The organism is Serratia sp. BNK-17 (assembly GCF_048684935.1).
In the GTDB taxonomy this organism is placed as follows: Bacteria; Pseudomonadota; Gammaproteobacteria; order Enterobacterales; family Enterobacteriaceae; genus Serratia; species Serratia nematodiphila.
On record NZ_JBLQTR010000001.1, the window covers coordinates 4,309,522 to 4,420,120 of the forward strand.

The following is a 110,599-nucleotide window of genomic DNA, read 5'->3' on the forward strand; positions in this document are numbered from 1 at the left end:
CCATCAGTTGCGCCGTGCCCTTCGGTTCCCACACATGCTCTTGCTCGCGGGTCAGCTGCACCCGCACCGGCCTGCCCACCGCGCGCGACAGCAGCGCCGCGTCGGCGCAGACGTCATCGGCGCAATTGCGGCCATAGCAGCCGGCCGCCTCCATACGAACGATCTCGATCTGCGCTTCCGGGTACTCCAGCAGCCAGGCCAGATCGGCGCGCAGCAGGTGCGGGTTCTGGCTGCCTGACCAGACCTGCAGACGCTCCGGCCGGTAGTCCGCCAGCGCGCAGGAAGGGCCAATCGAGGCATGCAGCTGATACGGCCACAGATAGCTGCGGGTGAAACGCCTGTCGGCCGCCGCCAGCGCCGCGTCCACGTCGCCGGTATCGTGCACCACCCGGGTCGAATGCGGGTTGTCGCGCAGCGCCTGCGCCACGTCGGTCATCTGCGGCAAATTGCGCCGCCAGTCTTTCCAACTGACCTGCAGCGCCTGCGCCGCCTTGACCGCCTGCTCTTCGCGCTCGGCGACAATGCCGATGAAATCGCCGATCACCACCAGTTTGACGATGCCGGGAATATGCGCGATCGAGGTTTCATCCACCGCCAGCAGGCTGGTGCCGACAAATTCGCCGCTGTCGTAACCGGCATAGGGCGGCCGCACTACCCGGCCGTGCAGCATATTCGGCAACCGCATATCGTGTACGTAAGTGGTTTCGCCGGTCGCCTTGGCCGGAATATCGACGCGCGCGGCGCTGGTGCCCACCAGGCGATACTCCGCCTGCGGTTTCAGCGGCGCGTCGCCGGAAATCGACAGTTCGACATGACCGCCGGCCACCAATTCGGCGTAGCTGAGCGCCTGCCCCTGCGGGCTGCGGATCACGCCCTCCTCCAGCGTCAGCCGTTCCACCGGCGCATCGAAGCGCTGCGCCGCCTGGCGCAACAGCCAACGGCGCGCTTCGGCGGCGGCGTTGCGCAGCGGCACGGCGGAGATCTGCAGCGTGGCGCTGGCGATGGTGGCGCCCTGATTCGGCGCGCGCTCGGTATCACCCAACACCATTTGCACCTGATCCATGCGCAGGTACAACTCTTCGGCGACAATCTGGCCGAGCGCGGTGCGCACGCCGGTGCCGAGATCGACATGGCCGTTAAAGGCATAGATTTCACCGCTGCCGCACAGGGCGATAAACAACCCTTGCTCCTTGGGCTTCAGCATCGGCGTTTGCCCCTTGGGCACCAGCCCCGGCGGCGGTTGCACGCTGTCGACGATCAACAGAACGCCGTCGCGCTGCAGCAATTCGGCCTGGCTCGGCGATGGGGTACGGGAATCAGTCATGATCGTGGGCGTCCTCATCGCGGCAGAGAATGATGGCGCGCTGAACCGCACGCAAGATTTCAAGATGGGTGCCGCAGCGGCACAGATTGCCGGACAGCGCCTGACGGATCTCCGCCTCACTCGGGGCGGGATTGCGATCCAACAGGGCTTTGGTGGTCATGATCATGCCATTGAGACAGTAGCCGCATTGCGCCGCCTGCTCTTCGATAAAGGCGCGCTGCACCGGATGCGGGCGCTGGCGAGTGCCGAGACCTTCCAGGGTCACGATCGCCCGGCCGGACACGCCGAAGGCCGGGATCACGCAGGAGCGCGCCGCCACGCCGTCGATCAGCACGGTGCACGCGCCGCATTCGCCCAGGCCGCAGCCGTATTTTGGGCCGTTGAGCGCCAGATCGTTGCGCAGTACCAGCAAGAGCGGCGTATCCGCCATCACCTGCGCATGAAGCTGTTCGCCGTTCACCGACAGCATCAGCGGATGCTCCGTCAGCGTGGTTTTCGCGCCTTCCCTGGGCGATTGCACTTCAGATATCGCCATTGTTTGCGTCTCCGCCTGCACTTGATGGTCTTATGGGCTGGCCTCTCGCCACCGACCACCAGGCAACCGACGTTGCGCGGGCGAATCAGCCGGTGGCAGGGTCTTCCAGCATTTTATTCAGCAGGAATATCAGCGCTATCCGTTCGGCCGGGTTCAGCGTGCCGAACGTCAATTCTGTGATTTTCGCCGCCTGCGGCACCGTTTCCGCCAGCAGCACGCCGCCGGCGTCGGTCAGGCCGACCACCACCTTGCGCCGATCCACCGGATCCGGCGTCACCGTGATCAGATCGCGCGCCTTCAGCCGCTCGACGATGCCGCGGATGGTGGCTTGATCCACCGCCGTCACCTGCACCAGCTCGGTCAGCGAGCTCGGCCCCATATCGCGCACCGCGCACAGGGTGATGAACTGCACCGCCGTCAGCTGCGAATCGCCGACGTTTTGCTGGAAAATCGCCACGTGGCGCTGATAAACCTTGCGCAGCAGGTGCCCGACTTGCTCGGTAAAATGATAATTTTCGGGTTGGCCGCTCACGGCTGACGGGTATTCGGGGGGCGTCATTGCGTTACTCTCACCATCTATGGAATCCACGAGAATAGTACAAACCCCCGCCGTTGGCAGCAACGATTACGCCCGGCGCACGCGCGACGCCTCCGGCGCCACCACTTCCCCGTCCGCCACCACCGTTTGCCCATCGAGACGAATGTCGCAGCGGCGCAGCGCGATGTCCATATGGCAAGGCGTTTTGCGCGTGCCGCCCACTTCGGTATTCGGCCCGGTGGAGAACAGGAAGTTGCCGTAGAACGCGCGCGCGTCCATGCACATGCCGTCGTTCTTGTCGTGCAGGCCCATCGCCGTCCACTGGGCGCGGGGCTGCAAACCCCAGCCGATGTGCGAGATGCCGTACACTTCAGGATCGTCGAAGTATTTCATGTATTCGCGCAGGTATTCCGCCTCAAAACCGCCGTGAATGCGGGTGACGAACCCTTGTTCGATCTCCAGCGTGATGCGTTCGCGCGCATAGCTTTTGAACGGCAGCAAGATATCGCCAACCTCCAGCACCAACACGCCCTCCGCCTGCTCCTCATTCGGCCAGGTGAACAGGAAACCGCTCGGCCAGTGATCCCAGCGCCCCGGCTCATCGGCATAGCCGTACTCGGTCACCGTCGGGTATTGCCCGAGCGGCGCGCGGAAATCGCTGCCGGCGGAGGAGGTCACCTGCATCAGCTTCGCCTGCTCCAGCACGGCGGCGGCGGCCAGCACCCGCGCTTTGTCCTCCGCGTTGGGCAACATGCGCGCCAGCACCTCCGGCGGCTCCACCGCCAGCAGGATGCGGGTGCCGGTTTTCAGGATCTGTTCCTGCTCCGGCGAATGCAGCAGCATCATGGTATCGACGATCAGGTCGGCGGCCTCCAGCGCACGCTGCGCCGCCAGGTTGCCGGTCAGCGCGGTATCGCCGCAATAGGCGGTCATGTCGTTGCCCATCGCCCGCGGATGGTTGAACGCCGGCAGTTCGACGGCATACACCCTGGCACCCAGCCGCAGCGCCGCGTCGGTCGCGGCGCGCACCGTGCGCGCATCGGAATAATGGCTTTTCAAAATCGCCACGCTCTGCGAAGCATCGACCTTCGACAGCGTAAGCACCTGTTCGAACAGCTGTACCAACTGGGTTTCATTGACCGCCATGGCCTGTCTCCTGTCTCGTCAAGGGTATCCGACGCCCGCAAGGCGACGGTTATTTTTCAAGCAATTTAAAGCGAACACACTCATTTTATCTAAGTCAAAAAAGGAAAAGAAAGCAAGCCACAGATGGCCATCATAAGAAAGTCCTATTTCATGTCTTATCAATCCTGTTATTAACATGAGCTTAACAGTAATGCGCTGTCAATTAGCGTGAGCAAGATCTGATTTAACACTTTTGCAACTTTGCGTTATCTAGTGCATACACTATAAATCAATCGTCCAACCACGCGTTGGGCCTACGCTGAAAAAAGCCAACAGACAGGGGAAACATGATGAGCAAACAACCACGCATCGCCGTCGTCGGCGCCGGGCTGGGGGGCGCCGCCGCCGCCGGGCTGCTGCAAAAAGCCGGCTTTACCGTCGATCTGTATGAGCAGAGCCCGGCGTTCTCGCGCCTCGGCGCCGGCATTCACATGGGGCCGAACGTGCTGAAGATTTTCCGCCGTCTCGGTATTGAGCAACGGTTGGAGCAGATGGCGTCTCATCCCGATTTCTGGTTCAGCCGCGACGCCGAAAGCGGCGACTACCTGTCGCGCATCGAACTGGGCGCCTTCGCCCGCCGGGAGTACGGCGCCGCCTATGTGACGGTGCACCGCGGCGATTTGCAGGCGTTGCAGCTCTCCGCGCTGCAGCCCGGCACCCTGCACTTCGGCAAATGCCTGAGCAAGATTGAAGATCGCGGTGACGAGGTGGCGCTGAACTTCGTCGATGGCACCTCGGCCCACGCTGATATCGTGATCGGCGCCGACGGCATCAACTCGCGCATCCGCGAGCATCTGCTGGGCGCCGAAGCGCCGACCTACAGCGGCTGGGTGGCCCACCGCGCGCTGATCCGCGGCGAGAAGCTGGCGAAATACAACCTGACGTTCGAAGACTGCGTGAAGTGGTGGTCGGCGGATCGCCATCTGATGGTCTACTACACCACCCAACGGCGCGACGAATATTACTACGTCAGCGGCGTGCCGCACCCGGCCTGGGATTTCCAGGGCAGCTTCATCGACAGCAGCCGCGAAGAGATGTTCGAGACCTTCGCCGGCTACCATCCGATCGTGCAGGCGCTGATCGAATCCAGCGAACAGGTCACCAAATGGCCATTGCTGAACCGCAAACCGCTGCCGTTGTGGAGCGAAGGCCGTCTGGTGCTGCTCGGCGATGCCTGCCACCCGATGAAACCGCACATGGCGCAGGGCGCGGCGATGGCGATCGAAGACGCCGCCATGCTGACCCGCTGCCTGCAGGAAACCGGCCTCGGCGACTACCGCACCGCCTTCCAGCTGTATGAAGCCAACCGCAAGGAACGCGCCTCCAGGGTGCAGGCGGTGTCCAACGCCAACACCTTCCTGCGCACCCAGGAAGATCCGGCCTGGGTTTACGGCTATGACCTGTACGCGCAAGTGCTGAAATCGGAGAACGCCGCATGAGCACCTTCCTCTACGGCGCCCACGTTCACGCCAACGACATTCGCCAACACTATCTGCGCTACGGCGGCCACGGCCCGGCGCTGATCCTGGTGCCCGGCATCACCAGCCCGGCGATCACCTGGGGCTTCGTCGCCGAGCGGCTGGGGGAAAAATACGACGTCTACGTGCTCGACGTGCGCGGCCGCGGTTTGTCGTCCAGCGGCCCGGAACTGGCTTATGACGCAGAGACCTGCGCACAGGACGTCAACGCCTTCGCCGCCGCGCTGAACCTGGACAGTTACGCCCTGCTCGGCCATTCGATGGGCGCCCGCTTCGCCCTGCGCGCCGCCGCTTTGCGGCCCGCCGGCGTGCGGCGGCTGGTGCTGGTCGATCCGCCGGTTTCCGGCCCCGGCCGCCGCGCCTATCCCGGCCAATGGCCATGGTACGCCGACTCCATCCGGCAGTCGCAGCCGGGCATGAGCGCCGAGCAGATGCGCGCCTTTTGCCCAACCTGGAGCGAAGAACAGCGTCAGCTGCGCGCCGAGTGGCTGCATACCTGCTACGAGCCGGCTATCCAACGCGCCTACGACGATTTTCATCAGGTGGACAGCCACCGCGACTACCCGCAGCTGACCATGCCGACGCTGCTGATGGCCGCGGGCAAAGGCGGCGTCATTCAGCCCGAAGACCGGGCGGAGATCCGTGCGCTGCAGCCGGAGATCGCCATCGTCGAGGTCGAGAACGCCGGACACATGATCCCGTGGGACGATTTCGACGGCTTCTTCCGCGCCCTGGGCGATTTTCTGGATTAACTGAGGAACACCGACATGAGCAACCACTACCGCATCGGCCAGATCGTGCCCAGCTCCAACACCACGATGGAAACCGAGATCCCGGCGATGCTGGGCGCGCGCCAGTTGATACGCCCGGAGCGTTTCACCTTTCACTCCAGCCGCATGCGCATGAAACACGTCAATAAAGAAGAATTGGCGGCGATGGACGCCGAGTCCGACCGCTGTGCGCTGGAGCTGTCCGACGCGCGGGTCGACGTGCTCGGCTACGCCTGCCTGGTGGCCATCATGGCGATGGGGCTGGGCTACCACCGCGAATCGCAGGCCCGGCTGGCGCAGGTGACGAAAGACAATCAGGCCGCCGCGCCGGTTATCAGCAGCGCCGGCGCGCTGGTCAACGGCCTGAAGGTGATCGGCGCCAAACGCATCGCGCTGGTGGCGCCCTACATGAAACCGCTGACCCAGCTGGTGGTGGACTACATCCAGCACGAAGGCATCGAGGTCAAGGTATGGCGCGCGCTGGAGATCCCGGACAACCTCGAAGTCGGCCGGCACGATCCGGCCAGGCTGCCGGGGATCGTCGCCGAGATGGACTTACGCGAGGTCGATGCTATCGTGCTGTCCGCCTGCGTGCAGATGCCTTCGCTGCCGGCCGTCCCGACGGTGGAGGCCCAAACCGGCAAACCGGTGATCACCGCCGCCATCGCCACCACTTACGCGATGCTGACCGCGCTGGAGCTGGAGCCGATCGTCCCCGGCGCCGGCGCCCTGCTCTCCGGCGCCTATTGAGGAGGCAGAATGAACGACACCCTCAGCGACAACTATCGCGGCGTCTGGGGCCAGCGCATCGGCTTCGGCCGGCGCCCGGCGCTGCTGGCGATCGACTTTATGCAGGCCTACACCACCGAAGGCGCGCCGCTGTTCGCGCCGGGCGTAGTAAGCGCAGTCGAGGAAAGCCGCGAGCTGCTGGCCTGCGCGCGCCGAACGGGAATTCCGGTGATCCACACCCATATCCGCTATCATGCAGGCCATTTTGCCGATGGCGGCCTGTGGGTCAAGAAAGCGCCGGTGATGAAGGACATGGTGAAGGGCAACCCGCTGGCGGCGTTCTGCCCGCCGGTGGCGCCGCTGGGCGATGAGGTGGTGCTGAGCAAGCAATACGCCAGCGCCTTCTTCGGCACCGCGCTGGCGCCGCTGCTGGTGGCGCAAGGGATCGACACGCTGCTGATGATCGGCTGCTCCACCAGCGGCTGCATCCGCGCCAGCGCGGTGGACGCGGTGCAGCACGGCTTTCGCGCCATGGTGGTGCGCGAGTGCGTCGGCGATCGTCACCCCGGCCCGCACGAAGCCAACCTGTTCGACATCGACAGCAAATACGGCGACGTGGTGCACAAACGGGAGGCGCTCGACTATCTGAACCGGTTATGAATCAACGATTCACCTGCAACGACAATAACGAAGGCGCAGACAGCGCCTCAGGCGACCGCCCGAAACAGGGCGGCGTCCATGCAACGCAAACACAACAGGCGCCTCCTGCGGAGGCCAACACGCACCACCTGGAGACAACATCATGGCCATTGTCGACACCCCGCTGGCGGGGAAAGCGGACGCAGAATCGCTGCTGCTGTACCGCAAAATCACCTGGAAACTGATCCCGTTTCTTTGCCTGTGTTATCTGGCGGCCTACCTCGATCGCATCAACGTCGGGCTGGCCAAGCTGCAGATGGCCGACGCGCTGCAGCTGAGCGAAGCGGCCTTCGGCCTGGGCGCCGGGCTGTTCTTCGTCGGCTATATTCTGTTCGAGGTGCCGAGCAACCTGATCCTGCAGCGCGTCGGCGCCAAGATGTGGATCGCCCGCATCATGATCACCTGGGGGCTGCTGTCCACCGCCACCATGTTCGTCACCACGCCGACGCAGTTCTACGTCATTCGCTTCCTGCTCGGCGTGGCGGAGGCCGGTTTCCTGCCCGGCGTGCTCTTTTATCTGACGCTGTGGTTCCCGACCTATCGCCGCGGCCGCATCATCGCACTGTTCATGATCGGCCTGCCGCTCTCCAGCGTGATCGGCGGGCCGCTCTCCGGCTGGATCATGGGCCATTTCGACATGCGACACGGGCTGCACGGCTGGCAGTGGCTGTTTTTGCTGGAGGGCATTCCCAGCGTGCTGTTGGGCGTGCTGACCTTCTGGCTGTTGCCTAACACTTATCAGCAGGCCAAGTGGCTGACGCCCGAGGAAAAACAGCGCATTGCCGACGATCTGGCGCGCGACGACGCCGAGGCCGATCACGGCAAGCACAGCTTCCGCGACGGCTTCTTCAACCTGAAAGTGTGGATGCTCGGCGGCATCGACTTCGCCATTCTGCTCAGCGCCTACGCCATGGGCTTTTGGATGCCGACCTTCATCAAAACCGCCGGCGTCACCGACATCACCACCATCGGCTACCTGACGGCGATCCCCAGCGTCGCCGCCCTGCTCGGCATGCTGCTGATCGGCAGCAGTTCGGACCGGCTGCGCGAACGGCGCTGGCACATCATCGTGCCGTTTATCGTCGGCGCGTTGGCGATGGCCGGCAGCACCTTCTTCACCCACAATGCGCTGGCCACGGTGCTGCTGTTCTCCATCGCCCAGGCGGCGATCATCGGCGCGGTGCCGGTGTTCTTCAGCCTGCCGGCCACCTTCCTGCGCGGTACGGCGGCGGCGACCGGCTTCGCGCTGGCCTGTTCGCTGGCCAACATCGCCGGGCTGGTGAGCAATTCGCTGATGGGGCTGGCGCTGGATCTGACCGGCAAGAGCGGCGGCGCGCTCTGGGCCTTCGCCGGCTGCCTGCTGCTCAGCTCGCTGCTGGTGGTGGCCCTGCCGGCCAAGGTGGTGAACCGCTGACTGTCGGCCAAGCCAAAAAAGACGAAGGGCGCATAACGCGCCCTTTTGTTTGCTTACCGGGAATGGCCGTATTTACTCGTCCTTCAGCCCGCGGTTGATCAGCATCGGTTCGATGCTCGGCTCTTTGCCGCGCCAGTCGATGTACAGCTTCTCCAGATCCTGGCTGTTGCCGCGCGACAGGATCATGTCGCGGAAGCGCTGGCCGTTTTCGGCGGTCAGGCCCCCGTGTTCGGTGAACCACTGGAAGGCGTCGTCCGCCAGCATTTCCGTCCACAGATAGGCGTAGTAGCCTGCGGCGTAGCCGTTGCCCCAGATATGCTGGAAGTAGCTGGAGCGGTAGCGCGGCGGCACATAGCTGAGATCCACCTTGTCTTTTTGCAGCGACTCGGCCTCGAACTTGTCGACGTCCTGCTGCGGCTGATCGGCGGTCAGCATATGCCAGTGCATGTCCAGCAGCGCGGCGGACAGCAGCTCGGTCATGCTGTAGCCCTTGTTGAACTTGTCGGCCTTCTTGATCTTGTCGACCAGTTCCTGCGGCATCGCCTCGCCGGTCTGGTAATGCTTGGCGAAATGGCTGAACACTTTCGGATCGCTGACCCAGTGCTCGTTGAACTGCGACGGGAATTCGACGAAGTCGCGCGCGGTGTTGGTGCCCGACAGGCTCGGGTACTCCTGATCGGCGAACATGCCGTGCAGCGCGTGGCCGAACTCGTGGAACATGGTGATCACGTCGTCATACGACAGCAGCGCCGGCTGCCCCGGCGCCGGTTTGGTGAAGTTGGCGACGTTGTAGATCACCGGCCTGGTGCCGTTGAGCTTCGACTGATCGACGAAGTTGCTCATCCAGGCGCCGCCGCCCTTGTTGTCGCGCTTGAAGTAATCGGTATAGAACAGCGCCAGCGATTTGCCGTCCTTGTCGAACACTTCATACACCTTGACGTCCGGCTGATAGACCGGGATGTCCTTGCGCTCTTTGAAGCTGATGCCGTACAGCAGGTTGGCGGCGTAGAACACGCCGTTGTTCAGCACGTTGTTCAGCTCGAAGTAAGGTTTGATCTGCGATTCGTCCAGATCGTACTTGGCCTTGCGCACCTGTTCGGCGTAGAACTGCCAGTCCCAGGCCTGCACCTTGAAGTCGCCTTTCTGCTGATCGATCACCGCCTGTATGTCTTTGGCTTCACGCTCGGCGCGCGCGGTGGCCGCCGGCACGATGTTGCGCATAAAGCTCAGCGCGGCATCCGGCGTCTTGGCCATCTGGTTCTGCAGCTTCCAGGCGGCGTAGTTCGGGTAGCCCAGCAGTTTGGCCTGCTCGGCGCGTACCTTGGCCAGACGCGAAATGGTCTGACGGGTATCGTTGCCGTCGCCCTTCTCCGCACGCGTCCAGGAGGCGTCGAACAGCGCTTTGCGGGTGTCGCGATCTTTCAGGCTCTGCAGCAACGGCTGTTGCGTGGTGTTCTGCAGCACCAGCAGCCACTGTTTCTCCAGCTTGCGTTCGGCGGCCGCCTGCGCTGCCGCGGCCAGTTCGCCTTCGGACAGACCGTCCAGCTTCGCCGGGTCGGTTATCGCCAGCGCGCCGTTTTTGCTCGCCGCCAGCAGTTTGTTGGTGAACTGGGTGCTCAGCGTCGCCGCTTCCTGGTTCAGCGCTTTCAGCTTGGCCTTGTCGGCGTCCGACAGGTTGGCGCCCGCCAGCTCGAAGTTCTTGTAGGTCACTTCCACCAGCCGGCGCGATTCCGGATCCAGCTTCAGCGCATCGCGATCCTGATAAATGGCCTTGATGCGCGCGAACAATTTGCCGTTGAGCATGATGTCGTCGTTCAGCGCCGCCAGCTTCGGCGAGGTCTCTTCATCCAGCTTCTGCAGCGCGTCGCTGGTGTTGGCCGAAGTCATGGCGCCGAACACGTTCATCACCCGCGTCAGCAGCGAGCCGGCCTGCTCCAGCGCCACGAAGGTATTTTTAAAGTTGGGCTTGGCCGGGTTGTTGGCGATCTTCTCCACCTCTTCCCGCTTTTGCTTGATGCCCGCTTCGATCGCCGGCGCGTAGTCGCTCTCCTTGATCAGGTTGAACGGCGGCGCCTGGAACGGCAGACGGCTTTGATAGAAGAACGGGTTTTGGGTCTTTTGCTTGTCGTGCTGATTGGCTTCACCGGTCACGGTAGCCTCCTTCGCCTGGCCGCTGGGCAGCGCGCTATGGTCGGCGTGAGGTTGGGTTTCTGCTGCCTGTGCCTGCGAGCCCAGCGCCATGCCGATCGCCAGCACCAATGTGGATAAACGCATCAAATCGAAACTCCTCCATGTTCACGGAATAAGGTCTCGGGGAATGGCTCCCTCTGAGTCATCACCTAGCTTAGGCGCAGTTGGCAGTTTGAGCAAAAACAAGTGATTAGAAGTTAGTCGCCTCGCCAACCTGCTGTATCAGAAAGGTCAGCAGCGCGCGCGTTTTGGCCGGCAGATAGCGGCGGCCGGGATAAACGGCATACAGCTGCAGCGGCGCCGGCGGCAAGGCCAGCGGCACCTCAACCAAACGTCCGTCGGCCAGAAACGGCCGGCAGCCGAGCTCGGAGAGCATGGCGAACCCCACGCCGGCCAGGGCCGCCTTCAGCGCCATCTCCCCGCTATTGACGCGATAGCGCGCATTGACCGGGACGGTAACGAACTTGCCGTCCGGGCGCACGAACTGCCATGGCATGCCCTTCAGCGCATCCACCGTACTGATACAGGGCAATTGCGTGAATTGCTCAATCTCCGCCGTCGGCGGCCACTGCGCCAGCAGCGCCGGCGCGGCCACCACGATGCAGGGGAAAGACGCCAGCGGCTGCGCGACATAGTCGCTGTCGTCCAGCATGCCCCGGCTGATCATCACCGCCAGATCGACATCGTCAAGCAGGGACGCCATTCCCGCCAGATTGGTGACGCAGCTGATTTCGATCTGCGGATGCTGCACGGCGAACGCCGCCAGCGGCTCGCCCAACAGATATGGCCCCACTTCATTCGGCACGCACAGGCGCAGCGGCCCACGCAGCTGTTGCTGCCGTTCGCTGAGCGTTTGCGCGGTATGATCGAGCGACGCCAGCAACGGCTGAACCCGCTCATGCAACAGCTGGCCGTTCGGCGTCAGCCGCATTGAGCGGGTGCTGCGCTCGATTAAGCGCTGGTCGAGCTGGCGTTCCAGCTGCGAGATAGCGCGGCTGACGTTGGAGGTCGGCATCGCCAGCGCCCGGGCGGCCCCGACGAAGCTGCCTTGCTCCACCACCGCCACGAAAATGCGTAACAGGTTTAAATCCAATTTGGCGCGCATGATTATCCCACATTTGATAACAAACCATGCCATTTCTACCACCTAATCCCGCTCAACGCCAAGCGCTACACTGCCGGCCTGATTCTGCAACCGATGGATGCTTATGACACCCACGAGAAAGCTGACGGCGATAGCGCTGGTCATCGCCTTTATTCAATTCACCAATGCCCTGGAATACATGGTGTTCAACCCGATATTTCTCTATATGGCCGCCGACTTTTCGGTGCCCGTCAGCTACGCCGGTTATGTCAGCGCGGCCTATACGCTGGCGGCGGTGATTTCCGGTATCGGCGCGTTCTATTGGATCGGCGGCGTTAAGAAGCGGCGTTTTCTGCTGTTCAACGTCGCGCTGCTGGGCGTGACGACCTTACTGATCGCCGCCACCCGGCAGTTTTATTGGCTGTTGGCGCTGCGGCTGCTGGCCGGTCTGCTGGGCGGCACCACGATGGGCGTGGGGATCGGCTTGCTGCTCAACGCCGCGCCGGCCGCGCTGCACGGCCGAATGTTGGCAACGGTGATCGCATCTTTTTCACTGGTGAGCATCATCGGCATGCCGGGCATGTTGTACCTGTGCGAGGTGGCGAACTGGCGCGTTGCACTGGCGGCTATCGGCGGGCTGTGTCTGCTGGCGGCGGTGTTGGTGGCACTGTTCGTTCCCAGGGATGCGCCGCAGCCGCAGGCCGCCGCCCCCGTCACGCTCGATCGCCGTTTGTTGCTGTTCGCCTCCGCCGCCGGTCTGACGCAGTTCAGCCCGATGCTGCTGATCCCGGTACTGGCGCCGCTGCTCACCCAGCGGCTACAGGTGGCCGACGCGCATTTGGCCTGGCTGTTTCTCATCGGCGGCGTAGCCGGCTATCTGGCGACCGTGCTGGCGGGCCGCTGGCTGCAACGCTTTGGCGCCGTGACGCTGACGGTGAGCGCCACGCTGTTGCTGTTGGGCAGCCTGTGGTTGGCGGCGTGCGGTGGCGATCGCGGCGAACTGTTCATGATTGCGTTTCTCGCAGCGGCCTACGCGCGGCTGGTGGCGATTTCTTCCCTGAGCATGCGCTGGCCGGACAATCGGCAACGCGCCGCCTTCGGCACGCTGCAAACCGCCCTGATACACCTGAGCGCCACGGTGGCCTTCTTGCTCTCCTCCGCGCTGCTGAGCGGCGGCCTCACCCCGCTCGATTTGCAACGCCTGCTGTGGCTGTGCGCACTGAGCGCCGTCGTCGCCGCGCCGCTCAGCGTTTGGTTGCAGGCGCGGCTGCGTCAGCGCGCCGCCTGATAAACTACCTTGCCGTCCACATAGGTGCGATAAATATTACGATCGTCCCCCAGGGTCATCAGCACAAACCCTTGCTCCATCAGCGTGGCGCTGTTGGCATGACGCAGCTGCTGCAGCGGCGTGACCGCCGGATCGAGCACCACGAAATCCGCCTCTTTACCGACGTTGAAGTTGCCGATTTTGTCGTCCAGCGCCAGCGCGCGGGCGCCGCCCAGGGTGGCATGATAGAACGCTTCTACGGCGGAGAGCCGGTAATGCTGCAGCTGGCCGACCTTGTACGCCTCACCTAACGTGCGCAGCATATTGAAGGTGGTGCCGGCCCCCACGTCGGTGCCGATGCCGAGCTTCACCCGCTTGCGCCAGGCCTGCTGCAGATCAAACAGCCCGCTGCCGAGAAACAGGTTGGAGGTGGGGCAAAAGGCGATCGCCGAGCGGGTATCGCACAGGCAGTCCCACTCCTGCTCCTCCAGGTGCAGGCAGTGAGCGAACACGCTTTTATCGCCGGTCATGCCATAACGGTGGTAAACATCCAGATAGCTGCGGTGCTGCGGAAACAGCGCTTTTACCCAGGCCACTTCCTGCGGGTTCTCGCTCAGGTGCGTCTGCAGCCAAACGTCGGGATACTCTTCGCGCAGCCGCTGCACCTGCGCCAGCAGCGCCGGCGTACTGGTGGGCGCAAAGCGCGGCGTAATGGCGTAACCGAGGCGGCCTTTGCCGTGCCAACGTTCAATCAGCTCACGCGTCTGGTGATAACTCTGCGCCGGCGTTTCCAGCAGCGCCTCCGGCGCATGGCGATCCATCATCACCTTGCCGGCGATCAGGCGCATGTTCAGCGCTGCCGCCTGGCTGAACAGCGCATCGACCGACTGTGGATGCACCGTGCCGAACACCAGCGCGGTGGTGGTGCCGTTACTCAGCAACTGCTGCAAAAAGAAGGCCGACATCGCATCGGCGTGCTGCTCACAGTCATAACGGCTTTCGGTCGGGAAGGTGTAATTGTTTAACCAGTCCAGCAGTTGGTCGCCATAGGCGCCAATCATTTCGGTTTGCGGGTAGTGGATGTGGGTATCGATAAATCCCGGCACGATCAGCTTGTCGCGATATTCCGTGACCGTGAAGCCCGGCGGCAGCAGCGCCTCGCCCTGCTGCCAGCTGCCGAACCAGACGATGACGCCGTCGTTCAGCAGCAGCAAACCGTCGGGAATATGCCGCAGGCGTTCCTCGAGCTGTTGCGGCGCCTCCACACAGGCTGCGATATCAAAAAAATTGCCACGAATAGCCGTGGTGAATTGCAGTGCCATTATTTTCTTCCTTGTGACGACCGGCCAAGCTCACCCGCGAAATAACCTGCGCCGATGAAACAATGCCTTTGTCGCCTAAACGCCAAGACCGGCTTAAGCATAGCAAGCCGCATGCCAACAGGCGGCGATAAAATACATTTTTAAATAAAAACAAATAATTAGCAATTAATCTAAAAGCATAGGCCGGCGAAAGAGAATAAGACCCACGCTCAGTCTTCGACGGCGGATAAATAGCAACCGTTTGCCTGCCAAAATAACATCGCGCCGCTGCACCATGAATGGGCAAGCGAATATCTTCACGGCGCACGGCTTATTTCAACAGCGCGCCTGGGGGTTGAATCTCGGCCTAAGGACAACGGTCAAACTTGAAACGATAACCATTCTCAATTATCATCCGCGCATCTTTTTGACCAGCAATGCGAAAACCATGTCCGCCACCGCCTCTGCCCCGCACGCCGCGCTGTCGCGCCTTTACGCCACCCACCACGCCTGGTTGCAGGGATGGTTGCGTCGGCGGCTGGGCTGCGCGTTCGATGCGGACGATGTGGCGCAGGACACCTTTATGCGCCTGCTGAGAAGCGACGCCGCGGCGACCCTGCGCGAACCGAAAGACTTTTTGGTCACCGTCGCCAAACGGGTGATGGTCGATCTGTTCCGCCGCAGAACGCTGGAGCGCGCCTATCTGGAGATGCTGGCGCTGATCCCGGAAGGCTATGCCCCGTCGCCGGAGCAGCGCCAGAGCCTGCTGGACAGCCTGCAGCAGATCGACGCCATGCTCGACGGCCTCGGGCCGAAGGTAAAACAGGCCTTTCTGTTGTCGCAGCTCGAAGGCCTGGGCTATGCGGACATCGCCGCGCGCCTCGGCGTGTCGGTCAGCTCGGTTAAAAAATACATGGCCAAAGCCACCGAGCATTGCCTGCTGTTCAGCCTGGAAAACGACGTTTATTCATGAGCAACGCCATCACCCCCGAGCAGCGCCAGGCACTGAAAATGGCCGCACACTGGTATGCGCTGCTGTGCGACGAGCACGTCACCGAGCGCCAGCGCCAACAGTGGCAAGCCTGGCATCAGCAGCATGACGATCACCGCTGGGCCTGGCAGCGCGTCGAAGCGCTGCAGAGCCAGCTGCAGGGCGTGCCGGGCAAGTTCAGCTACCGTGCGCTCGACCGCGCCGGCCGCCAGGCGGCGATCGATCGCCGCACCCTGCTGAAAAGCCTGCTGCTGTTGCTCGGCGTGGGCGGCGGCGGCTTCCTTTACCAGTCGCCGTTCGGCCGGGAGCTGCGTGCCGACTACCGCACCGCCACCGGCGAGATCAAACCCATTGTGTTAAGCGACGGCACCCAGCTGGTGCTGAACACCGCCAGCGCGGTGGACGTACATTACGACGATCGTCAACGGCTGATCCGCTTGCACGCCGGGGAAATCAGCCTGATCACCGGACGCGACGCCCGGCCGCTATGGGTGCAAAGCCCGCAGGGGGCGATGCGCGCGCTCGGCACCCGTTTTTTGGTGCGCGAGAGCGGCGGCGAGACGCGCCTGACGGTGCTGGAGCATGCGGTTGAAGCGCAACTGGCGCAGGACGCGCGGCAAACGCGCCGGGTGAACGCCGGCGAACAGATTAGCTTCAGCGCCACGGCCTTCGGCGACAAGCAATCGGCTGCGGCGGAGGACGGCTGGCTGCGCGGCGTGCTGAGCGTCAGCCAGTGGCGGCTTGAGCGGGTGATCGCCGAACTGGCGCGCTACCGGCGCGGCCATCTGAGCTGCGATCCGGCCGTTGCCGGCCTGCGCGTCAGCGGCAGTTTCCCGCTCAACGATACCGATCGCGCTCTCGCCCTGCTCAGCCAGACGCTGCCGATACGTCTGCAGAGCTTTACCCGCTATTGGCTGCAAATCGTCCCCGCCTGAATTTTTTAAATGAAAATGATAAAAAATCGCATTTTTGATTGTCCCTTTTGCCTTGCTCATCCGACTCCCAGGAAAACACTGCAGCAATAAATAAAAATGATTCAGGAGAAGGTATGAACAACGCTTGGGGAAAGGTCGCTCCGGCTTCGCTTTGGGGAAAACGGGCCAAACCGCTGGCCGTGGCCATTGGCCTGGCATTCGCCGCACCGCTGATGGCGAGCGCCGCCAGCGCCGCGGCCACCTATCACATTCCAGCCGGTGAGCTGGACGGCGCGCTGAACGCGTTCGCCGCTCGCGCCGGCATCGCGCTTTCGGTAGACGGCGCGTTAACCGCCGGTAAAAGTTCGCCTGGCCTGAACGGCAGCTACGGCGTCGATGACGGCCTGAATGCCCTGCTGGCGGGCAGCGGCCTGCAGGCCCGAGCGCTCGGCAACAACGGCTACACGCTGGCCAAACTGCCGCAGCCGCAGAAAGAAGAAGACATCACGGTAGTCGGTGACTGGCTGGCGGAAGGCCGCCAGATCGATGTATTCGAACATCCCGGCGCGCGCGACGTGGTGCGCCGCGAAGAGTTCGCCAAAACCGGCACCACCACCGTGCGCGAAGCGTTGAACCGCGTGCCGGGCGTGATGGCCCCGGAGAACAACGGCACCGGCAGCCACGATATGGCGCTGAACTTCGGCATTCGCGGCCTCAACCCGCGCCTCGCCAGCCGCTCCACCGTGCTGATGGACGGCATCCCGGTGCCCTTCGCCCCTTACGGCCAGCCGCAGCTGTCGCTGGCGCCGGTCTCGCTCGGCAATATGGATGCGATTGACGTGGTGCGCGGCGGCGGCGCGGTGCGCTACGGGCCGCAGAGCGTCGGCGGCGTCGTCAACTTCGTCACCCGCGCCATCCCGAAAACCTTCGGCATGGAGGCCGGCATGCAGGGGCAGCTCAGCCCGACCTCGCGCCAGGATCACCCGAAAGGCACCGGTAACCTGATGATCGGAGGCACCGCCGACAACGGCCTCGGCGCGGCGCTGCTCTACTCCGGCACCCGCGGCAGCGACTGGCGCGAGCACAGCGCGACCAAAATCGACGACGTGATGCTGAAAAGCCGTTACGCCCCGAACGAGGTGCACACCTTCAACAGCCTGCTGCAATACTACGAAGGCGAAGCGGAGATGCCGGGCGGCCTGAGCCGGGCCGACTACAACGCCAACCCGTTCCAGTCGACGCGCCCGTACGACAAGTTCTGGGGCCGCCGCCAGTTGGCCAACTTCGGCTACCAGTATCAGCCGGATCAGCAGCACAAGTTCGACGTGCAGAGCTTCTACACCTACACCCTGCGCAGCGGCTATCTGGATCAGGGCAAGAACCTGACGCTGTCGCCGCGCGAATACTGGGTGCGCGGCGTAGAACCGCGCTACAGCCAAAGTTTCCGCTGGGGAGATTCCGCCCATGAAGTCGGCGTCGGCTACCGTTACGTCAGCGAATCCACCCACGAGCTGCGCTACTACACTAAAGCCAGCACCGGCAAGCTGCCGTCCACCGCCAGCCCGTACGATCGCGACACCCAGTCCGGCACCGAGGCGCACGCGTTTTATATCGACGATCGCATCGACATCGGCGACTGGACCATCACGCCGGGCATGCGTTACGAATACATCAAGTCGTATCAGAACAACTACATCAAGAACAACCGCCTCGACGTCAGCTATAACGCGCCGCTGCCAGCGTTAAACGTGATGTATCACCTGAACGAATACTGGAACCTGTACGCCAACACCGAAGGCTCCTTCGGCACCGTGCAATACAGCCAGATGGGCAAAGCGGTGGACAGCGGCAAGATCGAACCGGAGAAGGCGCGCACCTGGGAGCTGGGCACCCGCTACGCCGGCGATGCGCTGACCGGCGAAATCGGGCTGTTCCTGATCAACTTCAACAACCAGTACGACTCCAACCAGGTGACCGACAGCGTGACCGCGCGCGGCAAAACCCGCCACGCCGGGCTGGAAGGCAGCCTGCGTTACGATCTGTCGCAGCTGACGCCGAAACTGGACGACCTGACCGCCTACGCCAGCTACGCCTACGTCAACGCCACCATTCGTGAAGACGGCGGCTACAAAGGCAACCAGGTGCCGTTCTCGCCGAAGCATAAAGGCACGCTGGGGCTGGACTACACGCCAGGCAACTGGGCGTTTAACCTTAACGGCGAGTTCCAGTCCAGCCAGTTCGCCGACAACGCCAACACCGTGGCGGAAAGCGCCGACGGCAGCACCGGCCGCATCCCTGGCTATATGCTGTGGGGCGTGCGCGCCGCCTATGATTTCGGCCCGGAAATGGCCGGCCTGAATCTGGGCGTCGGCGTGAAAAACCTGTTCAACCACGAGTATTTCACCCGCGCCTATGACGACAACAACAAGGGTCTGTACATCGGCCAGCCGCGCACGATTTATCTGCAAGGTTCGGTGAAGTTCTGATCCGCAGCGGCGGGCGCGGTTAACCGTGCCCGCCGCCTTTCCCATCAACGTGACGCCGTCACATAAAACCGTTACTCCGCGCCGCCACAGCGGCGAAAAATAAGTCGCTTCTGACGCCAATGCGCGTAATATCGACGATCCGCCCCAACTTATGGGCGCGGATTTTTTTGCCATTCTGGCCTGAAAAGCGAGGGAATAAGATGAATCATAATGACCTTTCTCAGTGCCGCGTTGACACCGACCGTTTGTTGATTGCCCCCTTTACCGCAGCAGACGCCGACGATGTTTACCAGGCGATCACCCCCACTCTGACGCGCTTTATGACCTTTGAGCCGGAGGCGTCGCCGGAGGATTTCGCCAACGTCTGGCAAGGCTGGCTGCCGTTGATGCGCGAGGGTGAAGAAGTGATCTTCGTCGCCCGTCGGCGCGAAGACCGGCAGTTCGTCGGCGTCGGCGGCGCGCACAACCTACGCAGCCACACCCCGGAGCTGGGCATCTGGGTGAAAGAGAGCCTGCATGGCCAGGGCTACGGCCGTGAAATCGTACAGGGTATCGCGCGCTGGGCCAGCGAGCGCTTTCAGCCGCCGCACTTTCTCTACCCGGTGGCCGAGCAGAATACCGCCAGCCGCCGCCTCGTCGAGTCGCTGGGCGGTGTGCTGGCCGGCCGTTGCGAGCGCATCAAGTATGACGCAGTGGTGTATCACCTGCCGCCTCAGCGCTAGTCAGCATCGGGCCGCCGGCCCGGTGTCATCTTTTTTGCTTTCCGCCGTGATAACCCCTGCCACTGCCTGCGGGTTTGTGCTAATGATAGAGGCATGTAGGGTAAAAACAGTTGAGGAACAGCAACATGATTATTTTTGTTACCGGCGCCACCTCCGGTTTCGGCGAGGCGATCGCGCGCCGTTTTATCCGTGAAGGCCATCGGGTGATCGCCGCCGGGCGCCGCCTTGAGCGTCTTGAAGAGCTGCAGGAAGAACTCGGCCAAGCGCTGCACATCGTGCGGCTCGACGTGCGCAACCGCGCCGCCATTCAACAGGCGATCGAAGCACTGCCGGCCGAGCTGCGCCAGATCGACGTGCTGGTGAACAACGCCGGGCTGGCGCTGGGGCTGGAGCCGGCGCACAAGGCCAACGCCGATGACTGGGAAACCATGATCGACACCAACGCCAAAGGGCTGGTGAACATGACGCGCGCGCTGTTGCCGGCCATGGTCGAGCGCAACGTCGGCCATGTGATCAACATCGGCTCCACCGCCGCCAACTGGCCTTACGCCGGCGGCAACGTGTACGGCGCCACCAAAGCGTTCGTCAAGCAGTTCAGCCTGGGCCTGCGCGCCGATCTGCACGGCACGCGCATCCGCGTGACCGATATCGAGCCGGGTCTGGTGGGCGGCACCGAATTCTCCAACGTGCGCTTCAAGGGTGATGACGGCAAGGTCAACAAAACCTACGAAGGCGCCGATGCGCTGACGCCGGAAGACATCGCCGAGTCGGTGTTCTGGGTCGCGACGTTGCCGGCGCGCGTCAACATCAACACGCTGGAAATGATGCCGGTCAGCCAGTCCTTCGCCGGGCTGAACATCCACCGCGGCGCCTGAGCCGCGACGGCGGGAGGCAACTCCCGCCGCGTTTCTTCAGGCCGCGCGCCAGCCGGAAACGATAATCAGCATGCCCGCCAGCGCCACGCCGGCGCCGACCCAATCCAGCGCAGACAGCTTCACCCCGTCCACCACCCGCAGCCACAGCAGTGCCGTCGCCACATACACACCGCCGTAAGCCGCATAGACCCGCCCGCTGGCCGCCGGATGCAGCGTCAACAGCCAGACAAACAGCATCAGGCTTAATGCCGCCGGCAGCAGCAGCCAGGCGCTGCCCTGCTTCTTCAGCCACAGGTAAGGCAGGAAACAGCCAATAATTTCAGCCAGGGCGGTGGCGAAAAACAACAGCGTGGTTTTTAACATCGGTCGCAGTTTTCTCTCGGTAAAGTAAACGAATCGGCGCTTGGCTGGTGAATTCCAGGAGCGCGGTGGTATATTTATCACCACGCCTGCGGGCGAGGTAACGCCAGTGTCGCCATCATCAGGCGCACTCACTCATAAGGATGAAACGATGAAAACATTTTCGACCCAACGACTGCTGCGCGGGATGCTGCCGGTCGCCATGCTGGCCGTTATGGGCGCCTGGCAGGCGCCGGCGCTGGCCGCCACCTGCACGCAGGGCAGCACCTGCGTCACCGTCGATGGCAAAGGCAGCGGCGCGATGAGCACCGAAGAAGCGCGCCAAAGCAAAGAGCAGTGGAATGATACCAAATCCCTGCGCCACAAGGTCAACACTCGCGTCGAGAAAGAGTTCGACAAGGCCGATCGCGCGGCGGATGACGAAGACCGCTGCAACGACAGCAACAACGTCAACGCATACTGGGAACCGGACACCCGTAAATGTCTGGATCGCCAGACCGGGCGTCGGATTAATCCTTAATCCGCCTGCGGCGGGCGGGCAAGCGTGAAACCCGGCCGCCGTTGCTGCTATCCTGTTACAGGAAGTTCATTGTCTAAAAGGATGACGTGATGAAGAAAACGCTGATATTAACCGCTGTCTTGCTGGCCGGCGCCCCATTGGCGGCTCTGGCCTCTTGTGAAAGCGTGAAAGCGGACATTTCGCAAAAAATCGTCAATAACGGCGTTCCGGAGTCCGGCTTCAAACTGGAGATCGTGCCTAACGATCAGGCCGATCAAGCGGGCGGCCAGGTGGTCGGCCACTGCGAAAACGACACCCAGAAGATCGTTTATACCCGCCTGAACAACGGCGACGATAGTGGTGACGCGGCGCAGACCGGCACCAGCCAGGACACCTCCAACGCGCAGTAAGCCGCATCGGCTACCCAGGGCGCGCAACAGCCGCGCCCTTTCCTTTTCCTTTACGCCTGCTCCGCCTCTTCCTCTTCGCCTTGCGGCCGACAACGCGCCGGGATCAGCATCGCCGCCGCCAGCGCCAGCAACGACACCAACGCCGATACCAGGAACACCCAATGCAGCGAAGCCGCCACCTGCTGGATAAGCTGCGCCAGCGCTTCGCTCCCCATGCTCTGCCGCACCGCCGGCTCCATCAGCCGCTGCACCGGATCGTCAATCTCCGGCAAACGCCACTGCAGGTTGAGGTTCAGCGTGGCGCCCAAAATCGCGGTGCCGATGGCCGAGCCCACCATGCGGGTAAACACCGTACAGGCAGTGGCAATGCCGCGAATGCTGTAATGCGCCGCGTTCTGCACCGAAACCAGAAACGTCGTGTTGCACAATCCCATGCCGGCGCCGACCATAAACGCCGCCACCCGGCCCCACAGCAGACCGCCGTTCGGCTGCAACATCAGCAGGATCAGGCCGCCCGCCACCAGCAGCAGCGCGCCCAACAGCGCCGTGGCGCGATACGAAGTCATCAGCATCAAACGGCCGCTCAGCGTGCTGGCCAGCGGCCAGCCGATCGACATCAACGCCAGCGTGGTGCCCGCCTCCAGCGGTGAGCCCCCCATCACGCCCTGAATGAAGGTGGGCAGAAAGGCGCTGATGCCCATCATCGCCGCGCCGATCACCAGCCCGCCGATGTTACCGGCGACGATCACCCGGCTTTGCCACAGCGCCAGCGGGAACAGCGGCTCAACCGCGCGCCGCTCCTGGCGGATCAGCAGCGCCAGCGACGCCGCCGCCAGCGCCAGCAGCGGCGCCACCCACCATCCGAGACTTTCCATCTGCAACAGCGCCAGCAGCAGCGCGGAAACGAACAGCGTCAGCCAGGCGGTGCCGGCCAGATCCAGCGCGTGCCGGCGCAACTGCTGATGCGCCGGCAGATAGCGCCAAAGGAAGAACATCGCCAGCAGGCCGATCGGCAGGTTGACCCAGAACACCAGCGCCCACGGCAGGTGTTGCACGATAAACGCGCCCAGCAGCGGGCCGATGATCGCCGATACGCCCCACACGCTCGACAGGTAGCCCATCACCTTCGGCCGCTCGGTGGCGCTGTAGATGTCGCCGATGATGGTGGACGCGATCGGCATGATGGCGCCGGCGCCCAATCCCTGCAATAAGCGGAAGCCGATCAGCCAATACATGTCGGGGGCGAAGCCGCACAGCACCGATCCCAGCAGGAACAGCGTCGCGCCGAAGAAAAACACCCGCTTGCGGCCGTAGAGATCCGCCAGCCGGCCGTAGATGGGAATGGTGATCGCCTGCGCCAGCAAATAGACCGCGAACACCCAGCCCAGCAGCGAGAAACCGCCGAGATCGCCGATGATGGTCGGCATGGCGGTGGCGACGATGGTGGCTTCGATCGCCGACATGAACATCGCCAGCATGCAGGCGATCAGGATCAGCGGGCGGTGGGCAATGGGTGCGGGTGAAACGTTATTTGTCATGGCGTTATGCAGGTTTCCTGGCGTTTTTATTTTCCCTGAGTATATCAGCAAGCGCCAGCGCCAAGTCTATCCGCCCTCACATCCTGCCTTTGCCGGCGGCGAATCGCACCATTTGGACTAACTGTTACGGCGTAACGTTTTGCCGTGGATTTTTTTCACTTTACCCGCATCCCAGCGCTGACGCGGGCTGCGGCGCCAATACGGGCAAACTCAATCAGCTGATTTTGTTCATAAAACTTGGCACGGTCAACGACAGGGTGCTATACCTTCCCTAGCCGGCGCCTTTGGGCTTCGTGCTTTCTCGGGTTTAAATATCAGTATCTTATGCTGATTAACTCACGTATTGAGCCTACGTTCAGCACGCTGTGCCGAACGCACCCTTCGCTCAATGTCGCTAACCTCATGCGAAACGCCCGTTTTGTACCGCCACGCCCGCCGGGCCGTGGGTAACAATCAGAGCGGAATGCGCCGTCTCGTCGGCCGCTCCGCGCAACGGAGGACGCAACATCATGCACAAGTCAGCGCCATGCCGGCGCCTGCTCCTCGGGAGCCTGCTGTTTATCGCCGTCATCGCGCTGCTGGTTTACGGCATCGGTTGGGAAACCCTCAAGTCGCGCCGGGAAGATTTGATTTACCTCGGTCAGCAGCACATGTTCCTGGTGGTGTGTTCGATGCTGCTGTCGCTGCTGGTCGGCATTCCCAGCGGTATCCTGCTGAGCCGCCCTTTCGCCCGCCGCTGGGCGGAGCACGTGATGCAGATCTTTAACGTCGGCAACACCCTGCCGCCGCTGGCGGTGTTGGCATTGGCGATGGTGATCATCGGCATCGGCGACCGGCCGGCGGTGGTGGCGTTGTTCCTCGCCTCGCTGCTGCCTATCGTGCGCAATACCTATGCCGGCCTGCGTTCGGTGCCGCCAGCGCTGGTCGAGGCCGCCAACGGTATTGGCATGACCGCCGGGCAGCGGCTGCGCCAGGTCGAACTACCCAATGCCCTGCCGGTGATCTTCGCCGGGGTGCGCATCGCGATGGCGATTAACGTCGGCACCGCGCCGCTGGCGTTTTTGATCGGCGCCAGCAGCTATGGCGAGCTGATCTTCCCCGGCATCTACCTGAACGACTTCCCGACGCTGATCCTCGGCGCCGCCGCCACCGCGCTGATCGCCCTGCTGCTCGATCTGGCGCTGGCCGGTCTCGGCCGCCGGCTCAGCCCGCACACCGCATCCTGATGGGAGAAACGCGATGACTCGATGGTTACAACGACTCCGCCACGCGCTGCTGTTCTCCTTGCTGATGACCGGCGCGGCCGCCTGGGCCGCCCCGCTGACGCTGGCGAGCAAGAACTTTACCGAACAGCGCATTCTGTCGGCGATCACCGTGCAATACCTGCGGGCCAAAGGTTTTCAGGTCGAACCCAAAACCAATCTGGCTACGGTGATCACCCGCAACGCGATGATCAACAAGCAGATCGACATGACCTGGGAATACACCGGCACCTCGCTGATCATCTTTAACCACATCAATAAGCGCATGTCGCCGCAGGAAACCTACGACACGGTGAAAAAGCTCGACGCCAAACTCGGCCTGGTGTGGCTGCAGCCGGCGGACATGAACAACACCTACGCCTTCGCCATGCAGCGCCGGCGCGCGGAAAAAGAGCAGATCCGCACGATGTCGCAGCTGGTGGCCAAAGTGGAACAGGTGCGTAAAACCGACCCGAAACACAACTGGCTGCTGGGACTGGATCTGGAATTTGCCGGCCGCTCGGACGGCCTGAAGCCGATGCAGGCGCTGTACGACATGCCGCTGGATCGCCCGCAAATCCGCCAGATGGATCCCGGCCTGGTCTACAACGCCATCCGCGACGGCTTCGTCGACGCCGGGCTGGTGTACACCACCGACGGCCGGGTGAAAGGCTTCGATCTGCAGGTGCTCGAAGACGACAAAGGCTATTTCCCGAGCTATGCGGTCACGCCGGTGGTGCGCGCCGACGTGTTGCAAAACACGCCGGGGTTGGAGGAGGCGCTGAACACGCTGTCGAAACAGTTCAACAATCAGGTGATCACCGAGCTTAACGCCAGAGTGGATATCGACTACCAGACGCCGCAACAGGTCGCCGACGCGTTCCTCAAGCAGCGCGGCCTGATTTAGGAGGCATGATGAATACCTTACTTTACGCCTGGCAAAACTGGGCCTATATCGCCGGATTGACGCTGGAACACCTGCTGCTGGTCGGCATCGCCGTCGGCCTGGCGATCCTGATCGGCGTGCCGCTCGGCGTACTGATCGTCCGCCACAAATGGCTGGCGACGCCGGTGCTGAGCCTGGCCACGCTGGTGCTGACCGTGCCCTCCATCGCCCTGTTCGGGCTGATGATCCCGCTGTTTTCCTTAATCGGCCACGGCATCGGCTACGTGCCGGCGATCACCGCGGTGTTCCTCTATTCGCTGCTGCCGATCGTGCGCAACACCCACACCGCGCTCGACAACCTGCCCGGCGGGCTGCGCGAAGCCGGCCGCGGCATCGGCATGACCTTCTGGCAACGCCTGCGCTGGGTGGAGATCCCGGTAGCGCTGCCGGTGATTTTCGGCGGCATTCGCACCGCCGTGGTGATGAATATCGGCGTGATGGCGATCGCCGCCGTGATCGGCGCCGGCGGCCTCGGCCTGCTGCTGCTCAACGGCATCAGCAGCAGCGACATCCGCCAGTTGATTACCGGCGCCGTGATGATCAGCCTGCTGGCGATCGTCCTCGATTGGTTATTGCACCGCTTGCAAATTGCGCTCACGCCCAAGGGGATCCGCTCATGATTAAATTGGAAAATCTGACCAAACAGTTCATGCAGAAGAACGGCACGCCGTTCAACGCCGTCGACAACATCAATCTGGACGTGCCGGAAGGCGAAATCTGCGTGCTGCTCGGTCCATCCGGCTGCGGCAAAACCACCACGCTGAAGATGATCAACCGCCTGATCGAACCCACCGGCGGCACCATTCTGATCAACGGCGAAGACACCAGCGCGCTGGATACCGTCAGCCTGCGCCGCAAAATCGGCTACGTCATCCAGCAGATCGGCCTGTTCCCCAACATGACCATCGAGGAGAACATCACCGTGGTGCCGCGCATGCTGGGCTGGGACAAAAAACGCTGCCACGATCGCGCCGAGGAGTTGATGAGCATGGTGGCGCTGGATCCCAAGCGCTTTTTGCACCGCTACCCGAAAGAGATGTCCGGCGGGCAGCAGCAGCGCATCGGCGTGATCCGCGCGCTGGCGGCCGATCCGCCGGTGCTACTGATGGATGAACCCTTCGGCGCGGTGGATCCGATCAACCGCGAAACCATCCAAAACGAGTTTCTCGACATGCAGCGTCAGCTGAAGAAGACCGTGATGCTGGTCAGCCACGACATCGACGAAGCGCTGAAGCTCGGCGATCGCATCGCGGTGTTCCGCCAGGGCAAGATCGTGCAGAACGCCAGCGCCGATGAGCTGCTGGCGCGCCCGGCGAACGACTTCGTCGCCTCCTTTGTCGGCCAGGATCGCACGCTGAAGCGCCTGCTGCTGGTGCAGGCCGGCGACGTGGCAGACCAACAAGAGACGGTGACGGTGCGCCGGGAAACGCCGCTGACAGAGGCATTCGGGTTGATGGACGATATCGATGCACGTTCGGTGACGGTAGTGGACGCCGACGGCAAACCGCTGGGTTACGTCAAACGCCGCGAGGCGCGCGGTGCGCCGGGGGTATGCGCCGATAGCCTGCACCGCTTTCGCGTCACCGCCCGCGCGGAAGAGAACCTGCGCGTGGTGCTGTCGAAGCTGTATGAGCACAATACGTCCTGGATGCCGATCGTCGATGAAGACGGCCGCTACAGCGGCGAAATCTCGCAGGATTATATCGCCGACTACCTCAGCTCCGGCCGCACGCGCCGGGTTCTGACGCCGCAATAACCCCCGCCGGGGCGCCGACCGCCCCGCCCATGCCGCAGTTTGATAAAGATTCACTGGTCATCGGCCGGAGCGCCAAGCACAATGCGCTGATGACCCTTTGATTTTTCTCACGACGCCGCCCACGCATGAAAAGATTGGTCCACCTGCACCACTATCGCGCCCTGCTGCGCAGCCTGTTTATCGCCGTGTTCATCGGCGTCGCCGCCGCCCTGGCGGTGTGGCTGTTCCACCGTTCGATGATTGGCCTCGAGTGGCTGTTGCTCGGCAATGCCGACGGCAGTCTGGTGGCCGCCGCCGCCGCGCTGCCCGGCTGGCGGCGCGCCCTGACGCCTGCGTTGGGCGGGCTGGCGGCGGGCCTGCTGCTGTATGTTCACCAGCGCTACCGCCACCAGCGCCCGGCGGCGCCCACCGACTATATGGAAGCGATCGAGACCGGCAACGGCAAGCTGGACACCGGCGCCAGCCTGGTGAAGTGCCTGGCGTCGCTGCTGGTGGTGTCGAGCGGCAGCGCCATCGGCCGTGAGGGCGCGATGATCCTGCTGGCGGCGCTGGTGGGCTCGCTGTTTGCCCAGCGCTTTACGCACGAGAAAGAATGGAAACTGTGGGTGGCCTGCGCCGCCGCCGCCGGGATGGCCAGCGCCTATCATGCGCCGCTGGCGGGCAGCCTGTTTATCGCCGAGATCCTGTTCGGCACCCTGATGCTGGCCTCGCTCGGCCCGGTGGTGATCGCCGCGGTCAGCGCCCTGCTGATGACCAACCTGCTCAACGGCGGCCAGGCGCCGCTCTACCTGGTGACGCCGCTCGCCGCCCCCTTGCCGACGCAATACCTGCTGATGGCGCTGGTCGGCGTGGTGGCCGGCGCCGGCGGGCCGCTGTTTTTATGGTTGATGACCGCCACCGGCCGCGCGTTCCGATCGCTGCGCCTGAAGCCGCCGCTGCAGCTGGCGCTGGGCGGCCTGATCGTCGGGCTGCTTTCGCTGTTGTTCCCGCAGGTATGGGGCAATGGCTACAGCGTGGTGCAGGCGCTGCTGATCGCGCCGCCGGGGGTGTTGCTGCTGGGGGCGATCCTGGTATGCAAGCTGTTGGCGATCCTCGCCAGCAGCGGGTCGGGCGCGCCCGGCGGGGTCTTCACCCCGACGCTGTTCGTCGGCGCCGCGCTCGGTTCGATGATCGGCCAGCTGTTCGGCCTGTGGCCGGGCATGGATACGGCGGTGCCGCTGCTGCTGGCGCTGACCGGCATGGCTACCCTGCTGGCCGCCACCACCCATGCGCCGATCATGGCGGCGCTGATGGTATTTGAAATGACCGGCGAATACGCGCTGCTGCCCGGCATTCTGCTGGCCTGCGTGATCGCCACCACCGTGTCGCGCGGCCTGCGGCCGGTATCGGTCTACCACACCGCGCCGCCGCCCAAACGCGAGGCTTAAAACTCGCCCTGCTGCAGCAGCTTCCTGAACTGCGGGCACTGCAGGTGCTCCGGTTCAGGGCAATCGACCATGTGCTGCAAACCGGCGCGCACCTGCCCCAGACGCCGCAGGGTGCGATCCAGTTCTTCAATCCGCGCCGCCAGCAGCCGGCGATCGAGGGCGATGCGCCCCCGCTCGTCAAACAGCGAGGCGATCTCATCCAGCGTGAATCCCGCCAGCCCCCCAAGGGCGATCAGCTTCAGTTGATCCAGCACGCCGGCGGCGTATTGGCGACGTAAACCGTTGCGGCCTATCGAGGCGATCAGCCCCTTTTTCTCGTAATGCCGCAGCGCCGAGGGCGCGATGCCGCTCAAACGCGCCACCTCGCCAATATCCAGTTCTTTTTCCATTGACTTGAAGTCGACTTTAAGTTGCACACTGTGCGCACATTACACCATGAGTGACTTTAAGGACACGAAAATGACGACAGAAATTTTACTGATGATTGTGCTGACCGGGGTGGGCGCCACGCTGTGCACCGATCTGTGGGCCATCGTGCAAAAGCGCGTGCTGGGCATCCCGCCCCTTAACTACGCGCTGGTCGGCCGCTGGTTTATCGGCCTGTTCGACGGCCGGTTTTATCACGCTCCGATCATGGCTGCGCCGGTGCGGCGGGGAGAAAAAGCGATGGGATGGCTGCTGCACTACGCGATCGGCGTCGCCTTCGCCTTTATCCCGCTCGGCTTGGCGGGCATCGCGTGGTACGCCGCGCCGACGCCGCTGGTCGCGCTGTTGAGCGGCTGGCTGAGCCTGGCGGCGCCCTTCTTCGTGATGCAGCCGGCGTTGGGCTTTGGCGTGGCGGCGGCGAACACCCCCAATCCGACGCGTAGCCGCATCATCAGCCTGCTGGTGCATACGGTGTACGGCCTGGGGCTGTTTGTCTCCGCCCGTTTGTTGGCCCCTTTCCTGGCCTGAGCGCGCTAGCGCAGCAGCGTGGAGATGTCGAGATAGTGCGCCAGTTCGCGCTGCTCCGCGCGCGGCAGATACGGGATTTCACCCAGCAGCGGCGCGGAAATGCGCTGCTGCAGCGCCGCGATGGTTTCAGCATAGTGAGCCAACCCCGGGTTGATGCGGTTGGCGACCCAGCCCAGCAACGGCAGGCCGTCGTTGATAATCGACTGTGCGGTCAGCAACGCGTGGCTGACGCAGCCCAGCTTGATGCCCACCACCAGCACCACCGGCAGCTGTTCCTGCACCACCCACTCGGCGTAAGGCCGCAGATCGTTCATCAGCACCCGCCAACCGCCGCTGCCTTCCACCACCACCGTATCGGCTTTGGCCGACAGATCCCGCAGACCGCTGCTCATCACGCCATAGTTGATGTCCTCGGTCGCATGCGCATGAAACACCTCATCCAGGCAGGTGATGGGATTGATCTCCTCGTAGGACAGCGGCAGGGTTGAAGATGCCTGCAATACCAAAGCGTCTTTATTGCGGATGCCCTCGCTGGTTTCCTGGCAACGCGCGGCGATCGGCTTGTAGCCGGCCACCGAACGGCCTTCGGCGGCCAGCGCCTGCATCAACCCGCGGGAAACCACGGTTTTACCGACGTCGGTATCCGTGCCTGTCACAAATAAACGCTTCAACATGAATAAAATGCCCCAGAATGCCCCGTTAACAATGTATCGCCGCACCGGCGGCGAAGAAGTCTTTCGGAAAAATTCTAGGGGATGCTGCCGCGTAGGGGCTTGAGGTAGCTCAATCTTTTGCGGAATTAATAAGAGGTTCTGATGTTAGCCTTGCAGCAGCTGCACCAGCAATGAACCGTTATACAGCGCCTCTTTCACCAGCGCCGCGCCGGGCATGGTGCCCTGATTGAAGAACTGCGTGGATTCGACCTTGACCTGCTCGCTGTAGGCCGGCAGCGCCTGCTGGCGAATGCAGGAGGCGATGGCCGGGTGCAGGATCTCCGCCGCGCGGTTGAGCGGCGAGCCCACCAGGATCTTCTCGGGATTGAACAGGTTGACCATGATAGCCAGAATGCGCCCCACGCTGTGGCCGACGCCGAGAATGATGTCCCGCGCCAGCTGATCGCCCGCCAGCGCGGCGTCGCACAGCGATTCGACGGTCAGCGGCGCGCCGTGCAGGCTGGAGCTCATCGAGCCGCTCAGCCGCTGCTGGGCGATCTCCAGCATGTTCTCAATGCTGGCCACGGTTTCGAGACAGCCGTGGTTGCCGCAGTAACAGCGTTTGCCGTAGGGATCGACCTGGGTGTGGCCGATCTCCACCACGCTGTGGCTGCCGGCGTGCAACACATGGCCGCCGGTGATCACCCCGGCGCCGACGTTGTGGTCGATCACCACCTGAATCACGTTCTGGCTGCCGCGCGAGGCGCCGTACAGCGCCTCGGCCATGGTCCAGGCGCTGATGTCGTGCTGCAGGTAAACCGGCAGGCCGGTGCGGGTTTCCAGCGCCGGGCCGAGCGGCATCTCCAGCACGTCGTAAAACGGCATGCGGTGCACCACGCCGGACTGCACATCGATCATGCCCGGCAGCGTAATGGCGATCGCCGTCAGCCGTTCCAGCTTGCTTTGGTGGCGGATAAAGAACTGATCGACTTCGGTCAGGATGCGTTTCAGCAGCGGTTCGGGGTGTTCGGCCGCCAGCGGCAGCTGTTCCTCCACCACCAGCTTGCTGCTGAGATCGCGCAGCGCCAGCGTGATGCTGCCGCGGCTGATGCGGGCGGAAAGGTAGTGCCAGGCTTCGGTGTCCAACACCAGCCCCACCGCCGGGCGCCCCCGGCTGCCGATCTCCTGGTACTCGGTTTCCTTGACCAGATGGGCTTCCAGCAGCTCGCGCACGATCTTGGTGATGCTGGCGGGCGCCAGCTGCGCGCGTTTTGACAGTTCGATGCGCGAAATCGGACCCAGTTGATCGATTAGCCGATAAACCGCCCCCGCATTGGTCTGTTTGATTTGATCGATATGCCCAGGCTGCCCAACCGCAATCACAAACCGGCTCCTACTATTTTTCGCGCTTCTAAATAAAGACTAGGGGTTATGGTGGGGCTTTTGTCATACAGCGTCAACTATTTGATTCGTTATGTGATTTGCTGCACAAATTCCTCGCAATTTCAGCGTGAATTGATTTTTATTTGCCCAAGCTCAACATCATTTCAGCATCAACGCCATCAGCGACTGCGCCGCCGCGGTCAACGGCCGCCGGCGGTGGTGCACCAGCCACACTTCGGTGGTGGCGTCCGGCTCCGCCAGCGGCAAATAGCGCACGCCGTCCACCCGCACCCGGGCGAAAGACGCCGGCAGAATCGAAACTCCCAACCCGGCGGAGACCAGCCCGATGATAGTCATCGCTTCCCCCACTTCCTGGGTGATATACGGGGTGATGCCGGCCTTGCCGAGCAGCAGCAGAATTTCGTCGTACAGCGCGGTGCCCACTTCGCGCGAGAAGAACACGAACGGCTCCCGCGCCAAATGTTGAAACCGCAGCGCGCCGCCGGGCGTTTCCGCCAGCGGATGCCCTTCCGGCACTACCGCCACCAGCGGTTCGCGCAGCAGCAGCTGATAGTGCAGCGCTTCCGGCAGCCGCGTGTTGCGCATCACCCCCAGATCCAGTTCGCCGTTCAGCAGCGGTTCGATCTGCTGTTTGGTGTTGATTTCGCGCATCTTGATGTGCACCTGCGGGGACTGCTGGCGAAAGGCGCGCAGGCTGCGCGCCACCACGCCGATAAAGGGCGCGGAAGAGGTAAAGCCGATGGTCATTTCCCCCAGTTCGCCGCGATCCAGGCGCGCCGCCTTTTCCGCCGCGCGGCCGACCTGATCGAGCACCTGATAGGCTTCTTTGAGGAACATCTCCCCGGCCTGGGTCAAACTGACGTTGCGGTTGTTGCGCGCCAGCAGCCGCGCGCCGACCATCTCTTCCAGCGCCTGAATTTGCTGGCTGAGCGGCGGCTGGGAGATGCGCAACCGCTCGGCGGCGCGGCCAAAATGCAGCTCTTCGGCCACGGCGATAAAGTAACGCAGGTGTCTCAACTCGATATTCATATTTAAAAAGTCTTAATTGTAATTATTAATATATTAGACAAAAAATTCGCCGCTCCCTATCATTTTGTTATCTGCAAAGTGTCTGTTTATCTCCCCGAAGTTCGGTAAGGAAACGCTGTGACAACCCCTGTGCGTTCTGCGGCCGTGATGCCGTCGACGCTGGCCGCCAATGATGACGCGGCCGCTGCGCCAACAGTAAAACGCTCCACCCTCAACAATAAACTCCCCTATATCGAACGCGGCACGCCGCAGTTTATGCGCGTCACGCTGGCGCTGTTTTCCGCCGGGCTGGCGACCTTCGCGTTGCTTTACTGCGTGCAGCCGATCCTGCCGGTGCTGTCGCAAGACTTCGGCGTCTCGCCGGCGGAAAGCAGCCTGTCGCTCTCGGTCTCCACCGGCCTGCTGGCGATCGGCCTGATGTTTACCGGGCCGCTGTCCGACGCCATCGGCCGCAAGTCGGTGATGGTGGTGGCGCTGCTGCTGGCGGCGGTTTGCACGTTGATTTGCGCCTTTATGACCAGCTGGCACGGCATTTTACTGATGCGCGCATTGATCGGCCTGTCGCTGAGCGGCGTCGCCGCGGTCGGCATGACCTACCTCAGCGAAGAGATCCACCCCAGCTTCGTCGCCTTCTCGATGGGGTTGTACATCAGCGGCAACTCGATCGGCGGCATGAGCGGCCGTCTGGTGACCGGGGTGCTGACCGACTTCTTCTCCTGGCGCGTCTCGCTCGGGGTCATCGGTCTGTTCGCCCTCGCCGCCGCCTGCATGTTCTGGCGCATCCTGCCCGCCTCGCGGCATTTTCGCGCCAGCTCGCTGCGCCCGCGCACCCTGCTGATCAACTTCAAACTGCATTGGCACGATAAAGGGTTGCCGCTGCTGTTCGCGGAAGGTTTCCTGCTGATGGGCAGCTTCGTCACCCTGTTCAACTACATCGGTTATCGCCTGCTGGCGGATCCTTATCACCTGAGCCAGGCGATCGTCGGCCTGCTGTCGGTGGTGTACCTCACCGGCTCCTACAGTTCGCCCAAGGCCGGCGCGCTCACCTCGCGCTTCGGGCGCGGCCCGGTGCTGCTGGCGTCGATCGTGATTATGCTGATCGGGATCCTGATTACCGCGCTGCCGCAGGTGCCGGCGATCTTTATCGGCATGATGCTGTTCACCGCCGGTTTCTTCGCCGCCCACTCGGTGGCCAGCAGCTGGATCGGCCGCCGTGCGCGCCGCGCCAAAGGCCAGGCGTCGTCGCTGTATCTGTTCTGCTATTACGTCGGCTCCAGCGTGGCCGGCACCCTGGGCGGCGTGTTCTGGCACAGCTTCGGCTGGAATGGCGTGGCGGCATTTATCAGCCTGATGCTATTGCTGGCGCTGCTGGTGGTGCATTACCTGAAACGGCTGCCGGAAGCGGCGCGCCTGTGAATGGAAAAAGCCGCGGTGGTTAGCCGCGGCTCGTCATGCCATAGCCCGTGATTATTGACCGGGTTGCCAGCGAGTTTGCAGGTACTCCACCGCCTTGTCCGTTTGCGGCTCGGTCAGATAACGTTGCCGGAACAGGATGGTTCCCCCCATCCCCGGCAGGCTCTCGTTGAGATCCAACTGCCTTTTCAGCTCGGGGACGCCGCCGTCGACGGTCCAGGCCGGCTCGCTGGCCGATGGCGTGCCCACTTTATACAGCGCCACCCCGGCATAGAGCCGAACCGGCGTGTCTTTCACCACCTCGGCCCACCAGTTGGCCAGCACGTCGTAGCGAACAATTTCACGATCGAAAGGCCAATACAGCTGCGGCGCGATATAGTCGAGCAGCCCCAGTTTGACCCACTGGCGCGTATCGGCATAGGCCGTATCGTACGACGGCGCGCCGGCCCGCGTCGCCGAACCGGCAGGATCGTCCGCTTTGTTTCGCCATACGCCCGCCGGGCTGACGCCAAACGCGACCGCGGGCTTCAGTGCTTTGACGGTGGCGGAAACCTGTTTTATCAATTGCAGCGTGTTGTCTCTTCGCCAGTCGGCCTTGTCTGCAAACCCTTTGCCGTATGCGCGATACGTCTTTTCATCATCCAGCGGCGATTGCGGCGTTTCGTAATAGAAATAATCGTCAAACTGAATGCCGTCGACATCGTAGTTTTTGACGACTTCAGCCACCACGCCGGTGATCCAGTTGCGCACCTCGGGCAGGCCGGGGTCGAGCACGAAGCGATCGCTGGCGGTGCGTATCCAGTCGGGATGCAGCGCATAGACGCTGGCCGGCGGCGACTGCAGCGTATGATTGAGTGCATCAATCGTTTGCTGTCGGGTATTCATGGAAACCCGATAAGGGTTCAGCCAGGCATGCACTTTGATGCCGCGTCGGTGCGCTTCTGTCAGCATAAAGGCCAGCGGATCATAACCCGGATCCTGGCCCACGGTGCCGGTCAATACCTCCGACCAGGGCAAGATGTCAGAACGCCACAGGGCCGTGCCGTCCGGTTTAACCTGAAAATACACCGTGTTAATCCCGGTTTTCACCATGTCGTCCAGCGCGTCCGTCAGCCCCTGCTTCTGCAGACGCACCCGCTCTTGCATGGATTCCGCTTTCAGCGAGGCCGCCGGCGGCCAGTCCAAGCCAATGACCGTGGCCAGCCAGATGCCCCGCATCGGCGTTGCCGGCGGTACAGGCTGCGGAGGCTTTTCCGGCTCAGGGGGTTTGGCGCATCCGCTCACGCCCAGCATGGCGGCCATCAACAGCCATCCGCCTAGTTTTGTTGCGCCTGTCGGCATAAATGTTCTCCTTCCGTGAGTGACGGTTATCCCATGTCGCGGCGTGCGGAGCAAGAAACCGCCCGCTTTATCAACGCGGTTTAGCTACCGGCGCCGCCCTTCTCAGACGACGCCTCTCCTTATCCCATCACCAGCTCAGCCCCGTCCCGCGAGGGAACGCCACCTTGCCGGTATTGGTTTGCTCATCGTAGTCATGCCAGGTATTAACCGGCAGTTTTCCGTGCGGTCTGATTTTCCCCGTCAGCACCTGCGCCAGCGATATCATCGAAGGGCCACGCCATACGCCGCTGTCATACCCGTAGTAAGAATAGGTGGCGACAGCCGCATCCACGTCTGCGGCATAGTTCACGATATCGTAAGGCGCGCGCAATGAGAGGTGAACGCGTTTTTTCCCCTGCTCGGCGGCGTATTTCAGCCAGCCCGGATAAGGGCTGCTGTCATTACCCGATCCGGTGGCGGCGGTCACGACCCCATCCTGCTCGGCAGGCGTAAAGCGGGTTGAGAGGGTTCCAAGCAAGAACACGTCGCAGCCGGCAATATGTTCCCTGACCTGGGCGTCGCTCAGTTCCGTTTCCTTCGCGGCCACGACGTTCTGGTAGCCCTCCTGCGCCATCACGTTCGCAATGCCGTTGGCCTGCTCGCCCCACGGAGTCAGAATAAAGTAGCGCAGCGCTTTGTCCTTTAACGGCAGCAGACATTGACGGTTGATAACCACGGTAATGGAACGATCGGCAATCCGTTTCTCCAGCTGATGCGCGGAGGACGAAACGTCGTGGGAACAGGGTTTATCGCTATGGCCCATCAGGTGATGGCGCAATTTGAGGCGCAAAATGCGCTCGACAGAGGCATCAATATCGGCCTCGCTGAGATGCCCGGTTTTCACCCGCTGCGCAATGTAGCGGATAAGCTCGGGCAGCAGGCTCGCCTGCGCCGGCGAGGCGATGCTGACAGGCATCAGAGCAATATCCACCCCGGCGGTAAACACGTTTTCAGCCGCTGTTTGCTGGCTGAAATGCTCGGCAATCGCGCCCATATCCAGCGCGTCTGAAATCGTTACGCCGGCATAACCCAGCTCATTGCGCAGGATCTGGGTCTGGATTTCGCGCGACATGGTGGCCGGCACCGTGATTTTTTCACCGTTGCAGGTGTCGATCTGGCTGTTATCCAGTGCGGGGTACTGAATATGCGCAGTCATCACCATATCCGGCGCCGCGCAGCGATCGATGGCCTGTTTATAAGGGGCGATATCAATGGCAAAAGCTTCTTCCCGCGTACGATCGACGCGCGGCAAACCGGTATGCGAGTCGGTGGAGGTGCTGCCATGGCCGGGGAAGTGTTTGTACGCGGTGATCAGCCCCTGCTGTTTCATGCCCGCCACCATGTTTTCCGCCAGGCGGGCAACGGTGTTCTTATCATCGCTGAAGGCGCGAACGTTAATCACCGGGTTGAACGGGTTGGTGTTGATGTCCACGACCGGGGCAAAGTTGGTATTGATATGCAACGCGCGCATATCCTGGGCCATCAGTTTGCCCTGTTCAACGGCGAGCTGTTTATCCGCACCGCCCTCGATCGCCGCCGCCAGCGCCATATTGCCGGGGAATGAGGCGTAGTCGCCGCGCGGCAGCCGGAAAACGTTACCGCCTTCGTTATCCGTGCCAATAAACAAACGAACGCCCGCGTGGGTTGTCAGCGCGGCATACCAGGCCGTCAACGTTTTGATCTGCTGCTTGTCTTTCAGATTATTGGCAAACAGGATCACCCCACCGATGTGGTTATCGGTGATCAGCTTGCCAATGGCTGCATCGGGAACGGTCATATCCTGATTGCTGCTACCGTTCTGATCCCAGTAGCGAAAATCCAGCATGATTTTTTGCCCGATCTTCTCTTCCAGCGTCATGTTTTTGACTTTCTGTTTAATATCCACAGTAAACCTCCGTTTAAAGCACCCGTTAATGACAGAAGAAAAGATAACCCGAGGGGCTCATAGCGTCCTGCCATTCTGTTTGTTCCAGCGATTGGACAACGGCAAGCGGAAAATGGATCAAACAAAATATCAACCAACAGAAAAAATCCATCAATGAATCAAACCCCTATCAATGCAAAGTCTATTTCACACCCTGCTGTAGAAGTCCCTCTGGCGTATTTTTCGCTGGCAAGCCGGGTGGCCAGTGAAGCCGCTCCCTCTTCGTTTGCCGATGTTGCCCCCAGTCGGCCACTCTTCTATAGTATGTTGTAACTAATATGGGAGTGTGCGATGAGCAGATACGATGTGATTGGCCGAATGAACGCCTGCTTTAACGAGCTGGAGCAGGCGCTCGGCGCGTTGCAGCAGCAGATCGCCCCGCTGCGGTTGCTGGCGGCGCGGGTGTTCAGCCTGCCGGAGGTTGAAAAAGGCCAGGAACATCAGGCCATTTCGCATATCGCGGTCGAGCAGCATGTGGGGCAAGCGGCGCGCGATCTGGCGCTGGAACATTATCAGCGGCTGTTCATCCACCATAACCGGGAGAATGTCAGCAGCAAGGCCGCCGTGCGCCTGCCCGGCGTCATCTGTCTGGCGGTGGAGCCGCCGGAGTATCAGGCGCTGCAAACGCAGCTGGCGCTGATAAACCGCCTGAAGGGCGAACTGGAGCAGATTATCACCGTCGATTCCGGCCTGGCGCCGGAGCAGCGTTTCGAGTTCGTGCACACCCATCTGCACGGGCTGATTACCCTCAGCGCCTATCGCACCCTCACCGCCCTGACCAATCCCGACTCCGTGCGCTTCGGCTGGGCCAACAAGCACATCATCAAAAACGTCAAGCGGGACGACATTCTGGCGCAGCTGGAGAAAAGCCTGAAAGCCGGCCGCGCGGTGCCGCCGCACAGCCGTGAACAGTGGGCCGCCCTGGTCAGCCGCGAAATAGACGACGTCAGCCGGCTGCCGCAGCAGGCGACGCTGAAGATCAAACGGCCGGTAAAAGTGCAGCCGATCGCCCGGGTGTGGTATCAGCAGCAGCAAAAACAGGTGCAGCACCCCTGCCCGCTGCCGCTGATCGCCCTGTGTCAGGTTGAAAGCGGCGCCGTGGTGCCGAAGATCGGCGAACTGCTCAACTACGACGCCGAGGCGGTGAAACACCGTTACAAACCCGACGCCAGGCCGCTGCGGCTGCTGGTGCCGCGTCTGCACCTGTATACCGACGACGCTACTCGCTGAGGGCATACACCCGCAGGCGATGGCCGTCCGGATCTCGCGCCACGAAGGTGTAACCGAACTCCATCTCGGTCGGCGTTTGCTCGATAGTCAGCCCAAGCTCACGCCACTGGTTATAGCGCGCCTCCACTTCTTGCGGATCCTGGCATAAAAAGCCCAGTTCACCGCCGCCGCCGGTCAGCGTGGCGGCGGGTTTTACCCCCTGTTTGGCCCACATCCCCAGCTTGAAGCCGTTGTTGAGCACGAACAGGGCAAAGCCGGGCGAAAGCTCCACCGGCGCCTGCCCCAGCAGACGTTGATAAAAGGCGGCGCTGTTGAGCGGGTTGTCGACGTAAAGCAGGGTCATGCTGGGAAGGGTCATCGGTCTGTCCTTTGGGTGATGGGAACCGGCCGGTTCCCGATAGGCACAGACTAAGGCGCGCGACTGACAGTTTATGGCAGCAGCGTGCCGCTATTGCTCCGCAATGCCCTCGCTGAGGCGCCACTCTTTCAGCAGCCGCCGTCGGCCACGCGGATAGCGCTGTGCAAGCGGTGTGGCGGCCTGAATGCGATCGAGACGAAAATGGCGAAAGGCCTGACGCAGCTCGCACCAGGCGACCAACATCTGAAACTGATCGAAAAAGCCCAGCGCAAAGGGCCACAGCAGGCGTTCGCTGCGCTGCCCCGCCAGATCGAGGTAGTCGATATGCAGTTTGCGCTCGCAGCGGATGGTGTCTCGGATCAGCACCCGCATCTCATCCGCCACCGGCGGCGCCTGAACCGGCGCGATAAGCAGCGTATTGGCTTCCAGCTCCTCCCGCAGCGCCGGCGGCAGCACCGCGGCGATCTTGGCCAGCGCCTGACCCGCCGCGCTCGCCAGTTGGCTGTCGCCGCGGCGGCTGACCCAGCGCATCCCCAGCACCAGCGCTTCTGTCTCCGCCGGCGAGAACATCAGCGGCGGCAGCATAAAGCCGGGGCGCAGCACATAGCCGACGCCCGCCTCACCGGCGATTTCCGCCCCCTGCTGCTGCAGCGTGGCGATATCGCGGTACAGGGTGCGCATGCTGATGCCCAGCGTCTGCGCCAGCGCATGGCCCGCCACCGGATAACGGTGGTTGCGCAGCAGCTGCATCAGATCGAGTAAACGTTGTGCGCGCGACATATCACGGCTCCCTGCATAGCGCGGTTTGGACAAAATCGGCAAAGGCCCGCGCCTTGGCCGAAACGAAATGGCCGCCGGGGAACACCGCCCACAGCGCCAGCGGCGGCAGTTGCCAGTCCGCTAATACCGCGATCGCCGCCCCGCTTTGCAGCTCGCTGCGAAACAGGCCTTCGCTGGCGACGGTGGCGCCAAAGCCCGCCAGCACCAACTCGCGCACGCACTCCGCCGCGTTAACCCGCATGCGCCCCGGCAACCGCAGCGCGCGCTGTTCCCCTTCGCGGCTGAAGCGCCACTGCTCGCCGCCGCCACGGCGATGGTAAATCACCATCTCGTGCTGCAACAGATCTTCCGGCCGCTGCGGCATACCGGCAGCGGCAAAATAGCCGGGCGTGCCGATCACGCATTGCTTTACCTCACCCAGCTTGCGGGCGGTAAAACCGGAATCCTCCAACTCGCCAACACACAGGGCAATATCGATGCCTTCTTCAATCAGCGACAGATTGCCGTCATCCAGCAGCAGATCAACATGCAACCGTGGATTGGCGCGCATAAACGCCGTCAAATCAGGCAAGGGAACGATACGGGCGAACACCGCCGCCGAAGCGACCCGCAACCGGCCGCTCAGGGTCTCGCCGGCGCTCTGCACCAGCGCTTCCGTCTCCGCCAGCTCGTTCAGGATGCGCCGGGTGCGTTGATACAGCTGCTGTCCCGCATCCGTCGGCTGCAGGCCGTGGGTCGAGCGCAGCATCAGGCGCGTGCCGAGCTGCTGTTCCAGCCGCGCCACCGCTTTTGAGACCGCCGGCTGCCCCATGTGCAGCCTCCGCGCCGCCGCGGTAAAGGAGCCGCTCTCGTAAACGCAGGCATAGGTTTCGTAATCAGCAAATTTACCCATGGCATTCCTTGCTGGAATAACAGTTAGCATTTATTGCAGTCTACACGCGCTATTTCGGAATGGGCAAGATGAACGCTCCCCCCATTCCCGTCAGGAGAACGCATGACACTGCAAGACAAACTCGATGCCTTCAAAGCGGCATTAGAAGCCGACCAACTGCCGTTCAAACTCGCGGCGCAAGATCACGCGCTGATGCGTGAAGCGATCCAGACGCAGATCGCGTCGGGCATGGCCGAACGCGCCCTGAAGGTCGGCGACGCCGCGCCCGGCTTTACACTGTCGGACAGCGAAAACCGACCATGCTCTTCCACGGCGCTGTTGGCAAAAGGGCCGCTGGTCGTCAGTTTCTATCGCGGGATCTGGTGCCCTTACTGTACGCTCGATCTGCAGGCGCTGCAGGCCGCATTGCCCGCCATCACGCAGTACGGCGCGCAGTTGTTGGCCGTTTCGCCGCAGAGCGCGGTGCATAGCCGCCAGGCCGCGCGCGATCACGATCTCACTTTTCCGTTGCTCAGCGATACAGGCAACCGTCTGGCGGCCCAGTTCGGCCTGCGTTACCGCCTGCCGGACGCGCTGATCGCCCTGTATCAACAGCGGCTCGGCCTCGATCTGGCGCAGTTCAACCAGGATGACAGCTGGACGCTGCCGCTGCCGGCGCGATTCGTCATCGCCCGCGATGGCCGTATTGTCTACGCCGAAGCGCACGCCGATTACACCCAGCGGCCAGAGCCGCAGGCGCTGTTATCGGTGCTAGAGATGTTGGCTTGAAAAGACGGGGCGCAACCGCGCCCCATTTAGGCATGACGTCATTATTTCTGCATGCTGCCGACCATCGCTTCCGGCCGCACCCACTCGTCGAACTGCGCTTCGGTCAGGTAGCCGAGCTTCAGCGCCGCGGCTTTCAGCGTCAGCCCTTCCTTGTGCGCTTTCTTGGCGATTTCCGCCGCCTTGTCATAACCGATATGGGTATTGAGCGCCGTCACCAGCATCAGCGATTCGTTCAGCAATTGGGAGATGCGATCGCGGTTCGGTTCAATTCCCACCGCGCAGTGCTCGTTAAAGCCCTGCATGCCGTCGGCCAGCAGGCGGATCGACTGCAGGTAGTTGTGGATCACCATCGGGCGGAACACGTTCAACTCGAAGTTGCCGGAAGCGCCGCCAATGTTCACCGCCACGTCGTTACCCAGCACCTGAGCGCACAGCATGGTCATCGCTTCGCACTGGGTCGGGTTGACCTTGCCCGGCATAATGGAGCTGCCCGGCTCGTTCTCCGGGATCGAAATCTCACCAATGCCGCAGCGCGGGCCGGACGCCAACCAACGCACGTCGTTGGCGATCTTCATCAGCGAAGCCGCCAGCCCTTTCAGCGCGCCATGCCCTTGCACCAGCGCATCGCAGGTCGCCAGCGCTTCGAACTTGTTCGGCGCCGTGACGAACGGCTGATGGGTCAACTCCGCCAGCGCTTTAGCGACGCGCACCGCGTACTCCGGATGGGTGTTCAGGCCGGTGCCGACCGCCGTGCCGCCCAGCGCCAGCTCGGCAATGTGCGGGATACTGTCCTCGATGTGTTTCAGATTGTGCGCCAGCATCGCCGCCCAACCGGATATCTCTTGCCCCAGGGTCAGCGGTGTGGCGTCCTGCAGATGGGTGCGGCCGATTTTGACGATATCGCGGTAGGCTTCGGCCTTGCCGCTCAGCGTCTTGTGCAGCACTTTCAGCTCGGGGATCAGGTGTTCGCGCAGCGCAATCACCGCCGCCACGTGCATCGCGGTGGGAAACACATCGTTGGAGCTCTGGCTTTTATTGACGTCGTCGTTCGGGTGCACCTTGCGCTCTTCACCGCGCACGCCGCCCAGCAGCTCGCTGGCGCGGTTGGCCAACACTTCGTTCATGTTCATGTTGGTCTGGGTGCCGGAGCCGGTTTGCCAGATTGACAACGGGAACTGGTCGGCATGGCTGTCCGCCAGCACTTCGTCGGCGGCATTGATGATAGCGGCGCCCCGCTCGGCCGGCAGCAGCCCCAGATCCACGTTGACCTGCGCGGCGGCGCGCTTGGTCAACGCCAGCGCGTGGATCAGCGCGGTCGGCATCTTTTCGGAGGAAATACGGAAATGCGCCAACGAACGCTGGGTTTGCGCGCCCCACAGCTTGTCGGCCGGTACTTCGATGGGGCCCATAGAGTCTTTTTCGATACGAACGCCTGCCATCATTGTCTCCTTAGCATAATTCCTAAAATTGTAGGGTTAGGCCGACGCGCTACCCCCCGTCGGCACGCATTCCCAGTATAGTGACATAATAACTATTCGCATTAAGAGAGTTATCTCACAGCACGATTCATCTCTTTTACCCATTCATGACGCGGTTATTTGCCGTTGGTTAACCCGCGCCGAAATAAAGGCGAAGAAAGAACCGGGATAATAAACGCGGAGATGAAAATTAACGCGCATGACGCAAATTAAAATTATTGATGCGCTGCGCCTGTAAGTGATTGAGTTCATCGATCCGCTGCTGTTGCAAATGATTGATCTCATCGCAGGCATCCTGCCGTTCATTATGGCGATACGCCCCGGTCGCCACCGCGCCAGCGGATGCGCCACGGGTGCAGTCACGGCGGGAAGCGCGACCGGTGCGGGTGCAACGACGATCGGCGCCGGCGTTATCACCACGGCGCGCGGGGCCACGTAGGGATAGGTGACGATCACCGCCCCCTGGGCTGCGCCGGTGCAAAGCCCCAACAACGGCAACCATTTTTCATGCAACAGACCTTTCGTTTCGTTAAATCGACTCATTAACGGCTACGGTAAAACGGTCTGTCGTTCAGGTTTAAGCTCGGCGTGTGATCGCCCGACTTGGCGCAAAAATAATAATAAGAGAATGGCTCAGAAGGTAAAAAATAAATTCCGCCGACATAGTTTGACATGCCGATAAATAAATAATGACGTAGAAAGCCTGCGCTGTCGGCAATAATTTCTTTCCCTCCAATCTACGATCGATTGACGGATTTGCCGGGCTCTCTTGAGGCCGGTGCGCCATTTGAGACGCCGATCGTTATCACGCTATACTCTGGCCGCGTGGCCGGACGCAACCTTATCCGGCGTTTTTTTGATCGCGCCCATGAAGGTTCCTGCCGACGCGGGCGTATGATGGTTGTCGGCACAGATGAAGCGAATCTTATAAAATCAGTAAGTTATTGCCATTAGTGCGGCAATGACGCAAAGGACGTTTATCGACATGCAAAAAATGACCAACGCGGTACAGAATTACGCCTGGGGCAGCCACGATGCGCTGACCCGTCTTTACGGCATCGCCAACCCGGATAATCAGCCGATGGCCGAACTGTGGATGGGCGCGCATCCCAAGAGCCCTTCCCGCGTGCCCGGCGCCGATGGCGCACTGCGTTCGCTGCGCTTTCTTATCGATGAAGACCAGCCAAAGCAGCTGGGCGCTGACGTCGCCAGCCGCTTTGGCGAGTTGCCGTTCCTGTTTAAAGTGCTCTGCGCCGATCAACCGCTGTCGATCCAGGTCCACCCGAGCAAAGCGGCGGCCGAGATCGGCTTCGCGAAAGAGAACGCCGCCGGCATCCCGCTGAGCGCCGCCGAACGCAACTATAAAGATCCCAATCACAAGCCCGAGCTGGTCTTCGCCCTGACGCCGTTCCTGGCGATGAACGGCTTTCGCGAACTGGCCGATATCGTTTCCCTGCTGCAACCGATCGCGGGCGCGCACCACGACATCGCCGCCTTCCTGCAACAGCCGGACACCGCGCACCTCGCGACCCTGTTCGCCAGCCTGTTGACGATGAGCGGCGAACAAAAATCGCTGGCGCTCGGCGTGCTGAAAGCCGCGCTCAACAACCAGCAGGGAGAACCCTGGGATACCGTGCGCTTTATCGCCGGCTTCTATCCGGACGACAGCGGTCTGTTCTCACCGCTGCTGCTGAACGTGGTGCAGCTCGCGCCGGGCGAGGCGATGTTCCTGTATGCCGAAACGCCGCACGCCTACCTGAAAGGCGTGGCGCTGGAGGTGATGGCCAACTCGGATAACGTGCTGCGCGCGGGCCTGACGCCGAAATTCATCGACGTGCCCGAGCTGCTGGCCAACCTGCAGTTCCGCCCGCAACCGGCTTCCGGCCTGCTGACCCAACCGGAGCAACGCGGCAACGAGCTGTTCTTCCCGATCCCGGTGGAGGATTTCGCCTTCTCACTGCACGATTTGACCGCCGCACCACAGGCGCTGGCACAGCGAAGCGCAGCCATCGTGTTCTGCGTCGCCGGCGAAACGACGCTGGAGAAATCCGGGCAACGCCTGACGCTCAAACCGGGCGAATCCTGCTTTATCGGGGCGTTCGAATCCCCGGTCAACGTCAGCGGCAGCGGCCGCATCGCCCGGGTTTATAACCAGCTGGCCTAACCGTTGATAAATTTCAGCAAATTGCTTGCTGAAAGCGAGAGCTACCCCCACAATTAAACGCCTGCGGGCGTTTTTTGTCGGCCCCTATTTGCCCCTCCCATGCAACGGAGGGTGATAAGAAAAAAAGGATGAAACAGAGCTATGAAAAAATCGTTAGTCGCTGTCAGCGTCATTGTCGTTCTTGGCGCAGCATGGACCGGGGCATCCTGGTACACCGGGAAACAGATCGAGCAGCACATGGGCGAAGTCGTCGACAACGCCAACGGCCAACTGAAAGCCTACCTGCCGAAAGCCGGCGTCAAGCTGAGCTATGAAAATTACCAGCGCGGCCTGTTCAGCAGTAAAGTGCGTTATGTGCTGCGTTCCGACGGCACGGATACCAGTGAAAATGCGGCGCTGAAAGCCGGTGAAGAAGTGGCGTTCCTGGAAACCATCGATCACGGTCCGTTCCCGTTCGCGCAGCTGAAAAAATTCAACCTGCTGCCGAGCATGGCGTCGGTGCATACCGAGCTGGAAAACACCCCGGCGGTGAAAGGCCTGTTTGAAACCACCAAAGGCAAATCGCTGTTTACCGCCGATTCGCGCATCTCGTACAGCGGCGATACCGCGTCCACCATCGACTTTATCCCACTGGACTACCAGAAGGATAAATCTTCGCTGAAATTCAGCGGCGCCACCATTGACGCCGATGTGTCCCGCGATCTGAAAAAATTCGCGCTGGACGCCAATAGCGACACTATCGTGTTCGCCAGCCCGAACGAATTCGGCCAAAACGAGCAGATCACCTTCCAGGGCTTCAACCTGAAAGGCAACAGCAACGAAAGCAAGTTCGGCGTGAAGCTCGGCGATCAGACGATGACGCTGAAGCAGTTCAAACTGACGATCGACGGTAAAGATACCGTGGCGTTGGACGGTTTCAATCTGGTGAGCAAGTTTGGCGAGCAAGGCAGCAGCAATATCGGCGGCCAGATCGACTACACCATGGACGCGCTCAAGGTGCAGGGCAACGACTTCGGTGCCGGTAAACTGACGCTGAAAATCGACAACGTCGACGGCAAGGCGCTGAAAGACTTCTCCGACAGCTACAACCGCCAAACCATGGCGCTGCTGCAGCAGGGCGAGAACCTGGATCCGGACGTCTACGAACAGCAGACCTCCGAGATGCTGCAAAAGAACCTGCCGCTGCTGCTGAAAGGCAACCCAAGCCTCAGCATCGCCCCGCTGAGCTGGAAAAACAGCAAGGGTGAGAGCGTCTTCACGCTGGATCTGGCGATGACCGATCCGAGCAAGGCCGCCTCCCCGGCACAATCGCCGGATCAGTTGATCGCGCAGGCGGTTAAAAAGCTGGATATCAACCTGACCATTCCGGAAGCGATGGCTACCGAAGTGACCGCGAAGACCGCCTTGTTGCAGGGCTATAATGCGGAAGACGCGCAGAAACTGGCGCAGCAGCAAGTGCAGGGCCTGGCGGCCATGGGTCAGATGTTCAAGCTGACCACCCAGAAAGACGGCGTGATCGCGAGCAAGTTCCACTACGCTGACAATCAGGTTGACCTGAACGGCAACAAGATGTCGCTGCAGGAGTTCATCGGCCAGTTCGCCATGCTGGGCGCCCCGGCGGAAGACGCTGAACCGGCTCAGGAAGCGGAACCCACTCCGGCACCGGCACAGTAATAGCCTGAAAACCTAACAAGGGCCCCCTGCGGGGCCCTTTTTATTTACGCCGCATAAACCGCATCGCGGATCTGCTGCGGGTAGCGGCCGCACATGCCCTCAAATGCGGTATTGGTCAAGACAACCACGCTCAGCTGCGCCTGTGGATCAAAGAACCAGCTGTGGCCGTAAACGCCGCCCCAGGTCAGCGTGCCGGCATGCTGCGGCGTCTGCGCGGCATCTGGATCCACCAGCAGCGCGCCGCCAAAGCCGAAGCCCCAGCCCGGCCCTTGCGTTTGCGCCTCGGCGCCGACGTGCGGACTGCGCAGCAACGCCACCGTATCCGGCTGCAAAATGCCCTGCCCGCCGCTGCGCAGCGCCTCCACCAGCCGCAGCACGTCGTCGGCATCACCGACCATGCCCGCGCCGCCGGAGGGATAAGCCCCGGCGTTAAGCGCGCGCGCCGGCGAGAACGTCACTTCTCCCCCCGCCATGCCTTCCGGCAAGGCGATTCGCACGCCTTCCGGCATGCGCCGCGGCCCCTGCGGCGTATTGTAATAAGGCGTCGCCAGGTTCGCGGCGTCCGTCGCATGGAACGCGGTATTGCCGAGCCCCAGCGGCTGCGCCACCCATTCGACAAACAGCTGCGGCAGCGACATGCCCGTCACTCGCTCCAGCACCGCGCCAAGCACGTCGATCGCCAGCGAATAATTGAAGCGCTCCCCCGGCGCCGACAGCAACGGCGCCTGCGCCAACAGCCGCAGGTTTTGCTCCAGCGTCAGCGTCGACAGCTCCACGCCGTCCTGGATCCCCAACTGATGGTAAACGCCCGCCGGCGGTTGGTTCAGCCGATAGTCCAGCCCAGCGGTATGGCTCAGCAAATGACGGATCTTGATCGCCAGGCGCCGGCCGTCCGCCAGCGCCGGGGTAAACCACGGCAGCCAGTCGCTGACCGCATCGTCCAGGCTCAGCTTGCCCCGTTCAATCAGGCGCAGCGCCGCCAGCGTGGTATAGGGTTTGGAGACCGACGACAGCCGAAACTGCGTTTCTCGCCGCATCGGCCGCCGCGCTTCGCGATCGGCATAACCGGCCGCCCCGGCGTAGCAAATTTCGCCCTGCCGCGCCACCAGCACCACGCTGCCGACGATGCGCCCTTCGGCCATCGCCTGTTGATCGATCGCCGCGATCCGTTCTGTTAACGCCCGTTGTGTTGCCGACATGATTTTTATCTCGCTGAGGGAAAGTAAAACCAGTCTAAAACGTTCGTCATAAATTAAAATAAGGCATAATTTAATGAATCATTAAGCACAGGTTATTAATAGATGAGTTCACTCCTGCAACTGCTGCCCTATTTCGAAGCCGTGGCACGCCTGGGTAACTTTACCCGCGCAGCCAACCAACTGGGCGTCACGCCGCCGGCGGTGTCGCAAAACATTCAGGCGCTGGAGAATCAGCTGGGAGTGCGCTTATTTCACCGCACCAGCCGCTCGGTGCGCCTCAGCGACGAGGGCCGGTTGTTCTATCAGAAGGTGTCGCCGGCCATGGGCCAGATCGATGTGGCGGCGGACGATGTGCGCGCTCTGGGCGCACAGCCGGCAGGCCTGCTGCGCATTACGCTGCCGCAGTTGGCCGCTTCGCTGCTGGTGATGCCGCATCTGGCGGCGTTTCAGCGGCGCTATCCCGAGGTGCAGCTGGAGCTGTTTACCGAAGACCGCTTTTCCGATCTGGTGCTGGGCAATTTCGATGCCGGCATTCGCATGCACGCCATGCTGCAAAAGGACATGATCGCCGTGCCGATCGATAACGGCCAGCGCCGGGTGCTGGTCGCTTCGCCTGACTATCTGGCGCGCTGCGGCGCACCGGCCACGCCGGACGATCTGCTCGCGCACCACTGCCTGCGCTACCGTTTTCCCGGCAGCGGCAAACTGGAACCCTGGTATTTCAGCCTGGGCGACGATGAACGCGCGCTGGACGTCAGCGGCAGTTTGATTTTTAACGAAGACAGGCTGATCAAGGATGCGGCGTTGGCGGGGCTGGGTATCGCACAGCGTTTTCAGGGCACGGTGTTGCAGGAGCTGGCACAGGGGCAACTGGTGGAAGTGCTGCCGGGTTACGCCAGCGAAGCGTCGGGATTTTTCATCTACTTCCCCGCCGGCAGACATCTGCCGCTCAAACTGCGCGCCTTTATCGATTTCATGCGCGAGCAACGTGAACGGCAGCATCGGTGGTAGGGGCGCCCCGCCGGCGCCCCTGATTGTCAGCGCTTCTCCAGCGCCTGGATGATGCGATAAGTCGCCTCGACCCGATCGTCGTTCGGGAACCATTTGTTGGCCAGCATCACCACGGCGATATTCTTCGCCGGGATAAACACCGCGTAGGTGGAGAAACCGCCGGTAGAGCCGGTTTTGTTATACCAGCCGGCGCGCAATTCCGGCTGCGGCGGCGTGATGGCGGTAGCCGGCGTGCCATTCATGATCATCCCGGCGTTGTTGCCCTCGATCAAACGCGACAGTTTCACCGGATACGGGTAGTTCTCCCACATCAGATCCTGCGTGAACGCGCCCGCCTTATAATAGCCGGCGTGCGTCGCGGCCAGCGCGTCGCGCCACGGCTGTGCGACCTTCACCTGCTGCAGGTTGGCGTCCAGATAGCGAATCAGATCGCGAGCGTTGGACTTGATGCCGTAAGACTCGGCGTCCAGCGGGCCGGGATTGACCCGCACCGGCTTATCGTCCTTGTTGTAACCCTGCGCATAGTTGGCCATCTGCGCCGCCGGCACCTGAACGTAGGTGTGGCTCATGCCCAGCGCCGGCAACATCCCCTGTTCCATCGCCTGGATAAACGGCTGGTCGAGGCTTTTGGCGGCGATCATGCCCAGCATGCCGATACCGAGATTGGAATAGACGCGGTAGCTGCCCGCCGGGTGTTTCGGCTGCCAGGCCCGGTAGTAGGCCATCAGTTGGGCGTTGTCGGTCACGTCGTCCGGCACGAACAGCGGCAGGCCGGAGGTATGCGTCGCCAGATTCAGCAGGCTGACGCCGTCGAAGGCGCTGCCGCGCAGCTCGGGCAGGTAGCGGCTGGCCGGATCGTTGAACGACAGCTTACCCTGCTGCTGCGCATAGACCGCCAGCGTCGCGGTGAAGGTTTTGCTCAGCGACCCCACTTCGAACAGCGTCTGCTCGGTGATCGGTTTGCCGGTCTGCTTCGAGGCCACGCCATACGGGTAAATCTGCTGTTTGCCGTCAACCGACACGGCGATCGCCATGCCCGGCACGCCATATTTTTTCATCAGCGGCTGAATAACGGCGTCGATATCCTGCTGCTGTGCGGCCTGTGCGGTCGGCAGGATCAGCGCGGCGATCAACGCGGCCGCCAGGCGGTTCATTTTCGTCATGATAGAAGCTCTCAGGTTGCAGGGCATCGGCCGCGGCCAAAAGTTTTTATTGGCGTTATGCACGGCGCTTTCCCTGGTTGATGATGTCATTCCTTTACGGCTGCCGCGACGCTCTCAGCAGCCGCGCCAAATATCGGATTTTGCCGCCGGGTTGACAAGCGATAATAATTTCAGCCAGCATAAAGAAAAACTTATGGCTATCGACAATGCGCAATCGACTTCCCCTCAACGCCCTGCGGGCGTTCGAATCCTCCGCCCGCCACCTGAACTTTACCCGCGCCGGCCTGGAGCTGCGCGTCACCCAGGCCGCCGTCAGCCAGCAGGTTCGCATGCTGGAAGAACAGCTGGGCATTCAGCTGTTCCGCCGCCTGCCGCGCGGCCTGGATCTGACCGAAGAAGGCCAGGCGCTGCTGCCGGTGTTGAACGACGCCTTCGACCGCATCGAGGCGGTGCTGCAGCAGTTCGAAGGCGGGCATTTCCACGAGGTGCTGACGGTGGCGGTGGTCGGCACCTTCGCCGTCGGCTGGCTGATGCCGAGGCTGGCGGCGTTCCGCACGGCGCACCCGTTTATCGATCTACGGGTGCTGACCCACAACAACCTGGTCAATCTGTCGGCCGACGGCATGGATTTCGCCATCCGCTTCGGCGAAGGCCTCTGGCCCGCCACCTGCAATATCAAGCTGTTCGACGCGCCGCTGACGGTGCTCTGCCCGCCGGCGGTCGCCGTGCGCCTGCGCACGCCGCAGGATCTGCAGTACGAGCAGCTGATGCGCACCTACCGCAAAGATGAATGGGAGCGCTGGTTCACGGCTGCGCAGGTGACGCCGTGGCGGATCAACGGCCCGGTGTTCGACTCGTCAAGACTGATGGTGGAAGGCGCGATCCAGTGCGACGGTGTGGCGCTGGCGCCGGTCAGCATGTTCCGCCGCGAACTGGCCGCCGGCGTGCTGCAGCGGCCGTTCGCCGCCGAGGCCGCGCTTGGCGCCTATTGGCTGACCCATTTGAAGTCGCGGGACCTGACGCCGGCGATGAAAACCTTTATCGGCTGGATCCGCCGGGAGGCGGAAGAGGAACAGCGGCGGGATTAGGCGGAGCCGCGCCGGATCAGCGTCGGCGGCAGAATGACGTTCTGCGCCGGCAGGTCGGCGTCACCGATGCGCTGCAGCAGGCGCGCGGCGGCGCTGCGCCCCACTTCCCGCGCCGAGCTGGAGACGAAGGTCAGCGGCGGCTCGGTCAGCTCGGCCTCCGGCACGTCGCCGAAGCCGATCAGCGCCACCTGTCGGCCGTAGTAGGCGTCGACCCCGTCCGAGCCGATGCTGCGGCCGCTGCGCGTCAGGCCAAAATAGGCGCCAAGCGCCACCGAAGCCTTGTGGCAGACGACAGCGGTAATGTTCGGGTAGTGGCGCAGCAGCTGTTCCGCCGCTTGCGCCGCCTCACGCTGCCGGCAATCGCACTCGACGATCCATTCGCTGCGAAACGGCAGGCCGTACTGCACCAGCGTGGCGCAAAAGCCGCCCAACCGCTCGGCACGCGTCAATGAGTCGCTCTGGCCGCCAAGGTAGGCGATTTGGCTGTGGCCGCGTTTGATCAAAAATTCGGTGGCCAGTTTGGCGGCCTGCATGTTGTCCGGCCGCACCACGTCCACCCCATCGAGACCGCTGGAGCGCGCCACGCACACCAACGGTACGCCCTGCTCGGCCGCCTTCTCCTTCAACCCAGCCGCCGCGCGAATGCCGCCGGCCAGCACGATACCGTCGACGCCCTGCGCCAGCAGCGCGTCAAACGCCCGCTGCAAGCCCTGGCCGTCGCGCCCGCTCTGGGTTAAAAACAGCAGTTTGTCGTGCGCCTCCAGCGCTTCGCTCAGCCCGGCGGTCATTTCGGCATAGAAGGGTTCGCAAATGTCGCGCAGAACGAGGCCGATCACCCCGGATTCACCGCCGCGCAGCGTCGCCGCTTGACGATTGCGCACGTAGCCCAGCTGCTCTATCGCCTGATTGACCTTCTCGACGGTGGTCGGCGAAATCCGCCCCTTGCCGCTCAACACCAGGGAAACCGTGGTGACCGACACGCCCGCCTGCTGCGCCACATCGGTGATGGTGATTTTTTTGATGCTCATAGTCTCTGCGAACCCGTTCCTGGGCAACCCGCGCCGTAATGATCAAGGGTATACCGAATCCGTTAGCTCAGTAAAACGTTTTACTGCCTGCCGCATTGTCGCCAAAAACCGGGCGGCATATTTGTGATTGGTGGCGCATTTTTGCTAGGTAAAACGTTTTATCTTCTTTTTACCTAATCAGCAGTCCCCTTTTTGCTCGTCTTTTCGCCAGGAGAAGTCGGTTATGTCAGCAGCCAACAAACCCAAAATCACCCTCTGGGAGTTCTTCCAGAGCCTGGGCAAAACGTTCATGTTGCCCGTCGCCTTGCTCTCTTTCTGCGGCATCATGCTGGGGATCGGCAGCTCGCTGAGCAGCCGCGACGTGATCACCCTGATGCCGTTTATCGGCCACCCGATCTTCCAGCTGATCTTCACCTGGATGAGCAAGGTAGGCTCCTTCGCCTTCAGCTTCCTGCCGGTGATGTTCGCCATCGCCATTCCGCTGGGCATGGCGCGCGAAAACAAAGGCGTCGCCGCGTTCTCCGGTTTCGTCGGCTTCGCCGTGCTGAATCTGGGCACCAACTTCTACCTGACCGCCGCCGGCGTGCTGCCCACCAGCGATCCGCTGGTGCTGAAAGCCAACAATATCCAGAACATCCTCGGCATTCAGTCGATCGATACCGGCATCCTCGGCGCGGTGATCGTCGGCATCATCGTCTATCGCCTGCATGAACGCTTCCACACCATCCGCCTGCCGGACGCGCTGGCGTTTTTCGGCGGCACGCGCTTCGTGCCAATCGTCACCACCGTGGTGCTGGGCCTGTGCGGCCTGGTGATCCCGCTGATCTGGCCGTGGTTCGCCGCCGGCATCACCGGGCTGGGCTGGGTGATCAACAGCGCCGGCGCCTTTGGCCCGATGCTGTTCGGCACCGGTGAACGCTTGCTGCTGCCGTTCGGCCTGCAGCACATTCTGGTGGCGCTGATCCGCTTTACCGAGGCGGGCGGTACGATGGAGGTGTGCGGCCACAGCGTCAGCGGCGCCCTGACCATCTTCCAGGCGCAGCTCTCCTGCCCGACCACCACCGGCTTCGCCGAGAGCGCCACCCGCTTCCTGTCACAGGGTAAAATGCCGACGTTCCTCGGCGGCCTGCCGGGCGCGGCGCTGGCGATGTACCACTGCGCCAAGCCTGAGAATCGTCACAAAATCAAAGGGCTGTTGATTTCCGGCGTGGTGGCCTGCGTGGTCGGCGGCACCACCGAACCGATCGAATTTTTGTTCCTGTTCGTCGCGCCGTTCCTGTATCTGATCCACGCGCTGCTCACCGGGTTGGGCTTTACCGTGATGGCGCTGCTGGGCGTGACCATCGGCAACACCGACGGCAACATCATCGACTTCGTGGTGTTCGGCATTCTGCACGGCACCGCCACCAAGTGGTATCTGGTGCCGGTGGTGGCCGCCATCTGGTTCGTCGGCTATTACGCCATTTTCCGCTTCGCCATCCAGCGCTTTAACATCAAAACGCCGGGCCGCGAGAGCGATAGCGCCGTCAGCCAAAGTGCGCCAAGCGGCGCGGTGGGCAAATCCGGCTACAACGCGCCGGCGATTTTGGCGGCGCTCGGCGGCCCAGACAACATCATCACGCTGGACAACTGCATCACCCGCCTGCGCCTGTCGGTCAACGACATGAGCCAGGTGGACGATGCGGCGCTGAAGGCCAACCGCGCCATCGGCGTAGTGCATCTCAACGACCATAATCTGCAGGTGGTGATCGGCCCGCAGGTGCAATCGGTGAAAGATGAATTAGACTCACTGATAGCCACGGCGCAACCTGCCGCGGCGCTGCAGGGAGCCACCCATGTTTGATTTCTCCACCCCGATCGACCGCCACGGCACCTGGTGCACCCAGTGGGACTATATCGCCGATCGTTTCGGCAGCGACGACCTGCTGCCGTTCACCATCTCCGATATGGATTTCGCCACCGCACCGTGCATTCTCGAGGCGTTGCAGCAACGCCTGCAGCACGGCGTGCTGGGCTACAGCCGCTGGCAGCACGAGGATTTTCTCGGCGCGCTGCGCCACTGGTATCAGCAACGTTTCAACGTCGCCATCGACACCGCAACGGCGGTGTACGGCCCCTCCGTTATCTACATGGCGGCGCAGCTGATCCGCCAATGGTCCGTACCGGGCGACTATGTGGTGACCCATACCCCGGCCTACGACGCCTTCTACAAGGTGATCCTCGCCAACCAACGCCAGCTGTTGGCCTGCCCGCTGCACAAGGCCGGCGACGACTGGCGCTGCGACATGGCGCACCTTGAGGCGTTGCTGGCGCGGCCGCAAACCAAGATCCTGCTGCTGTGCAGCCCGCATAATCCCACCGGCAAAGTGTGGCGCCGCGACGAGTTGCAGCAGATGGCCGAACTGTGCGAGCGCCACGACGTGCGCGTCATCAGCGACGAAATCCACATGGATATGGCATGGGGGGAACACCGCCATACGCCGTGGAGCCAGGTGGCGACCGGCGCCTGGGCCTTGCTGACCTCCGGCTCCAAGAGTTTCAATATCCCGGCGCTGACCGGCGCCTACGGCTTTATCAGCGATGACGCCAGCCGCGAAGCCTACTTCCAGCAGCTCAAATCCCGCGACGGCCTCTCCTCGCCGGCGGTGCTGGCGGTGGCGGCGCACGTGGCTGCCTATCGCCACGGCGAACCCTGGCTGGACGCCCTGCGCGACTATCTGCAGGATAATCTGAGCTACGTCGCCGAACGGCTGGAGCAGGCGTTTCCCGCGCTGGGCTGGCGCCCGCCGCAGGCCACCTACCTGGCCTGGATCGATCTGCGGCCGCTGGCCGTAGACGATCGGGCGCTGCAGCAGGCGCTGATTGAGCGCGAAAAGGTGGCGATCATGCCGGGCTTTACCTACGGCGAGGAAGGCCGCGGGTTCCTGCGTCTCAACGTCGGCTGCCCGCGCGGCAAGCTGGAGGCCGGCATGGACAAGCTGATCGCCGCGTTGAGGGTGGTGCTGGGCGAGAAATAACGCGAGGGGGCGAGCCTCTGCCCGCCCCTCGGTTACGCCTGAACAGACGGAATTTCCTCCAGATGACGATAGACCGTCAATCCCCATTCGTTAGCTAACCGCACGTCGTTATCGGCTCCCGCAGATGCCCCTTCGATGCGATACACCGCCTGACACTGCGCAATCAGCCGATGGGCCACCGGGTAAAGAAACGCCTCGCTCACCGCATCGCCAACCTGAGTGGAGCCTGCCGCCGCCGCCAAAGGCAGCGCCAGCCATTCGCCGATCACCGGCACGTGTCCCCGCAGGTAAACCGCCAGCGCCGCCTGTTCCAGGCGCGCCAGATTGGCGGCGATACGCTGCGGATCGCCATCGGTGCCGCTGCGATAGGGGCCGGCGATCAGGATTTGTTGTGCTTTCATCGTTCTTCCTCCAACGTCCGGTTCAAGGCGACAAACTGCAGCAGCATGATGGTCTTGGCGTCAACGATCGCGCCCTGACGAATCGCCTGCAGGGCCTGCGCCAGCGGCAGCTCGATCACCTCCAGATCCTCGCCCTCCGCCGCCACCCCGCCGCCCTCGTTGACGCGATCGCCCACCTGATATTCACCGACGAAAAAGTGCAGCTTCTCGGTGACCGAACCTGGGCTCATGTACGCCTCGAACACTTTCTCCACGTTCTGCACGAAATAGCCGGTTTCCTCTTCCGCTTCGGCTCTGATGCGCGCCTCCGGCGACGCGTTGTCCAGCAGCCCGGCGGCGGCCTCAATCAGCATGCCGTCATGACCGTTGACGAACACCGGAAAGCGGAACTGGCGCGTCAGGATCACCGTCTGCGCCTGCCGGTTGAACAGCAAAATCACCGCGCCGTCACCGCGATCGTAAGTCTCACGGCTTTGCCGCTGCCAGACGCCATCGCGCCGCAGAAAATCAAAGGTGATTTTTTTCAGCAGGTACCAGTCATCGGACAACACCCGGGTTTCGACAATGCGAACCCTGTCTTTGGTGGCTATCATCGGTTTACTCCGCCAGAGGAAGGAAATTGATACTATCGTGCAGTTTCGTGTATAATCAAGATATTTCGTGCAAAACAAATTTGAGGGAAAAATGGCCATGTTGACCAGCCAGCGCAAGAAAATCATCCTGGAGAAACTGGCTCAGGACGGCCAGGTGTTGGCCAAGCAGCTCAGCGAGCTGTTCGGGCTGTCGGAAGACACTGTCCGGCGCGACCTGCGCGAACTGGACGCCGAGGGGTTGCTGCAGCGGGTGCACGGCGGCGCCCTGCCGGTTTCATCCGCCATCGCCAGCTTCGCCGAACGCAATCAGTTGGAATCCGGCGCCAAACGCGCGATCGCCAAAGCGGCGGCGGCGCTGATCGCCCCCGGCCAGGTGGTGATCATCGACGGCGGCACCACCTCCGCCGAGCTGGTCAGGCAGCTGCCGCTCAGCCTGAACGCCACCATCGTCACCCACAGCCCCAGCGTCGCCGTGGGCCTGGCCGATCATCCCACGGTGGAGGTGATCCTGATCGGCGGCCGGTTGTACAAGCATTCGATCGTCAGCGTCGGCGCCGCCGCGGTGGAAGCGATGTCGCATATTCGCGCCGATATCTATTTTATGGGCGTGACCGGCGTGCACCCCACTGCGGGGCTGAGCACCGGCGATCTGGAAGAGGCCTACATCAAGCGCGCGCTGGCGGCCCGCGCGGCGGAAACCGTGGTGCTGGCTTCCGCCGCCAAGCTTAACGCCGCCTCGCAGTATGCGATCGGCGATATTACGCTGGCGCATACCATCATCGTTGAACGCGCCACCGACGACGCATTGATCGCGCCGTTGCAGCAGGCGGGCGTCAGCGTGTTGAAAGCCTGATTCACGACGATAATGCGATACACCTCGCATTATTTGTGATGCAAGTCACTTTTTTATGCAACGAGATGGCAAGTTTCATTCATTTGTTTTTATACTGTTCTGCACTTTACCTACGATAAATTAGCGAGTGCCCAGCATGATCGATCCCCGCCTACCGCTTACCGACATTCACCGCCATCTCGACGGCAACATCCGCGCGCAGACCATTCTCGACCTCGGTCGCCAGTTCAACCTCACCCTGCCGGCCAACGATTTGGAGAGCCTGCGCCCGCACGTGCAGATCACCCACGCCGAACCGGATCTGGTCAGCTTCCTGCAGAAACTGGACTGGGGCGTAGCGGTGCTGGGCGATCTGGACGCCTGCCGCCGGGTGGCCTACGAAAACGTCGAGGACGCAGCCAACGCCGGCCTGCACTACGCCGAGCTGCGTTTTTCCCCTTACTACATGGCGATGAAGCATCAGCTGCCGGTCGCCGGCGTGGTGGAAGCGGTGATCGACGGGATCCGCTCGGGCTGCCGCGATCGCGACATCGAAATTCGCCTGATCGGCATCATGAGCCGCACCTTTGGCGAGGCCGCCTGTTTGCAGGAGCTGGAAGGGTTGCTGGCGCACCGCGACGGCATTACCGCACTGGATTTGGCGGGCGATGAGCTGGGCTTCCCCGGCAGCCTGTTCCTCAGTCACTTCAACCGTGCGCGCGACGCCGGCCTGCGCATCACCGTGCACGCGGGCGAAGCCGCCGGCCCGGAAAGCATCTGGCAGGCGATCCGCGAGCTGGGCGCCGAACGTATCGGCCACGGGGTGAAAGCGGTCGAAGATCCGGCGCTGATGGACTTCCTGGCGGAACACGGCATCGGCATCGAGTCCTGCCTGACCTCCAACATCCAAACCAGCACCGTGCCGTCGCTGGCGCAGCATCCGCTGGCCACCTTCCTGCGCCACGGCGTGCTGGCGTCGATCAACACCGACGATCCGGCGGTTCAGGGCATCGAGATCGAGCATGAATATCGCGTCGCCGCGCCGCAGGCCGGGCTGACGCCGGAAGAAATCCGCACCGCGCAGGAAAACGGCCTGAAGCTGGCTTTCCTCAGCGAGCAGGAAAAACAGGCGCTGCGCGCCAAAGTTCAGGGCTAATCTCCCCAGGCGCCAAACGGCGCCTTCTTCTCATCCCCCGTTTTCTTCCGCCTGCTCGTCTTTATCGCTGTTTTCACCCCATCACTCTGTTGCAAGAGAGGAATTCCGCATGTCTGACAAACTACGCCGTATCGTGCTGACCGGCGGCCCGGGTTCGGGCAAAAGCACGCTCATCGACGTTCTTCATCGCCGCGGTTACCCGCATTCGCAGGAGGCGGGCCGGGCGATTATTCAGGATCAGGTGAGTATTGGCGGCAATGCGCTGCCGTGGGGCGATCGCCAGGCTTTCGCCGAGCGGATGCTCGATTGGGAACTGCGTTCATGGCGCGAAGCGACGGGCGCAACATGCTGGTTCTTCGATCGCGGCCTGCCGGATATCGCCGGTTACCTGACGCTGTGCGGATTATCGATCCCCGCCCCCTTAACAGCGGCGATCGACGCCTTTCGCTATGCCGATACGGTGTTCATCGCCCCGCCGTGGCGAGCGATTTATGCGCAGGACAGCGAGAGAAAACAGTCTTTCGCCAAAGCCGAGCAAACCTATCGGGCGATGGTGGCCATCTATCGCCGTTATGGCTATCGGCTGCAAGAGCTGCCGCGCGCCTCACCCGATGAGCGCGCCGACTTTCTGCTCGACGCGCTGGGCCACCGTTAGCGGCCTGCGGCCTATTTGGCCGCCAGCGCCTCCGCCTCGGCCCGCTGTTTGGCGGTTTTACGCGCATAGCGCTGCGCCAGCACCGCGCACACCATCAGTTGCACCTGGTGGAAAATCATCAGCGGCAGCACCATGGCGCCCACCGCCGCAGCCGGGAATAGCACGTTGGCCATCGGGATGCCGTTCGCCAGGCTCTTTTTCGAACCGCAGAAGACGATGGTGATTTCATCGGCGGTGTTGAAGCCCAGCCAGCGCGCCGCGTAGGTGTTGATCACCAGCACCACCGTCAGCAGCACCAGCGACATCACCAGGATGGTCAGCAGCGACCAGCCGTCGATACGGTGCCAAATCCCTTCCACCACCGCCGCACTGAACGCGGTATACACCACCAGCAGGATCGACGAACGGTCGGTCAGGTTAATCAGTTTGCGATGGCGGTCGATCCACTTGCCGATCAGCGGCCGCGCCAGATGGCCGATCACGAACGGCACCATCAGTTGCAGAATGATTGAGCCAATGGCGTGCAGCACGTCGGTATTGCCGCCCTGGGTATGCATCAACGCCCCCACCAGCAGCGGCGACAGGAACACGCCAAGAATGCTGGACGCTGAGGCGCTGCAGATCGCCGCCGCCACGTTGCCGCCCGCCGCCGAGGTAAAGGCGATGGCCGACTGCACCGTGGCCGGCAGCGCGCACAGATAGAGGAAGCCGAGATAGACCGTCGGCGTCATGATGCCCGGCACCAGCAGGTTCATCGCCAGCCCGAGCAGCGGGAACAGCGCAAAGGTGCTGAGGAACACCAGCAGATGCAGCTTCCAGTGGCTCATGCCGGCGACGATCGCCTCGCGCGACAGCTTGGCGCCGTGCATAAAGAACAGCAGCGCGATGGCGGCGGTGGTCAGGTGTTCAAAGAAGGTTTTCCAGATGCCTTCGCAGGGGAACAGCGAGGCGACGATCACCACCAAAATCAGAACCAGCAAAAATTTATCAATGCGCAAACGCTGCAACCAGGACATGAAACGGATTTCCTTGCACCTAACACCATGAAAAGGCCCGGCGTTGTGCACCGAGCCGCTGAGAAACGGACGGGATCAGGCCACCGGCAGCGCCTGCTGCAGCCGGGCCGATTCCAACCCCAGTTCGATCAATGCCATCACCGCGATGGCGTCGGCGGCCGGCACCGGGTTTTCGCCTATGCCGGTGATCGCGTCGCGCACCGCCGCGTAATAAGCCGGATAATTGCCGGGAATATTGAGCAGCGGTTGCTCCGCCAGCAGATCGTCACGTGACAGCGTCACCACGCCGTCGCGCATGTCATAGCCCCAATCGGCCTGCGGCAAGCGCTCGCCGGCCTTCAGCCGGTCCTCCTGCGGATCGAGGCCGTATTTGACATAGCTGCCGCGGGTGCCGTGCACGACGTAGCGCGGGCTCTCCGCCGCCGCCAGCATGCTGGCGTGCAGCACCACGCGTCGATCGCCATAGTTCAGCAACGCGTGGAAATAGTCCACCGCCTGCGCCCCCGGCCGCAGCTCACCCAGATCGACAAACAGTCGGTCGGGCTTGCCGAATAATTGCAGCGCCTGATCGAGCAGATGCGGCCCCAAATCGAACCAGATGCCGCTGCCGACGCCGCCCTGTTCGCGCCAGCGCTGACGCACCTGCGGCCGGTAGCGATCGAAGTGCGATTCGAAGTACACCACCTCGCCCAGCGAACCGTCGTTCAGCAACGCTTTAAGGGTCAGGAAATCGCTGTCCCAGCGGCGGTTGTGGAACACCGACAGCAGTAAACCGCTCTGCTGCGCCTGCTGTTGCAGCGCCCGAGCTTGTGACAGCGTCACGGTAAACGGTTTATCCACCACCACGTGCTTGCCGGCGGCCAGCGCCTGTTGCGCCAGCGGGAAATGAGTGTCATTAGGGGTGGGAATCACGATCAGATCGAGGGCCGGATCGGCGAACAGCGCTTGCGCATCGCCCACCACCGTCATCGATGGCCAGTCGGCGTGCACTTTGCCGGCATCGCTGCTGGAAACGGCGGCCAGTTCCAGCCCCGGCGTACCGGCGATTAGCGGCGCATGAAAGGTTTTACCGGCGTAGCCGTAACCGACCAGCCCGACACGAATTTTTTCAGCCATGGGATTTCCTCTTGCAGGCTCACGACAGACCCTTTCGATTTGACACCATGCGGCCGGATGGAACAAGAAGTAAATGAGATGTTAATTCGAAGCGAGGCCGGAGTAGCCAAACGTGCGGCCCGGCGTCGCGATGCCGAGCTATCCGCTTGATAGAGATGACGAAGCCTATATTACCCGCTAAGCTATGCCGCCTGTGATCCCCGTTTCAATCAGGAAGCCGTTTTATGTCTCAAGCTGAATACTCTCGTATCGGTGGTTGGTTGCTGGCCCCGCTGGCCTATCTGATCGTTACCCTGCTCAGCGCCAGCCTGATGCTGCTCCTGTACGCCATGGCGATCTTCATGCCCGAGTCGCGCGACTATCTGTTGACCAACGCCCAGGCGTTTACCCTGCAATGGTACTTTTCGGTGCTGACCACGCTCTTGATGTGGGGCTTTACCCTGTGGCTGGTGTTTCTGTTCTGCCATCGGTCGCAGCGCTTCCCTAAACTGTTCTTGTTATGGCTGCTGATCACGGTGATCCTGGCGGTGAAAGCCTTCGCCTTCGCGCCGGTGCCGGATGAAGTGGCGGTGCGCAGCCTCGGCTGGCCGCTGCTGATGGCGGCGCTGCTGGTGCCTTATATCAAGCGCTCGCAGCGGGTCAAAGGCACCTTTACCGAACGTTAAAGGCGGTTGCAGCACGTTTTATCGGGTATTTTGTGTAAATTTTCGCCAAAAAAGGCAATACCCCTGCGAATCATATGTTGTCGTCCGGCCGCCGATTCCCGATAATAGGCGGCTTTTATTTTTTTAGGCATCGCAATGACCGAATACCTGCTCCTGTTTGTCGGCACCGTACTGGTGAACAACTTCGTTCTGGTGAAGTTTCTTGGCCTGTGCCCGTTCCTCGGCGTTTCCAAGAAGCTGGAAAGCGCCATCGGCATGGGAATGGCCACCACCTTCGTCATGACGCTGGCCTCCGTCAGCGCCTGGGTGATCAACACCTTTATTCTGGTTCCGCTGGATTTGGTGTACCTGCGCACGCTCTCCTTCATTCTGGTGATCGCCGTCGTCGTGCAGTTCACCGAGATGGTAGTGCGCAAAACCAGCCCGGCGCTCTACCGCCTGCTGGGCATCTTCCTGCCGCTGATCACCACCAACTGTGCGGTGCTGGGCGTGGCGCTGCTTAACGTCAACCTCGGCTACAACTTCCTGCAGTCCGCCGTTTACGGCTTTAGCGCCGCCGCCGGTTTCTCGCTGGTGATGGTGCTGTTCGCCGCCATTCGCGAACGTCTGGCGGTGGCCGACGTGCCGGCGCCGTTCCGCGGCTCCTCGATCGCGCTGATCACCGCCGGGCTGATGTCGCTGGCCTTTATGGGCTTTACCGGGCTGGTGAAATTCTAATGACTGCGTTGTGGATAGCTATCGCGGCTCTAAGCGCGCTCGGGCTGCTGTTCGGACTGGTGCTGGGCTACGCCGCGCGCCGTTTTGAGGTGGAAGAGGATCCGGTCGCCGAGCAGGTCGATGCGATCCTGCCGCAGAGCCAGTGCGGCCAGTGCGGCTACCCCGGCTGTCGCCCCTATGCCGAGGCGGTGGCCAACGGCGAGATGATCAACAAATGCGCGCCGGGCGGCGAACAGGTGATGCTGAAACTGGCGGAGCTGCTCAACGTCGAGCCGCAGCCGCTGGGCAGCGAAGCCGCCGCCGAGCCGGAGCGTAAAGTGGCCTATATCGACGAGGCCAACTGCATCGGCTGCACCAAGTGCATTCAGGCCTGCCCGGTGGACGCCATCGTCGGCGCCACCCGCGCCATGCATACCGTCATCACCGACCTCTGTACCGGCTGCGATCTGTGCGTCGCCCCTTGCCCTACCGACTGTATTGAAATGAGACCGGTCGCTACCACCACCGCCAACTGGAAGTGGGACATGAAGACGATCCCGGTGCAAGTGATCCACGTGGAGCAACATGCTTAATCTGTTCGCCGCCTTTAAAAAAGACCGGATCTGGGATTTCGACGGCGGGATCCATCCACCGGAAATGAAAACGCAGTCCAGCGGTGCGCCGCTGCGTGTCGCGCCCCTGCCCAAGACCTTTATCATTCCGCTGCAACAGCATCTGGGGCCGGAAGGCGAGCTGTGCGTCAGCGCCGGCGATCGGGTGTTGAAAGGCCAGCCGCTGACCGTCGGCCGCGGCCGCACCGTGCCGGTGCACGCCCCGACCTCGGGCACCGTCAGCGCCATTACGCCGCACATCACCGCGCACCCGTCCGGGCTGACGGAGCTGTGCGTGATTATCGAGGCAGACGGGGAAGACCGCTGGTGCGAGCGCGATCCGGTGGCGGACTATCGCCAATCGCCCGCCGCGGAACTGATTCAACGTATTCATCAGGCTGGCATCGCCGGCCTGGGCGGCGCAGGTTTTCCGACCGCCAGCAAACTGCAAGGCGGCATGAGCGGCGTGGAAACGCTGATCCTCAACGCCGCCGAGTGTGAGCCTTACATTACCGCCGACGACCGTCTGATGCAGGAACATGCCGATCAGATCATTGAAGGCACGCAGATCCTGCAACACATTCTGCAACCCAAGCTCACGTTGATCGGCATCGAAGACAATAAACCGGAGGCAATCGCGGCGCTGAAACAGGCGTTGCGCGGCCAGCCCGGCATTGCGCTGCGCGTCATCCCGACCAAATACCCGTCCGGCGGCGCCAAGCAGCTGACCAAAATTTTGACCGGCAAGGAAGTGCCGCACGGTAAGCACTCCTCCGCTATCGGCGTATTGATGCAAAACGTCGGCACCGCCTTCGCCATCAAGCGAGCGATCGTCGACGGCGAACCGCTGATTGAGCGCGTAGTGACCCTGACCGGCGAGGCGATCGAGCGCCCCGGCAATCTGTGGGCTCGCATCGGCACGCCGGTGCAGCACCTGCTCGACTTCGTCGGTTTCCGCCCGCAGGCGCAGCAGATGGTGGTCATGGGCGGCCCGCTGATGGGCTTCACCCTGCCCGCGCTGAACGTGCCAATCGTCAAGATCAGCAACTGCATTCTGGCGCCGACGGTGGATGAAATGACGCCGCAGGAACCGGAGCAGTCCTGCATCCGCTGCGGCCTGTGCGTAGACGCTTGCCCTGCCGGGCTGCTGCCACAACAGCTGTATTGGTTCAGCCGCGGGCAGGAGCACGACAAGGCGCGCAACCATAACCTGTTCGACTGCATCGAATGCGGTGCCTGCGCGTTCGTCTGCCCCAGCAATATCCCGCTGGTACAGTACTACCGGCAGGAAAAGGCCGAAATCAAGGCTATCGATCTGGAAGCGGCGCGCACCGCCGAGGCCAAGGCGCGTTACGAGGCCAAGCTGGCGCGTCTGGAGCGTGAAAAACTGGCGCGTGAAGAGCGACATAAAAAGGCCGCCGTCAAACTGACCGACGACGATCAGGGCGCAGTGCAGGCCGCGCTGGCGCGCGTGCGCAGCAAGAATGCCGAAGCGGCGGTTACGCCGGTCAACGGCCAGCAGCCGGATAACAGCGAGGTGATCGCTGCCCGCGAAGCACGTAAAGCGCAGGCGCGCGAACGTCGTGCCCAGCTGGCTGCCGAGGTGGAAACGGAAGCGCCACCGGCGACCGCCGGCGACGACGCGCGTAAAGCCGCCGTGGCCGCGGCGCTGGCCCGCGTGAAAGCGCGCAAAGAGGCGCCGGCGGCAAACAACTCCGCCCCGGCGGCAACAGAGGACGATCCGCGTAAAGCGGCCGTTGCGGCCGCCCTGGCGCGCGTGAAGGCCAAAAAGGCAGAGCAGCAGGCGGATGCCCCTGCTCCGGCGGAAACGACGCCGGCTACCGCCGAAGAAGATCCGCGCAAGGCGGCGGTCGCGGCGGCACTGGCTCGCGTAAAAGCCAAGAAAGCGGCGCAACAGGCGGATGCCCCTGCATCGGCGGAACCGGCGCCGGCTGCAGCCGAAGAAGATCCGCGCAAGGCGGCGGTCGCGGCGGCTATCGCCCGCGCCAAGGCCAAGAAAGCGGCGCAGCAGGCGGATGCCCCTGCACCGACGGAACCGGCGCCGGCTGCCGCCGAAGAAGATCCGCGCAAGGCGGCGGTCGCGGCGGCTATCGCCCGCGCCAAGGCCAAGAAAGCGGCGCAGCAGGCGGATGCCCCTGCACCGACGGAACCGGCGCCGGCTGCCGCCGAAGAAGATCCGCGCAAGGCGGCGGTCGCCGCGGCTATCGCCCGCGCCAAAGCCAAAAAAGCCGCCAGAGAATCGCTGGCGGCGGAAACGGAAGACAAATAATGATAGCGGCGCCTGGCTGACGCCAGGCGCCATTTAATCGATAGAAATCAGGTAGGTGTAATCCACTTCAATCTGACGCAGTTTGGATTCAGGATTCCACTCTTTGGTTTGAATGATCTCCATTTCCATACTGCCGTGCACTTTATCCTTCAACCCCGGCATCACATGCGACATCAGGTAGCCGAAAAACTGCAAACACTCTTTCGCCGACCCCTTATGGTTGATAGAGATAAACTCGCGGCTCGGCAAATGGAAGGTGTCTATCTGATGGTTGGAAAGAATATCCTTTCTGTGTTCAGGATCGACCGCCATCACCAGCGTTGATGAGAGCTCATCGCCCTCCCCGGCATGAGGGGAGTAAATGCTGTAAATCCGCCGACAGTCGACGTGCAGCCCCTTGAAGAAGTCGTTGAAAATCTCGTCCTTCATCGCCATGCAGGAAGAGTACTCCAGCTCCTGTTCGGAGGCGAAATCCAGCCGGCGCGTGAAGCCGACCAGCTGCATGTCGGGCAGCGTCAGCCGCTTCACTTCCGGGTAATAACCGGCGCCGTAGCTGGCTTCGAAGTTAAAGCGCGGCATCAGGTTTTTCACGTCCCAGTGCTCCATCGAGCGGTAGCGATTGGGGGTAGTGCCGAAGCGCTGCTTGAACATGCGGGTAAAGGTCTGCTGAGAGTCGAAGCCCAGCTCATCGGAGATATCGATGATGGAGCGACGAGTAATGCGCAACGCCACCGCGGCGCGCGTCAGGATGCGCGAACGGATATAGGTGGCGAGTTGAATGCCGGTAATACGCTTGAATTTACGCTGCAGATGCCACTTGGAATAGCCCGAAATACGCGCGACTTCATCCAGGTTTGGCCGTTTCTCCAGATGTATCTCCACCCACTCAATTAGCTCTTCAATAAAAAAAATGTCTTCATTTGTCATTATTATGGATTCACTGACTCAATAATGTTCGCGATAGTAACCTACACGGATTATGTGAAAGTTGTTATTTTGTGCGGAAATCTGGAGAAAAATGATATCTCATTCAGACGTTTACCCCATTTCCCGCGGTCGATGACGGCGCAAGTTCCACTGACAATTCCTCACGTTAGCCCATTTCCCGGCCAAAAAAAAATCAAATCGCGCCACCCCGATCGCCAGATGTGCGGAAAGCCGAATACCCCTATCATTAAGGCGTATTACCCTCGCATCGAATCAGGTAGAATGCTCGGCTATCATTTTTGCCGCGCCCGCAGTATGGCGCATCGAAACTGCCGCAGGCGCGGCGCAGAAGGTATCGTTACTCTATGAAGTTCAGGCCGGTATCACCCACAGCCGCCAAAGGCTTACACATCGCTAGCTCGCCTTTCACCCACAACCAGCAAAGCACCAGCCGCATTATGCTATGGGTCATGTTGGCGTGCATTCCCGGCATTGCGGCGCAGATTTGGTTTTTCGGCTACGGCGTGCTGATTCAGGTGGCGCTGGCGGCGATCGTCGCGCTGGCTGCAGAAGGCGCGATCCTCAGGCTGCGCAAGCTGCCGGTGCGCAGCCGGCTGGCGGATAACTCCGCCCTGCTGACCGCGCTGCTGCTCGGCATCAGCCTGCCGCCGCTGGCGCCGTGGTGGATGATCGTCATCGGCACCTTCTTCGCCATCGTTATCGCCAAACAGCTGTATGGCGGCCTCGGGCAGAACCCGTTCAACCCGGCGATGGTCGGTTACGTAGTGCTGCTCATCTCCTTCCCGGTGCAGATGACCAGCTGGCTGCCGCCGGATGAACTGCGCGCCGCCGCGCTGTCGCTCCACGACACGCTGCTGGCGATTTTCAGCGGCCATACCGCACAGGGCGCGACGCTGCACGAACTGCAAATGGGCGTGGACGGCATCAGCCAGGCCACGCCGCTCGACGGCTTCAAAACCGGCCTGCGCAGCGGCCACAGCGTGGAACAGGTGTTGCAGCAGCCGCTGTTCGGCGGCGCGCTGGCCGGTATCGGCTGGCAGTGGGTCAACCTCGGTTTCCTGGCCGGCGGCCTGTTTATGCTGGCGCGCCGCCTGATCCATTGGCAAATCCCTTTCAGCATGTTGGCCGCCATCGCCTTCTGTTCCGGTCTGGCCTGGTGGATCGATCCGGCGCATCAGGCTTCGCCGCTGATCCACCTGTTCTCCGGCGCCAGCATGCTGGGTGCGTTCTTTATCGCCACCGATCCGGTCAGCGCCTCCACCACGCCGAAGGGCCGCTTAATCTACGGCGCGCTGATCGGCGTGCTGGTCTGGCTGATCCGCGTCTATGGCGGCTACCCTGATGGTGTGGCCTTCGCCGTGCTGCTCGCCAACATCACCGTCCCGTTAATCGACCACTACACGCAGCCGCGCGTGTACGGCCATCGCTAAGGAGCCGCCATGCTGAATTCCATGAGAAAGCACGGCACCACGCTGGCGGTGTTTGCGGCGGTCACCACCGGCCTGACCGCCGTGGTTTACGCCCTGACGAAAACCACCATCGCCCATCAGGCGGCGCTGCAGCAAAAAGCGCTGCTCGATCAGGTGGTACCGCCGGAAAACTACGACAACATCATGCAGAACGAATGCCTGCTGGTCAGCGATCCGGCGCTGGGCGACGGCGCGCCGCACCGCTTGTACCTGGCGCGCAAAAACGGGCAGCCGACGGCTGCCGCGCTGGAAACCACCGCGCCGGACGGCTACTCCGGCGCCATCAAGCTGCTGGTCGGCGCCGATTTCAACGGCACGGTGCTCGGCACCCGGGTGATTGAACACCACGAAACGCCTGGGCTGGGTGACAAAATTGAACTGCGCATTTCCGACTGGATTTCCTTCTTCAGCGGCAAGAAAATCGACGGCCCGGACGACAAACGCTGGGCGGTGAAGAAAGACGGCGGCATGTTCGACCAATTCACCGGCGCGACCATCACCCCGCGTGCGGTGGTCAATGCGGTGCGCCGCACGGCGTTGTATATGGAAACGCTGCCGCCTAAACTTGAAAGCTTACCTGCGTGTGGAGCCAGCGAATGAGTGAAGCCAAAGAATTAATCGTCCAGGGGTTGTGGAAGAACAACTCCGCCCTGGTGCAGCTGCTGGGCATGTGCCCGCTGCTGGCGGTGACCTCCACCGTCACCAACGCGCTGGGCCTGGGGCTGGCCACCACGCTGGTGCTGACGCTGACCAACGCCTCCATCTCAGCGGTGCGCCGCTGGGTGCCAAGCGAAGTGCGTATTCCGATCTACGTGATGATCATCGCCGCGGTGGTGAGCATCGTGCAGATGCTGATCAACGCCTATGCCTTCGGCCTGTATCAGTCGCTCGGCATCTTTATTCCATTGATCGTGACCAACTGCATCGTGGTCGGCCGCGCCGAAGCGGTGGCCGCCAAGAAGCCGGTCGGCCTCTCGGCGCTGGACGGCATGGCCATCGGCCTTGGCGCCACCGGCGTGATGGTGACGCTGGGCTCGATGCGCGAACTGCTGGGCAACGGTACGCTGTTCGACGGCGCCGACCAACTGCTGGGCGGCTGGGCCAAGTCGCTGCGCATCGAAGTGGTGCATTTCGACAGCCCATTCCTGCTGGCGATGCTGCCGCCGGGCGCCTTTATCGGCCTGGGGCTGCTGCTGGCGGTCAAGTATCTGATCGACGAAAAAATGAAGGCGCGCAAAGCCCGCGCCGCGGCGGCGGAACCGCTGCTGGAACAAGGACGTGCTGAGAAGGCCTGATGAACAAGCAGAAGCGACTGGAAATTCTGACCCGGCTGCGCGACAACAACCCGCACCCGACCACCGAGCTGGTGTACACCACGCCGTTTGAACTGCTGATTGCCGTGCTGCTGTCTGCGCAGGCCACCGACGTGAGCGTCAACAAAGCGACCGCCAGACTTTACCCGGTCGCCAACACCCCCGCCGCCATGCTGGCGCTGGGGGTTGATGGCGTCAAGGAGTACATCAAGACCATCGGCCTGTTCAACAGCAAGGCCGAAAACGTGATCAAAACCTGCCGTATGCTGCTGGAGTTGCACGGCGGCGAAGTGCCGGAAGATCGCGCCGCGCTGGAAGCGCTGCCGGGCGTCGGCCGCAAGACCGCCAACGTGGTGCTCAATACCGCCTTCGGCTGGGCGACCATCGCCGTGGACACCCACATCTTCCGGGTGTGCAACCGCACCCACTTCGCGCCGGGCAAGAACGTCGATCAGGTGGAAGAGAAGCTGTTGAAGGTGGTGCCCGCCGAATTCAAGGTCGATTGCCACCACTGGCTGATCCTGCACGGGCGCTACACCTGCATCGCGCGCAAACCGCGCTGCGGCTCCTGCATCATCGAAGATCTGTGCGAGTATAAAGAGAAGGTTTATCCGGAATCCTGAGTCTGACGGGTGCGGCAAACCGCCCCCGTCGCCGCCACTCCCCCCGCCAGCGCCTCTTTTTTATCGGAAATGTGATATCGCGCAGCAGTAACCCCGGCGTTATCGCGGTTTTCAGTGAAAAACTCAGTGCCGCGTTATTTTCAAGCGAAAAATTAGTCAAAAATTGCGGTGAACGTCACGCTTTCAGGATCACAAGGCGTTCACAAATGCCAGTCCCGTTTTCCTAAATTTCTATAATTTTACAAAACGCTGCATATGCACAACATTCCAATGGATTAACAACCACACATACACTGATGCGCTAAAAAATAGCAATTCAGCAGAATATATCCCTGCTTAAAATCCGTATAGCTTTTAATCAAAACAAAAAATCGGCAAACCATTAAAACCCGAAAGTTAATACTGCATAACATTTGCAACATCGCAGCATAATCCTGCGAGCGTTAAATGTAACCGAATATGACAAACTGCTTGCCACGTTGACAAAGATAGTGAACATTAACCGCCGTCCCCATCCTATAACAACGCAAAAGGATGCCGTTCCGCATCAACTTTTGTACTTTCCCGTCCTCCAAAGACGGGCTGCGAAAAAACAGAGGTACCAGTGTCAACAGCAAACAACCAACACCCGGAGAGCGTTAGCCTTAACGCGTTCAAACAACCGAAAGCGTTCTACCTGATCTTCTCGATCGAACTGTGGGAGCGTTTCGGCTATTACGGCCTGCAGGGCATCATGGCGGTTTATCTGGTCAAGATGCTCGGCATGAGCGAAGCCGATTCCATCACCCTGTTCTCTTCTTTCAGCGCCCTGGTATACGGCTTCGTCGCCATCGGCGGCTGGCTGGGCGACAAGGTGCTGGGCGCCAAACGCGTGATCGTGCTCGGCGCACTGGTGCTGGCCGCCGGTTACGCCATGGTGGCCTACTCCGGCCACGACATCTTCTGGGTTTACATGGGCATGGCGACCATCGCCGTGGGCAGCGGCCTGTTCAAGGCTAACCCGTCCTCCCTGCTGTCCACCTGCTATGAGAAAGATGACCCGCGCATCGACGGCGCTTTCACCATGTACTACATGTCGGTGAACATCGGTTCCTTCTTCTCCATGCTGGCCACCCCGTGGCTGGCGGCGAAATACGGCTGGAGCGTGGCGTTCTCCCTGAGCGTGGTCGGCATGCTGATCACCCTGGTCAACTTTATGATGTGCCACAAGTGGGTGAAGGAAAACGGCTCCAGACCTGACTTCAAGCCGCTGCATCTGCCGAAGCTGCTGATGGTGCTGGTCGGCATCGTGGCGTTGATCGCCGTGTCCAGCTGGCTGCTGCACAACCAGGTGATCGCGCGCTGGGCGTTGGCCCTCGTTTCCGCCGGTATCGTTCTGGTGTTCGCCAAGGAAACCTTCGCCCTGCACGGCGCCGCACGCCGCAAGATGATCGTCGCCTTCCTGCTGATGCTGGAAGCGGTGGTGTTCTTCGTGCTGTACAGCCAGATGCCAACCTCGCTGAACTTCTTCGCCATCCATAACGTGGAACACAGCATCTTCGGCGTCGCCTTCGAGCCGGAGCAGTATCAGGCGCTGAACCCGTTCTGGATCATGCTCGCCAGCCCGATTCTGGCCGCGCTGTATAACAAAATGGGCGATCGCCTGCCGATGCCGCACAAGTTCGCTTTCGGCATGATCCTCTGCTCCTGCGCCTTCCTGGTGCTGCCATGGGGCGCCAGCTTCGCCAACGAACAGGGCATCGTGTCGGTCAACTGGCTGATCCTGAGCTACGCGCTGCAGAGCATCGGCGAGCTGATGATTTCCGGCCTGGGTCTGGCGATGGTGGCACAGCTGGTGCCACAGCGTCTGATGGGCTTCATCATGGGCTCCTGGTTCCTGACTACCGCCGCCGCCGCGCTGATCGCCGGTAAGGTTGCCGGTCTGACCGCCGTGCCAAGCGACATCAACGACGCGCACGCTTCGCTGGCCATCTACAGCCATGTGTTTATGCAGATCGGCATCGTCACCGCCGTCATCGCTATCCTGATGATGCTGACCGCGCCGAAGCTGTACCGCATGACGCTGGACACCACCGAAGACGCCAATCGGCAAGCGCAGGAAGCCACTGCGGCTCGCTGACCGCCGGCGGATTGAGCGTAAATAAAAACACCGGGGTTAACGCCCCGGTGTTTTTTTATGCCGCAAGAAAAAGGCTTACGCTGACTTGGGTTTGCCGCTCAGGTTGGCCCACATGAATTCGCTTACCAGTGCGCTGTGGAACGCCGCCTGGTGCTTGTCGGCGGCGGCGCTGTGCCCGCCTTCGGTATTTTCATAGAAATAGGCCTGCTGATACCCCATCGCCTGCATGCGCGCCGCCATTTTGCGGGCGTGGGCCGGGTTGACCCGATCATCGCTGGTCGCGGTATAGAACAGCACCGGCGGGTAGGCCGTCTGCGCCTGAATGTTGTGGTATGGCGAGAAGGTCTTGATGTAGGTCCACTCCTCCGGCTTGCTCGGATCGCCGTATTCGGCGATCCACGACGCGCCGGCGGAAAGCTGGGTATAGCGCTGCATGTCCAGCAGCGGCACTTCGCAGACGATGCAGCCGAACAGCTGCGGATACAGCGTCAGCATATTGCCCACCAGCAGGCCGCCGTTGCTGCCGCCGCGTGCGCCGAGATGCGGCGCCGAGGTCACCTTGCGTGCGATGAGATCTTCGGCCACGGCGGCGAAATCCTCATAGGCGCGATGGCGGTTCTGCTTGAGCGCCGCCTGATGCCAGGCCGGGCCGTATTCGCCGCCGCCGCGGATGTTGGCCACCACGTACACCCCGCCGCGCTCCAGCCAGGCCGGCGCCTTGCCGCCGAGATAGCCCGGCAACAGCGGCACCTCAAACCCGCCGTAGCCATACAGCAGCGTCGGCGTGCTGCCGTCCAGCTTGAGATCTTTGGCGGCGATCTGGAAATACGGCACGCGGGTGCCGTCCTTGGAGCGCGCGAAATGCTGGCTGACCTGATAGCCGGCGGCGTCAAAGTCCTGCGGCGCCTGTTTCAACAGCGTCGCCTTACCGCCGTCGAGATTGCCCATATACAGCGAGGTCGGCTGCAGGAACCCGCTGACGGTCAGGAAATAGGCGTTGCTCTCTTCGTCGATGCCGCCGGCGGAAAGGGTGCTGATGGCGCCGGGGTTGCCCAGCGGACGACGCTGCCAGCTGCCGCCCTGCGGCGTCAGCACCTCCAGCCGGTTGACCACATTATCCATGATGCTGAGGATCAGGTGATCGCGGGTGCCGCTGTAGCCGCTCAGCGCCTGCTCCGCCGTCGGGGTAAACAGCAGCTGCAGTTCGCGCTTGCCCGCCAGATAGTCATCGAAGTTGGCCGCCAGCAGCGCGCCGGACGGATAACGCTTGCCGCCCACTTCCCAGTCGCTGCTCGGTTTGATCAGCAGCCATTCCCGATGCGTGTCCAGCTCGGCGTCGGACGGGATGTCGATTTTTTTCTGCCGACCATCCTGAGCCAGCAAGAAATAGTCACGGCGATAGAAGTCCAGGCTGCGGCCGACGAAATCGCGCTCAAAGCCCGGCGTGCGGTCGTGATAGGCGAAGACCGCCATGTCTTCGGGCTGCGCTTCATACAGCGTTTCGGCGGCGCTCAGCGGCGTACCGCGCCGCCAGCGTTTGGCGATGCGCGCGTAGCCGGACTGGGTCATCGAGCCGGGGCCGAAATCGGTGGCGATGAACAGCGTGTCCCGATCGACCCAGGAAACCCGGCTTTTCGCCACCGGCACGTTGAAACCGTCTTTGACGAAACGTTTGGCAACCAGATCGAATTCGCGGATTTCGGTGGCGTCACCGCCGTCCGGCGACAGCTGCATCAGGCAATAACGGTATTCCGGCGCCAGCGGTTGCGAGCCCTGATAAACCCAATCCTTGCCCTCCGCTTTGCCCAACGCATCGATATCCAGCACCGTCTCCCAAGCCGGTTTGGCCTTGCGGTACTCGTCCAGCGTGGTGCGCCGCAGCAGGCCACGCGGGTTGGCCTGATCCTGCCAGAAGTTGTAATAGTACTCGCCGCGTTTGCTCACCCACGGGATCTGGGTGTCTTTATTGAGGATATCCAGGACTTCGCGCTCAATGCGCTGAAAGTCTTCGCCCTGACCGAAACGTGCCACGGTGCGTTGATTTTCCTGCTGCACCCAGTGCAGCGCTTTTTTACCCTGCAGCTCTTCCAGCCACAGGAATTCATCGCCTGCGGCCGCGCCGCCCTCCGCCGCCATCGCCAGGCGGATACTGTTAGGTAATGAAGTCATCGCGAATACGGCTCCTGCGGTTTGCGCACTGAGTTTAATGAACTGACGTCGATTGGTGACCGGCAAAATCAAGCTCCTTTTGAGTCGGCTGCAACGCCGCCCCGTCATGGGCGACAGCCTGTGAAATAAGAGTCATTTTCAACAAGGTAGGCGTTTGGCGGCGCGGAGTCAAAGCCCATGGCCGCCGCGTTGAATCAGGATTGAGGATAGTGGATCAGATCGTGGATGCGCACCGTTTGCGAACCGGCGTTGCGGTAAGCGTGCGGCCGATCGGCCTGAAAGCGCATCGCCTCGCCGGCCGCCAGGCTGTGCCAAGCGCCGTCTATCGCCAATTCTAATCGGCCGCTGATCACGATCACATGCTCGATCACGCCCGGCTCATGCGGCGACGATTCGCTGAGCGCACCCGGCGCGAGATCGATGACGAACATATCGAAACCCAGCTGGCGATCGTAGGGAAACAGCGGCACCACGCGCATGTCGGCGTTGTCCTGATCGTATACCGGCAGATCGCCATAGCGGTGCAACGTCGCCTGCTGCTGGGCGGGTGAGGCCTCAAGAAAGGCGGAAAACGCCACGTTGAAACCGGTGGCGATCTTCCACAGCGTCGCCACCGTCGGGCTGGACTCGCCGCGTTCAATCTGCCCGAGCATCGCCTTGCTGACGCCGGTGTATTCCGCCGCCTGCGTCAGGCTCCAGCCGCGCTGTGCGCGCAGCGTGCGAAGGGTGTGCGCCAAATGGCCGGCCAGTTCCTGCATCCTGTTCTCCTCTGCGTATCGTGCCCGATTATACCCGCTTGTGCGCTATAGCGCACGGTGCTATGCTGATTTCTTGCCGTGCGTTATAACGCACAACCACCGATTGGAGCTGCTCATGCGCCCTGCCGTCACCCTGCGTCATCTGACCCTGCCCGCCATCATGGCCGGCTTTGTCGCCGTTCTGGTCGGTTACACCAGCTCTGCCGCCATCATTTTCCAGGCCGCCGCCGCCGCGGGCGCTACGCCGGCGCAGATCGGCGGCTGGCTGAGCACACTTGGGATCGCAATGGGCGTCACTTCCCTCGGGCTGTCGCTTTACTATCGCACCCCGATCCTCACCGCCTGGTCGACGCCCGGCGCGGCGCTGCTGGTCACCAGCCTGCCCGGCACGCCGATCAACGAGGCGATCGGGGTGTTTATCTTCGCATCGGGACTGATCCTGCTGTGCGGGGTCACCGGGCTGTTCGCTCGCCTGATGGATTATATTCCGCAGGCAATTTCCGCCGCGATGCTGGCGGGGATCCTGCTGCGTTTCGGGCTGGACGCCTTCACTTCGCTACAGCTCAATTTCCTCCTCAGCGCCGGTATGGGGCTGACCTATCTGCTCAGCCGCCGTTACCTGCCGCGCTACGCCATCGTATTGACGCTGGCGATTGGGCTGGCGATCGCCGCGCTGCAGGGCGATATCCAGCTGACGCAACAGACGCCGGCGTTCGCCGTGCCGGAATTTATCGCGCCGCATTTCAGCTGGCCGACGCTGCTCGGCATCGGCGTGCCTTTCTTCGTGGTGACCATGGCTTCACAGAACGCTCCCGGGATCGCTACGCTGCAGGCAGCGGGTTACCGTGTCCCCACCTCACCGCTGATCGCCTGGACGGCGCTGACCGCGCTGCTGCTGGCGCCATTCGGCGGTTTCTCGGTGTGCATCGCCGCCATTACCGCCGCCATTTGCATGGGGCCGGACGTGCATCCCGACCCGCAGCGGCGCTATATGGGCGCGGTGGCCGCCGGCGGCTTTTACCTGCTGGCCGGATTGTTCGGCGGCGCCATCGGCCTGCTGTTCAGCGCGTTGCCGGTCGCCTTGATCCACACCATCGCCGGGCTGGCGTTGCTCGGCACCATCGGCGGCAGCCTGCAACGCGCGCTGCATGATGAAAAACAGCGCGACGCGGCGCTGATCGCCTTCCTCATCACCGCCTCCGGCGTCACGCTGCTCGGCATCGGTTCGGCCTTCTGGGGCATTGTCGGCGGCGCCATCGCTCATCTGCTGCTGTCGCTGCCGCGGCGAACCTCCGAGGCGTAACGGGCGGTCCACATTGACAAGCGACGCCGTGGCGCCTTCACTTTCTCTGTCGTCTGACCGTCAATTCACCTAATAAGTGACGCCGTCACCAAGGAAGCTTATGACTGAGAAAGCCGCGCTGTTGGCTCAGCGCCTGATACGCAATGTCGAACAGGCAGAGATGAAACATGACCGGCGGCCGCCGTTGTATGACAGCGTCGGCGCCCGTCTCGGCACCGGCACCGCCGCCGACAAGCTGGGCGCCTCTTTCGATTGTGTGGCGCCGGGCATGCGTTCCTGCCCCTACCATTTTCACTACGCTCAGGAGGAAATGTTCATCATTCTGGAAGGCAGCGGTACGCTGCGGGTGGCAGGAGAAATGCTGCCGATCGTCAGCGGGGATGTCATTTTCATTCCGCCGGGCCCGGAATACCCGCACCAGATCATCAACACTTCCGATGCGCCGCTGAAGTACCTGTCCGTCAGCACGCGCGAACAGCCGGAGCTGGTGATGTACCCGGATTCCGGCAAATACCAGGCGATGGCGCGCAGCGCAGACGGCGAGCAGGTGCGCTACCTGCAGCGCCCTTCAACCTCGCTCGATTACTGGCAGGATGAACCCTGAATCGCCGTCCGGCAACGGGATATCCAACGCGCGCGCCGCCAGTTCGGCCACGCGAAAGTCAATGTCAGCCGCCTGCCCGTCTTCCATGAACCAGGCGGCGGAGAGCCCCGACCAGGCCAGGATCCATTGCAGCAAGCGCCGGCGATCCAACCCGGCCAACCGGCACACCTGTTCCACGCGGCGCTGGAAAATGGCCGGATCGGTGGCGATACCGTAGTTGGGATTGCAGAAGATATTGGCGTAATCGAAGCCCCGTTCACCGTACAAACGCTTGGGGTCGATCGCCAGCCAGCCGCGTTCGCCGAAGTCGAGCACATTGTCATGGTGGATATCGCCGTGCAGCACGCTTTCTTCTCGCGGGCTGCTGAGCAATTCCGCCGCCGTTGTGGCGCTGAGGCGCAGCATGCCGCCGTGCGCCTGCGCCGCCGGCCACAGCGAGCTGAACCACTCCTGCAGCGGGATCAATTCGGGCAGCGGTGCCTCTCGCGGCGCATGCAAGGCGGCGATCGCCCGGCACAGGATCTGCGTGGCCTGCTCATCGTCGCCATCACGCACCAGCTGCGCCAACGAACCTTCGCCCTGCGCGCGCTCCAGCAGAATGCCGTCGTCGTGCCACGCCAGCACCAGCGCGGCGCCTTCCCCGCGCCACCAGCACATCAGCCGGCCACCGAAGCGCTCCTCCTGCTCGCGGGCGATCTTCAGCATGGCGGCCTCGCCCCGGTAACGCACCGGCATCAGCAGACTGCTGTGGGTTTCGAAGGCTTTGCCATCCTGTTCCAGTTGCCAGCGTTGCAGGTAGGGAGTAAAAATCGGGTTCATCGTCTCATGCGTCCTTGTGGCCGAGCTGCGCCGCACTGTCACATTCGGGTGAAGACGACGTATAAAATAAAGAGGGATGATACTCTCAAATATCATCGGTGCGCGGCGCCTGGCCGCCGTTTCTTCAGTATCCTAACCAAGTTTGTCGATTTTATTAACCGGTCTTGCGCGGGGTTTGACCATGACATCATTAAAACGCACGAATTATCCGCAGTTGCCGACGCCGGGCGGCCCCTATGTGCATGCGGTGCGCCACGGCGATCGCTTATACGTTTCCGGATTGACGGCCTTCGCCACCGACGCTCAGGGATTGAGCGCGCCGGAGCAAACGCAGGAGATCCTCGAACAGCTGGCCACCATTGCCGCCAGCGAAGGCGTCAACCTCAAGGCATTGATTAAAATCAGCGTGTTCCTGACCGACATCGCCGATCTGGCGGGCGTGCGCCCGGTGCTGTTTGACTATTTCGATGGCGCGCTGCCGGCCTGTTCACTGATGGCGGTCAGCGCGTTGTTCTCACCCGCGGTGTGTGTGGAAATAGAGGCGGTGATGGCGTTGCAGTAATGCGCGGCTAGAGCGCGCCCTCATCCGGCACGCAGGGGCCGATCTTGAACCAGGCTTTGGCGATCCGCCCCTGTTCCACTTCATAGATGGCGATGACATCCATTTTGCCGCGCCCCTGCGGGAAATTGCGCGTCACCACTTCCTGATCGACCACCATATTGCCTACCGCCATGCGTTTTATCCGTTCGCCATACAGACTCGGCTCCTGGAAACGCACCAGATGCCGTTCACGGATCGCCGCCTTGCCGCTGGCCAGCAGCGTGTCTGGATGCTCGTAATACTGGGCGTCGTCCGCCCAGCAGGCCATAAAGGCCTCGATGTCGCGGGCGTTATAGGCGTCAAGCTGTTGTTGAACCACATCCTGCGGGCGTGCCGTTTTATCGTTCATCACATCCTCCTGCCGAAGTTAACCGCCGCATGCGTCGAACCCATCACGTTAACCGCCCAGTGCTGCAGCTTGATGACACGGCGAATTATGAATAAAAACCCAAAAATAACGAATAAATAACCTATCACGCCCAATGAACAATTCAAGCGCCCACGCATAAATTTTCTGCGCCGCGCCAGGGGCGGTGAAAACCGCATGACGCCGCGCGTTAATCTTTGCGACGGTGAGGGAAATTCTGCTAATTTAGCGTGAACAGCCTGACGATAACGAAACGCTATGCAGCAAAAACCGGTGTTGGACGAAGCCAGACAGTTAAAACGACTCAACGCCGCCACGCGGCGCCAATCCCATATGTACAAATGGATCGCGCTGATTGCGGCGCTGGATGCGCTGTTGGTGTTTTGGTATGACCGGGATATGCGCAACGTCACCTTCTCGGGAGCGGTTGCGCTGGTGTGCGGCTATTTGTGGATCCGCGATCGCAACAAGGCCCGGGGTTACCGGCGCGAGTTTGACCGCAAATTCGGCAAGCGCAGCGGCGATTAAGGCTGCATCGCCTCCAGCACTTTAGCACTGTCGACGATCTGCACGAACTTCACGATTTTGCCGGCGCGCAGCGTATAAATATGCGCAAAAGAGGCGCTGAAGGATTTGCCGGTGGCCCGGTAGGTGCCGTGATAAAAACCCTGAGCGATCACGTTGTCGCCGGCGTCGTAAAAGTGATCGACGTCGGCGCGGTAACCTTGCCATTCGCTGCCCAGGCGCTGATGCACGTTCTTGATGATGTTCTCCGGGCCGATATAGGTACCGGCGTAAGGGAAACCGGCGGCTTCGGTCCACTCGGCATCGGGGGCCAGCGCCGCCAGCAGATTGCGGCCGTTTTCTTCGGAGCTGCCTTCATAGGTTGCGCGCACTATTTCAAGAGGGGTTGGCATGTCTCTTCTCCCATGGCTGATGAGGATATTCCGGCCATCCCCGCGGACACAGGCTCTCACCAAGCGGAGACGGCGGAATTCGGCTATTCTAGGTTGCTTGTTTCGCTGCAAAAACCGCAGTTATGACAATAGTGGGTTGCACTTTAGTAAACAATAGCCGTTTTACTGTCATCCTCCCGGCATCCGGCACGGCTATGCTGATTGACCGATTTCCCCCAACAGGAGCTGAACGTGTCTTTACCCTCGCTGACGCAAGAGCTGTTACAACCTTTCTCCCCTTACCAGGCGCTGGCACAAACGTTGCTGCCGCTCACCCTCGAGTCGGACGACGGTTCGCATGACGTCGCGCACCTGCACCGGGTCTGGAAGAACTGCCGTCGGATCAGCAAGCTGGAAGGCGGCGACCGGCGCATTCTCTGCGCGGCGGTGCTGCTGCACGACGCCGTCGCGGTGGAAAAGAATTCGCCGCAGCGCCATCTGGCCTCGCGCATGGCGGCGGAGCAAGCCACGCTGACGCTGGCCCGGCTGGAATGGGCGCCGGCGGACATCGCGGCGGTGGCTCACGCCATTGAAGCGCACAGTTTTTCCGCCGGCATCCCGCCACAAACGCTGGAGGCGAAGATCCTGCAGGATGCCGATCGCCTCGACGCTATCGGCCTTATCGGCGTGGCGCGCTGCTTCTATATCGGCGGCCGCATGCGCAGCGCGCTGTATGACGCCGCCGATCCGCGGGCTGAACATCGCCAATACGACGACAAGCGTTTCTGCCTCGACCACTTCGAAACCAAACTGTTCAAGCTGCAAGACGGCTTCCAGACCGCTGCCGGGCGGCAGATGGCCGAACAGCGCACCGAACGCATGCGGCGCTTTGTCGACGATCTGCTGGAAGAGGTGTAATGCCGGCCTACGGGGCATTTTCGTTATGCCCATAACATTTTCGGTCATATAACGCCGCTAAACTGTAAGTCAACTTCACCGAACGGGCGGCACAGATGAAAAAGTTGACGTTGAAAGAGATGACGGAAAGCGAACAGCGGGAAGTGAAAACCGAATTGGACAAGGCGCGTAAAAGCCATGGCAGGCCGCTGACCAACGCCGAACAACACAAGGTCAAGGATGAGGCGGTAGCGCGCATCATGGCCGCCAGAGCGAAACTCGCCAAGGCGGAGCGTGCAGAACGCAAAGCCAACCGCTACCGGCCAAGTGGCGACACTTTCAGTTGGTCTGCCACCATCGGCTCCCGCCCGCCGCGCTGAGCCAACCCTCCCCGCCGCGGCGGGGATTTTTATTTATTAGCCAAACTCATCCTCACCGGCGAATCATGAATAACAATGTTATCAATCTGTTGTAAATTGACAGCCTGATGAAGAATATTCATTATCACCCCACTTCCCCTTTTCGCGAGACTGCCATGGCCTACCCACGCAACGCTGATATTCTGATGACGCCTGCGTTGCCCCTTGGCGGTTTGGCGGCGGTTACATCGAAGAAACAGACGCTCATTTGACCGGGGCGCGCTGTCCCGTCAGATGAGCTGACTGGATGGCACGCAACGCCCCGCCTTCAATTTTCTCATCTGGCTTCTCTGTCGGTCACACAGAAGGAATATTTTATGGCCTCATTTTCGGGTATTTGGGTGGCGATGGTTACCCCTTTCAATCACAATGCCGTCGACCTGCCGGCGGTGCAACGCCTGGCGCGGCACCTGCTCGACGCCGGCATCGATGGTCTGGTGGTCTGCGGCTCCACCGGTGAAGCCGCCGCGCTGAGCAAAGAAGAACAGCTGGCGGTGCTCGACGCCGTATTGGAAGTGGCGCCTGCACGCCAGGTGGTGATGGGCCTTTCCGGCAATAACATGGCCGCCACGCTGCAAATGCAGCAGGCCATTCAGCTGCGCGACATCGCCGGCGTGCTGATCCCGGCGCCTTACTACATCCGCCCTTCGCAATGCGGCCTGATCGACTATTTTACCCAGTTGGCCGACGCCTCCACCGTGCCGGTGATCCTGTACAACATTCCGCAGCGCACCGGCATCGCCATGGAGCTGGCCACGCTGCGCTGGCTCGCACGCCATCCGCGCATCACCGCCATCAAGGACTGCGGCGGCAACCCTGACACCACCATGGCGCTGATCGCCGATGGCGAAATCGATGTGATGACCGGGGAAGACAATCTGATCCTCACCACGCTGTGCCTCGGCGGCACCGGCGCCATCTCCGCCGCCGCGCATGTTCACCCGGAACGTTTCGTCCAGCTGGTGCAGCAGGTCGCCGCCGGCGATCTGGCTGCGGCGCGCAGCAACTTCTACGAGCTGCTGCCGATGATCCACCAGATGTTCAGCTTCCCGAATCCGGCGCCGGTCAAGACGGTGCTGGCCCAGCAGGGGCTGATCGCCAACGAGTTGCGTTCGCCGATGCAGGTGGCGCCGCCGGCGCTGCAGCAGCAGATCGCCGCGACGCTGGCGCAGCTGCAGCCCGCCGAGGCGATCGTCGGTTAAATTTGTTAGCTAAGCCGCTGTAATTTTGGTGCTATGGGACTACGATGAGAGGTTAAGCATGCCCGTCATTCGTCATCAACAAGGAGCTTCCGATGAAACTGTTCTATAAAGCCGGCGCCTGTTCGCTGTCCCCGCATATCGTGCTGCGTGAGGCAGGGCTGGATTTTACGGCGGAGAAGGTCGATCTGGCGCAGAAGAAAACCGAGAGCGGCGCCGATTACCTCGCCATCAACCCCAAGGGACAGGTCCCGGCGCTGCTGCTGGATGACGGCAGCCTGCTGACCGAAGGCGTGGCGATCGTGCAATACCTGGCGGACCGTGTGCCGGATCGCAACCTAATCCCGGCGGCGGGCACTCTGTCGCGCTACCACGCGATCGAATGGCTAAACTACATTGCCACCGAGCTGCACAAAGGATTCAGCCCGCTGTTCAACCCGAAAACGCCCGAGGAATACAAAACCATCGCGCGCGCCAGGCTGGAGCAACAGTTCAGCTATCTGGATTCGGTGCTGGCGAAGCAGCACTTCCTGTTGGGAAACCGTTTCAGCGTGGCCGACGCCTATCTGTTCACCGTGTTGCGTTGGGCGTTCGCCCTGCAGTTCGACGTGCGCAAACACGCCCATCTGGCGGCCTGGTTCGATCGCGTTGCAGCGCGCCCGGCGGTGGATGCGGCGCTGAACGCCGAAGGATTGAAGTAAACATTCGGCCCCGGTGGCTATCGCCGGGGCCCGTTGCACTTACAGTTTTACCGCTTTGAACTCGCTGCGCGGTTGCACGATCCGATCCTGCGCCGCCACTACCTGCAGTTCGTACTCGCCCATCGCCTGCGTGGTCAGCATCACCTCATACACGGCGGCGGTCACGTGCTCCAGCGCTTTATCCAGCGCCTCACCCTTCAGCAGATCCACCAGCAGCAGACCACTGGTCAAATCGCCGACGCCGACCGGTTGACGCGCGCCGAAGTCCACCAGCGGCCGGCTGATGTGCCAAGCCTCGTCCGCCGTCACCAGCAGCATTTCAAAACAGTCGGCGTGATAGCCGGCCCGGGCCAGATGCTTGACCAGCACCAGCCGCGGCCCTTTGGCGATCAGCGCGCGGGCGGCCTGCACCGCATCGGCCACGTTGGTGACGGCCATCTGGCTCAGCATCTCCAACTCCAGCAGGTTCGGCGCCATCATGTCGCTGCACGGCAACGCCTGGCGGCAGTGAAACTCGGCCACGCCCGGCGCCACGATGCAGCCTTTTTCCGGATGTCCCATCACCGGATCGCAGAAATACCAGGCATTCGGGTTCGCCTGCTTAACCTGGCGCACGATCGCCAGAATATGGTCGCCCTGCTCCGGCGAACCGATATAGCCACTCAACACCGCATCACAGCGCTTCAGTTGATCGATATTGGCGATGCCCTGCGCGATCTCGGTCAGGTGATTGGCCGGCATGACGCAGCCGGTCCACTGGCCGTATTGCGTATGGTTGGAGAACTGTACCGTGTTCAGCGGCCAGACGTTGACGCCCATGCGGCGCATCGGAAATTCAGCCGCACTGTTGCCGGCGTGACCAAACACCACGTGCGACTGGATAGAAAGAATGTTTTTCATCGACAGAACTCGTTCGGAATACGGCAGCCGGGCGGCTGCGCAAAAATAAAGGGGCCGCCAGGGCCCCTTACCGTTATTATTCGCTTACTGCCAATCCACCAGGCAGTAGTGTTTCTTACCGCGGCGCAGCAGCGTGTAACGGCCGAACAGACGGTCCGCGTCGCTGAAACGGTATTCGGCATCCGATTGTTTCTCGCCGTTGATGGTCACCGCGTTGGAGCCGATCATGGTGCGCGCCTGGCCGCGTGACGGCACCAGCTCGGCATTCACCAGCGCCTGCTGCAGATCGGCATCGCGATCCAGTTTAATCGTCGGCATGCCGTCCTGCGCCAACTGGGCGAAGTCCGCTTCGGTCATGTCGTGCAGCGCACCAGAGAACAGGCTCTGCGTGATACGCTTGGCGGCCGCCAGGCCTTCCGCACCGTGCACCATGCCGGTCACTTCTTCCGCCAGCACGTACTGGGCGCGCGGCGCCTTGCCGCTGTTTTTGTCTTCTTCTTCCAGCGCGTTGATATCTTCCAGGCTCATGAAGGTGAAGAATTTCAGGAAGCGGTAAACGTCGGCGTCGGCGGTGTTGATCCAGAACTGGTAGAACTTGTACGGGCTGGTTTTTTCCGGCGCCAGCCAGACCGCGCCGCCCTCGGTTTTACCGAACTTGGTGCCGTCGGCTTTGGTGATCAACGGCACGGTCAGGCCGAACACCTGCTTCTGATGCTGACGACGCGTCAGATCGATACCCGAGGTGATGTTGCCCCACTGATCGGAACCGCCGATCTGCAGCTCCACCTGGTGGCGGTTGTACAGTTCGGAGAAATCGAAGCCCTGCAGCAGGTTGTAGGAGAACTCGGTGAAGGAGATGCCGGAGTCGTCGCGATTCAGGCGCTGCTTGACCGCTTCCTTGTTGATCATCTGGTTGACGGAGAAGTGCTTGCCGATGTCACGCAGGAAGGTCAACACGTTCATGCCGCCGAACCAGTCGTAGTTGTTGGCCGCGATAGCGCTGTTGCTGCCGCAGTCGAAATCGAGGAACGGGGAAACCTGTTTGCGGATCTTCTCCACCCACTCGTTCACCGTATCGGTGGTGTTCAGCTTGCGCTCCGCCGCTTTGAAGCTCGGATCGCCGATGAGGCCGGTGGCGCCGCCCACCAGCGCTACCGGTTTGTGGCCGGCCAGCTGGAAGCGCTTCAGGCACAACAGAGGAACCAGATGGCCCAAATGCAAGCTGTCAGCGGTCGGATCGAAACCGCAATACAGTGCAATTGGCCCTTGCGCCAGTCGCTCCGCTAACGCTTCCTCATCCGTAACCTGGGCAACGAGGCCCCGCTCTTGCAGTTGTTTAATCAAGTTGCTGCTTGCCATCAATGACTCCATGTATAAACGAATGCACCTTTGCCGGTACACGGCCTTTCGCCCAGTGGCGAAATAAAAATTCAGGGTAACGCATAGAATAAAGCGCCGGCGGCATCAGCACCAGCGCTTAGAGAGGATTTTCCGCCTTCAGGGTGCCAGTCGGTCAATTTTCCAGTCATTCCCATCCCGCTGATACAGGAAACGGTCATGCAAGCGATGGGCGCCACCCTGCCAGAACTCGACGGAGTCGAATTTCACGCGGAATCCGCCCCAGAAACTCGGCAACGGCACCTCGCCCTGCTGGAACTTCTGCTTCAACTCGAGGAATTTGCTCTCCAGCACGCCGCGCGCGGAAATGCGCGACGATTGCTGCGAGACCCAGGCGCCGATCTGGCTGTCCTTCGGCCGGCTGTTGAAATATTTCAGCACGTCGAGCGTCGACAGACGCTCCGCCTGACCGAGGAAAATCACCTGGCGATCGAGCATGTGCCAGGGAAACAGCAGGCTGATATGCGGGTTGTGCGCCAGCTGTTGCGCCTTGCGGCTGCCGAGGTTGGTATAGAACACCAGCCCCTGCTCATCGAAATGCTTCAGCAGCACGATGCGTTGATAAGGCTGGCCGTGTTCGTCGACGGTCGCGACGCACATGGCGGTAGGATCCGCCAGGCGCGCGTCGCAGGCCTGTTTCAACCAACGCTCGAACAGTTCGAGCGGGCTGGCGGTCAGATCGTTGCGGCGCAGGCCGCCCCGGGTGTATTCACGGCGCAGGTCCGCAACATCAAACTCATTCTTTTCAATCATCTGGGTTATCGACCAACTGAAAAAATCCGTCGTTACATTCTGCGCCTGCGGCGTCAGGAACTCAATCGCTCCGACGCCGCCGTCAACCCTCACTCCGTCAACACGCAGTCGCTCATGACTACCTTGCCGTTGCGCTCAAGATAGGCGTTACGGTCTTTCGACCAAAAAGTGTATTTGCCGTCGCTGTATTTGGCGCCGGTCAGCGCCAGCACCTGCTTAAGATGCAGCTGCTCGCCATCCATCAGCAGGCTGACTTCACTCGCCTTGCCGTCGAGCGCCACCGTCAACGGCGTGGTGCCGCACTGGTAGTGCATCGTCTGGCTGCTCTGCGGCAGGATGTAGCTACAGCCGGACAGCGCCAGCGCGCCGGCGACGAAAATGACTTTTTTCATGCTGTTGCTCCTTAGAAAAATCCTTCACAGGCTATCCTAACAGAGCTAACGGCCCCCCAATGGCAAAACCGGATAAATCCCACCCAGCACCGTTTCACGGCTGGCGCCGGTTACCGAAGGCAGGTTGCCGGCCTGGCCGGACAGCGTACGGAAGGCCAGCCAGGCAAAGGCCAACGCCTCCATGTCGTCACCGCTGACGCCGAAATCGTCGGTCAGCCCAACTTCCGTGCCCGGCAGCAGCGCCGACAAACGCGCCATCAGCAGCGTGTTGCGCGCCCCGCCGCCGCACACCAACAGACGCTCGCACCCGCCGGCCAGCTGCACCTGTTCGCTGATGCTGACGGCGGTCAGTTCCGTGAGCGTGGCCTGAACGTCGACCGGCGCCATCGCCGGCAATCCGGCCAGCTGCCGCTCCAGCCAAGCGATATTGAAATACTCGCGGCCGGTGCTTTTCGGCGCCGGCTGCGCGAAGTACGGATCCGCCAGCATCTGCTGCAACAACGGCAAGCAGACCCGCCCCTGCATCGCCCAGCCGCCGTCCTGATCGTAAGGCTGCGCGCGGTGGCGCCACACCCAGGCGTCCATCAGCATGTTGCCCGGCCCGGTATCGAAACCGCGCACCGCCGTACCGGGCAACAGCAGAGAAAGGTTGGCGATGCCGCCGACGTTTAGCACCATGCGCCGCTCGACGGGATGCCCCAGCAGCGCCTGATGAAACGCCGGCACCAGCGGGGCGCCCTGCCCGCCATACGCCATGTCGCGCCGGCGGAAATCGCCGACGGTGGTGATATTGGTCAGCGCCGCGATGCGGTTGTTATCGCCGAGCTGCATCGAGAAACGCGCGTCGCCTTCCGGCTCGTGCCACACCGTCTGGCCGTGGCAACCGATGGCGGTGACCTGCTCCGCGTCGATGCCGGTTTGCTTCAGCAGGCCGAGCACCGCCTCGCCGAACAGCGTACCCAACTGCGCATCCAGCCGGCCGACGGCGGCCAACGTAGTTTGCTGCCCCTGGCACATCCCCAGGATCTCTTTTTTCAACGCCATCGGCATCGGATGGCTATAGCTGGCCTGCTGCGCCACCATGCGATCGTCGATCGCGGCCAATACCACATCGATTCCGTCCAGACTGGTGCCGGACATGACGCCTATATAGCGGCCTGACTTCATAGCAACATCCTCTAACCCGCGCGGTAAGCAAAATTTATCCTGACAAATAAACCAGAATTGCCGAATTAACGCCATGAATTATGATGATTTTTTTACGCACCGTGAGCCAGATGCCCTCTGGCGCCGCTGTGGCACGGGCTATGTGTTAAACCGTGCCATAACAGGCGACGGAATGTCGCCAAGGCTGTCATAAAGGTAAACCGCGGTTTATTATTGGTTGAACAGAGAAAAGTTAAGCTGCATGCAGCGATGAAGCATGGCGGTGTGTCAACTTTCAGCCATACTTTGTCTATCATTTTCACTGAATCTTGCCTGGTGAACATTGCCAGGCTATGGACTACTACCATCAGGAGTTTTATATGATCAAGCGTCTTCTCGTCGTCGCCGTCGCCGCCGTTACGCTAGCCGGCTGTGCCAATGAATCCATGTCCGGCGATGTCTACTCGTCCTCGCAGGCCAAGCAGGTACAGACCGTCACCTACGGGACGCTGGTTTCCGTGCGTCCGGTTAAAATTCAGGGCGGCGAAGGCTCCAACGCCATGGGGATGATCGGCGGCGCGGTGATTGGCGGGCTGTTGGGCAACACCGTTGGCGGCGGCACCGGTCGTACGCTGGCTACCGCGGCGGGCGCTATTGCCGGCGGTGCGGCAGGTAACAGCATCGGTGAAGTGGCCGGTCGGACCTCCGGCTACGAGCTGGAAATCAAGACCGACCAGAAAGAGAACATCGTGGTGGTACAGAAAGCGGGCGACAGCAAGTTCAGCCCTGGCCAGCGTGTGCGTATGGCGCGCATGGGCGACACCATCACCGTTTCCCCGCTGTAAGTCAGTCGGCGACAAACGGCAAACCGGAGGCAATCGCCTCCGGTTTTATTTCTGATGCTGTGAAACTGTAATCGTAGAAAATAAGAATATTATTATTTGTTCTGCAGTTCGGTGATATTTTGTTCTAACTTGCCAATCAGCCCTACCAACAGATGCACTTCGTCGGCGGTAATGCCGCTTAAAATCTCACTGCGTGTAGACGTGATCACACTGTCCACTTCCCTGATGATCGGATCGGCCGCTTCGGTCAGCTTGATGCGCTTCGCGCGGCGATCGTTGGCACAGGTGTGACGCGTGATCAGCCCTTTCTCCTCCAATTGGTCCAGCGTGCGAACCAGTGACGGTTGCTCGATACCGATCGCCTTGGCCAACTGGATTTGCGACTGCTCCGGCGGCAAACGATTGATATTGTGCAAAGTGACCCAGTGCGTTTGGGTCAGCTCCAACGGCTTGAGCCGATGATCAATGAGCGCGCGCCAAACACGAACTAATCGTGCTAAATCTGAACCTAATGTTGACTCCACTTCCCCCTCCTTATAATTAGCATGCTAACATTACCTCCCAGAGTTTAGACTATTTTGGGTAACTCACATTAAAAACACAAATGTATATAATGTATATTGTGGAAATAGCCACTCTTTTTAGCCGCTATTGTTTAATCGTTATGCAAATATTCAACATATTCACCCTTAGGGATTGTTAATGTGAATACATCATGGTTACACACCTCATCCCCCTTACCCGATTTGGTCCTGGGGGCATCGCTTTATTTTCCACCTATATTTAAAGCTTTTTTACTAGGACTGGTCTTATGGTTGCTGATTCATCAGCTGCTGAGAGACTGGATGTATTCCGGTGAAATCTGGCATCCCATGTTGATGGATCTGTCCATTTTCGTTCTGACCGTCAGCGGTTCCTTATGGATTTTAGCGAGTTGGTAACCCATGCAGCATAAAACATTAAAATACTTTTCTACGGTGCTCGTCTGCGCCATTGCCGTCTGCGCCGGCTGGTGGCTTTGGAATTATTATATGCAATCCCCATGGACCCGTGATGGAAAAGTGCGCGCCGAACTCGTCAATATCACCCCTGAAGTTTCTGGAAGATTAGAGAAAATAAGTGCGAATGACAATCAGTTCGTACCTGCGGGAAGTCTGATTTTTACCCTCGACCCGGTGCCCTACCAGATTGCGCTGGACAATGCCGAGGCCGCTGTGGCGAAAGCGCAATCCGATCTGGCCAAAGCGGACCACGAGGCAGCCCGCCGCCGCGGGTTGCCGCGTAACGTTATTTCCGCTGAAGACTTGGACGAGTCCAATTTAGCCGCTCAGGCAATGAAGGCCGCCTATAAAGCCGCCCAGGCCAACCTGGAACAGGCCAAATGGAATTTGAGCAAAACTAAAATTTACGCGCCGACCGACGGTTATATCACCAATCTGCAGGCGCGGGTCGGGAACTACGCCAACGCCGGCACGCCTTTGGTCGCGCTGGTGGATGTCCATTCGTTTTATGTACTCGGTTATTTCGAAGAAACCAAGCTGAAACATATAAAAGAAGGCAATAAAGCGGACATCGTTTTATATAACGGCAACACGCCGCTGCAGGGGGAAGTAGAGAGTATCGGACGCGCCATTTACGATCAGAGCGTCGACAGCAGCAACGATCTATTAATGGACGTTAAGCCTAATGTGCCTTGGGTGCGTTTGGCCCAGCGCGTGCCGGTGCGGATAAAATTGCTCAACGTGCCCGCCGATTTGACGCTGGTTGCCGGCACCACCTGCACCATTTCGATTCATCAGCGGAACTAAAGTGTGAACCTGCCCTTTCTGGAGTGGAGCCGTACCCCCTGGGGTAAGGCGACCGGCGGCCAATGGCGCTATGCGCTGCGCAACTCGCTGGCGATGTGTCTGGCGCTGTGGGTCGCGTTCGTGCTCGAACTCGACGAACCCTATTGGGCGCTTACCTCCGCCGCGGTGGTGAGCTTCCCCACCATCGGCGGCGTGATCAGCAAAAGCATCGGCCGCATCTTCGGCAGCCTGGTGGGCGCCGCCGCATCGGTGGCGATCGCCGGCCACTGCCTGAACGATCCCTGGCTGTTTACGCTGTTCATCGCCGCCTGGATCGGGCTGTGCACTTACGTCTCCAACCATTACCAAAACAACGTCTCTTATGCCTTCGCGCTGGCGGGCTATACCGCCGCCATCATCGCCTTCGGCACGGTCAACGTCACCGATACCCAGCAGATCTTCGACATCGCCCAGGCGCGAGTTTGCGAAGTGATCACCGGCATTCTGTGCGGCGGGTTGATGATGATGATCCTGCCCAGCACCTCCGACGGCGAAGCCCTGATGACCTCGCTGCGGCGCATGCAACTGCGCCTGCTGGAGCACGCCGCCATGCTGTGGCAGCCGGAGGTCACCGCGCAGATGCGCACCTCGCACGAAGGGGTCATCGGCCAGATCCTGACCATGAACCTGCTGCGCATTCAGGCATTCTGGAGCCACTACCGGCTGCGGCGGCAAAATAACCTGCTCAACTATCTGCTGCACCAGCAGCTGCGCATTACCAGCGTCATCTCCAGCCTGCGCCGCATGCTGCTGAACTGGCCGGATCGCCCCGTCAATCTGATGCCGGTGCTGACGCAACTGCTGGACGAGCTGCGCGATCCCGCCACCGATAAATATCGCTTGGCGCGCCTGCTCCAGCAGATCGCGCCGCACGATCCCGCGGACTATCGCCATCGCGCCTTCTGGCTGCGGTTGCGCGATTTCTGTTGGCTTTACCTGCGTTGCAACCGCTGGCTGCGGCGGTTGGAAAGCGCCACGGCGGTCAGCGATCTCCAACCGCCGCGCGCCACTTCGCTGGCGCGCCATACCGACAGCTATGAAGCCGCCTACAACGGCCTGCGCACCTTTTTGTGCATCGTGATCGGCTGCGCCTACTGGATCAACACGCAATGGGACGCCGGCAGCGCGGCGCTGACGCTCACCGCCATCAGCTGCGTGCTCTACTCCTCCACGCCTTCGCCGATCAACAGCGTCAGCACCTTGCTCAAGGCGGTGCTGCTGCTCTCGGTCGCCTGCTTCGTAGTGAAATTCGGTTTGATGATCCAGATTGACGATTTCTGGGTGTTCTGCGCCTTCCTGTTCCCGATCCTGGTGACCATGCAGATGCTCAAGCTGCAGAACCCGCCTTATGCCGCGCTTTGGGGGCAGCTGATCGTCTTTATGGGCTCGTTTCTGACCGTCAGCAATCCGCCGAGCTATGACTACCAGTCCTTTATCAATGACAACATCGCTAAAGTCGTCGGCGTGCTGCTGGCCGGGCTGGCGTTTCAGATCCTGCGCCCCAGCTCGGACAAACGCAAAAGCCGCCGCATTATCCGCGCGCTGCGGCGCGACTTTATCGATCAGTTGAGCAAACGGCCGCAGCAGAGCGAAAGCCAGTTCGAATCGCTGATCTACCATCGCATCAGCCAGCTCAATCAAAGTCAGGATCAGGAGTCGCGCACCTGGTTGCTGCGCTGGGGCGTGGTGCTGCTCAACTGCAGCCATATCGTCTGGCAGCTGCGCGACTGGCAAACCCGCTCAGATCCGCTGTCGGCGGTGCGCAACGTCTGTATCCACTGCCTGCGCGGCATCATGACGGAGAAAGGCGTGCAGCACAGCTCGCTGGACGCCACGCTGCAGGAATTGCTGCGCATGAGCAACGCGCTGGCGCACCACCCGGAACAGGCGGCGCGCGATCTGGCCGGCCTGATTTGGCGGCTCTACTGCTCGCTGCAGCAATTGCAACAGGCCATTGGCCAGCCCGCCGCCACTGCGGCCGTTAGCGGCGGGTGATCACTTGATCACGCCGCAGGCAAAGCGTTCGCCGCCGCCGCCGAGCGGCAGCGGATGATCCGAGTGATTATCGCCGCCGGCGTGCACCATCAGCGCCTTGCCCTCAATTTCGCTGATTTTTTTCAGCCGCGGCGCCAACACCGGATCGTTCGCCATGCCGTCGGCGGTCACATAGATGGCCGGCAAATCGCCCAGATGCCCGTCGGCATAGGGTCCGAGGTGTTTCCCGGTTTTTTGCGGATCAAAATGCCCGCCAGCCGCCAGCGCCGCCACCGCCTTGCCGTCCTTCATGCCCGGCTCGCAGCTGCCTTTCTCATGCACATGGAAACCGTGCACCCCGGCCGGCAAGACTTTCAGGCTCGGCGTGAACAGTAAGCCGTAAGGCGTTTCGCTGATGGCCACTTTGCCGATATCCTGACCGATACCCTGCCCGGTCACCAAATTCATCTCAACGTCGACCGTCGCCGCCTGAGCGGCCCCGCAGGCCATCAGGCCAAGCGCCGCATACCAATAACGTTTCATCAATCAGTCTCCTTAATGACTATATCGAGTTATCAGTATAGGAGAGCCAACGCCAGCACTGTTAACCAACGCACAATCTCGCCAATTTGATTCGCGGGCCTAATATTTAGCACCAATAATAATTCTACCGATGTTGGTCCTCTGACCAGCTGTCGTTCGGCTAACGTTGTTTCCCTGTTTCCACCGCCGACGCGCGAGAGTTCACTTCCCGGCCAGGCGGCATACTTCATAAGGAACTGATATGGGCATCTTTAGCTATAAGGATCTGGACGAAAACGCGTCAAAGGCGCTGTTTTCCGACGCCTTGGCCATCTCTACCTACGCTTACCACAATATCGATAACGGCTTCGATGAAGGCTATCACCAGACCGGTTTCGGGCTCGGTCTGCCGCTGACGCTGATCACGGCGCTCATCGGCAGCACCCAGTCGCAGGGCGGCCTGCCCGGCCTTCCCTGGAACCCCGACTCCGAACAGGCCGCGCAGGAAGCGGTAAACAATGCCGGCTGGTCGGTGATCAGCGCCGCGCAGCTGGGTTACGCCGGCAAAACCGATGCGCGCGGCACCTACTACGGCGAGACCGCCGGTTACACCACCGCGCAGGCCGAGGTGCTGGGCAAATATGACAGCGAAGGCAATCTCACCGCCATTGGCATCTCATTTCGCGGCACCAGCGGCCCGCGCGAGTCGTTGATCGGCGATACCATCGGCGATGTGATTAACGATCTGCTGGCCGGGTTCGGGCCGAAAGGTTACGCCGACGGCTATACGCTGAAGGCGTTCGGCAACTTGCTGGGCGACGTGGCGAAATTCGCGCAGGCCCACGGGCTGAGCGGCGAGGACGTGGTGGTCAGCGGCCACAGCCTCGGCGGGCTGGCGGTCAACAGCATGGAGGCGCAGAGCGACGCCAACTGGGGCGGCTTCTACGCGCAGTCCAACTATGTCGCCTTCGCCTCGCCGACCCAGTACGAAACCGGCGGCAAGGTGATCAACATCGGCTATGAGAACGATCCGGTGTTTCGCGCGCTCGACGGCACCACGCTGACCGGGGCGTCGTTAGGCGTGCACGATGCGCCGCATACCTCCGCTACCAACAATATCGTCAACTTCAACGACCACTACGCGTCGGACGCCTGGAATCTGTTGCCGTTCTCCATTCTCAACATTCCGACCTGGCTATCCCACCTGCCGTTCTTCTATCAGGACGGCCTGATGCGGGTGCTGAACTCCGAGTTTTATTCGCTGACCGACAAAGACTCGACCATCATCGTCTCCAACCTGTCGAACGTGACGCGCGGCAGTACCTGGGTGGAAGATCTGAACCGCAACGCGGAAACGCACAGCGGGCCGACGTTTATCATCGGCAGCGACGGCAATGATTTGATCAAGGGCGGTAAAGGCAACGATTATCTCGAGGGCCGCGACGGCGACGATATCTTCCGCGACGCCGGCGGCTATAACCTGATCGCCGGCGGCAAAGGCCACAATATCTTCGATACCCAGCAGGCGTTGAAGAATACCGAGGTCGCCTACGACGGCAACACGCTTTACCTGCGCGACGCCAAGGGCGGCATTACGCTGGCGGACGACATCAGCACCCTGCGCAGCAAAGAAACCTCCTGGCTTATCTTCAACAAAGAAGTGGATCATCAGGTAACCGCCGCCGGATTGAAATCGGACTCAGGCCTCAAAGCCTATGCCGCCGCCGCCACCGGCGGTGACGGCGATGACGTCCTGCAGGCTCGCAGCCACGACGCCTGGCTGTTCGGCAACGCCGGCAACGACACGCTGATCGGCCACGCCGGCGGCAACCTGACCTTCGTCGGCGGCAGCGGCGATGACATCCTGAAGGGCGTCGGCAACGGCAACACCTTCCTGTTCAGCGGCGATTTCGGCCGCGACCAGCTGTATGGCTTCAACGCCAGCGATAAACTGGTATTTATCGGCACCGAAGGCGCCAGCGGCAATATCCGCGACTACGCCACGCAGCAAAACGACGATCTGGTGCTGGCCTTCGGCCACAGCCAGGTCACTCTGATCGGCGTCTCGCTCGATCATTTCAACCCCGATCAGGTGGTGTTGGCCTAAAGATCGGCATAAAAAAAGCCGGGTGCTTTCGCCGCCCGGCTTTCCTCTTTCTGCCCGCCTTAAGGCACATCATACCCCAGCGCCGCCTTGCGAATGCGGAACCACTGCTGGCGGCTCAGCACCAGTTTCTGCGCCTTCAGCGCCGAACGCACTCGCTCAATCTTGCCGGAGCCGATGATTGGCAACGGCGACGACGGCAGACGCATCACCCAGGCGTACACCACCTGCTCGATGGTCTCCGCGCCGATCTCTTGCGCCACCCACTGCAACTCGTCGCGCAGCGGCTGAAACTCGGCGTCGTTGAACAGGCGCCCGCCGCCCAGGCAGGACCAGGCCATCGGCTTGATGCGCAGCTGCTGGCACTGGTCGAGCGTGCCGTCGAGAATGGCCGGTTGGTGAATCGGCGAGATCTCCACCTGGTTGGTCGCCAGCGTGAACGGCAGACGCGACTGCAGCAGTTGGAACTGCGCGGGCGTAAAGTTGGATACGCCGAAATGGCGCACCTTGCCGCTTTTGTGCAACGCAACGAAGGCTTCGGCTACGTCGTCAGCATCCATCAACGGATCCGGGCGGTGGATCAGCAGCAGATCGAGGTAATCGGTATGCAGATGGCGCAGTGACTGTTCCGCACTCTGCACGATATGATCGCGGTCGGTGATGTAATGCCCAATAGGGTTACCGGGCTTGGCGGTGGTGGCGATGCCGCACTTGGTCACCAATTCCAGCGACTGGCGTAGCGCCGGCTTCAGACGCAGCGCGTCGCCGAACGCCTGTTCGCAGGCATAGCCACCGTAGATATCGGCGTGATCGGCGGTGGTGACGCCCAGTTCGACATGCTGTTCGATGAACGTCAGCAGCTGCTGCGGTGACATGCCCCACTCCATCAACCGCCAGTAACCGCAAATCATGCGGGAAAATTCAGGCCCCTGCGGCGCGAGACGAATACGTTCTACCATTGCGAAAACCTCATGACATTAGTTGTCAGCCAGCATACACAAGCCGGTGAGGCACAGGGAAGCGGTAAGCCACACGAACGTGCGGCAGATCAGGAAAGGTTAAAACAACGACGGCTGCTCCGGCAGCGGCTCGTCAGGCGCTTTATTGGCGCGCTGCAGCCGCAGGAAGCGTTGACGGCACAGGCGCAACACCTCGCGCTTTTGCGCATCGCTCATGGTCATCCAGCCGAAACGCTCCTCGCGGCTGCGCAGGCAGCCACGGCAGAATCCACGATCGTCGGCCTGACAAATGCCGCGACACGGGCTGGGGATGTCGAAAAACTCAAGCTGCTGCGCCACGGGGCTCCTCCTGCGTTCTCTTGCTAATTGAAGACGCCATCGCCGCCGCTGGCAAGTCCCTTTTCGCCATTGCGGCGAAAATAGTCACGCAAATAGCGCAGCGCCTGGCGGCTTTTTTCCGGCACATTGCGTTCGAGCGTCAGCGCGTGCAGTCGCAGCGCCGCCGGCCGCCACTCCGGCAACAGCAGCAACAGTTCGCCGCGCTGCAGTTCGTCGCCAATTTCATACAGCGGCTGAACGGAAATGCCCAGCCCGGCGCGGGTAAAGGCGCGCATCACGTTCATGCTCTCACTGACGATCTGTCCTTCCGCCAGCCGCAGCTTGACCTGCTGGCCGGACTGGTGCTGCAAATCCAGATGCGCCCCGCTGTAGCCGCTGGAGATCCAGCGGTGCTGTACCAAATCCTGCGGTTTTTCCGGCACCCCATGCTGGCTGAGGTAACGCGGTGCGGCGCACAGCACCATCGGCCACGCCGTCAGCGGATGCGCAATCATATTGGCGTCCGCCAGCTGCCGGTTGGCCCGCAGCGCAATGTCGACCCGCTGTTCTATCATATCGACGATGCGATCGTCCGCCAGCACTCGCAGCGTCAGCTTGGGATGCGCCTGCAACAGCGGCGACAACGCCTCCGCAAGCGATCGGCCGCCGATGCCGACCGGGGTGGCGATGCGCAGCTCCCCCACCAGCGTATCCCGCAGCTCCGCCAACCGCTGCTCCGCCTGCAGCGCCTGTTGCAGCATCGCCTCGCAGCCGGGATAGAACGCCGCTCCCGCCTCGGTCAGCGCCAGACGGCGGGTGGAACGATGCAGCAACGGCACCCCAAGCGCCTTCTCCAGCGAGCGCATGTGCTGGCTGACCGCCGACGGCGTCATGCCCAGCCGCCGTGCCGCACCGGCCAGCGAGCCCTCCGCCACCACGGTGGCGAATACCGCCATTCGATTGAGTTTATCCACGATTATGAAGTTTTACTTAATCAAGAAAGCATGAATATGGCACTAATCACGGCTATTGTTAAGGACTAGAGTAGAAACCACGCGGCAGGCACCTCGGCCTGCCTCACGATACTGAACCTATCCCCGAAGGAGCATACAGATGAAAGTAGCCATTATTGGAGCAACCGGTTTTGTTGGCCGCCGCGTGGTGGATGAAGCGCTGGCTCGCGGTATTCAGGTGACGGCAATCGCGCGCCAGAAAAAAGAGTTGCCGGAGCACGCCAATCTGACCGTCGCACTGGGCGACGTCGCCGATACGGCTTGGCTGGCGGGACAATTGCGCGGCCAGGACGCGGTGATCAGCGCCTACAACCCCGGCTGGGGCGAAGACAACCTGTATGAGAAAACCACCCGCGGCGCCCAGCAGATCCTCACCGCGGTCGAGCAGGCCGGCGTCAAACGCCTGTTGGTGGTCGGCGGAGCCGGCAGCCTGGAAGTGGCGCCGGGCGTTGAACTGGTGGATACGCCGCAGTTCCCGGAAAATATCCGCCCCGGCGCGCAGGCGGTGCGCGATCTGCGCAACAAACTGCGTAACGAGTCGGCACTCGACTGGACCTATCTTTCGCCGGCCGCCCTGCTGGAGCCGGGCAAACGCACCGGCCAGTTCCGCCTCGGCACCACGCAACTGCTGATGAACGGCGAAGCGCCGGCCAGCATTTCGGTGGAAGACCTGGCGGTCGCTATCGTTGATGAGATTGAAAAGCCTCAGTTTATTCGCGCGCAATTCACCGCCGCCTACTAAACCGCCCCGCCGCCAGGCCGCTCGGCCTGGCGTTTTCCGCGTATTCTCCGCCACCAGTAATCTGAGTTTCTAAGGTTTTCTTAAGTTTCATCCGGTAGATTTCAAGGCATTATCTACTTTCAGGATCCCGATTTGGCAATGTGGTTACGTCAACGCTTACGGTGCAACAGCCTCGGTTTTACCCTCGCCGCCGCCCTGTTCTTCACTTTATTTCAGAACGCCTTATTCCTGCAGCGCGCCTGGTCGTATATCACCTTCGATAGCGCCCACAGCGTGATTTTCGCCGCCAGCATGCCGGTGGTGATCTTCTGTGCGTTGAATATCATCTTCAGCGTGTTGACCGTGCCCTACCTGCGCAAGCCGCTGATCATCTTTTTCTTGCTCGGCAGCGCCGCAGCCAACTATTTCATGTTCAGCTATGGTGTGGTGATCGACGGCAACATGATGCAGAACGCCTTCGAAACCAACCCTCAGGAGGCGACCGCGCTGCTGACGCCGCGCATGGGATTGTGGCTGACGCTGCTCGGCATTCTGCCGGCGGTGGCGGTCTGCTTCACTCAAATTCGCCAAACTCGCCCCTGGTGGTACATGGTCGGACTGCGCGCCGCCAACGTCATGCTGTCGTTGGTGGTGATCCTGATCGTCGCCGCGCTGTTCTACAAAGACTACGCTTCGCTGATCCGCAACAATAAGAGCGTGGTGAAGATGTTGACGCCTTCCAACTTCGTGGCCGGCACCATCAAGTTTACCGAACAGCGTTACTTCACCCGCAATCTGCCGCTGGTCAAGATCGGCGAAGATGCGCGTAAAGGGCCGCTGATCGCCAGGCAGGCCAAGAAAACGTTGGTGATCCTGGTCGTGGGCGAAACCGCCCGCGCCGAAAACTTCTCCCTAGGCGGCTATGAACGCGAAACCAATCCGCGCCTGAAGCAGGACAACGTGGTCTACTTCAAAAACGCCAGCTCCTGCGGCACCGAAACGGCGATCTCCGTGCCCTGCATGTTCTCCAACATGCCACGCAAGGAGTACGACGCGACCCAGGCGACGCACCAGGAAGGCATGCTCGACGTGCTGGCGCATGCCGGCGTCAATGTGCTGTGGCGCGATAACGACGGCGGCTGCAAAGGCGCCTGCGACCGGGTGCCGCACATCGACATGACCAAGCTGAAACCGCCGCAGGACTGCGACGGCGAGGTTTGCATGGACAACGTGCTGTTGTACAAGCTGAACGACTACATCAATAGCCTGAAAGACGACGGCGTGATCGTGCTGCACCAGATGGGCAGCCACGGCCCGGCTTACTACCGCCGCAGCACGCCAGAATTCCAGGCGTTTTCGCCGACCTGCAACAGTAATCAGATCCAGGATTGCAGCCATGAACAATTGGTGAACACCTACGACAACTCAATCCTGTATACCGACGCGATGCTCGATGCCACCATCAAGCTGCTGCGGCAGTATGACGACCGTTTCAATACCGCGCTGGTCTATTTGTCCGATCATGGCGAATCGCTGGGGGAAAACGGCATGTATCTGCACGGTACGCCTTATGTCTTCGCGCCGAGCCAGCAAACGCACGTGCCTTTCCTGATGTGGATGTCGGCCGACTATCAGCGCAATTTCGGCATCGATCGCCAGTGTCTGAATACGCTGGCGGAAAAGGACGAGGTTTCGCAGGACAACCTGTTCCACACCCTGTTGGGCATGCTGAACGTACAAACCCGCGAATATCAATCCCAGTTGGATATCCTGCAACGCTGCCGCAACGCGGCGTAGCGCTTAACTTCCGCGTGCCGCTGGGGCACAATAGTTTGCAGACAACCGGCGTTTTGTGCGCCGGTTTTTTTATTCCCATTGACCTAGACCAATCGGTCTATTATGCTCGGCACCATGATGACCAAATCAACGCATTGCAACGTGGATACACGTGAACATCTGCTCGCCACCGGCGAAACCCTCAGCCTGCGCCTGGGCTTTACCGGCATGGGGCTGAGCGAACTGCTGGCCACCGCGGGCGTGCCGAAAGGCTCGTTCTACCACTATTTTCGCTCGAAGGAAGCCTTCGGCGAAGCGATGCTGCAGCGCTATTTCGCGCATTATGATGCAGAAATGCAGGCGCTGTTTGCCGACAGACGCGGTGATGCCCGCCACCAGCTGCTCGGCTATTACGCCCAGGCTATCAGCTACCACTGCCGCAGCGAATGCCACAACGCCTGCCTGGCGGTGAAGCTTTCCGCCGAGGTGAGCGATCTGTCGGAACCGATGCGCCATGCGCTGGAAACGGGCACCGCTCGCGTGATCGGCCACCTTCAGGAGGCCATCGAGCGCGGTATCGCCGAGGGCTCGCTGTCGGTAGCCATGAGCCCGGCGGCAACCGCAGAAACGCTGTATTCACTGTGGCTCGGCGCCACGCTGCGCGCCAAGATCCGTCACTCGCTGGCGCCGTTGACCAGCGCGCTGGAAAGCATCGAGTTGCTGCTGCGCCCGCCGCAACCGTAACAACTTATTTTTATTGAAAAAATGCAGTTCATGGTTTTTTATCGCCCATTACTAGACGACCGGTCTATTAAATACAGGATGCACTATGAAGACTGAAAAATTGCTCTCTCCGCTGAAGGTTGGCGCCATCACCCTGCCCAACCGCGTGTTTATGGCTCCGCTGACGCGTTTGCGCAGCATCGAGCCGGGCGATATTCCTACGCCGCTGATGGCGGAATATTACGCACAGCGCGCCAGCGCCGGCCTGATCGTGACCGAAGCGACCCAGGTTTCCTTCCAGGCGAAAGGCTACGCCGGCGCGCCCGGTTTGCATACGCCGGAGCAGATCGCCGCATGGAAAAACATCACGCAGGCAGTGCATGACAACAACGGCCATATCGCCGTGCAGCTGTGGCACGTAGGCCGCATTTCCCACGCCAGCCTGCAGCCAGGCGGGCAAGCGCCGGTCGCGCCTTCGGCCATCAACGCCGAAACCCGCACCACCGTGCGTGATGAAACCGGCGCCTGGGTGCGCGTGCCGACCTCCACGCCGCGCGCGCTGGAAACCAGCGAGATCCCGGGCATCATCAACGATTTCCGCCAGGCAACCGCCAACGCACGCGAAGCCGGTTTCGACTTCATCGAACTGCATGCTGCCCACGGCTATCTGCTGCACCAGTTCATGTCACCGGCGTCCAACCAACGTACCGATCAATACGGTGGCAGCATTGAGAATCGCACCCGCCTGACACTGGAAGTGGTCGACGCCACCATCGCCGAATGGGGTGCCGAACACATCGGTATCCGTATCTCGCCGCTGGGACCGTTCAACGGGCTGGACAACGGCGAAGATCAGGAAGAAGCAGCGCTGTATCTGGTGGAAGAGCTGAATAAGCGCAATATCGCTTACCTGCACATCTCCGAACCTGACTGGGCCGGCGGCAAACCGTATTCCGACGCCTTCCGCGACTCGGTGCGCGCCCACTTTAAAGGGGTGATCGTCGGTGCCGGCGCCTACACCGCCGAAAAAGCCGAAGCATTGATCGAAAAAGGTTTCATCGACGCGGTGGCCTTCGGCCGCAGCTACATCGCCAACCCGGATCTGGTAGAGCGTTTCCGCCAGCACGCCCCGCTGAACGAACCTAAGCCGGAAACCTTCTACGGCGGCGGCGCCGAAGGCTATACCGACTATCCGTTTCTGGCGAAGTAATCTGTCCTGACCCCAACGGCCACGCAATCGCATGGCCGTTTTTTATGCGTCGCGCGCAAAGCAAAAAGGCCCGCACGAGGCGGGCCGCTGTTCCCTGGTGTTGATCTTTATTGCCGTTCGATTTTTACACGATCGCCGCTGGAATAGATAATTGATTGTGCAGATCAATTACTCTGTATCGATCGGTACACTCGATCAATATTTAGACACCCTCGACGCGAGACCACAAAGTGACATTGTCACCAGCTCGTCACGTTGAATTCCCTTGCGGGACAAGGCTATACTCGCTTGTGCTTCAATCCACCCGCCGTCTGCCACGGCACAGTCAATTCAGAGGAATTATGCGCTTACTCCATACCATGATCCGCGTCGGTGACCTGCAACGCGCCATCGACTTCTACACCAAGGTATTAGGCATGCGCCTGCTGCGCACCAGCGAAAACCCGGAGTACAAATACTCCCTGGCTTTCGTCGGCTATACGGAAGAGAGCGAAGGCGCAGTTATCGAACTGACCTATAACTGGGGCACCGACAGCTACGACATGGGCACCGCCTTCGGCCACCTGGCGCTGGGCGTGGACGACGTTGCCGCCACCTGCGACAGCATCCGTCGCGCCGGTGGCAAAGTCACCCGCGAAGCCGGCCCGGTGAAAGGCGGCACCACGGTTATCGCCTTCGTCGAAGATCCGGACGGCTACAAAATCGAGCTGATCGAAAACAAACACGCCGGTCAGGGCCTCGGCCACTAAGCCTCCCCTTCAGGGCGCGTTGGCGCCCTGCTGATTCTCCGCGCGATAGCGCCTGCAACCGGGCGCAAAATTTGCCATAATGCGCGCTGCATTCGATGAAGATAAGAAACTGATGGCCGAGAAAAGTGATCTTAACGCCCTGAGTGGTCGTTTTCGTGGGTTTTATCCCGTAGTAATAGATGTTGAAACCGCCGGCTTCAACGCCAATACCGATGCGTTGCTGGAGATCGCCGCCGTCACGCTGAAAATGGATGAGGACGGCTGGCTGCAGCGGGACGAAACCCTGCACTTCCACGTGGAGCCTTTCGAGGGCGCCAACCTGCAGCCGGAAGCGCTGGCGTTTAACGGCATCGATCCGCACAATCCGCTGCGCGGCGCGGTCAGCGAATATGACGCGCTGCACGCCATTTTCAAAGCGGTGCGCAAAGGGCTCAAGGATCGCGGTTGCAATCGCGCCATTATCGTGGCGCACAACGCCAACTTCGATCACAGCTTTTTGATGGCCGCGGCCGAACGCGCCGGCCTGAAGCGCAACCCGTTCCATCCGTTCGCCACCTTCGACACCGCCGCACTGAGCGGCCTGGTGCTGGGGCAAACGGTGCTGGCCAAAGCCTGCATCGCCGCCGGCATGCCGTTCGACAGCAGCCAGGCACACTCCGCGCTGTACGACACCGAGCAAACCGCCCTGCTGTTTTGCGAGCTGGTTAACCGCTGGAAACGTCTCGGCGGCTGGCCGCTGCCCGCCGGCGATCTCGCCGAATAAAACCAACAAAAAAGGCGGCCCAGTTTGCACTGGCGCCGCCCGTTACGCGATAATCGCAAGCCCGTCGATTAAGACTGCTGGTCTTCCTGCGCTTTGTACTTTTCTGCCGTTTCTTTGATCAGTTGCTGCAGTTCGCCGCGCTGATACATCTCGATGATGATATCGCAACCGCCGACCAGCTCACCATCTACCCACAGCTGTGGGAACGTCGGCCAGTTGGCGTATTTTGGCAGCTCGGCGCGGATATCCGGGTTCTGCAAAATGTCCACATAGGCGAAACGCTCGCCGCAGGCGGACAGCGCTTGCACAGCCTGCGCGGAAAAGCCGCAGCTCGGCAGCTTTGGCGAACCTTTCATGTAAAGCAGAATCGGGTTTTCAGCGATCTGGTGCTGAATTTTTTCAAGTGTCGTCGTCATTTATTGCTTCCTCAAGCCACATTTCATGGCTACAACATGCATCACGCGGGCTATTGTAGCGGCTGGAACAGTCGCAAGAAAACGCCATCTTTTGCAAGGATATTCGCCCGCCGCCGATCGCGTTTCACCGGCCACGTCATTCCGGTCAAAACATACGTTGAGAATAACATTTTTAATCCGACCATTTCACTAATATATTGCGCCGCGATGCCGGCGCGGCTTAATTATATCCGCCACCGTCGCCTGGCGCTTTTTTATACATCAACAGGCTGATTTTAAACCAAAAAAAATGTCATTAACGTTTTCTCACAATATGGATTATTATTTATGAGTTCTTCGCTGTTTTATATGGTGAAGTTCGGGAATACTGTAACTCTTTCGATATCCGTTTCGGGGCCAAGGTTGGTGACGTCGACATGCGTTTAATTCTTACGCTCTTTGCGCTGCTGTTTACGCAGCTCTTCTTCAATTTGGCGCACGCTGCGCCACAGGCGCGCGTTGCCGCCGAGCAGCGTAAAAGCCATGCTAATGAAGCGCGGCCCGATGACCGCAGAAAAAAGAAAGCGGATAAAGCCGCCAAAAAAGCCAAAGTGACGGCCCCCGAGAAAAAAACCAAGACCGCCAAGGCCAAAAGCGAGAAAAGCGCGAAAAAGATCGTCAGCGCCAAACCCAAGGCCAAAGCGCAGAAAACCGCCAAGATTAAAGTCACCCCTCCGAAAAAGGGCTATAAAAAAGGCTATGGCCGCCACCGCGACGCCGGTATGGCCACCGCCAAACTGGCGCGTGAAGAAAAGCCGTTAAAACTCAGCCCGGCGCACAAAAAACGTTACCAGCATGCCAAACAGACCGCGATGGCCAAGCTGATGGATCAGATGGGCAAGCCTTACCGCTGGGGCGGCAGCTCGCCGCGCACCGGCTTCGACTGCAGCGGCCTTATCTATTACGCCTATAAGGACGTGGTGAAAATCAAGATGCCGCGCACCGCCAACGAAATGTATCACCTGCGCGACGCGGCGCCGATCAAGAAAAGCGAACTGGAAAGCGGCGATTTGGTGTTCTTCCGCATCAACAACCGCGGCGTGGCGGACCATGTCGGCGTCTATCTCGGCAACGGCAAATTCATCCAGTCGCCGCGCACCGGCGAAGAGATCCGCATCAGCCAGCTCGACAACGACTATTGGCAAAATCATTACATCGGCGCACGCCGCGTAGTGACGCCGAAAACCATCCGTTAATTCCCTGTTCTGCGCGGTTGCGGCCCCGGTCGCAACCGCCTGCTCAAGCTATCACCCATCGCACTTCCCCACGCGCATTTCTCGCTTTTCCTCCTGTTTTTTATGATGAAAATTGTTAAGATTGAATGACCACAATAAAAAACGGCCCATCTGGCTCCCGCCTGGGCGGGAAGAAAGTGGCGCTGTAAAGGAGGAAGCAATGTCGTTTGAATTACCTGCATTACCGTATGAGAAAAACGCGCTCGAGCCGCACATCTCCGCCGAGACCCTGGAATACCACTACGGCAAACACCACAATACCTACGTGGTTAACCTGAACAACCTGGTGAAAGGCAGCGAGTTCGAGGGCAAATCGCTCGAAGAGATCATCAAGACCTCCAACGGCGGTGTGTTCAACAACGCCGCGCAGGTGTGGAACCACACCTTCTACTGGCACTGCCTGTCGCCACAGGGCGGCGGTGAACCGCAGGGCGAACTGGCGGCGGCGATCGTCAAATCCTTCGGCTCTTTCGCTGCGTTCAAAGAGCAGTTCACCGATGCCGCCGTGAAAAACTTCGGCGCCGGCTGGACCTGGCTGGTGAAAAAACCGGACGGTGCGCTGGCGATCGTCAACACCTCCAACGCGGCAACTCCGCTGACCGGTGAAGATAAACCGCTGCTGACCGTTGACGTGTGGGAACACGCGTATTACATCGATTACCGCAATGCGCGTCCAAAATACCTGGAAAACTTCTGGGCGTTGGTCAACTGGAAATTTGCGGCGGAAAACCTGGCGTAAGCGCAGGCCTTGCCGAAGTGACGAGGCGCAGCCAGGCTGCGCCTTTTTTAAAACCGGCGGGAGATCAGTTCAACGCGGCGACAAAGCTGAAAGCGATGATCATCGCCAACGCGCCGACGGTAGTGAACAGAGACATCTTCAGATCGGTATCCATGACAACTCCTTTAAAATGGGCTTTCCTAAGGATAAAAGGCGCACAATTAGTACGTCAAATCATTTTCCCACAGTTCGCCGATAAAATCTTGTTATCATTTCCCGGTTTATAATCTCGATTACCTCTTCCACTTTTGTTCAATATGCGACAAAATTCGCAGTTCACAACTGCGTACCGGCATCCATGCCCCTCCTGATTAAGCGCTGAAGACTTCAACACACTAAAAACTCAGTTTTCGCTTCTCTGGAGAAGGATCTACGTAGGCAAACGATTAACATCACACTTACATGCTGTAAACATGTGAGTTCAGGAGTCATTCCTTACATGGCAACGATTAAAGATGTGGCCAAACGCGCGGGCGTTTCCACCACCACCGTTTCGCACGTCATCAATAAGACTCGTTTCGTCGCCGAAGAGACCAAAGCGGCCGTGTGGGCCGCGATCAAAGAGCTGCACTACTCGCCGAGCGCCGTGGCGCGCAGCCTGAAAGTCAATCACACCAAGTCTATCGGCCTGCTGGCCACCTCGAGCGAAGCGCCCTATTTTGCCGAAGTGATCGAGGCGGTGGAAAACAGCTGCTACAGCAAAGGTTACACCCTGATCCTGTGCAACTCGCATAACAATCTGGACAAGCAGCGCGCCTACCTGGCGATGCTGGCGCAAAAGCGCGTCGACGGCCTGCTGGTCATGTGTTCCGAATACCCGGATCAACTGCTGGGCATGCTGGAGGACTACCGTAATATCCCGATGGTAGTGATGGACTGGGGCGCCGCGCGCGGCGACTTCACCGACACCATCATCGATAACGCGTTCGAAGGCGGCTATCTGGCCGGCCGTTACCTGATCGAGCGCGGTCACCGCGATATCGGCGCCATCCCGGGCCAGCTGTCGCGCAACACCGGCGGCGGCCGTCATCAGGGCTTTATGAAGGCGCTGCAGGAAGCGCATATCGACATTCGCGAAGAGTGGATCGTCCAGGGTGACTTCGAGCCGGAGTCCGGCTACAAGGCGATGCACCAAATCCTGTCGCAAAAACAGCGGCCGACCGCGGTATTTTGCGGCGGCGACATCATGGCGATGGGCGCCATCTGCGCCGCTGACGAGCTGGGGCTGCGAGTGCCGCAGGATATTTCCGTGATCGGCTATGACAACGTGCGCAACGCACGCTACTTCACCCCGGCACTGACCACCATTCACCAGCCTAAAGAGCGCCTGGGAGAAATGGCCTTCACCATGCTGCTGGATCGCATCATCAGCAAGCGCGAAGAATCGCAGGTGATCGAAGTGCATCCGAAGCTGGTGGAACGCCGTTCGGTCGCCGACGGTCCGTTCATCGACTACCGCCGCTAATCCCCTGAGCCGGAAGCCTGCACGGCTTCCGGCGCCGCCTCGCTCAGCCACTCCTGATTCAGCGTCTCCCCATCGCCCAGATACGCCAGCAGCCAACTCATCGCCGGCGACGGTTTATCCTGCTGCCAGGTCAGGCAGCAAGGGCTGGCGGGAAACGGCTGCTGCAGCTGCAACGCCTTCAGCTCACCGCGCTGCACCAGCGGCAGCGCCCGATGCGCCGGCATCATGCCGACGCACAGCCCGGCGCACAGACAGTCGAGCGCCGATGTCCAGTCCGGCACCACCAGCCGCCGCTGGTTATCCAGCGTCCAGGTGACGCGCTTGGGCAAATTGCGCGAGGTGTCCTCCAGGCAGAGCGAGGGGTACGGCCGCAGTTGATCGTCGTGCAGCGGCCCCGCCAGTTGCGCCAGCGGATGCTGTGGGCTGACTACGCACAGCCAGTTCATATCCCCCATGTCGCGGAAAGCGAAGCCGCCGCCGACCGGCACCGCGCGCGTGGCGCCGATCGCCATGTCCGCCCTGCCGTCCACCAACGCATCCCAAACGCCGTTGAACACTTCGGGTTGCAGCATCAGTTCAACATCGGGGAAATGGCGGTAGAAATCCAGCACCAGCTGGCGGCTGCGCTGGGGTTTGACGATGATGTCGACTGCGATATTCAGCTGGCCGCGCCACCCGTTGGCCACCTGCTGACAGTGGCGACGGGTGTCGAGCATTTTTTTGATAACAACTCGCGCATCCTTGATAAACAGCGCGCCGGCCGGCGTCAACTCCACATCACGGTGACGCCGCTCAAACAGCGGCACCGCCAGCCATTGTTCCAGTTGCCGCACGGTATAGCTCACCGCCGACGGTACCCGGTGCAGCTCCTGCGCCGCCGCGCTGAAACTGCCGGTGCGCGCCACCGCGTCAACAACTTCAAGAGAATATTCAGACCACATCGCTTTGCCTTCAATTTTTTTAACAGCACTTTGCAAATATTACCGTTTCACAAGCAGAGATCCAGCCGGATACACTGGCCGGCGCTAAAAACCTGCGACACTAAAATATTAACGAGAAATACCATGCGAAATTCTTTTGGCTTTATGTTCTACCTCGCCGGCCTGAGCATGTTGGGTTATCTGGCGACCGATATGTACCTGCCCGCCTTCGGCGCCATGCGGGAGGAACTGCAAATTTCCGCCGGCGCGGTCAGCGCCAGCCTGAGCATCTTCCTGGCCGGCTTCGCCTTCGCGCAACTGCTGTGGGGGCCGCTCTCCGACCGGCTGGGCCGCAAACCGGTATTATTGATCGGCCTGACGCTGTTCGCGCTCGGCTGCCTGGGCATGCTGTGGGTAGAAAATGCCGTGCAGCTCTGGATACTGCGCTTTATTCAGGCCGTCGGCGTCTGTTCCGCCACCGCCATCTGGCAAGCGCTGGTGGTCGACCGCTATCGCGAAGGCCAGGCCAACCGCGTGTTCGCCACCATCATGCCGCTGGTGGCGCTGTCACCGGCGCTGGCGCCGCTGCTTGGCGCCTGGCTGCTGAACCACGCCAGCTGGCGTGCGATCTTCGCCGCGCTGTTGGTGATCACCGCGCTGCTGCTGCTGCCGACGCTGCTGCTCAAAGAGCGCGCCAAAACGCACCCCGCCGCCGTCGCGCCGAAAAACGGCGTCAGCTTCTGGCAACTGTTGAAATCTCCGGTGTTCAGCGGCAACGTCGCTATGTACGCCGCCTGCTCGGCCGGTTTCTTCGCCTGGCTGACCGGTTCGCCGTTCATCCTCGGCGATATGGGCTATAGCCCGAGCGACATCGGTCTGAGCTATGTGCCGCAAACGCTGGCCTTCCTGCTGGGCGGCTACGGCTGCCGCGCCGCGCTCAAGCGCATCAATGGCAAAACTCTGCTGCCGTGGCTGCTGGTAGCTTATGGTGTCAGCATGGTGGCGCTGTATCTGGTGGCGACCCTGACCAATCCGACGCTCACCACACTGCTGATCCCGTTCTGCGTGATGGCGCTGGTCAACGGCGCCGGCTACCCGATCATGGTGGCGAATGCGCTGATGCCGTTCCCGGAAAGCAGCGGCAAAGCCGCCGCGCTGCAAAATACGCTGCAATTGGGGCTGTGTTTTGTGGCAAGCATGCTGGTGTCGGCGTTTATTGCCCAGCCGCTGTTGGCGACGGTGACGGTGATGGTATCTACGGTAGTCCTGGCCGCGCTGGGTTATTTCCTGCAGCGGGGAAAAGCGGCCGATGCGCAGCAAAAGGCACAGCGGGAACATGCTAACTCAGCGTCATAATTGCCAAGATTAATAATCACTTAAAGAATATGCGTGCCGAGTGCGATTTACAGTTGAGTCAACGCCTCGGCACGCCTATACTCAAAAACAACCTTGCAAAGTAACACCTTATAATCTCTATATCTCAATCAGCTATTGTGTACGCGCCTTGCGTCACACTCTTTTTTTAAAGGGGCGTTTATCCTGCGCCGTTTGCGTCGGGCCGTTTCTTTAAATTTCCTCTGTTCATAGTCGGATATCAGACGCCGCGGGCTTATTTCCCGTTGGTATAGGTATGCACCCGCAGAAATTGTCTAAGCTGTTTCCTAACGGGTCATCAGTCAGAAGAAGGTGATGGAGAAGCTATGAGTTCATCGTGTATAGAAGATCTGAGCATCCAGGATAACCAGTGGTACCGTATCGCGCACGAAATGCTCGGTCTGGCCGGTATCGAAATCAACGGATCGCGCCCTTTCGATATTCAGGTTAAAAATCCCGAATTCTTTAAACGCGTTTTGCAGCAAGGGTCACTGGGCCTGGGCGAAAGCTATATGGACGGTTGGTGGGAGTGCGAGCGGCTGGATATGTTCTTCCAGCGCGTGGTCAGCGCCGGGCTGGAGAAGAAACTCCCCCACCACCTGAAAGATACCCTGCGTATCGCCGCCGCGCGCCTGACCAATCTGCAATCGAAAAAGCGCGCCTGGATCGTCGGCAAAGAGCATTACGATCTCGGCAACGATCTGTTTACCCTGATGCTCGATCCTTACATGCAGTATTCCTGCGGCTACTGGAAAGACGCCACCACGCTGGAGGAAGCGCAGGAAGCCAAGCTGCGGATGATCTGCGAGAAACTGCAGCTGCAGCCGGGCATGCGTTTGCTGGACATCGGCTGCGGCTGGGGCGGTCTTTCCGCCTATGCGGCGAAAAATTACGGCGTGTCGGTGGTCGGCGTGACCATTTCCGCCGAACAGCAGAAGCTGGCTCAGGCGCGCTGCGCCGGGCTGGATGTGCAGATCCTGTTGCAGGATTACCGCGATCTGCACCAGCAGTTCGATCGCATTGTCTCGGTCGGCATGTTCGAGCACGTCGGGCCGAAAAACTACCGCACCTATTTCGACGTGGTGGAGCGCAATCTGGCGCCGCACGGCCTGTTCCTGCTGCACACCATCGGCTCCAACAAGACCGACATGAACGTCGATCCCTGGATCAACAAATATATCTTCCCGAACGGTTGCCTGCCCTCCGTGAGACATATCGCCGAGGCCAGCGAAGGCCATTTCGTGATGGAAGACTGGCACAACATCGGCGCCGACTACGATCGCACGCTGATGGCCTGGTTCGAGCGCTTCAAACAGGCGTGGCCGCAGCTCGCCGAGCGCTATTCCGAACGCTTCGAACGGATGTTCAGCTATTACCTGAACGCCTGCGCCGGCGCGTTCCGGGCGCGCGATCTACAGCTATGGCAGGTGGTGTTCAGCCCGAAAGGCGTTGAAGGCGGCATTCGCGTCGCCCGCTGAACGCTTTCCCGATAAAAAAGCCCCGGCAACATCTTCGCCGGGGCTTTTTTTTTTGCTCTTTCGAACCCTGCGGGTTAACCGCAATAAACGCGAATAATTTTATCGTCGCTGTCGCCAAGGAAGTTCAGACGGCGCAGGTTGAAATCCATGGTGACGGCAGAGTTGTACGGAATGGCTCGCACCTTGCCGTCGATCCGCACGCCTTCCAGCGAGGTCATCGGTTTGCCGACAAAATTTTGATACTGCGAAGCGCCGCAGG

At 61.2% G+C, this 110,599-nt stretch carries 112 protein-coding genes (2 of these 112 running past the window's edge); 64 read left to right on the forward strand and 48 right to left on the reverse strand.

Annotated elements, in window-relative coordinates:
• The 4 genes from ACMGF7_RS20455 to ACMGF7_RS20470 form a co-directional block, all read right to left on the reverse strand.
• Positions 1–1,324: the beginning of a molybdopterin cofactor-binding domain-containing protein gene (locus ACMGF7_RS20455; RefSeq protein WP_049240138.1), read on the reverse strand. It extends 2,249 nt beyond the left edge of the window; 1,324 of the gene's 3,573 nt are visible here — the first part of the coding sequence; its start codon is at positions 1,322–1,324; the stop codon falls past the left edge of the window.
• Positions 1,317–1,859, reverse strand: a complete 543-nt coding sequence (locus tag ACMGF7_RS20460; protein WP_049240137.1) for a (2Fe-2S)-binding protein — start codon at positions 1,857–1,859, stop codon at positions 1,317–1,319. The genes ACMGF7_RS20455 and ACMGF7_RS20460 overlap by 8 nt, the downstream gene beginning before the upstream one ends.
• Before the next feature lie 85 nt (positions 1,860–1,944).
• Positions 1,945–2,418, reverse strand: coding sequence for a MarR family winged helix-turn-helix transcriptional regulator (locus ACMGF7_RS20465; protein WP_049240136.1), 474 nt, complete (start codon positions 2,416–2,418; stop codon positions 1,945–1,947).
• 66 nt (positions 2,419–2,484) lie between these two features.
• On the reverse strand, positions 2,485–3,543 hold the full coding sequence (locus tag ACMGF7_RS20470) for a 2,5-dihydroxypyridine 5,6-dioxygenase (protein ID WP_049240135.1): 1,059 nt from the start codon (positions 3,541–3,543) through the stop codon (positions 2,485–2,487).
• Positions 3,544–3,869: 326 nt separating this feature from the next.
• Here ACMGF7_RS20470 and ACMGF7_RS20475 point away from each other — a divergent pair, with 326 nt between their 5' ends.
• The 5 genes from ACMGF7_RS20475 to ACMGF7_RS20495 all read left to right on the forward strand — a co-directional run bounded on the left by ACMGF7_RS20475 (position 3,870) and on the right by ACMGF7_RS20495 (position 8,672).
• Positions 3,870–5,021, forward strand: a complete 1,152-nt coding sequence (locus ACMGF7_RS20475; RefSeq protein ID WP_164095061.1) for an FAD-dependent monooxygenase — start codon at positions 3,870–3,872, stop codon at positions 5,019–5,021.
• Positions 5,018–5,812, forward strand: coding sequence for an alpha/beta fold hydrolase (locus ACMGF7_RS20480; RefSeq protein ID WP_164095060.1), 795 nt, complete (start codon positions 5,018–5,020; stop codon positions 5,810–5,812). The genes ACMGF7_RS20475 and ACMGF7_RS20480 overlap by 4 nt, the downstream gene beginning before the upstream one ends.
• Before the next feature lie 15 nt (positions 5,813–5,827).
• A complete protein-coding gene (locus ACMGF7_RS20485) occupies positions 5,828–6,580 on the forward strand; it encodes a maleate cis-trans isomerase (RefSeq protein ID WP_015377793.1) in 753 nt (250 codons plus the stop codon).
• Between the two features lie 9 nt (positions 6,581–6,589).
• Entirely contained in the window at positions 6,590–7,219 is a 630-nt protein-coding gene (locus ACMGF7_RS20490) for an N-carbamoylsarcosine amidohydrolase (RefSeq protein WP_420286619.1), read from the forward strand.
• A gap of 142 nt (positions 7,220–7,361) precedes the next feature.
• Entirely contained in the window at positions 7,362–8,672 is a 1,311-nt protein-coding gene (locus ACMGF7_RS20495; RefSeq protein WP_004938595.1) for an MFS transporter, read from the forward strand.
• Positions 8,673–8,744: 72 nt separating this feature from the next.
• Here the strand turns inward: ACMGF7_RS20495 and dcp are convergent, their stop codons facing one another.
• Positions 8,745–10,946, reverse strand: coding sequence for a peptidyl-dipeptidase Dcp (dcp, locus tag ACMGF7_RS20500; protein ID WP_021505249.1), 2,202 nt, complete (start codon positions 10,944–10,946; stop codon positions 8,745–8,747).
• Positions 10,947–11,052: 106 nt separating this feature from the next.
• Positions 11,053–11,967 (reverse strand): LysR family transcriptional regulator, encoded by a 915-nt coding sequence (locus tag ACMGF7_RS20505; protein ID WP_164095058.1) that lies wholly within the window; start codon positions 11,965–11,967, stop codon positions 11,053–11,055.
• Positions 11,968–12,070: 103 nt separating this feature from the next.
• Here ACMGF7_RS20505 and ACMGF7_RS20510 point away from each other — a divergent pair, with 103 nt between their 5' ends.
• Positions 12,071–13,234, forward strand: coding sequence for an MFS transporter (locus tag ACMGF7_RS20510; RefSeq protein ID WP_164095057.1), 1,164 nt, complete (start codon positions 12,071–12,073; stop codon positions 13,232–13,234).
• Here the strand turns inward: ACMGF7_RS20510 and guaD are convergent.
• Together guaD and ACMGF7_RS20520 are read right to left on the reverse strand one after the other, a co-directional pair.
• Positions 13,219–14,535 (reverse strand): guanine deaminase, encoded by a 1,317-nt coding sequence (gene guaD / locus ACMGF7_RS20515; protein ID WP_049240130.1) that lies wholly within the window; start codon positions 14,533–14,535, stop codon positions 13,219–13,221. The two genes, ACMGF7_RS20510 and guaD, sit on opposite strands and share 16 nt — an antisense overlap.
• On the reverse strand, positions 14,492–14,842 hold the full coding sequence (locus ACMGF7_RS20520; RefSeq protein ID WP_197763750.1) for a hypothetical protein: 351 nt from the start codon (positions 14,840–14,842) through the stop codon (positions 14,492–14,494). Before ACMGF7_RS20520 ends, guaD begins: the two co-directional genes overlap by 44 nt.
• A gap of 120 nt (positions 14,843–14,962) precedes the next feature.
• Between ACMGF7_RS20520 and fecI the strand changes: the two genes are divergently transcribed.
• From fecI to ydfG, 5 genes are all read left to right on the forward strand, one after another.
• Positions 14,963–15,487, forward strand: coding sequence for a ferric citrate uptake sigma factor FecI (fecI, locus tag ACMGF7_RS20525; RefSeq protein ID WP_015377788.1), 525 nt, complete (start codon positions 14,963–14,965; stop codon positions 15,485–15,487).
• Positions 15,484–16,440 carry a ferric citrate uptake sigma factor regulator FecR gene (gene fecR / locus ACMGF7_RS20530; protein WP_049240128.1) on the forward strand — a complete coding sequence of 319 codons (957 nt, stop codon included), beginning with the start codon at positions 15,484–15,486 and terminating at the stop codon, positions 16,438–16,440. The genes fecI and fecR overlap by 4 nt, the downstream gene beginning before the upstream one ends.
• Before the next feature lie 113 nt (positions 16,441–16,553).
• On the forward strand, positions 16,554–18,905 hold the full coding sequence (fecA, locus tag ACMGF7_RS20535) for a TonB-dependent Fe(3+) dicitrate receptor FecA (protein WP_420286620.1): 2,352 nt from the start codon (positions 16,554–16,556) through the stop codon (positions 18,903–18,905).
• 200 nt (positions 18,906–19,105) lie between these two features.
• Positions 19,106–19,627, forward strand: coding sequence for a GNAT family N-acetyltransferase (locus tag ACMGF7_RS20540; protein ID WP_004938571.1), 522 nt, complete (start codon positions 19,106–19,108; stop codon positions 19,625–19,627).
• Between the two features lie 125 nt (positions 19,628–19,752).
• Positions 19,753–20,502, forward strand: coding sequence for a bifunctional NADP-dependent 3-hydroxy acid dehydrogenase/3-hydroxypropionate dehydrogenase YdfG (gene ydfG / locus ACMGF7_RS20545; protein WP_004938567.1), 750 nt, complete (start codon positions 19,753–19,755; stop codon positions 20,500–20,502).
• A gap of 36 nt (positions 20,503–20,538) precedes the next feature.
• On the opposite strand, the gene ACMGF7_RS20550 is transcribed toward ydfG, so the two are convergent.
• A complete protein-coding gene (locus ACMGF7_RS20550; RefSeq protein WP_004938563.1) occupies positions 20,539–20,865 on the reverse strand; it encodes a YnfA family protein in 327 nt (108 codons plus the stop codon).
• A 148-nt stretch (positions 20,866–21,013) separates the two neighbouring features.
• On the opposite strand from ACMGF7_RS20550, the gene ACMGF7_RS20555 reads away from it, so the two are divergent.
• Together ACMGF7_RS20555 and ACMGF7_RS20560 are read left to right on the forward strand one after the other, a co-directional pair.
• A complete protein-coding gene (locus tag ACMGF7_RS20555) occupies positions 21,014–21,382 on the forward strand; it encodes a DUF1283 family protein (protein WP_004938560.1) in 369 nt (122 codons plus the stop codon).
• Positions 21,383–21,471: 89 nt separating this feature from the next.
• A complete protein-coding gene (locus ACMGF7_RS20560; protein WP_004938557.1) occupies positions 21,472–21,771 on the forward strand; it encodes a DUF1161 domain-containing protein in 300 nt (99 codons plus the stop codon).
• Positions 21,772–21,821: 50 nt separating this feature from the next.
• Here ACMGF7_RS20560 and ACMGF7_RS20565 read toward each other — a convergent pair whose 3' ends face one another.
• Complete coding sequence (locus tag ACMGF7_RS20565; RefSeq protein WP_016927859.1) at positions 21,822–23,309, reverse strand: MDR family MFS transporter; 1,488 nt, start codon at positions 23,307–23,309, stop codon at positions 21,822–21,824.
• A gap of 509 nt (positions 23,310–23,818) precedes the next feature.
• On the opposite strand from ACMGF7_RS20565, the gene ACMGF7_RS20570 reads away from it, so the two are divergent.
• From ACMGF7_RS20570 to clcB, 5 genes are all read left to right on the forward strand, one after another.
• On the forward strand, positions 23,819–24,535 hold the full coding sequence (locus tag ACMGF7_RS20570; protein ID WP_420286621.1) for an ABC transporter permease: 717 nt from the start codon (positions 23,819–23,821) through the stop codon (positions 24,533–24,535).
• A 64-nt stretch (positions 24,536–24,599) separates the two neighbouring features.
• On the forward strand, positions 24,600–25,457 hold the full coding sequence (locus tag ACMGF7_RS20575) for a glycine betaine ABC transporter substrate-binding protein (RefSeq protein ID WP_229705511.1): 858 nt from the start codon (positions 24,600–24,602) through the stop codon (positions 25,455–25,457).
• An 8-nt stretch (positions 25,458–25,465) separates the two neighbouring features.
• Positions 25,466–26,116 carry an osmoprotectant ABC transporter permease OsmW gene (gene osmW / locus ACMGF7_RS20580; protein WP_004938544.1) on the forward strand — a complete coding sequence of 217 codons (651 nt, stop codon included), beginning with the start codon at positions 25,466–25,468 and terminating at the stop codon, positions 26,114–26,116.
• Positions 26,113–27,252 (forward strand): osmoprotectant ABC transporter ATP-binding protein OsmV, encoded by a 1,140-nt coding sequence (gene osmV, locus ACMGF7_RS20585; protein WP_021505258.1) that lies wholly within the window; start codon positions 26,113–26,115, stop codon positions 27,250–27,252. The genes osmW and osmV overlap by 4 nt, the downstream gene beginning before the upstream one ends.
• A 125-nt stretch (positions 27,253–27,377) precedes the next feature.
• Positions 27,378–28,679, forward strand: a complete 1,302-nt coding sequence (gene clcB, locus ACMGF7_RS20590) for a voltage-gated ClC-type chloride channel ClcB (RefSeq protein WP_049241176.1) — start codon at positions 27,378–27,380, stop codon at positions 28,677–28,679.
• Here clcB and ACMGF7_RS20595 read toward each other — a convergent pair.
• Positions 28,676–29,068: a helix-turn-helix domain-containing protein gene (locus ACMGF7_RS20595; protein WP_273874790.1), complete on the reverse strand. Its 393-nt coding sequence runs from the start codon at positions 29,066–29,068 to the stop codon at positions 28,676–28,678. The genes clcB and ACMGF7_RS20595 overlap by 4 nt on opposite strands.
• Before the next feature lie 70 nt (positions 29,069–29,138).
• On the opposite strand from ACMGF7_RS20595, the gene ACMGF7_RS20600 reads away from it, so the two are divergent.
• A complete protein-coding gene (locus tag ACMGF7_RS20600) occupies positions 29,139–29,633 on the forward strand; it encodes a DUF2938 domain-containing protein (RefSeq protein WP_049241179.1) in 495 nt (164 codons plus the stop codon).
• Positions 29,634–29,638: 5 nt separating this feature from the next.
• Here ACMGF7_RS20600 and bioD read toward each other — a convergent pair whose 3' ends face one another.
• The 3 genes from bioD to ACMGF7_RS20615 all read right to left on the reverse strand — a co-directional run bounded on the left by bioD (position 29,639) and on the right by ACMGF7_RS20615 (position 32,719).
• Positions 29,639–30,307, reverse strand: a complete 669-nt coding sequence (gene bioD, locus ACMGF7_RS20605) for a dethiobiotin synthase (RefSeq protein WP_004938529.1) — start codon at positions 30,305–30,307, stop codon at positions 29,639–29,641.
• A gap of 144 nt (positions 30,308–30,451) precedes the next feature.
• Positions 30,452–31,669 carry an ROK family transcriptional regulator gene (gene mlc, locus ACMGF7_RS20610; RefSeq protein ID WP_004938526.1) on the reverse strand — a complete coding sequence of 406 codons (1,218 nt, stop codon included), beginning with the start codon at positions 31,667–31,669 and terminating at the stop codon, positions 30,452–30,454.
• 159 nt (positions 31,670–31,828) lie between these two features.
• Positions 31,829–32,719, reverse strand: a complete 891-nt coding sequence (locus ACMGF7_RS20615) for a LysR family transcriptional regulator (RefSeq protein ID WP_004938523.1) — start codon at positions 32,717–32,719, stop codon at positions 31,829–31,831.
• Positions 32,720–32,866: 147 nt separating this feature from the next.
• Between ACMGF7_RS20615 and ACMGF7_RS20620 the strand changes: the two genes are divergently transcribed.
• A complete protein-coding gene (locus tag ACMGF7_RS20620; RefSeq protein WP_171404708.1) occupies positions 32,867–34,135 on the forward strand; it encodes an MFS transporter in 1,269 nt (422 codons plus the stop codon).
• 51 nt (positions 34,136–34,186) lie between these two features.
• Here the strand turns inward: ACMGF7_RS20620 and ACMGF7_RS20625 are convergent, their stop codons facing one another.
• Together ACMGF7_RS20625 and ACMGF7_RS20630 are read right to left on the reverse strand one after the other, a co-directional pair.
• Positions 34,187–35,473, reverse strand: a complete 1,287-nt coding sequence (locus ACMGF7_RS20625) for a glycoside hydrolase family 10 protein (protein ID WP_420286622.1) — start codon at positions 35,471–35,473, stop codon at positions 34,187–34,189.
• Positions 35,474–35,600: 127 nt separating this feature from the next.
• On the reverse strand, positions 35,601–37,397 hold the full coding sequence (locus ACMGF7_RS20630) for a glycoside hydrolase family 3 N-terminal domain-containing protein (RefSeq protein WP_420286623.1): 1,797 nt from the start codon (positions 37,395–37,397) through the stop codon (positions 35,601–35,603).
• A 330-nt stretch (positions 37,398–37,727) separates the two neighbouring features.
• Here ACMGF7_RS20630 and tus point away from each other — a divergent pair, with 330 nt between their 5' ends.
• A complete protein-coding gene (gene tus / locus ACMGF7_RS20635; RefSeq protein WP_164095052.1) occupies positions 37,728–38,666 on the forward strand; it encodes a DNA replication terminus site-binding protein in 939 nt (312 codons plus the stop codon).
• On the opposite strand, the gene ACMGF7_RS20640 is transcribed toward tus, so the two are convergent.
• From ACMGF7_RS20640 to ACMGF7_RS20650, 3 genes are all read right to left on the reverse strand, one after another.
• Positions 38,656–39,024 (reverse strand): VOC family protein, encoded by a 369-nt coding sequence (locus ACMGF7_RS20640; RefSeq protein ID WP_004938508.1) that lies wholly within the window; start codon positions 39,022–39,024, stop codon positions 38,656–38,658. The genes tus and ACMGF7_RS20640 overlap by 11 nt on opposite strands.
• Positions 39,025–39,114: 90 nt before the next feature.
• Complete coding sequence (locus ACMGF7_RS20645; RefSeq protein ID WP_015377773.1) at positions 39,115–39,804, reverse strand: helix-turn-helix transcriptional regulator; 690 nt, start codon at positions 39,802–39,804, stop codon at positions 39,115–39,117.
• 1 nt (position 39,805) lies between these two features.
• Positions 39,806–40,696, reverse strand: coding sequence for a LysR family transcriptional regulator (locus ACMGF7_RS20650; protein ID WP_049241184.1), 891 nt, complete (start codon positions 40,694–40,696; stop codon positions 39,806–39,808).
• 102 nt (positions 40,697–40,798) lie between these two features.
• Between ACMGF7_RS20650 and ACMGF7_RS20655 the strand changes: the two genes are divergently transcribed.
• Positions 40,799–41,464 (forward strand): peroxiredoxin-like family protein, encoded by a 666-nt coding sequence (locus ACMGF7_RS20655; RefSeq protein WP_049241186.1) that lies wholly within the window; start codon positions 40,799–40,801, stop codon positions 41,462–41,464.
• A 41-nt stretch (positions 41,465–41,505) separates the two neighbouring features.
• On the opposite strand, the gene fumC is transcribed toward ACMGF7_RS20655, so the two are convergent.
• Together fumC and ACMGF7_RS20665 are read right to left on the reverse strand one after the other, a co-directional pair.
• Positions 41,506–42,903, reverse strand: coding sequence for a class II fumarate hydratase (fumC, locus tag ACMGF7_RS20660; RefSeq protein WP_197763755.1), 1,398 nt, complete (start codon positions 42,901–42,903; stop codon positions 41,506–41,508).
• Positions 42,904–43,047: 144 nt separating this feature from the next.
• The gene (locus ACMGF7_RS20665) at positions 43,048–43,485 is read right to left on the reverse strand and encodes a hypothetical protein (RefSeq protein WP_239504280.1); all 438 of its coding nucleotides are present in this window, start codon (positions 43,483–43,485) and stop codon (positions 43,048–43,050) included.
• Between the two features lie 442 nt (positions 43,486–43,927).
• On the opposite strand from ACMGF7_RS20665, the gene manA reads away from it, so the two are divergent.
• On the forward strand, positions 43,928–45,106 hold the full coding sequence (gene manA, locus ACMGF7_RS20670; RefSeq protein WP_197763756.1) for a mannose-6-phosphate isomerase: 1,179 nt from the start codon (positions 43,928–43,930) through the stop codon (positions 45,104–45,106).
• A 141-nt stretch (positions 45,107–45,247) separates the two neighbouring features.
• Complete coding sequence (locus tag ACMGF7_RS20675) at positions 45,248–46,780, forward strand: YdgA family protein (RefSeq protein WP_049241190.1); 1,533 nt, start codon at positions 45,248–45,250, stop codon at positions 46,778–46,780.
• A 44-nt stretch (positions 46,781–46,824) separates the two neighbouring features.
• On the opposite strand, the gene ACMGF7_RS20680 is transcribed toward ACMGF7_RS20675, so the two are convergent.
• On the reverse strand, positions 46,825–47,979 hold the full coding sequence (locus ACMGF7_RS20680; RefSeq protein WP_164095050.1) for a serine hydrolase domain-containing protein: 1,155 nt from the start codon (positions 47,977–47,979) through the stop codon (positions 46,825–46,827).
• 102 nt (positions 47,980–48,081) lie between these two features.
• On the opposite strand from ACMGF7_RS20680, the gene ACMGF7_RS20685 reads away from it, so the two are divergent.
• Positions 48,082–48,990 carry a LysR family transcriptional regulator gene (locus tag ACMGF7_RS20685; RefSeq protein WP_273890433.1) on the forward strand — a complete coding sequence of 303 codons (909 nt, stop codon included), beginning with the start codon at positions 48,082–48,084 and terminating at the stop codon, positions 48,988–48,990.
• Positions 48,991–49,016: 26 nt separating this feature from the next.
• Here ACMGF7_RS20685 and blaSRT read toward each other — a convergent pair whose 3' ends face one another.
• A complete protein-coding gene (blaSRT, locus tag ACMGF7_RS20690) occupies positions 49,017–50,153 on the reverse strand; it encodes an SRT/SST family class C beta-lactamase (protein ID WP_164095048.1) in 1,137 nt (378 codons plus the stop codon).
• Between the two features lie 206 nt (positions 50,154–50,359).
• Here blaSRT and ACMGF7_RS20695 point away from each other — a divergent pair, with 206 nt between their 5' ends.
• Entirely contained in the window at positions 50,360–51,241 is an 882-nt protein-coding gene (locus ACMGF7_RS20695; protein ID WP_049241194.1) for a LysR family transcriptional regulator, read from the forward strand.
• On the opposite strand, the gene ACMGF7_RS20700 is transcribed toward ACMGF7_RS20695, so the two are convergent.
• A complete protein-coding gene (locus ACMGF7_RS20700; RefSeq protein ID WP_015377763.1) occupies positions 51,238–52,269 on the reverse strand; it encodes a Mal regulon transcriptional regulator MalI in 1,032 nt (343 codons plus the stop codon). The two genes, ACMGF7_RS20695 and ACMGF7_RS20700, sit on opposite strands and share 4 nt — an antisense overlap.
• Positions 52,270–52,492: 223 nt before the next feature.
• Here ACMGF7_RS20700 and malX point away from each other — a divergent pair, with 223 nt between their 5' ends.
• Together malX and ACMGF7_RS20710 are read left to right on the forward strand one after the other, a co-directional pair.
• Positions 52,493–54,112 carry a maltose/glucose-specific PTS transporter subunit IIBC gene (malX, locus tag ACMGF7_RS20705; RefSeq protein WP_273874771.1) on the forward strand — a complete coding sequence of 540 codons (1,620 nt, stop codon included), beginning with the start codon at positions 52,493–52,495 and terminating at the stop codon, positions 54,110–54,112.
• Entirely contained in the window at positions 54,105–55,286 is a 1,182-nt protein-coding gene (locus ACMGF7_RS20710; protein WP_273890431.1) for a MalY/PatB family protein, read from the forward strand. The genes malX and ACMGF7_RS20710 overlap by 8 nt, the downstream gene beginning before the upstream one ends.
• Before the next feature lie 32 nt (positions 55,287–55,318).
• Here ACMGF7_RS20710 and ACMGF7_RS20715 read toward each other — a convergent pair whose 3' ends face one another.
• Positions 55,319–55,687 carry a hypothetical protein gene (locus ACMGF7_RS20715; protein ID WP_015377760.1) on the reverse strand — a complete coding sequence of 123 codons (369 nt, stop codon included), beginning with the start codon at positions 55,685–55,687 and terminating at the stop codon, positions 55,319–55,321.
• Entirely contained in the window at positions 55,684–56,280 is a 597-nt protein-coding gene (locus tag ACMGF7_RS20720; RefSeq protein ID WP_197763759.1) for an NUDIX domain-containing protein, read from the reverse strand. The genes ACMGF7_RS20715 and ACMGF7_RS20720 overlap by 4 nt, the downstream gene beginning before the upstream one ends.
• A 97-nt stretch (positions 56,281–56,377) precedes the next feature.
• On the opposite strand from ACMGF7_RS20720, the gene ACMGF7_RS20725 reads away from it, so the two are divergent.
• From ACMGF7_RS20725 to ACMGF7_RS20735, 3 genes are all read left to right on the forward strand, one after another.
• Positions 56,378–57,133 carry a DeoR/GlpR family DNA-binding transcription regulator gene (locus tag ACMGF7_RS20725; protein WP_049241210.1) on the forward strand — a complete coding sequence of 252 codons (756 nt, stop codon included), beginning with the start codon at positions 56,378–56,380 and terminating at the stop codon, positions 57,131–57,133.
• Between the two features lie 136 nt (positions 57,134–57,269).
• A complete protein-coding gene (gene add / locus ACMGF7_RS20730; protein WP_273890430.1) occupies positions 57,270–58,268 on the forward strand; it encodes an adenosine deaminase in 999 nt (332 codons plus the stop codon).
• A gap of 109 nt (positions 58,269–58,377) precedes the next feature.
• Positions 58,378–58,923: an AAA family ATPase gene (locus ACMGF7_RS20735; RefSeq protein ID WP_164095046.1), complete on the forward strand. Its 546-nt coding sequence runs from the start codon at positions 58,378–58,380 to the stop codon at positions 58,921–58,923.
• Positions 58,924–58,934: 11 nt separating this feature from the next.
• Here ACMGF7_RS20735 and ACMGF7_RS20740 read toward each other — a convergent pair whose 3' ends face one another.
• Together ACMGF7_RS20740 and ACMGF7_RS20745 are read right to left on the reverse strand one after the other, a co-directional pair.
• The gene (locus ACMGF7_RS20740) at positions 58,935–59,939 is read right to left on the reverse strand and encodes a bile acid:sodium symporter family protein (RefSeq protein WP_004938453.1); all 1,005 of its coding nucleotides are present in this window, start codon (positions 59,937–59,939) and stop codon (positions 58,935–58,937) included.
• A 75-nt stretch (positions 59,940–60,014) separates the two neighbouring features.
• The gene (locus ACMGF7_RS20745) at positions 60,015–61,055 is read right to left on the reverse strand and encodes an oxidoreductase (protein ID WP_164095045.1); all 1,041 of its coding nucleotides are present in this window, start codon (positions 61,053–61,055) and stop codon (positions 60,015–60,017) included.
• 224 nt (positions 61,056–61,279) lie between these two features.
• On the opposite strand from ACMGF7_RS20745, the gene ACMGF7_RS20750 reads away from it, so the two are divergent.
• From ACMGF7_RS20750 to rsxC, 4 genes are all read left to right on the forward strand, one after another.
• Positions 61,280–61,720, forward strand: a complete 441-nt coding sequence (locus ACMGF7_RS20750) for a DUF2569 domain-containing protein (protein WP_015377754.1) — start codon at positions 61,280–61,282, stop codon at positions 61,718–61,720.
• Between the two features lie 135 nt (positions 61,721–61,855).
• A complete protein-coding gene (gene rsxA, locus ACMGF7_RS20755; RefSeq protein ID WP_004938443.1) occupies positions 61,856–62,437 on the forward strand; it encodes an electron transport complex subunit RsxA in 582 nt (193 codons plus the stop codon).
• On the forward strand, positions 62,437–63,009 hold the full coding sequence (gene rsxB, locus ACMGF7_RS20760) for an electron transport complex subunit RsxB (protein WP_004938428.1): 573 nt from the start codon (positions 62,437–62,439) through the stop codon (positions 63,007–63,009). The genes rsxA and rsxB overlap by 1 nt, the downstream gene beginning before the upstream one ends.
• On the forward strand, positions 63,002–65,317 hold the full coding sequence (rsxC, locus tag ACMGF7_RS20765; protein WP_306377424.1) for an electron transport complex subunit RsxC: 2,316 nt from the start codon (positions 63,002–63,004) through the stop codon (positions 65,315–65,317). The genes rsxB and rsxC overlap by 8 nt, the downstream gene beginning before the upstream one ends.
• 33 nt (positions 65,318–65,350) lie before the next feature.
• On the opposite strand, the gene ACMGF7_RS20770 is transcribed toward rsxC, so the two are convergent.
• Positions 65,351–66,244, reverse strand: coding sequence for a helix-turn-helix domain-containing protein (locus ACMGF7_RS20770; RefSeq protein WP_049240172.1), 894 nt, complete (start codon positions 66,242–66,244; stop codon positions 65,351–65,353).
• A gap of 365 nt (positions 66,245–66,609) precedes the next feature.
• On the opposite strand from ACMGF7_RS20770, the gene rsxD reads away from it, so the two are divergent.
• The 5 genes from rsxD to dtpA all read left to right on the forward strand — a co-directional run bounded on the left by rsxD (position 66,610) and on the right by dtpA (position 71,789).
• Complete coding sequence (gene rsxD / locus ACMGF7_RS20775) at positions 66,610–67,695, forward strand: electron transport complex subunit RsxD (RefSeq protein WP_048323269.1); 1,086 nt, start codon at positions 66,610–66,612, stop codon at positions 67,693–67,695.
• A 9-nt stretch (positions 67,696–67,704) separates the two neighbouring features.
• On the forward strand, positions 67,705–68,334 hold the full coding sequence (gene rsxG / locus ACMGF7_RS20780; RefSeq protein ID WP_164095042.1) for an electron transport complex subunit RsxG: 630 nt from the start codon (positions 67,705–67,707) through the stop codon (positions 68,332–68,334).
• On the forward strand, positions 68,331–69,029 hold the full coding sequence (locus ACMGF7_RS20785) for an electron transport complex subunit E (protein WP_049240173.1): 699 nt from the start codon (positions 68,331–68,333) through the stop codon (positions 69,027–69,029). Before rsxG ends, ACMGF7_RS20785 begins: the two co-directional genes overlap by 4 nt.
• A complete protein-coding gene (gene nth / locus ACMGF7_RS20790; protein WP_004938407.1) occupies positions 69,029–69,670 on the forward strand; it encodes an endonuclease III in 642 nt (213 codons plus the stop codon). Before ACMGF7_RS20785 ends, nth begins: the two co-directional genes overlap by 1 nt.
• A gap of 604 nt (positions 69,671–70,274) precedes the next feature.
• Positions 70,275–71,789 (forward strand): dipeptide/tripeptide permease DtpA, encoded by a 1,515-nt coding sequence (dtpA, locus tag ACMGF7_RS20795; RefSeq protein WP_021505447.1) that lies wholly within the window; start codon positions 70,275–70,277, stop codon positions 71,787–71,789.
• A 75-nt stretch (positions 71,790–71,864) separates the two neighbouring features.
• On the opposite strand, the gene ACMGF7_RS20800 is transcribed toward dtpA, so the two are convergent.
• Positions 71,865–73,958, reverse strand: coding sequence for a prolyl oligopeptidase family serine peptidase (locus ACMGF7_RS20800; protein WP_164095041.1), 2,094 nt, complete (start codon positions 73,956–73,958; stop codon positions 71,865–71,867).
• 194 nt (positions 73,959–74,152) lie between these two features.
• Positions 74,153–74,716, reverse strand: a complete 564-nt coding sequence (locus ACMGF7_RS20805; protein WP_015377747.1) for a helix-turn-helix domain-containing protein — start codon at positions 74,714–74,716, stop codon at positions 74,153–74,155.
• Between the two features lie 115 nt (positions 74,717–74,831).
• On the opposite strand from ACMGF7_RS20805, the gene ACMGF7_RS20810 reads away from it, so the two are divergent.
• Positions 74,832–76,019: a benzoate/H(+) symporter BenE family transporter gene (locus ACMGF7_RS20810; protein WP_273890418.1), complete on the forward strand. Its 1,188-nt coding sequence runs from the start codon at positions 74,832–74,834 to the stop codon at positions 76,017–76,019.
• Between the two features lie 100 nt (positions 76,020–76,119).
• Positions 76,120–76,623, forward strand: a complete 504-nt coding sequence (locus ACMGF7_RS20815) for a cupin domain-containing protein (RefSeq protein ID WP_049240176.1) — start codon at positions 76,120–76,122, stop codon at positions 76,621–76,623.
• Here the strand turns inward: ACMGF7_RS20815 and ACMGF7_RS20820 are convergent.
• Positions 76,588–77,433, reverse strand: a complete 846-nt coding sequence (locus ACMGF7_RS20820; RefSeq protein ID WP_370456260.1) for an aminoglycoside phosphotransferase family protein — start codon at positions 77,431–77,433, stop codon at positions 76,588–76,590. The genes ACMGF7_RS20815 and ACMGF7_RS20820 overlap by 36 nt on opposite strands.
• Before the next feature lie 190 nt (positions 77,434–77,623).
• On the opposite strand from ACMGF7_RS20820, the gene ACMGF7_RS20825 reads away from it, so the two are divergent.
• Entirely contained in the window at positions 77,624–78,004 is a 381-nt protein-coding gene (locus tag ACMGF7_RS20825; protein ID WP_028128181.1) for a RidA family protein, read from the forward strand.
• Between the two features lie 7 nt (positions 78,005–78,011).
• Here the strand turns inward: ACMGF7_RS20825 and ACMGF7_RS20830 are convergent, their stop codons facing one another.
• Positions 78,012–78,392 carry a nuclear transport factor 2 family protein gene (locus ACMGF7_RS20830; protein ID WP_015377744.1) on the reverse strand — a complete coding sequence of 127 codons (381 nt, stop codon included), beginning with the start codon at positions 78,390–78,392 and terminating at the stop codon, positions 78,012–78,014.
• A gap of 276 nt (positions 78,393–78,668) precedes the next feature.
• Between ACMGF7_RS20830 and ACMGF7_RS20835 the strand changes: the two genes are divergently transcribed.
• On the forward strand, positions 78,669–78,938 hold the full coding sequence (locus tag ACMGF7_RS20835) for a hypothetical protein (RefSeq protein ID WP_004938382.1): 270 nt from the start codon (positions 78,669–78,671) through the stop codon (positions 78,936–78,938).
• On the opposite strand, the gene ACMGF7_RS20840 is transcribed toward ACMGF7_RS20835, so the two are convergent.
• Positions 78,935–79,327, reverse strand: coding sequence for a nuclear transport factor 2 family protein (locus ACMGF7_RS20840; RefSeq protein ID WP_004938379.1), 393 nt, complete (start codon positions 79,325–79,327; stop codon positions 78,935–78,937). The two genes, ACMGF7_RS20835 and ACMGF7_RS20840, sit on opposite strands and share 4 nt — an antisense overlap.
• A 201-nt stretch (positions 79,328–79,528) precedes the next feature.
• Here ACMGF7_RS20840 and ACMGF7_RS20845 point away from each other — a divergent pair, with 201 nt between their 5' ends.
• The 4 genes from ACMGF7_RS20845 (at position 79,529) to gstA (ending at position 82,522) form a co-directional block, all read left to right on the forward strand.
• Positions 79,529–80,224 carry an HD domain-containing protein gene (locus tag ACMGF7_RS20845; RefSeq protein WP_004938376.1) on the forward strand — a complete coding sequence of 232 codons (696 nt, stop codon included), beginning with the start codon at positions 79,529–79,531 and terminating at the stop codon, positions 80,222–80,224.
• Between the two features lie 95 nt (positions 80,225–80,319).
• The gene (locus tag ACMGF7_RS20850) at positions 80,320–80,583 is read left to right on the forward strand and encodes a DUF3811 domain-containing protein (protein ID WP_019455965.1); all 264 of its coding nucleotides are present in this window, start codon (positions 80,320–80,322) and stop codon (positions 80,581–80,583) included.
• Between the two features lie 356 nt (positions 80,584–80,939).
• A complete protein-coding gene (gene dapA, locus ACMGF7_RS20855; protein WP_273890417.1) occupies positions 80,940–81,824 on the forward strand; it encodes a 4-hydroxy-tetrahydrodipicolinate synthase in 885 nt (294 codons plus the stop codon).
• Positions 81,825–81,916: 92 nt separating this feature from the next.
• Complete coding sequence (gene gstA / locus ACMGF7_RS20860; RefSeq protein WP_004938367.1) at positions 81,917–82,522, forward strand: glutathione transferase GstA; 606 nt, start codon at positions 81,917–81,919, stop codon at positions 82,520–82,522.
• 39 nt (positions 82,523–82,561) lie between these two features.
• On the opposite strand, the gene pdxY is transcribed toward gstA, so the two are convergent.
• The 5 genes from pdxY to anmK all read right to left on the reverse strand — a co-directional run bounded on the left by pdxY (position 82,562) and on the right by anmK (position 87,132).
• The gene (pdxY, locus tag ACMGF7_RS20865) at positions 82,562–83,422 is read right to left on the reverse strand and encodes a pyridoxal kinase PdxY (RefSeq protein ID WP_197763763.1); all 861 of its coding nucleotides are present in this window, start codon (positions 83,420–83,422) and stop codon (positions 82,562–82,564) included.
• An 84-nt stretch (positions 83,423–83,506) separates the two neighbouring features.
• A complete protein-coding gene (gene tyrS / locus ACMGF7_RS20870; RefSeq protein ID WP_015377740.1) occupies positions 83,507–84,781 on the reverse strand; it encodes a tyrosine--tRNA ligase in 1,275 nt (424 codons plus the stop codon).
• Positions 84,782–84,919: 138 nt separating this feature from the next.
• The gene (gene pdxH, locus ACMGF7_RS20875; RefSeq protein WP_004931292.1) at positions 84,920–85,573 is read right to left on the reverse strand and encodes a pyridoxamine 5'-phosphate oxidase; all 654 of its coding nucleotides are present in this window, start codon (positions 85,571–85,573) and stop codon (positions 84,920–84,922) included.
• Between the two features lie 89 nt (positions 85,574–85,662).
• Positions 85,663–85,965, reverse strand: a complete 303-nt coding sequence (locus tag ACMGF7_RS20880) for an MliC family protein (RefSeq protein WP_004931294.1) — start codon at positions 85,963–85,965, stop codon at positions 85,663–85,665.
• A gap of 45 nt (positions 85,966–86,010) precedes the next feature.
• The gene (anmK, locus tag ACMGF7_RS20885) at positions 86,011–87,132 is read right to left on the reverse strand and encodes an anhydro-N-acetylmuramic acid kinase (RefSeq protein ID WP_033633173.1); all 1,122 of its coding nucleotides are present in this window, start codon (positions 87,130–87,132) and stop codon (positions 86,011–86,013) included.
• Positions 87,133–87,491: 359 nt separating this feature from the next.
• Here anmK and ACMGF7_RS20890 point away from each other — a divergent pair, with 359 nt between their 5' ends.
• Positions 87,492–87,956, forward strand: a complete 465-nt coding sequence (locus tag ACMGF7_RS20890) for a glycine zipper 2TM domain-containing protein (RefSeq protein WP_004931299.1) — start codon at positions 87,492–87,494, stop codon at positions 87,954–87,956.
• A 92-nt stretch (positions 87,957–88,048) separates the two neighbouring features.
• On the opposite strand, the gene slyA is transcribed toward ACMGF7_RS20890, so the two are convergent.
• The gene (slyA, locus tag ACMGF7_RS20895) at positions 88,049–88,480 is read right to left on the reverse strand and encodes a transcriptional regulator SlyA (RefSeq protein ID WP_004931301.1); all 432 of its coding nucleotides are present in this window, start codon (positions 88,478–88,480) and stop codon (positions 88,049–88,051) included.
• 180 nt (positions 88,481–88,660) lie between these two features.
• On the opposite strand from slyA, the gene ACMGF7_RS20900 reads away from it, so the two are divergent.
• From ACMGF7_RS20900 to ACMGF7_RS20910, 3 genes are read left to right on the forward strand one after another with little or no spacing between them, the layout of a single operon-like run.
• On the forward strand, positions 88,661–88,897 hold the full coding sequence (locus ACMGF7_RS20900) for a DUF1656 domain-containing protein (protein WP_004931303.1): 237 nt from the start codon (positions 88,661–88,663) through the stop codon (positions 88,895–88,897).
• 3 nt (positions 88,898–88,900) lie between these two features.
• Positions 88,901–89,764 (forward strand): HlyD family secretion protein, encoded by an 864-nt coding sequence (locus ACMGF7_RS20905; protein WP_049240181.1) that lies wholly within the window; start codon positions 88,901–88,903, stop codon positions 89,762–89,764.
• A 3-nt stretch (positions 89,765–89,767) separates the two neighbouring features.
• The gene (locus tag ACMGF7_RS20910) at positions 89,768–91,798 is read left to right on the forward strand and encodes an FUSC family protein (RefSeq protein WP_049240182.1); all 2,031 of its coding nucleotides are present in this window, start codon (positions 89,768–89,770) and stop codon (positions 91,796–91,798) included.
• Here ACMGF7_RS20910 and sodC read toward each other — a convergent pair whose 3' ends face one another.
• On the reverse strand, positions 91,799–92,320 hold the full coding sequence (gene sodC / locus ACMGF7_RS20915; protein ID WP_197763764.1) for a superoxide dismutase family protein: 522 nt from the start codon (positions 92,318–92,320) through the stop codon (positions 91,799–91,801).
• Positions 92,321–92,561: 241 nt separating this feature from the next.
• Between sodC and ACMGF7_RS20920 the strand changes: the two genes are divergently transcribed.
• Positions 92,562–94,406 carry a polyurethanase gene (locus ACMGF7_RS20920; RefSeq protein ID WP_420286625.1) on the forward strand — a complete coding sequence of 615 codons (1,845 nt, stop codon included), beginning with the start codon at positions 92,562–92,564 and terminating at the stop codon, positions 94,404–94,406.
• 59 nt (positions 94,407–94,465) lie between these two features.
• Here the strand turns inward: ACMGF7_RS20920 and ACMGF7_RS20925 are convergent, their stop codons facing one another.
• From ACMGF7_RS20925 to ACMGF7_RS20935, 3 genes are all read right to left on the reverse strand, one after another.
• Positions 94,466–95,362: an aldo/keto reductase gene (locus tag ACMGF7_RS20925; RefSeq protein ID WP_420286626.1), complete on the reverse strand. Its 897-nt coding sequence runs from the start codon at positions 95,360–95,362 to the stop codon at positions 94,466–94,468.
• A 99-nt stretch (positions 95,363–95,461) separates the two neighbouring features.
• Positions 95,462–95,701 carry a DUF1289 domain-containing protein gene (locus tag ACMGF7_RS20930; RefSeq protein ID WP_049240184.1) on the reverse strand — a complete coding sequence of 80 codons (240 nt, stop codon included), beginning with the start codon at positions 95,699–95,701 and terminating at the stop codon, positions 95,462–95,464.
• 23 nt (positions 95,702–95,724) lie between these two features.
• Positions 95,725–96,654, reverse strand: a complete 930-nt coding sequence (locus ACMGF7_RS20935; RefSeq protein ID WP_187212313.1) for a LysR substrate-binding domain-containing protein — start codon at positions 96,652–96,654, stop codon at positions 95,725–95,727.
• A gap of 139 nt (positions 96,655–96,793) precedes the next feature.
• Here ACMGF7_RS20935 and ACMGF7_RS20940 point away from each other — a divergent pair, with 139 nt between their 5' ends.
• The 6 genes from ACMGF7_RS20940 to rnt all read left to right on the forward strand — a co-directional run bounded on the left by ACMGF7_RS20940 (position 96,794) and on the right by rnt (position 102,635).
• Positions 96,794–97,435, forward strand: coding sequence for an NAD(P)-dependent oxidoreductase (locus ACMGF7_RS20940; protein ID WP_004931317.1), 642 nt, complete (start codon positions 96,794–96,796; stop codon positions 97,433–97,435).
• A gap of 138 nt (positions 97,436–97,573) precedes the next feature.
• Positions 97,574–99,211 (forward strand): phosphoethanolamine transferase EptA, encoded by a 1,638-nt coding sequence (eptA, locus tag ACMGF7_RS20945; protein WP_049240185.1) that lies wholly within the window; start codon positions 97,574–97,576, stop codon positions 99,209–99,211.
• Positions 99,212–99,313: 102 nt separating this feature from the next.
• A complete protein-coding gene (locus ACMGF7_RS20950; RefSeq protein ID WP_021505463.1) occupies positions 99,314–99,934 on the forward strand; it encodes a TetR/AcrR family transcriptional regulator in 621 nt (206 codons plus the stop codon).
• 85 nt (positions 99,935–100,019) lie between these two features.
• The gene (locus ACMGF7_RS20955) at positions 100,020–101,123 is read left to right on the forward strand and encodes an alkene reductase (RefSeq protein ID WP_004931322.1); all 1,104 of its coding nucleotides are present in this window, start codon (positions 100,020–100,022) and stop codon (positions 101,121–101,123) included.
• Positions 101,124–101,464: 341 nt separating this feature from the next.
• The gene (gene gloA, locus ACMGF7_RS20960) at positions 101,465–101,872 is read left to right on the forward strand and encodes a lactoylglutathione lyase (RefSeq protein ID WP_004931325.1); all 408 of its coding nucleotides are present in this window, start codon (positions 101,465–101,467) and stop codon (positions 101,870–101,872) included.
• A 79-nt stretch (positions 101,873–101,951) separates the two neighbouring features.
• On the forward strand, positions 101,952–102,635 hold the full coding sequence (rnt, locus tag ACMGF7_RS20965) for a ribonuclease T (RefSeq protein ID WP_016927925.1): 684 nt from the start codon (positions 101,952–101,954) through the stop codon (positions 102,633–102,635).
• 68 nt (positions 102,636–102,703) lie between these two features.
• Here the strand turns inward: rnt and ACMGF7_RS20970 are convergent, their stop codons facing one another.
• On the reverse strand, positions 102,704–103,051 hold the full coding sequence (locus ACMGF7_RS20970; RefSeq protein WP_004931329.1) for a Grx4 family monothiol glutaredoxin: 348 nt from the start codon (positions 103,049–103,051) through the stop codon (positions 102,704–102,706).
• A gap of 416 nt (positions 103,052–103,467) precedes the next feature.
• Between ACMGF7_RS20970 and ACMGF7_RS20975 the strand changes: the two genes are divergently transcribed.
• Together ACMGF7_RS20975 and sodB are read left to right on the forward strand one after the other, a co-directional pair.
• On the forward strand, positions 103,468–104,286 hold the full coding sequence (locus tag ACMGF7_RS20975; protein WP_004931330.1) for a C40 family peptidase: 819 nt from the start codon (positions 103,468–103,470) through the stop codon (positions 104,284–104,286).
• A gap of 199 nt (positions 104,287–104,485) precedes the next feature.
• Positions 104,486–105,064, forward strand: a complete 579-nt coding sequence (gene sodB, locus ACMGF7_RS20980) for a superoxide dismutase [Fe] (RefSeq protein WP_021505464.1) — start codon at positions 104,486–104,488, stop codon at positions 105,062–105,064.
• 64 nt (positions 105,065–105,128) lie between these two features.
• Here the strand turns inward: sodB and ACMGF7_RS20985 are convergent, their stop codons facing one another.
• Positions 105,129–105,218 carry a YnhF family membrane protein gene (locus ACMGF7_RS20985; RefSeq protein WP_004931335.1) on the reverse strand — a complete coding sequence of 30 codons (90 nt, stop codon included), beginning with the start codon at positions 105,216–105,218 and terminating at the stop codon, positions 105,129–105,131.
• 324 nt (positions 105,219–105,542) lie between these two features.
• On the opposite strand from ACMGF7_RS20985, the gene purR reads away from it, so the two are divergent.
• Positions 105,543–106,568: an HTH-type transcriptional repressor PurR gene (gene purR, locus ACMGF7_RS20990; protein ID WP_004931336.1), complete on the forward strand. Its 1,026-nt coding sequence runs from the start codon at positions 105,543–105,545 to the stop codon at positions 106,566–106,568.
• On the opposite strand, the gene punR is transcribed toward purR, so the two are convergent.
• Positions 106,565–107,509, reverse strand: a complete 945-nt coding sequence (punR, locus tag ACMGF7_RS20995; protein ID WP_049240186.1) for a DNA-binding transcriptional activator PunR — start codon at positions 107,507–107,509, stop codon at positions 106,565–106,567. The genes purR and punR overlap by 4 nt on opposite strands.
• Before the next feature lie 123 nt (positions 107,510–107,632).
• Here punR and punC point away from each other — a divergent pair, with 123 nt between their 5' ends.
• Both punC and cfa read left to right on the forward strand, forming a co-directional pair.
• Positions 107,633–108,844 (forward strand): purine nucleoside transporter PunC, encoded by a 1,212-nt coding sequence (punC, locus tag ACMGF7_RS21000; RefSeq protein ID WP_049240187.1) that lies wholly within the window; start codon positions 107,633–107,635, stop codon positions 108,842–108,844.
• A 344-nt stretch (positions 108,845–109,188) separates the two neighbouring features.
• Positions 109,189–110,340 (forward strand): cyclopropane fatty acyl phospholipid synthase, encoded by a 1,152-nt coding sequence (cfa, locus tag ACMGF7_RS21005; protein ID WP_004931341.1) that lies wholly within the window; start codon positions 109,189–109,191, stop codon positions 110,338–110,340.
• A gap of 74 nt (positions 110,341–110,414) precedes the next feature.
• On the opposite strand, the gene ACMGF7_RS21010 is transcribed toward cfa, so the two are convergent.
• A protein-coding gene (locus ACMGF7_RS21010; RefSeq protein ID WP_004931344.1) for an I78 family peptidase inhibitor crosses the window boundary here: on the reverse strand, positions 110,415–110,599 show its 3' portion. It continues 109 nt past the right edge of the window; 185 of the gene's 294 nt are visible here — the last part of the coding sequence; its start codon lies off the right edge, out of view; it ends in the stop codon at positions 110,415–110,417.

What these genes read in the sequence shown, in the direction of transcription:
- ACMGF7_RS20460 (WP_049240137.1), bottom strand. Translation starts at nt 1,859, where the DNA reads ATGGCGATATCTGAAGTGCAATCGCCCAGGGAAGGCGCGAAAACCACG.
- ACMGF7_RS20465 (WP_049240136.1), bottom strand. Translation starts at nt 2,418, where the DNA reads ATGACGCCCCCCGAATACCCGTCAGCCGTGAGCGGCCAACCCGAAAAT.
- ACMGF7_RS20470 (WP_049240135.1), bottom strand. Translation starts at nt 3,543, where the DNA reads ATGGCGGTCAATGAAACCCAGTTGGTACAGCTGTTCGAACAGGTGCTT.
- ACMGF7_RS20475 (WP_164095061.1), top strand. Translation starts at nt 3,870, where the DNA reads ATGATGAGCAAACAACCACGCATCGCCGTCGTCGGCGCCGGGCTGGGG.
- ACMGF7_RS20480 (WP_164095060.1), top strand. Translation starts at nt 5,018, where the DNA reads ATGAGCACCTTCCTCTACGGCGCCCACGTTCACGCCAACGACATTCGC.
- ACMGF7_RS20485 (WP_015377793.1), top strand. Translation starts at nt 5,828, where the DNA reads ATGAGCAACCACTACCGCATCGGCCAGATCGTGCCCAGCTCCAACACC.
- ACMGF7_RS20490 (WP_420286619.1), top strand. Translation starts at nt 6,590, where the DNA reads ATGAACGACACCCTCAGCGACAACTATCGCGGCGTCTGGGGCCAGCGC.
- ACMGF7_RS20495 (WP_004938595.1), top strand. Translation starts at nt 7,362, where the DNA reads ATGGCCATTGTCGACACCCCGCTGGCGGGGAAAGCGGACGCAGAATCG.
- dcp (WP_021505249.1), bottom strand. Translation starts at nt 10,946, where the DNA reads ATGCGTTTATCCACATTGGTGCTGGCGATCGGCATGGCGCTGGGCTCG.
- ACMGF7_RS20505 (WP_164095058.1), bottom strand. Translation starts at nt 11,967, where the DNA reads ATGCGCGCCAAATTGGATTTAAACCTGTTACGCATTTTCGTGGCGGTG.
- ACMGF7_RS20510 (WP_164095057.1), top strand. Translation starts at nt 12,071, where the DNA reads ATGACACCCACGAGAAAGCTGACGGCGATAGCGCTGGTCATCGCCTTT.
- guaD (WP_049240130.1), bottom strand. Translation starts at nt 14,535, where the DNA reads ATGGCACTGCAATTCACCACGGCTATTCGTGGCAATTTTTTTGATATC.
- fecI (WP_015377788.1), top strand. Translation starts at nt 14,963, where the DNA reads ATGTCCGCCACCGCCTCTGCCCCGCACGCCGCGCTGTCGCGCCTTTAC.
- fecR (WP_049240128.1), top strand. Translation starts at nt 15,484, where the DNA reads ATGAGCAACGCCATCACCCCCGAGCAGCGCCAGGCACTGAAAATGGCC.
- fecA (WP_420286620.1), top strand. Translation starts at nt 16,554, where the DNA reads ATGAACAACGCTTGGGGAAAGGTCGCTCCGGCTTCGCTTTGGGGAAAA.
- ACMGF7_RS20540 (WP_004938571.1), top strand. Translation starts at nt 19,106, where the DNA reads ATGAATCATAATGACCTTTCTCAGTGCCGCGTTGACACCGACCGTTTG.
- ydfG (WP_004938567.1), top strand. Translation starts at nt 19,753, where the DNA reads ATGATTATTTTTGTTACCGGCGCCACCTCCGGTTTCGGCGAGGCGATC.
- ACMGF7_RS20550 (WP_004938563.1), bottom strand. Translation starts at nt 20,865, where the DNA reads ATGTTAAAAACCACGCTGTTGTTTTTCGCCACCGCCCTGGCTGAAATT.
- ACMGF7_RS20555 (WP_004938560.1), top strand. Translation starts at nt 21,014, where the DNA reads ATGAAAACATTTTCGACCCAACGACTGCTGCGCGGGATGCTGCCGGTC.
- ACMGF7_RS20560 (WP_004938557.1), top strand. Translation starts at nt 21,472, where the DNA reads ATGAAGAAAACGCTGATATTAACCGCTGTCTTGCTGGCCGGCGCCCCA.
- ACMGF7_RS20565 (WP_016927859.1), bottom strand. Translation starts at nt 23,309, where the DNA reads ATGACAAATAACGTTTCACCCGCACCCATTGCCCACCGCCCGCTGATC.
- ACMGF7_RS20570 (WP_420286621.1), top strand. Translation starts at nt 23,819, where the DNA reads ATGCACAAGTCAGCGCCATGCCGGCGCCTGCTCCTCGGGAGCCTGCTG.
- ACMGF7_RS20575 (WP_229705511.1), top strand. Translation starts at nt 24,600, where the DNA reads ATGACCGGCGCGGCCGCCTGGGCCGCCCCGCTGACGCTGGCGAGCAAG.
- osmW (WP_004938544.1), top strand. Translation starts at nt 25,466, where the DNA reads ATGAATACCTTACTTTACGCCTGGCAAAACTGGGCCTATATCGCCGGA.
- osmV (WP_021505258.1), top strand. Translation starts at nt 26,113, where the DNA reads ATGATTAAATTGGAAAATCTGACCAAACAGTTCATGCAGAAGAACGGC.
- clcB (WP_049241176.1), top strand. Translation starts at nt 27,378, where the DNA reads ATGAAAAGATTGGTCCACCTGCACCACTATCGCGCCCTGCTGCGCAGC.
- ACMGF7_RS20595 (WP_273874790.1), bottom strand. Translation starts at nt 29,068, where the DNA reads ATGGAAAAAGAACTGGATATTGGCGAGGTGGCGCGTTTGAGCGGCATC.
- ACMGF7_RS20600 (WP_049241179.1), top strand. Translation starts at nt 29,139, where the DNA reads ATGACGACAGAAATTTTACTGATGATTGTGCTGACCGGGGTGGGCGCC.
- bioD (WP_004938529.1), bottom strand. Translation starts at nt 30,307, where the DNA reads ATGTTGAAGCGTTTATTTGTGACAGGCACGGATACCGACGTCGGTAAA.
- ACMGF7_RS20615 (WP_004938523.1), bottom strand. Translation starts at nt 32,719, where the DNA reads ATGAATATCGAGTTGAGACACCTGCGTTACTTTATCGCCGTGGCCGAA.
- ACMGF7_RS20620 (WP_171404708.1), top strand. Translation starts at nt 32,867, where the DNA reads ATGCCGTCGACGCTGGCCGCCAATGATGACGCGGCCGCTGCGCCAACA.
- ACMGF7_RS20625 (WP_420286622.1), bottom strand. Translation starts at nt 35,473, where the DNA reads ATGCCGACAGGCGCAACAAAACTAGGCGGATGGCTGTTGATGGCCGCC.
- tus (WP_164095052.1), top strand. Translation starts at nt 37,728, where the DNA reads ATGAGCAGATACGATGTGATTGGCCGAATGAACGCCTGCTTTAACGAG.
- ACMGF7_RS20640 (WP_004938508.1), bottom strand. Translation starts at nt 39,024, where the DNA reads ATGACCCTTCCCAGCATGACCCTGCTTTACGTCGACAACCCGCTCAAC.
- ACMGF7_RS20645 (WP_015377773.1), bottom strand. Translation starts at nt 39,804, where the DNA reads ATGTCGCGCGCACAACGTTTACTCGATCTGATGCAGCTGCTGCGCAAC.
- ACMGF7_RS20650 (WP_049241184.1), bottom strand. Translation starts at nt 40,696, where the DNA reads ATGGGTAAATTTGCTGATTACGAAACCTATGCCTGCGTTTACGAGAGC.
- ACMGF7_RS20655 (WP_049241186.1), top strand. Translation starts at nt 40,799, where the DNA reads ATGACACTGCAAGACAAACTCGATGCCTTCAAAGCGGCATTAGAAGCC.
- fumC (WP_197763755.1), bottom strand. Translation starts at nt 42,903, where the DNA reads ATGGCAGGCGTTCGTATCGAAAAAGACTCTATGGGCCCCATCGAAGTA.
- ACMGF7_RS20665 (WP_239504280.1), bottom strand. Translation starts at nt 43,485, where the DNA reads ATGAGTCGATTTAACGAAACGAAAGGTCTGTTGCATGAAAAATGGTTG.
- manA (WP_197763756.1), top strand. Translation starts at nt 43,928, where the DNA reads ATGCAAAAAATGACCAACGCGGTACAGAATTACGCCTGGGGCAGCCAC.
- ACMGF7_RS20675 (WP_049241190.1), top strand. Translation starts at nt 45,248, where the DNA reads ATGAAAAAATCGTTAGTCGCTGTCAGCGTCATTGTCGTTCTTGGCGCA.
- ACMGF7_RS20680 (WP_164095050.1), bottom strand. Translation starts at nt 47,979, where the DNA reads ATGTCGGCAACACAACGGGCGTTAACAGAACGGATCGCGGCGATCGAT.
- ACMGF7_RS20685 (WP_273890433.1), top strand. Translation starts at nt 48,082, where the DNA reads ATGAGTTCACTCCTGCAACTGCTGCCCTATTTCGAAGCCGTGGCACGC.
- blaSRT (WP_164095048.1), bottom strand. Translation starts at nt 50,153, where the DNA reads ATGACGAAAATGAACCGCCTGGCGGCCGCGTTGATCGCCGCGCTGATC.
- ACMGF7_RS20695 (WP_049241194.1), top strand. Translation starts at nt 50,360, where the DNA reads ATGCGCAATCGACTTCCCCTCAACGCCCTGCGGGCGTTCGAATCCTCC.
- ACMGF7_RS20700 (WP_015377763.1), bottom strand. Translation starts at nt 52,269, where the DNA reads ATGAGCATCAAAAAAATCACCATCACCGATGTGGCGCAGCAGGCGGGC.
- malX (WP_273874771.1), top strand. Translation starts at nt 52,493, where the DNA reads ATGTCAGCAGCCAACAAACCCAAAATCACCCTCTGGGAGTTCTTCCAG.
- ACMGF7_RS20710 (WP_273890431.1), top strand. Translation starts at nt 54,105, where the DNA reads ATGTTTGATTTCTCCACCCCGATCGACCGCCACGGCACCTGGTGCACC.
- ACMGF7_RS20715 (WP_015377760.1), bottom strand. Translation starts at nt 55,687, where the DNA reads ATGAAAGCACAACAAATCCTGATCGCCGGCCCCTATCGCAGCGGCACC.
- ACMGF7_RS20720 (WP_197763759.1), bottom strand. Translation starts at nt 56,280, where the DNA reads ATGATAGCCACCAAAGACAGGGTTCGCATTGTCGAAACCCGGGTGTTG.
- ACMGF7_RS20725 (WP_049241210.1), top strand. Translation starts at nt 56,378, where the DNA reads ATGTTGACCAGCCAGCGCAAGAAAATCATCCTGGAGAAACTGGCTCAG.
- add (WP_273890430.1), top strand. Translation starts at nt 57,270, where the DNA reads ATGATCGATCCCCGCCTACCGCTTACCGACATTCACCGCCATCTCGAC.
- ACMGF7_RS20735 (WP_164095046.1), top strand. Translation starts at nt 58,378, where the DNA reads ATGTCTGACAAACTACGCCGTATCGTGCTGACCGGCGGCCCGGGTTCG.
- ACMGF7_RS20740 (WP_004938453.1), bottom strand. Translation starts at nt 59,939, where the DNA reads ATGTCCTGGTTGCAGCGTTTGCGCATTGATAAATTTTTGCTGGTTCTG.
- ACMGF7_RS20745 (WP_164095045.1), bottom strand. Translation starts at nt 61,055, where the DNA reads ATGGCTGAAAAAATTCGTGTCGGGCTGGTCGGTTACGGCTACGCCGGT.
- ACMGF7_RS20750 (WP_015377754.1), top strand. Translation starts at nt 61,280, where the DNA reads ATGTCTCAAGCTGAATACTCTCGTATCGGTGGTTGGTTGCTGGCCCCG.
- rsxA (WP_004938443.1), top strand. Translation starts at nt 61,856, where the DNA reads ATGACCGAATACCTGCTCCTGTTTGTCGGCACCGTACTGGTGAACAAC.
- rsxB (WP_004938428.1), top strand. Translation starts at nt 62,437, where the DNA reads ATGACTGCGTTGTGGATAGCTATCGCGGCTCTAAGCGCGCTCGGGCTG.
- rsxC (WP_306377424.1), top strand. Translation starts at nt 63,002, where the DNA reads ATGCTTAATCTGTTCGCCGCCTTTAAAAAAGACCGGATCTGGGATTTC.
- ACMGF7_RS20770 (WP_049240172.1), bottom strand. Translation starts at nt 66,244, where the DNA reads ATGACAAATGAAGACATTTTTTTTATTGAAGAGCTAATTGAGTGGGTG.
- rsxD (WP_048323269.1), top strand. Translation starts at nt 66,610, where the DNA reads ATGAAGTTCAGGCCGGTATCACCCACAGCCGCCAAAGGCTTACACATC.
- rsxG (WP_164095042.1), top strand. Translation starts at nt 67,705, where the DNA reads ATGCTGAATTCCATGAGAAAGCACGGCACCACGCTGGCGGTGTTTGCG.
- ACMGF7_RS20785 (WP_049240173.1), top strand. Translation starts at nt 68,331, where the DNA reads ATGAGTGAAGCCAAAGAATTAATCGTCCAGGGGTTGTGGAAGAACAAC.
- nth (WP_004938407.1), top strand. Translation starts at nt 69,029, where the DNA reads ATGAACAAGCAGAAGCGACTGGAAATTCTGACCCGGCTGCGCGACAAC.
- ACMGF7_RS20800 (WP_164095041.1), bottom strand. Translation starts at nt 73,958, where the DNA reads ATGACTTCATTACCTAACAGTATCCGCCTGGCGATGGCGGCGGAGGGC.
- ACMGF7_RS20805 (WP_015377747.1), bottom strand. Translation starts at nt 74,716, where the DNA reads ATGCAGGAACTGGCCGGCCATTTGGCGCACACCCTTCGCACGCTGCGC.
- ACMGF7_RS20810 (WP_273890418.1), top strand. Translation starts at nt 74,832, where the DNA reads ATGCGCCCTGCCGTCACCCTGCGTCATCTGACCCTGCCCGCCATCATG.
- ACMGF7_RS20815 (WP_049240176.1), top strand. Translation starts at nt 76,120, where the DNA reads ATGACTGAGAAAGCCGCGCTGTTGGCTCAGCGCCTGATACGCAATGTC.
- ACMGF7_RS20825 (WP_028128181.1), top strand. Translation starts at nt 77,624, where the DNA reads ATGACATCATTAAAACGCACGAATTATCCGCAGTTGCCGACGCCGGGC.
- ACMGF7_RS20830 (WP_015377744.1), bottom strand. Translation starts at nt 78,392, where the DNA reads ATGAACGATAAAACGGCACGCCCGCAGGATGTGGTTCAACAACAGCTT.
- ACMGF7_RS20835 (WP_004938382.1), top strand. Translation starts at nt 78,669, where the DNA reads ATGCAGCAAAAACCGGTGTTGGACGAAGCCAGACAGTTAAAACGACTC.
- ACMGF7_RS20840 (WP_004938379.1), bottom strand. Translation starts at nt 79,327, where the DNA reads ATGCCAACCCCTCTTGAAATAGTGCGCGCAACCTATGAAGGCAGCTCC.
- ACMGF7_RS20850 (WP_019455965.1), top strand. Translation starts at nt 80,320, where the DNA reads ATGAAAAAGTTGACGTTGAAAGAGATGACGGAAAGCGAACAGCGGGAA.
- dapA (WP_273890417.1), top strand. Translation starts at nt 80,940, where the DNA reads ATGGCCTCATTTTCGGGTATTTGGGTGGCGATGGTTACCCCTTTCAAT.
- gstA (WP_004938367.1), top strand. Translation starts at nt 81,917, where the DNA reads ATGAAACTGTTCTATAAAGCCGGCGCCTGTTCGCTGTCCCCGCATATC.
- pdxY (WP_197763763.1), bottom strand. Translation starts at nt 83,422, where the DNA reads ATGAAAAACATTCTTTCTATCCAGTCGCACGTGGTGTTTGGTCACGCC.
- tyrS (WP_015377740.1), bottom strand. Translation starts at nt 84,781, where the DNA reads ATGGCAAGCAGCAACTTGATTAAACAACTGCAAGAGCGGGGCCTCGTT.
- pdxH (WP_004931292.1), bottom strand. Translation starts at nt 85,573, where the DNA reads ATGATTGAAAAGAATGAGTTTGATGTTGCGGACCTGCGCCGTGAATAC.
- ACMGF7_RS20880 (WP_004931294.1), bottom strand. Translation starts at nt 85,965, where the DNA reads ATGAAAAAAGTCATTTTCGTCGCCGGCGCGCTGGCGCTGTCCGGCTGT.
- anmK (WP_033633173.1), bottom strand. Translation starts at nt 87,132, where the DNA reads ATGAAGTCAGGCCGCTATATAGGCGTCATGTCCGGCACCAGTCTGGAC.
- ACMGF7_RS20890 (WP_004931299.1), top strand. Translation starts at nt 87,492, where the DNA reads ATGATCAAGCGTCTTCTCGTCGTCGCCGTCGCCGCCGTTACGCTAGCC.
- ACMGF7_RS20905 (WP_049240181.1), top strand. Translation starts at nt 88,901, where the DNA reads ATGCAGCATAAAACATTAAAATACTTTTCTACGGTGCTCGTCTGCGCC.
- sodC (WP_197763764.1), bottom strand. Translation starts at nt 92,320, where the DNA reads ATGAAACGTTATTGGTATGCGGCGCTTGGCCTGATGGCCTGCGGGGCC.
- ACMGF7_RS20920 (WP_420286625.1), top strand. Translation starts at nt 92,562, where the DNA reads ATGGGCATCTTTAGCTATAAGGATCTGGACGAAAACGCGTCAAAGGCG.
- ACMGF7_RS20925 (WP_420286626.1), bottom strand. Translation starts at nt 95,362, where the DNA reads ATGGTAGAACGTATTCGTCTCGCGCCGCAGGGGCCTGAATTTTCCCGC.
- ACMGF7_RS20940 (WP_004931317.1), top strand. Translation starts at nt 96,794, where the DNA reads ATGAAAGTAGCCATTATTGGAGCAACCGGTTTTGTTGGCCGCCGCGTG.
- eptA (WP_049240185.1), top strand. Translation starts at nt 97,574, where the DNA reads ATGTGGTTACGTCAACGCTTACGGTGCAACAGCCTCGGTTTTACCCTC.
- ACMGF7_RS20950 (WP_021505463.1), top strand. Translation starts at nt 99,314, where the DNA reads ATGCTCGGCACCATGATGACCAAATCAACGCATTGCAACGTGGATACA.
- ACMGF7_RS20955 (WP_004931322.1), top strand. Translation starts at nt 100,020, where the DNA reads ATGAAGACTGAAAAATTGCTCTCTCCGCTGAAGGTTGGCGCCATCACC.
- gloA (WP_004931325.1), top strand. Translation starts at nt 101,465, where the DNA reads ATGCGCTTACTCCATACCATGATCCGCGTCGGTGACCTGCAACGCGCC.
- rnt (WP_016927925.1), top strand. Translation starts at nt 101,952, where the DNA reads ATGCGCGCTGCATTCGATGAAGATAAGAAACTGATGGCCGAGAAAAGT.
- ACMGF7_RS20970 (WP_004931329.1), bottom strand. Translation starts at nt 103,051, where the DNA reads ATGACGACGACACTTGAAAAAATTCAGCACCAGATCGCTGAAAACCCG.
- ACMGF7_RS20975 (WP_004931330.1), top strand. Translation starts at nt 103,468, where the DNA reads ATGCGTTTAATTCTTACGCTCTTTGCGCTGCTGTTTACGCAGCTCTTC.
- sodB (WP_021505464.1), top strand. Translation starts at nt 104,486, where the DNA reads ATGTCGTTTGAATTACCTGCATTACCGTATGAGAAAAACGCGCTCGAG.
- ACMGF7_RS20985 (WP_004931335.1), bottom strand. Translation starts at nt 105,218, where the DNA reads ATGGATACCGATCTGAAGATGTCTCTGTTCACTACCGTCGGCGCGTTG.
- purR (WP_004931336.1), top strand. Translation starts at nt 105,543, where the DNA reads ATGGCAACGATTAAAGATGTGGCCAAACGCGCGGGCGTTTCCACCACC.
- punR (WP_049240186.1), bottom strand. Translation starts at nt 107,509, where the DNA reads ATGTGGTCTGAATATTCTCTTGAAGTTGTTGACGCGGTGGCGCGCACC.
- punC (WP_049240187.1), top strand. Translation starts at nt 107,633, where the DNA reads ATGCGAAATTCTTTTGGCTTTATGTTCTACCTCGCCGGCCTGAGCATG.
- cfa (WP_004931341.1), top strand. Translation starts at nt 109,189, where the DNA reads ATGAGTTCATCGTGTATAGAAGATCTGAGCATCCAGGATAACCAGTGG.